Here is a 115343-nt window from a genome sequence, read left to right on the forward strand (position 1 = left end):
GCAGCGCCCGCTCGAACTCGTCGAGCGCGCGGAAGCGCGCGCCGTAGCGCCGCTGTTCGTCCAGCGGGAGCCGGGGCAGCTGCAGGCGGCGCACGTCCAGCCGGGTCGCGGTGGAGGCGTAGCTGCTGGCCTGCCGGTTGTTCGCGGTACCGCGCAGGAACCCGGCCAGGAACCACGGGTCGAGCGCCGCGCGGTCCGGGCGCAGCAGCACGAGGTTGCGCCCCAGGGCGGCGCCCGCCGTGGCGTCGTCGATCACGCGCGCCACCGAGCCGCCGCCCAGCACCGGTACGACGACGTCGCCCGGCTCGGTCAGCACGGGCTCCTCCTCGCTCTCCGGGAGCGTCCCGGAGGGCGCGGTGCCGGCGAGGACGTCGTGGTCGGTGAGCACGGGCACGCGCGCGTGGCCGCCGTTTCCGCCGGAGCGCATCATCAGCGCGCCCCCGCGCGAGAGTTCACCGACGGTGGTGAGCGGCCAGCGCGCGCCGGGCGCGGGCGCGGCGGGCGGCGGAGTGAGGTCGGCGGTCAGGCGCAGGGTCTCCCCGAGGCGCTCGCGCACCGCCGCGAGCTGCTCCGCGCCGTCGGCCACGACGGGCGGCAGATGGCGGGCGGGCGCGAGGTCCACGTCGTCGCCGAGGAGCTCGATGACCGGCACGGAACGGGCGAGCCCGGGCCGCTCCGCCAGCCGTCCCGCGCGGTCGAAGTCGCGCCAGGCGTCCAGGACGGCCTCGCGCACGGCCGGCCAGTCCGGACCGCCGCGCCCCTCCCCGGCGAACCTCCCGGTGTCCACGAGCAGCAGCTCGGGCGAGGCCGGCGTCCGCTCCGGCCGGCGCAGCACCCACACGTGCAGCGGGATGTTGTACGGCGGCGCCGCCCCGACCGGCAGCGCGACCACGGCCCGCAGCGCGCCCCGGCGCAGCAGATCGGCGCGGATCCGGCGCCCGGACCGGCGGGAGGCGGCGGCCGGCGGCATCAGCAGGACGGCGGCGCCGCCGTCGGCCAGCCGGGCCAGCGCGTGCTGCACCCAGGCCAGTTCGGACTCGGTACGGGCCGGAAAGCCGTACTCCCAGCGGGGGTCGTAGGCGAGTTCGTCGTGGCCCCAGTTGCGCTCGTTGAACGGCGGATGGCACAGCACCGCGCCGGCCCGCAGCCCGGGGAAGGCGTCGGCGCGCAGGGTGTCGCCGGCCGCGCCGCGCACACCGGCCCGGGAGTGCAGCGCGAGCCGCAGCGCGGTGAGCGCGGCCAGCTCGGGGGCGCTGTCCTGGGCGTACAACTCCTGGTCGGGGCGGGGCTCGACGGCCCGCAGCAGCGCGCCGGTGCCGCAGGCGGGGTCCAGCACGGTGCGGGCGGGGCCGGCGAGGTCGGCCATGAGAGCGGCGAGTTCGGCCGGAGTGAGCGTGTACTGGCGGGGGTTGGCGTCCAGATGCCGGCCCAGCAGGAACTCGAACGCCTGCCGCGCCCCGATCTCGGCGGCCAGCTCGCCCGCACCGCGCAGCAGGGGGACGGAGGGGAGGAGCTGGGGGCCGGTGGGGATGCGGAGCGCGGGGGTGGCCGCGGGGGCGGTGGCGGCCGGGGTGGCGGCGGGAGTGGCTGCGGAGACGCCGTGAGCGGCGTGAACACCGTGCCTGGCGGCCGGGGTGTGAACAGGAGTTTCGGCGTTCACAGGCGTCAGCACCTGTTCCAGCACGCCCGGCAGGATCGCGGCGAGGCGCGCGTCCGAGCCGGCGCTCGCGTCGAGCCAGACCGTGGGGCGCTCATGGATCAGCAGCAGGGCGCAGCCCGCGTGCACCAGGGCGGTGAGCGGGCCTTCGGGGTGCCCGACGAGCTGCTGCCAGACACGTTCGCGCAGCGGGACCTCGGCGAGTTTGCCCTGCCTGCGCAGCCAGGCCTCGACCTCGGCGAGCGCGAAGGACGGGCTGGTCTCGGTGCCGCCGACCGGCTTGGGGAAATCGGCGTGCCTGCGGCGCCAGTTGCTGACGGCGGCCCGGCCCACTCCGGCCAGCCGGGCGATTCCCGCTGCGGTCACCTCTGTTGCGTTGTCCTGCACCGGCTTCGTCCCCTCGTCCCGTGTGTGCGCCGAGCATACCGACGTACACAAGACCCGGGAATTCACGGCGTGCACCGACCCAACACTGTGAACCGTGTTGACTCGGTTCACAGGCTCTGGTCTTATTGACCCAGCGAACAGGCGGCCACCGGAGGGGGAGGCCGCCGCTTTGGGAGGGATTCGCCATGGGCTTCACCACCGCCGGCCGCGCCGACCGGAAGAAGACGGCCTGAGCCGGCCCGCCCGCTCACGGCCACTCCGCCCAGCGCTCAGCATCACCCGCTCACCCCTCACACACACCGCTCAGCGCATTGCGCACCGCTCACCGCGCATTGCGCACGCTCACCGAACTGTCCCACCGGCCTCCGCCGTCCGGGCTCGACCCGCACGGCCGGGCGGGCTGCGGACGCCGTACGGAACGCCGTACACGCATCCCCGTAAACCCAGCATTCGAAGGACTGTCATGCGTCTCGCCCCCCGTGTCGCCACGCTGCTCGCCGTCGCGGCACTTCCGCTGGCCCTCACCGCCTGTTCCTCCGGTTCGTCCTCCGACACCGGCGGGGCGAGCGCCGCGCCGGCCAAGGCGAAGGACCCCGACGCCGGGCTCGCCACCGGTACGCAGCTGAAGAAGGCGCTGGCGCCGGCGTCGGCCTTCCCGGCCGGTTTCGCCGCCGAGGCCGACGGCGCCTCGGACTCCGGCGGCACCTTCCTCGACCCGTCCGGCCGCAGCAAGGCGAAGCCGGACTGCACCCGGCTGGAGGCCACCTCCTGGATCCAGGTGACCGGTTACAAGGGGGGCGTGTCGTTCGCGCAGAACGACTACGTGAACCACAGCAAGACCGAGGAGATCGCCCAGGAGATCGACGCGTTCCAGGGCACCACCGCGACCGCGGTGATGAAGCAGATGCAGGCCGTGGCCGCTGAGTGCGCCACCTTCACGGACACCGACGCGCACGCCAAGGTGAAGGTCACCGGCACGTCCACGGCCGGGCTCGGGGACGAGGCCTACACGATGACGCTGACGAGCGGCGCCTGGGAGAACGGCACCACGCTCATGGCGGTGCGCTCCGGGAAATCGGTGATCACCGTGCTGTCCACGGCGGGCTCCGACGACGGCGCCGCCGGCGCGAAGAAGGTGACGACCCAGATCCTGGGCTCCCTGAAGGCCCTCAAGACCGCCTGACGGAACGCATCGATGAACGCGGCACCCGCCCACCTCGCGGCGGGTGCCGTGTCCATATGCCGGCCTCGGCTCGGACGGCGTGTCCGCTCAGTGCGCGCGGAAGCGTGCCGGGGCCTTGGTGGGGTTGCCGCCCGTGGGGAGTTTCTGGCCGGCGCAGCCGCTGAGGACCTTCTTCATGGCGGCCTTCTCGGCGGCGGTGACCCACAGGCCGTACTTCTTCTTCACCGCGACCTGCTCGGCGACGTAAGGGCAGCGGTAGGCCTTGTTCGGCGGGAGCCAGGTGGCCGCGTCGCCGTCGCCCTTGCCGCGGTTGGTGCTCGCGTCGACGGCGATGAGGTTGAGGGGGTCGTTGGCCAGGGCTATGCGCTTGCTGGCGTCCCAGTACTTGGCGCCCTTCTGCCAGGCGTCGGAGAGGGGGACGACGTGGTCGATGTCGACCTGGCTGCTGCCGCGCCGGTAGGTGATCTCCTTGCCGGAATAGGGGTCGGGCTCGAGCAGTCCGTAGGAGACCTTGCAGGTGCCGCCGGTGAACTTCACGTCCTTCAGGTCGCGTTTGAGGATGTCGTCGCGGGTGTCGCAGGAGTTGGAGTCGGTGTCCGCCCAGGCGGTGCCGAATCGTTCCCGCGAGTAACCGGTCTTGGGCGCACGGCCCTTGACGGCCAATGAGTCGACGGCGGCCAGGGCCGCGCCGGTGCCCCCGGTCGGCTCGGGCCCGGAGGACCCGCCGGTCTTGTCCGTCCTGCAGCCGGCCACGGCGACCAGCACGGCCACGGCGGCGACCGCCCCACCCCTCAGACGCGTCACGGTGCGTCCCCCTTGCCTGTCCTGGTCCGCCCGTCGGACTCAGGCGGAATCGTTCCGTCCCTTACGGTAACCGCCGTACGGCTGACAGCAGATGGGGACGAAAGCGGCGCTTTGGGGCGGCGGGCGGAGGAATAGGGGCACGGCGGTACCGTGCGGGGGCGTGCGGCCGGTGTGCGCCCGCGCCCGCTCACACCGAGCCGCCCCGCCTTCCGCGCCCCTGGCGCCTTCTACGACTTCAGGGTCGAGGCGCCTTCTACGACCCCAGGATCGAGGCGAGGAATTCGCCGACCCAGCCCAGCAGTTCGCGGCCGACCAGGGGCTTGCCGCCGACCTTCGCGGTCTTCGGGCGCGGCACCAGCACCTGGTGCGCGGCCGGCTTGATGACCGTGCCCGGGTAGAGCCGCTTGACCCGCAGTTCCTGCGACTCGCGCAGTTCCACGGGCGCGAAGCGGATGTTGGTGCCCTGGAGCACGATCTCGCCGACGCCGCAGGCCCGCGCGAGCATCCGCAGCCCGGCCACCAGCAGCAGGTTCTCCACCGGTTCGGGCAACTTGCCGTAGCGGTCGGTGAGTTCCTCGCGGACTGCCTTGATGTCCTCTTCGGAGTTGGCGGAGGCGATGGAGCGGTAGGCCTGGAGACGCAGGCGCTCGCCGGGCGCGTAGTCGTGCGGGACGTGCGCGTCGACGGGCAGCTCGATCTTGACCTCGAGCGGCGCCTCCTCCTCGATCTCGCCGGTCTCCAGCTGGCGCCGGTAGTCGGCGACGGCCTCGCCGACCATGCGGACGTACAGGTCGAAGCCGACGCCCGCGATGTGGCCGGACTGCTCGCCGCCGAGGAGGTTGCCGGCGCCGCGGATCTCCAGGTCCTTCATCGCCACGTACATGCCGGCGCCCATCTCGGTGTGCTGGGCGATGGTGGCGAGCCGTTCGTGCGCCGTCTCCGTCAGGGGCTTCTCCGGCGGGTACAGGAAGTAGGCGTACCCGCGCTCGCGGCCCCGGCCGACGCGGCCGCGCAGCTGGTGCAGCTGGGACAGGCCGAAGGTGTCGCCGCGCTCCACGATGAGGGTGTTGGCGTTGGAGATGTCGATGCCGGACTCGACGATCGTGGTCGAGACGAGGACGTCGAACCTCTTCTCCCAGAAGTCGACGACGACCTGCTCCAGCGCGGTCTCCGACATCTGGCCGTGGGCCGTGGCGATGCGCGCCTCGGGGACGATCTCGCGGAGCCGGGCGGCCGCGCGGTCGATGGACTCGACGCGGTTGTGGATGTAGAAGACCTGGCCCTCGCGCAGCAGTTCGCGGCGGATGGCGGCGCCGATCTGCCTCTCCTCGTACGGCCCGACGAAGGTGAGCACCGGGTGGCGCTCCTCGGGCGGGGTGGTGATGGTGGACATCTCGCGGATGCCGGTCACGGCCATCTCGAGGGTCCGGGGGATCGGCGTCGCGGACATCGTGAGCACGTCGACGTTGGCGCGGAGCTTCTTCAGCTGCTCCTTGTGCTCGACGCCGAAGCGCTGCTCCTCGTCGACGATCACCAGGCCCAGGTCCTTGAACTTCGTCTCGGAGGAGAAGAGGCGGTGGGTGCCGATGACGATGTCCACCGAGCCGTCCTTCAGGCCCTCGAGGACTGCCTTGGCCTCGGTGTCGGTCTGGAAGCGGGAGAGCGCCTTCACGCTCACCGGGAACTGCGCGTACCGCTCGGAGAACGTCCCGAAGTGCTGCTGCACCAGCAGGGTCGTCGGCACCAGGACGGCGACCTGCTTGCCGTCCTGTACGGCCTTGAAGGCGGCCCGCACCGCGATCTCGGTCTTGCCGTAGCCGACGTCGCCGCAGACCAGGCGGTCCATGGGGACCGACTTCTCCATGTCCTCCTTGACCTCGGCGATGGTGGTGAGCTGGTCGGGGGTCTCGGCGTAGGGGAAGGCGTCCTCCAGCTCGCGCTGCCAGGGCGTGTCGGTGCCGAAGGCGTGGCCGGGGGCGGCCATGCGCGCGCTGTAGAGCTTGATCAGGTCGGCGGCGATCTCCTTGACGGCCTTCTTCGCGCGTGCCTTGGTCTTCGTCCAGTCGGCGCCGCCGAGCCGGTGCAGGGTGGGGGCCTCGCCGCCGACGTACTTGGTGATCTGCTCCAGCTGGTCGGTCGGGATGTAGAGGCGGTCGCCGGGCTGGCCGCGCTTGGCGGGCGCGTATTCGACGACCAGGTACTCGCGGGTGGCGCCCTGGACGGTGCGCTGCACCATCTCGATGTAGCGGCCGACGCCGTGCTGTTCGTGGACGATGTAGTCGCCCGCCTCCAGGGTGAGCGGGTCGATGGTCTTGCGGCGGCGGGCCGGCATGCGGGCGCCGTCGCGGGTGGCGGCGCGCTGGCCGGACAGGTCGGTCTCGGTGAGCACGGCGAGCTTCAGGGCCGGGTCCACCAGGCCGTACTCGATGGAGCCGCAGGAGACGTGGACCACCGACGGGCTCAGTTCGCCGAGGTCGGCGTCCATGCGGGCGGCGATGCCCTCGTTGCCGAGCACCTCGACGGTGCGGGCGGCCGGGCCGTGCCCCTCGGTGACGAACACCGTGCGCCAGCCGTCGGCGAGCCAGCCCTTGGTGTCGGCGAGGGCCCGGGCGGTGTCGCCCCGATAGCTCTCGGGCGCGTGCATGCCGAGCTTGAGGGTGTCCGCGTCAAGTTCCTCGTCGGCGGCGAACGGCGACACCGACCACCACATCATGCCCAGCTCGCGTGCCCGGTCGCGGACGTCTGCGATGGACCACAGGGAGGCGGCGCCGACGTCGATCGGGGCCTCGCCGCCGCCCGCGGTGGCCGCCCAGGAGGCCTGCAGGAACTCCTGACTGGTCGCCACCAGGTCGGCCGCGCGCGTGCGGACCCGCTCCGGGTCGCAGACCACGGTCATCGCGCCCGCGGGCAGGACGTCGAGGAGCAGCTCCATGTCGTCGACCAGGACGGGGGCGAGGGACTCCATGCCCTCGACCGCGATGCCCTCGGCGATCTTGCCGAGCAGCTCGCCCAGCTCGGGGTGTTCCTCGGCGAGGGCACGCGCGCGTGCCCGGACGTCGTCGGTGAGCAGCAGCTCGCGGCACGGCGGTGCCCACAGGCCGTGTTCGGCGACTTCGAGGGAGCGCTGGTCGGCGACCTTGAAGTAGCGGATCTCCTCGACGTCGTCGCCCCAGAACTCGATGCGCAGGGGGTGTTCCTCGGTGGGCGGGAAGACGTCCAGGATGCCGCCGCGCACGGCGAACTCGCCGCGCTTCTCCACCAGCTCCACGCGCGCGTAGGCGGCGGCCGCGAGGGCTTCCACGACGTCGTCCAGGTCGGCGCTCTGGCCGGTCCTCAGGGACACCGGTTCCAGGTCGCCGAGGCCCTTGACCTGCGGCTGCAGCACGGAGCGCACGGGGGCTACGACGACGGAGACGGGGCCGGTCTCGGGGTCCTGGGGGCTGGGGTGGGCGAGGCGGCGCAGGACGGCGAGGCGGCGGCCGACGGTGTCGCTGCGCGGGCTGAGCCGCTCGTGCGGGAGGGTCTCCCAGGAGGGGTACTCCACGACGCCGGCCTCGGGCAGCAGGGAGCGCAGGGCCGCCGCCAGGTCCTCGGCCTCGCGGCCGGTCGCCGTGACCGCGAGGACCGTACGGCCGGCCTCGCGGGCCAGGGCGGCGACCGTGAAGGGGCGGGCCGCGGGAGGGCCGACGAGGTCGACGTGCATGCGGTTGCCGTCCGCGGCCGCCGAGATCGCTTCCGCGAGGGCGGGGTCCTTGACGACGGCGTCGAGCAGACCGTGCAGGCTCATGGGGCTTTGTTTTCCGTCCAGGGGTGGGCAACGCAAGCAGCCCGGCGCGGGGGGCGGCCGGGGGTGTCCAGCGTACGACTCCGTCGGGGGGTGGCGCCGGGGGCTGTGGATAACTCCGCCGAGAGGCGCCTGCGGAGTCGCCGCCCGGGCCGCCGCGAAAGAACCCGGTGCCGGGAAGTCCTGGCGACTTCACGGCACCGGGTCTCCCCCGCAACCCCCGTATGCGGTGGTCGTCTGGCCGGCCTGCGGCTAGTCCGTCGCGATCGCGTTCAGGACGTTCATCCGGCCTGCCCGGAACGCCGGGATCAGGGCGGCGAAGAGGCCCACGAAGGCCGAGGCGACGAAGACCGTGATGATCGTCGGCCAGGGAACCTCCAGGATCTTCAGGCCCTGCAGGGCGAGGAGTTTCTGGGCGGTGGCGCCCCAGCCGATGCCCAGGCCGAGGCCGAGGAGGGCGCCGAAGACGGCGATCACCACGGACTCCAGGCGGATCATGCGGCGCAGCTGGCGGCGGGAGAGACCGATCGCCCGCATCAGGCCGATCTCCCGGGTCCGCTCGACCACCGACAGGGCCAGGGTGTTCACGACACCGAGGACGGCGACGATGATCGCGAGGGCCAGCAGGCCGTAGATCATGTTCAGGAGCTGGCCGATCTGGTCCTTCAGCGCCTTCTTGTAGTCGGTCTGGTCGCGCACGGTGAGCTGCGGGTAGTCGTCGTGCAGCGCCGACTTCAGGGACGTGTAGGCCGCGGCCTGCCGTCCGTGCTCGGCGGTGGCGAAGACGAGCTGGTCGAGCGGCATCTTCCCGGCGGGCACGTACCTCGCGAGCGTGCTGATCGACGTGTACATCGCGCCCTGGTCGATCACGTCGTCGCTGCTGGTGATGGCCCGGACCGTCAGGTGGGCGGTGGAGCCCTCCTTGAACGCGACGGTGATCTTCGAGCCGAGGTGGATGCCGTGGGCCTTGGCGAACTTCTCGTGCACGGACATCGAGTCGGGCAGGTAGGCGTCCGTGAGGTTCCCGGCGACGGTCTTCTTGCGCAGGTCGGTCGCGTAGGTCCGGTCGGCCGCGGTGATGTCGGTGTTCTTCAGGGTCCGGCCGTCCGGTGTGGTGAAGTCGGCCTGGGTCGGCTTGTACTCGGTGACCCGGGCGAGTCCGGGGGTGTCCTTGATGAGCTTGACGGCCTGCGGGACGACGCGCTGGCCGTTGTCGCCCTGGATGATGAAGTCCGTGCCGACGGTCTTGTCGAGCTGGTCGGTGGCCGAGGCGACCATGGAGGAGCCGACCACGGACAGGCAGGCCACCAGGGCCAGGCCGATCATCAGGGCCGCGCCGGTGGCGCCGGTGCGGCGCGGGTTGCGCAGCGCGTTGCGCTCGGCCATGCGGCCGACGGGCCCGAAGATCCGCAGGATGACCGCGCCGAGGACCCGGACCAGTCCGGCGGCGAGCAGCGGGCCGATGACGACGAAGCCGATCAGCGTGGTCACCACGCCCAGGCCCAGCCAGCCGGAGCCCGCCTTGGCCTTGTCGGCGCCGGCCGCGACGTAAAGGCTCCAGCCGCCGGCGGCGGTGAGCAGCAGGCCGATCAGGGCGCGGACGGCGCCGGCCTTGGCGTCGGCCGGGGCACCGGCGTCGCGCAGGGCGGCCATCGGGGAGACCTTGCCGGCGCGGCGGGCGGGCAGGTAGGCGGCGAGGACGGTGACGACGACGCCGAGGAGCAGGCCGACGGCCGGGGTGGTCCAGGCGACGGTCAGGTCGTCGGTGGACAGGTGCATGCCCATCTTGCCCATGAGGTTCATCAGGCCGACGGCGATGCCGACGCCCGCGCCGACACCGAGCACCGAGCCGATCACGCCGAGCAGCAGCGCCTCGATCAGCACCGAGCGGTTGACCTGCTTGCGGGAGGAGCCGATGGCGCGCATCAGGCCGATCTCGCGGGTGCGCTGGGCGACCAGCATGGAGAAGGTGTTGATGATCAGGAAGATGCCGACGAGGAAGGCGATCCCGGCGAAGCCGAGCATCGCGTACTTCATGACGTTCAGGAAGCTCTCGACGCTCTTCTGGTTGGCGTCGGCGACCTCCTTGGCGGTCTGCACCTTGTAGCCGCGGCCGAGGGCGGCGGACACGTTCTGCTTCAGCCGCACGTCGCTGACGCCCTGGGCGGCGGTGACGTTGACGTTGGTGTAGACGCCGGTGCGGCCGATCAGGGTCTGCTGGGCGGTCCTGGTGTCCAGGTAGAAGATGGCCGCGCCGGGGTTGGTCACCTTGAAGGCGGCGATGCCGGACACGCGCGCGTGGTGCGTACCGACGACCGAGATCATGCCGATGTCGTCGCCGAGCCTCAGGTGGTGCTTGTCGGCGGTGTCCTCGTCGACCATGACCTGGTCGGGGCCCTTGGGCGCCGTACCGGAGACGATCTTCATCGTGCGGGCGTCGTTGCCGTTCCAGCTGCCGACGATGGTCGGCGCGCCGCTGCTGGGCGACAGCTTGTCCTTCTTGGCGTCGATGACGGTCACCGTGGTGGAGAACACCGTGCCCTCGGCCTTTTCGACGCCCCGGGCGCCGCGGACGGTGCCGACGACGGAGGCCGGCATGACCGGCGGCTTGCCGGTGCGGGAGGTGGTCTCACCGGTGTCGGAGGAGCCCTTCGCGCTGACCGTCACGTCCGCGGACGTGGCCTGGAAGAGCTTGTCGAAGGTGGTGTTCATCGTGTCGGTGAACACCAGGGTGCCGCACACGAACGCCACCGACAGCAGGACCGCGATCGCCGACAGCGCCATCCGGCCCTTGTGGGCGAAGAAGTTGCGCAGCGAGGTCTTCAGGACGGTCATGACGTGCGCCCCCGGGCGTCGAAGTCCTTCATGCGGTCCAGGACCTGATCGGCCGTCGGCTGGTACATCTCGTCGACGATCCGGCCGTCGGCGAGGTAGAGCACGCGGTCGGCGTAGGAGGCGGCGACGGGGTCGTGGGTGACCATCACGATGGTCTGGCCGAGTTCGTCCACCGAGCGGCGCAGGAAGCCGAGGACTTCGGCGCCGGCGCGCGAGTCGAGGTTGCCGGTGGGCTCGTCACCGAAGATGATCTCCGGGCGGGCGGCGAGCGCGCGGGCCACGGCGACGCGCTGCTGCTGGCCGCCGGAGAGCTGGGTCGGCCGGTGCTTGAGGCGTCCGGCGAGTCCGACGGTCTCCACCACGCGGTCCAGCCAGGCCTTGTCCGGCTTGCGGCCCGCGATGTCCATGGGCAGCGTGATGTTCTCGAGGGCGTTCAGCGTGGGCAGCAGGTTGAACGCCTGGAAGATGAAGCCGATCCGGTCCCGGCGCAGCCGGGTGAGCTTCTTGTCCTTCAGGCCGGTGATCTCGGTCTCGTCCAGGTAGATCTGGCCGCTCGTCACCGTGTCGAGGCCGGCGAGGCAGTGCATCAGCGTGGACTTGCCGGACCCCGAGGGGCCCATGATGGCGGTGAACTGGCCCCGCGCGATGTCCACGTCGACGTGGTCGAGGGCGACGACGCGGGTCTCGCCGGACCCGTACGCCTTCACGACCTGCCGCGCCCGCGCGGCAACGGCCGTACTCCCTCCCGCCGCCCGACCCCCACCCCTCATCGAGGCGCTTCGCGCCGCACCTTCTGAATCGCCCCCGTGCCCGGGAATGGTCACAGCCGATGTCACGGTATGTCTCCTATGTCGGTCGGCAAATCGGTCAGGTGTGCCCTGGTGTGCCAGGGCACTGTTCTCGGGTACGCGTTGAGTCTCGCGGTCGGCGGGGTCCTCGCGCGCTGGTGCGAAGCCCCCTCTTCCGCGGGGGAAAACCCCACCCCGCCGGTGCGGTCAGCCGCCCCCCAGCGACGTAAAGCCAGGTTAAGGACCGGGCCCGTCCCCTCACGTCCTCCGCCGGGACGACCCCTCCCCGAGCCGTAGTACGGAGGGACCCCTAGGGGTCCTCCACCCCCGGGCGGAGATGCGTCTCGGGGTCGCCTCCACCCCTCGGTGCGCCAAGCCTCCACCCTGCCGCCGCGTGAGAGTCAATGGGAAGCTGTCGTACCGGAGATAGGTGCAAGGGGCACGGGGAGGGGTTCCACGGTGGGGAGTACGACACCCGCGATACGCGGCGGCGCCGTCGACGGACAGGGCACCCGGCGCCGGGGCGCCGTCGTCGCCGCGCTGATGCTGGCGATGGCGCTGGCCGCGCTGGACTCCACCGTCGTCTCCACGGCCGTACCGCAGATCGTCGGCGACCTCGGCGGTTTCTCGGTGTTCTCCTGGCTCTTCTCCGGCTATCTGCTCGCCGTGACCGTCACGCTCCCCGTCTACGGCAAGCTGTCGGACACCTTCGGCCGCAAGCCGGTGCTGGTGACGGGCGCGGCCGTGTTCCTGGCCGGCTCGCTGCTGTGCGCGGGCGCCTGGAACATGGCGGCGCTGATCGCGTTCCGGATCGTGCAGGGCCTGGGCGGCGGGGCGTTGCAGGGCACCGTGCAGACGCTGGCCGCCGATCTGTACCCGCTGGCCCAGCGCCCGAAGATCCAGTCCAAACTGTCCACGGTGTGGGCGGTGTCGGCGGTGGCCGGGCCGGGGCTCGGCGGGCTGCTCGCCGCGTACGCCGACTGGCGCTGGATCTTCCTGATCAACCTGCCGATCGGCGCCGCCGCGCTGTGGCTGATCGTCCGTCATCTGCACGAACCCGCGCGGGAGAAGCCGGAAAACGGCCTCTACGCGCGCGTGGACTGGGCCGGCGCGCTCGCGGTGTTCGCCTGCGGCGGGGTGCTGCTGACCGCGCTGGTGCAGGGCGGGGTCGCCTGGCCGTGGCCGTCGGCGCCGTCGCTGACGCTGTTCGGCACGGGCCTGGCGCTGGCCGCAGTGGTGGTCGTGGTGGAGCGGCGGGCGGCGCAGCCGATCATCCCCGGCTGGGTGTGGCGGCGGCGCACGATCGCCGCCGTCAACCTGGCGCTGGGCGCGCTGGGGCTGCTGATGGTGGCGCCGAGCGTGTTCCTGCCGACGTACGCGCAGTCGGTGCTCGGACTCGCGCCCGTGGCCGCCGGTTTCGTGCTGTCGGTGTGGACGCTGTCCTGGCCGGTGTCGGCGGCGCTCAGCCAGCACGTCTACCGGCGCATCGGCTTCCGCGACACCGCGCTGCTCGGCATCGGCCTGGCCACGCTGATCCTGTGCGCGTTCCCGCTGCTGCCGTACCCCGGCTCGTGGTGGCAGCCGACGCTGCTGATGCTGCTGCTGGGCGGCGCCCTCGGGCTGTTCCAGCTGCCGCTGATCGTCGGGGTGCAGTCGACGGTGGGCTGGTCGGAGCGGGGCACCACGACCGCGTCGGTGCTGTTCTGCCGGCAGACCGGACAGACCCTGGGCGCCTCGCTGTTCGGCGCCGTCGCCAACGGCGTGCTGGCCGCGCGGCTGGGCGGGGCGGGCGATCTGGACTCCGTCACGCGCGCGCTGGACGCCGGTACGGCCCCGGAGGCGACCCGGCACGCGATCGCCGACGCCGTCCACGCGGTGTACCTCGGCGCGGCCGCCGCGGCGACGCTCGCCTTCGTGGTGCTGCTGACGGTGGCGCCGCGCCGGTTCCCGGTGCGGGACGAGTGAACGGCCCACCGGAAAAGGCAGGTTAACGCGGGTAACACCCCAGGTGGGGGCGGGTCTGGGCGTAGTAAGCGCATACCGACCGGCCAGTTCGGTGAAAACGCCGCGCGGCACCCCACCCGCGAGTAGCGTGCGTGGCTCCACACCCCCCACCTCCCTGCGGTCCGCCGCCACGGACCCGAGCCGCGCAAGGAGCCCCGGGATGTCACACGACCCGCCGCACCCGTCGTACGACCCTCCCCAGCCGTATCCCGACCCCTTCCCGCCCGCCCACGACCGGCCCCCCGCTCCCTACGACCCGCCCCACCTCACCTACCCCTGGCAGCCCGCTCCCCTGCCGCCGCCCCGCCCGGAGCGGCGGACCGGCCGCGAACCCCTCGGCCACCACAGCGACCTCAGGGTGCTGCGCAGCGCCTACCGCTGGCAGCGGCGCACCGCCACCCTCACCGCGCTCGGCTACTTCACCCTGTTCCTGGTGCTGTCCGCCTGCGCGCCCGGGGTGATGACGCGCACGGTCACCGACGGCATCCCCGCCGGCCTGCTGCTCGCCCTGGCCCAACTGCCGGTCACCTGGCTGGCGATCGCCCTGTACGAGCACACCGCCCGGCGGCACGTCGATCCGCTCGCGGACCGCATCCGCAGGGAAGCCGAACTGAACGCACGCCGAGGAGCGCTCCGATGACCGCCGCCGCACCCGCCCCGGGAGGCTTCACCGGATTCAGCGGCTCGGCGCAGTCCATGTCGCTGGTCGCCTTCTCCACCGTCGCCACCGTCACCCTGCTGCTGTGCGTGATGGCCGGCCCCGACCGCGACGACCTCGACGAGTTCTACACCGGCTACAGCTCCCTGTCCCCGCTGCGCAACGGCCTGGCGATCGCCGGCGACTACATCTCCGCGGCCACCGTCCTCGGCACCGGCGGAGTGATCGCCCTGTGCGGCTACGACGGCGTCGTCCTCGCCCTGAGCACGGCGCTGTCGCTGATGCTGCTGATGTTCCTGCTGGCCGAACCGCTGCGCAACGCGGGCCGGTTCACCATGGGCGACGCGCTCGCCCGCCGGCTGCCGGGCCGCTGTGTGCGCATCACGGCCTGCGCGGTGACCATCGCCGCGCTGCTGCCGCTGATGCTGGTCCAGCTCGCCGGGACCGGGCAGCTGATGGCGTTCATCCTGGGCTTCACCGACGCGTCCCTGAAGACCGCGTGCGTCGTCGGCCTCGGCGCCCTCATGATCGCCTACGCGGCGATCGGCGGCATGAAGGGCACCGCGCTCATCCAGATCCTGAAGATCGTGATGCTGGTCGGCTCGGGCGCCGTGATCGCCCTGCTGGTCCTCCACCGCTTCGACTGGGACCCGGGCGCCCTGTTCACCGCGGCCGCCGGCAACAGCGGCGCCGGGCCCGCCTTCCTGCACTCCGGCCTGGAGTTCGGCACCTCCGGCACGTCCCGTCTCGACATGGTCGCCTCCGAGCTGACCGTGGTCCTCGGCGGCGCCTGCCTGCCGCACATCACCATGCGCATGTACACCGCCTCCAGCGCACCCCAGGTGCGCCGCTCGATGTCCTGGGCGGTGTCGATCGTCGCCCTGTTCGTGCTGGTCATCACGGTGGTCGGGTTCGGCGCCACGGCGCTGGTCGGCCGCAGCGTGATCGCCGGGGCCGACCCGCAGGGCAACACCGCGTACCTGCTCGGCTCGCGGGCGGTGTTCGGCGCCGACGTGTCCACGGCCGAGACGTTCCTGTTCACCATGGTGACGACGGCGCTCTTCCTGACCCTGCTCGCCTCGGTCGCCGGGATGATCCTGGCCTGCGCCAACTCCCTCGCCCACGACGTGTTCGCGGCCCGCGTCGAGGAGATGCCGGCCCGGCGCGAGATGGCCCTCGCCCGCGTCTCGGCGCTCGCCATAGGGGTGCCGACGATCCTGCTCGCCACCCTGGTGCAGCACCACAGCCTGCAGCCCCTGGTGACGCTCTCCTTCTGCCTGGGCGCCTCCGCCATCGCGCCCGCCCTGGTGTACGGGCTCTTCTGGCGCCGCTACACCCGCAGCGGCCTGCTGGCCACGCTGATCGGCGGCACCCTGACCGTGCTGCTGCTCATGCCGGGCACCAACCTGGTCTCCGGCTCCCCCGTCTCGGCCTTCCCGCACGCCGACTTCAACTGGTTCCCGTTCACCACCACCGGCATCGTCTCCATCCCGGCCGGCTTCTTCTTCGGCTGGCTCGGCACGGTCGCCTCCGGCCGCGCCAAGGCCGAGCAGCAGCGGCGCCAGTACGAGGCGGTGGAGGGGTGGATCCTGGCGGGCGCGGTCCGCAGGGGCGGCTGAACCGGCGCGGCGGGTCATTCCAGGGACGCCCGGCCCGTCAGCGAGTGCAGCCTGCTGCGCGCGTGGTCCATGTGCGCGCGTACGACGTCCCAGGCCTCGCCGTGCGCGCGCAGCACCTGCTCGGTCTCCAGGGCGATGCGTTCCTCGCGCACGCGCGCGTCGGCGATGATCTCGGCGGCACGCGCGTGTGCCTCCTCCTGGCTGTGCCGCGCGTACTCCTCGGCCTCGGCCAGGGCCCGCCCGGCGTCGGACAGTCCGGTCTCGGCGCGGTTCATCCGCTCGGCGATCCGGGCCTCCAGCGCGGCAACCCGCCCGGCCTCCTCGCGCTCGGCCCCGGCCCACCGCTCGGCCATCTCCCGGGACTGCGCGGCGAGCATGCCGGCGGCGCGCTGCCGTACCTCGCGCACCTCGGCGAGCACCGCCGAGCGCCCCTCCCTCACCGCGCGCCGGGTGCCGGTGCGCAGGTCGTCGGCCTCGGCGCGCGCGGCCTCCAGCCGGCGGCGGGCGTGTTCGTCGGCCTCCGCGTGCAGCGCGTCCGCCGCCTCCTGCGCCTCCCGCCGTACCCGATCGGCGTACGCCCGCGCGTCCTCGACGTGCTGGTGCGCTTCGCGCCGGGCGCGCTCGCGCAGGTCCGCCGCCTCCTCCAGCACCCGCTGGAACAGCCGGTGTGCGCCCTCGCCGAGCGACTCGTACGTCTGCGGCGGGAGCTGGGCGACGGTCTCGCGCAGCCGCGCGGCCTCCGCCTCCATGTCCTTGGCGAGCACGGTCAGCCGCGCGGCCCGCTCCCAGGCGGCGTCGCGGTCGTCCGACAGCCGTGCCAGGAAGGCGTCGACCTGCTCGGGGCGGTAGCCGCGCCCCCTTGCCGTCACGAAGCCGTGCGGCGACATCGATGCGCTGCCCACCCTGGGAACCCCTCTCCACCGGACGTACACGACAGGATGATTCCGCGCACATCTTGATGGATCGGACATAAACGTTCATAACGCGACACTCCGCAGTCACGTCACGCTCCGAACGCTACGAATCCCCCACACCGGGATCGGCTCACGCCGGGCACACCGGCTCCGAGCACGCCCACCTCGGCGGCGACGACCGGGCGACGACCCGTCACCGAGCCGCTCTCGCACGGCGGACGAGGAGCGGCGGCGCCCACCCGTTCGGCCGACCCGGTCGTGCCCTCCACGCGCGCGTGAAGGGCACGACCGCTCAGTTCCGGTCGGTCTCGGCTACAGCAGGCCGTCCCACATCTGCTCCAGCAGCACCGACCACCAGCTCTCCGGCGAACCCAGCGCCGCCGGGTCCAGCGCGGCCAGCTGCGCCTGGAAGTCGACGGTCCAGCGGCCCGCCTGCTCCTGGTTCAGCCCGAACCGCAGCCGCCACATCCGGCCCAGCAGGGCCAGGCAGCGTGCGAACTCCGGCAGTCCGGTGTTCACGAACTGCGGCGGCACCGGAGCACCGCCCGGCCCCGCCTCGACCGGCACGGCCACGATGTTCGCCGTGCCGTACTGCACACAGATCGCCTTGCCGAAGTCGGTGCCCATCACCAGGTACGAGCCCGCGTCCGCCGCCGGCTGCACCCCGCGCTCGGCCGCCAGCTCCGCCAGCGTCGGCACCGGCCGGCCCGGCTGGGCCTGCGCCCAGAAGAACGGGCCCATGTCCACCGGCAGACCGGCCACCACCAGCGTGTGCGCCACGACCGGCGGCACACCCTGCCGCGACACCGCCTGCTGCTCGAACCGGAAGATCCCCGGCCCGAACGCCGCCGCCAGCTCCTGCGCGATGCCCTCCGGCGGCACCGGCGGCGCGGCCTGCACCGGCGGCAGCGGCGCCCGCACCGGCGCGGGCCGCGCCGGCCCGTCCGCCACCTGGTGCAACTCGCCCTGGTGCGCGAGCAGTTGCTGCATGCCCTGCTGCCGGCTCGCATGATCCGTGCCGTACGGCGCGATGCTCGTGATCCGCGCCTGCGGCCACTGCTCGCGGATCATCCGCGCACAGTAGGCGCCCGGCAGCTCGCACGACTCCAGCTCGGTGTGCAGCTCCAGCACCTGGTCCGGCGGCACGTTCAGCGCTCGCAGCTCGTGGAAGATCTGCCACTCCGGGTGCGGCGTGCCCGGCGCCGAACGCCGGATCAGCTGCTGCTCCGAACCGTCCTGCGCCCGGAAGCGCAGCACCGCCTGATAGCCGGGGCCCACCGTCGGCTGCCCCTGCTGCGGATACCCGTACGCCGGCACCTGCCCCGGCGCGGGCGCTCCCGGCGGCGGCATCGCACCCGGCGGCATCGGCTGCGGCGCACCCGGAACGCCCGGCGGCACACCGGGGACACCCGGCACACCGAGCACGCCGGGCGCGGGCGGCGGCGGGGGCGCGCCGAGGCCGGACGGCGGGGGCCCGCCGGGTACGGGCGGCGGAGGCGCGCCCGGACCGGTCACCGGGGGCCCGGCCAGCACGGTCTCCGCGTGATGCACGGCGCCGCCGGGGGCGCCGGGGGCGGGAGCACCGGGGATACCGGGAGCCGCAGGTGCGCCCGGGGGCTGGGGGGCGCCGGGGATGCCCGGAGGCTGGAGGGCGCCTGGGGCGCCGGGACCGGCAGGGGCGCCGGGACCGGCAGGGGCGCCCGGAGGCTGCGGGGCGCCCGGCACCGGAGGCATGCCCGGGGCACCCGGGGCCGCGGGAGCGCCGGGGACACCGGGACCGGCGGGGGCGCCCGGAGGCTGGGGCGCGCCGGGGGTGCCGGGAGCCGCGGGAGCACCCGGAGGCTGCGGGGCGCCCGGCGCGGGAGGCATGCCCGGGGCACCCGCGCCACCCTGCGCGCCAAAACCACCCTGCGCACCCGGCGCACCAGGAACGCCCGGGGGCTGCGGGGCGCCGCCACCGAGTCGGCCGGGGTCGGCGAACACCGTCGCGGCATGGTGCACATCGCCCGGAGGCGCGGCCGGCGGATTGGGGGCGCCCGGAGCGTTCGGCGCGCCCGGCGCCTGCGAACCGTCCGCGCCCGGCATGCCCTGTCCCTCGGGGCCCTGAGGCCCGAGCGCCGACACGAGCTGCGTCGGCACATACCCACCGCCAGGCGCACCCGGCGCGGGCGGCGGCGTCGCCGCACTACCCGGGCGTGCGCCCGGCGTGCCAGGGGCTCCCGGCGGCGGAGGCGGCGCACCCACACCACCGCGCGACTTCTTCGGCGGCGGCACGGCCTTGCTCGTCGCGGCATCCGCGATGTCCCCCGCGTTCGGCGCGAGCCGCCGCCCCGGCCCGCCCGCGTCCGTCGCAGCCTGCGGCGCACCGCCCGGCGCCTGCGGATAGCCGTACCCCGGAGCAGCCTGCGCGGCACCGGGACCCGGCGGATAGCCGTACGTCGGCACACCCGGGGGCGGCGGAGGCGTGCTGCCCTGCGGCGCACCGGGAGCAGCGGGCGCCGACGGGTACGCGGGCACACCCGGCGCAGGCGTGCCGGGAACCGCCGGCTGCGGCGGATAGCCGTACGGCGCGGCACCGGGCGGAGGCGTACTGCCCTGCGCAGGCCCCGGGGCGGACGGGCCACCCGGCGCGTGCGAAGAATCGAGGGCCGGCGCGACCGCCGTCGGCGGCAACTGGCTGCCCCCCGACATCAGCGCCGTCTTGGCGTCCGGCGCACTGGCCGGCGGCCGCGGAGCCTCGTCGGCATCGCTCAGCGGCGGCGCGAACACCGTCGCCGGCAACGGCACCGAACGGTCGTCCTCACCCGAATCCGCGTTGGTGTCCGTACCGGCCCAGGGCGTCGCCCCCACCGGCGTATCCGCCACGGCAGGCGCGTCCGCGACAGAAGGCACATCCGAAGGAACCGGCGCGCCCGGCCCATCCTGCACCTCACCGGAAGTCGCAGGCGCACTGGAAGTCCCAGGAACGCCGGACCCCACCGGCGCGCCCGCCTGCGTCTGCGGGAGCCCCGCCCCACCGACCGAAGACGACCCCACATCGGACAACCCGGCGCCGGACGACGCCCCCGCGCCGGAGAAATCCCCACCAGCCGAAGACGACCCCCCGCCGGAGGAATCCGCCCCGGAACCCGGACCATCCCCGTCCTGCGTCCCCCGCTCCCCGATGCCCAGTTTGTCCGCCGCCTCCTGCAACCACTCCGGAGGCGTCAGCAGGAACGACGTCTGGTTGAGGTCCACCCGGGCCGCCGCCGGCGCCGGGACCGCGTCCTGCGGCTCGCCGGCACCGCCGTACTCCTCCTCGTACCGGCGGATCACCTCACCCACCGGCAGAGCGGGCCACAGCGTGGCCTCCCCGCTGTCCCGGGCGATGACCAGCCGCTGCGCGCCCGCGTCCGAACGCGGGCCCTCCGCCCGGTCCTCGCCCCACACCACGAAGCCCAGCTCGAACTCCCGCACCCGCACCTCACGATGCTGGTACGCCGGCACATCGCCGTTGATCCACTCCTCGGCGCGCTCCTGCGCCTGCGCGTAGGTCACCATCGCCTGAAGCTCACTCCCCCACCGCACCGGACGACACCGGGACGACCCGCGCGAAACCACCGTCGACCATCAGATGCGCCACCGTCTCCAACTCCGGCGGATTCCCCGCCAGCCGCGACAAGAAGGCGTCGAAATCGTCAGCGCACGGCAGCAGCAGACGCTCCACCCGCTCCGCCGGCGACCACGACGGATCCACGTCCCGCACATCGTCGTACGCGCAGAACCACACCGAACCCAGCCGCTCGCCCTTCACCTTCACCGCGAGCAACCCGCCCTGCACGAAGGCGACACCCAGGTAATCCTTCGTCAGGTGGTCGCGCAGGCACTTGTTGACGTACACCAGGTCGTTGACCGCCGCCTCGTCCCGCACCGTGAAGAACGGCTGGTCCAGCAGCAGACCCAGCTCCGCGTCCAGCGCCGTACCCACCGGCGCGCACCCGCCCGCCGCCTTCAAGAACGAGCGATACGCCCCCGGAAGCCGGTACCCCAGGTCCTCCTCGACCCCCTGCACCTGCGCCTCCGACACCGCCACACCCGACTTCGGCAGCCCGAAATGCGCCGGCCGCGTCTCCTGCAACGGCCGCGTCCCCCGCTTGCCGTGGTCCACCGGCGCCGTCGCCACCCCACCGTGATGCCGCAGCAACGCCTTCACCTCGACCGGAACCAACTCCAGCCGCCGCGTCCCCGCCACGTGATGCCACGTCCAGCCGTGCGGCGTCGCCACATCCGGGACCGTGTCCCACAACTCGTGCCCCGCCGCCGCCAACGCCGCGTTCGCCGACACATAGTCCGTCAGCCGCAACTCGTCGACACCGAAACCCTCCGGCGGCTCGGCGATCTCCACCGCCACACGCGCGTACGGAGAGAAATCCGGGTAACCACGCTCATCGACCCGTACCCCTCTCGGGTGACGCGCCGCCCGCACCGGATCCGGAAAGTGCACGACCTGCCCGGCATAAGCCGCGTTCGGCGGCGCGGCTTGCTGCCCGAGCCGACCTGTCGTCATGGCGGTAGCCCCCTGCGGCGTCATCTCTGGCCTGAACGGCGGTGTCGATCGCGAACGCCGACAGCCTATGCGGTACGCCCACCCCGGTCACCGGCCCACCGCACCCCCGGCCCAGCCCCCCTCCGCACACCGTGACCAGCCGTCACCCCACCGTGACCACCACCCCCGGCCCGGGCGTGTCGCAGCGCCCCAGCTTCCGCACCAGCCACGGCATTTGGCACCCTGTGTCCTTCGGGGGGATGCCCGGGGAGGGAACAACGATCATGAATACCTTGCGAACCGGAGGTACGGACGTGCGGGCCGGCGACCCACGCATCGGCTGGAGCAGCACCGACACACCCCCCGCCCCCACCCTCCGCCACCGCCGCGACGGCATCCTGCCCACCGTCGCCGCCGCCCTCTCCGTCCGCGGCGCCACCCTCACCGGCACCGCCGCCCGCGGCGACCAGCCCCCGCCCCTGCACCCCCTCGTCCAGGACTTCCTCGACACCCTCACCAGCGCCCAACGCGACCGCTTCACCGGCCGCTGCGCCGAAACCATCCTCATCTCCCGCCACCTCACCGCCGCCGACGCCGCCCGCAGCAAACGCGCCGCCCGCAAGCCCATGACCAACGGCGAGGCCCGCAAAGCCCTCAAACACGCCAAACTCACCGCCCGCCGCATACGCGAGGACGGCGACCCCCTCCACGGCAGCTTCGCCACCCCCTGCCGCGCCTGCACCGCCCTCAGCGCCCACTTCGGCGTCCGCATCGTCGACCCCACGGCAACCGACGGCTGAAAACCACCGTCACCCCAAGGACCACCCCGCCGACACGACGGACTAGACGGACGAGACGGACGAACGGCAGATGCACCCCGACCACGCCACCACCCCCAAGCCCCCCGCCCACCACGACCACGCGGCCGGGACCGGGACCACCCCACCCCGCTTCCCCGTCCCCGTCGACGCCGCCCTGCGCACCGCCGGCTGGCAACCCGGACGCTGGGACATCAAACAAGCGGAAATCTGGGCCGACACCCTCCGCGAGCACACCTCACCCGCCGGACACCGGCACACCGTCTTCCCCGCGGCCGTCGAAGCCTGGGCCGAATTCGGCGGCCTCACCATCACCCCCCACGGCCCCGGCCGCCAGATCGCCCCCGCCGCCCTCCACCTCGACCCCCTCCACGGCCTCCACCACGCCCGCACCCTCGGCGACCTCGGCCGCGCCCTCGGCACCGAACTCTGCCCCCTCGGCGAAGAGACCGACACCGCCGCCGTCCTCGCCATCGACACCCAAGGCCGCGTCTACACCCTCGACCACACCGGCGACTGGTACGTCGGCCCCGACATCGACCACGCCCTGACCACCCTCATCACCGGCATGCCCCCCGTACGCCTCACCGCCGGCTGACCCCAGCCCTACGCCGCCGGAATCACCGCCGACACCCGGAAACCCCCCGCATCCGTCGGCCCCGACACGAACACACCACCCAGCGCCACGACCCGCTCACGCATCCCCACCAGGCCGTTCCCACCCGACGGCAACCCCGCCGCCGACGCCGACCCCGGCTCCGGCGGCGGCTCGTTCTCCACCTGCATCGCGATCTCCGACACCCGGTGCGCCAACCGCACATGCGTCTTCGCACCCGCCGCATGCTTGTGGACGTTCGTCAGCGCCTCCTGCACCACCCGGTACGCCGTCTGCTCCACCGCCGCCGCATACGACCGCGCCTCCCCCTCCACCGACAGATCCACGACCATCCCCGCCGCAGCCGACTGCCCGATCAACTCCTCCAGCTCCGACAACGACGGCCCGTCCTCCTCCCCCGCCCGCGACGCCGCAACCGCAGCCGCCTCCCGCACCGCGGCCAACGGCACCCCCGGCACACGCCGGCCCGCATCCTCCCCCGCCCGCAACACCCCCAGCATCTGACGCAACTCCGTCAACGCCTGCCGGCCCATGTCCCCCACCAGCGCGGCATTGCGCACCGCCTTCTCCGGATCCTTCCGCGCCACCGCCTGCAACGCCGCCGCATGCACCACCATCAGACTCACCCGGTGCGCGACCACGTCATGCATCTCCCGGGCGATCCGCGTCCGCTCCTCGTTCCGCGCCCACTCGGCCCGCTCCTCCGCCCGCTCGGCCAGCAGCTGAAGCTCCCGCTCCAGACTGTCCGCCCGCTCCCGCAAGCTCTCCATCAACCGCCGCCGCGCCCCCACATACAGCCCCAGCAGCACCGGCGGCGCCGTCAGCCCCAGCGCCGTCGTCACCGCCGCGAACGGCACGAACCAGTCGCCCAGCGTCAGATCACCCCGCGCCATGCCCTGACGCACCCGCACGAACGTCACCACCGCCGTGCCCACCAGCGACATCCCCGCCAGCGCACCGATGATCCGGCGCGGCACCTCACACGCCGCCAGCGTGTACAGGCCGACGATCCCCAGCAGGAACCCCATCTGCGCCGGCGTGATCGCGATCGCGACCAGCACCACCGCGATGGGCCACTTGCGCCGCACCAGCAACACGGACCCGGCGACCACCCCGAAGACGACCCCCACCGCCACCGGAATACCCGCGTCCCGCGCGAACGGCACGCCCTCCGCACCGCACTCCACGGCCGACACCAGCGCCAGACTCCCGTCCAGCACCGCGCTACGCCATCTGCTCCACCACCACGGCCCGCTCCCGGCCCTGGCGTGCTCTTCCCCCGTCGTGGTCATACCTCCAGCCTACGGGCGACGCCTGCGCCTTTTCCGGTGACTTTCGCCGACCTCCACACGCCGCGATCGGTAACCGAACGCCCTCGAAACCCACCAGAATCACTCGAACTGATGGACCCTTCCCGTTCGACCCCGGAACCGCTCATTCCGGCCAGACGGTATGCCCACGGCACATTCACCCAGCAAATACGCCGACTTCGAGGACCTGCGGGAGAGGGCGGTCGCACTGCGCCGGGCCGGCCTCAACCTACGACCAGATCCAGGTCGAACTGTGCTGCTCCAAGAGTTCGATCTCACTGTGGGTACGGGACCTGCCGAGGCCGGAGCGCAAGCGGAGCCCGGAGGAGGCCGCGAAGATCGCGAGGCGGGGCTGGGAAGCGAAGCTGCGCCTCCGTGACGAGGAGCGACAGCAAACCAAGGAGGCGGCCAAGCGGGCGATCGGAAGCCTCAGCACTCGCGAACTCTTCCTGGTGGGCGTGAGCCTCTACTGGGCCGAGGGAAGCAAGGACAAGCCGTACGACCGCCGCGAGAACGTCACCTTCGTCAACAGCGATCCCGGAGTCATCGCGGTCTTCCTCGCCTGGCTCGACCTCCTGGGGGTGGAGCGCGAGCGCCTGCGGTACACCGTCATGATCCACGAGAACGCGGACGTTGCATGGGCTGAGAGGTACTGGGCCGACCTTGTCGATGCCGACCGGTCCTCCTTCAACAAGACGACCCTCAAGAAGCACAACCCCAAGACGGTTCGCAAGAACACCGGTGAGAACTACCGCGGGTGCCTCGTGATCAAAGTCCTGAAAGGAGCGGACTTGTACCGTCGCATCGAAGGCTCTTGGTACGGCATAGTGTTGGGAGCCGCCCGCCCGATCGGCGAAATGTCCGATTAGGTTGGGTTTGTAATCCCCTGTGGTGTAATAGGCAACACTATCCACTTTGGATGGATCATTCCAGGTTCGAGTCCTGGCAGGGGAGCACATGCTCGGTTCGGGTCCTGACCGGTGTCACCACCGCCAGGGCCCGCTCTCATGCCCCCCAAAACTCCCCCCGGTATCCTGCGGCTGTCATCCCCACTCACCCACAGCCGAAGGGCAACCCCGTGAGCGCCATCCGCCCGGCAGCCGTCGTCGTTCTCGCAGCGGGTGAGGGCACCCGTATGAAGTCGGCCACACCGAAGGTCCTGCACGAGATCTGCGGTCGTTCCCTCGTGGGCCATGTGCTGGCCGCCGCCCGTGAGTTGGACCCGCAGAACCTGGTCGTCGTCGTGGGGCACGCCCGTGAGCAGGTCACCGCGCATCTGAACGAGATCGACCCGGCCGTCAGGACCGCCGTGCAGGCGGAGCAGAACGGCACCGGGCACGCCGTGCGGATGGGGCTGGAGGAGCTGGGCGGGTCCGTGGACGGGACCGTGGTGGTCGTGTGCGGGGACACGCCCCTGCTGACCGGCGGGACGCTCAAGCGGCTCGCCGAGACGCACGCCGCCGACGGCAACGCCGTGACCGTGCTGACCGCCGAGGTTCCGGACGCCACCGGTTACGGCCGGATCGTCCGGGACGAGGCGACGGGTGCCGTCACCGCGATCGTGGAGCACAAGGACGCCTCCGACGCCCAGCGGTCGATCCGGGAGATCAACAGCGGGGTGTTCGCGTTCGACGGGCAGTTGCTGGCGGACGCGCTGAAGAAGGTGCGGACGGACAACAGTCAGGGTGAGGAGTACCTGACGGACGTGCTGGGGATCCTGCGGGAGGCCGGTCACCGGGTGGGCGCCTCGGTGGCGGGCGATCACCGGGAGATCGCCGGGATCAACAACCGGGTGCAGCTGGCCGAGGCGCGCCGGATTCTGAACGACCGGCTGCTGACCGCGGCGATGCTGGACGGGGTGACCGTGGTCGATCCCGCGTCCACCTGGGTGGATGTGACGGTGACCTTCGGGCGGGATGCCGTGGTGCTTCCGAACACGCTGCTGTCGGGGTCGACGCACATCGGTGAGGGTGCCGAGGTGGGGCCGAACAGCCGGCTGAAGGACACGCAGGTGGGTGCGGGGGCGCGGGTGGACAACACCGTGTCGGACGGGGCCGTGGTGGGGGCCGAGGCGTCCGTGGGGCCGTACGCCTACCTCCGTCCCGGCACCCGGCTCGGCACCAAGGGCAAGATCGGGACGTACGTCGAGACGAAGAACGCCAGCATCGGTGAGGGCACGAAGGTGCCGCATCTGTCCTATGTGGGTGATGCGACGATCGGTGAGTACACGAACATCGGGGCGGCGAGTGTGTTCGTGAACTATGACGGAGAGCACAAGCATCACACGACGGTGGGCTCGCACTGCAAGACGGGTTCGGACAACATGTTTGTGGCTCCTGTCACGGTCGGGGACGGTGCGTACACCGCCGCCGGGTCTGTGATCACAAAGGATGTGCCGCCCGGTTCGCTGGCCGTGGCCCGTGGTCAGCAGCGGAATATCGAGGGTTGGGTGGCTCGGAAGCGTCCGGGGAGCGCGGCGGCGAAGGCGGCCGAGGCGGCGTCCCGGAGGGGCGAGAACGAGGACTGACCGGAAACGGGTGCGTCAAAGTCGGCGTACCGTGATAAGTGCACATCCGCACGCGTGCACCCGCACCCCCTACCAGCTGATATGGCCTCTCTTGTGCTGTCGGGAGGCTGTGTGAGCAGTCGGCTGGCTGAGACAACCTCTGAGGAGACTGTGCTGTGACCGGGATCAAGACGACCGGCTTGAAGAAGTTGATGTTCTTCTCCGGCCGCGCCCACCCCGAGCTTGCCGAGGAGGTCGCCCAGCAGTTGGGTGTCGGGGTCGTCCCGACGAAGGCCTTCGACTTCGCGAACGGTGAGATCTATGTCCGCTACCAGGAGTCGGCTCGTGGTGCGGATTGTTTCCTGATCCAGAGCCACACGGCTCCGATCAACAAGTGGATCATGGAGCAGTTGATCATGATCGACGCGCTGAAGCGTGCTTCGGCTCGTTCGATCACGGTGATCGTGCCGTTCTACGGTTACGCGCGGCAGGACAAGAAGCACCGGGGGCGTGAACCGATTTCGGCGCGTCTGATCGCGGATCTGATGAAGACGGCGGGTGCGGACCGGATCCTGACGGTGGATCTGCACACGGATCAGATCCAGGGCTTCTTCGACGGGCCGGTGGATCATCTGTTCGCGCTGCCGCTGCTGGCGGACTACGTGGGCCAGAAGGTGGACCGGGACAAGCTGACGGTGGTGTCGCCGGACGCGGGCCGGGTGCGGGTGGCGGACCGGTGGTGTGACCGGCTGGGTGCGCCGCTGGCGATCGTGCACAAGCGGCGTGACAAGGACGTGGCGAACCAGGTGACGGTCCACGAGGTCGTGGGTGAGGTCAAGGGCCGGGTGTGTGTCCTGGTGGACGACATGATCGACACCGGTGGCACGATCTGTGCGGCGGCGGACGCGCTGTTCGCGCATGGTGCGGAGGACGTGATCGTCACGGCGACGCACGGTGTGCTGTCGGGTCCGGCGGCGGACCGGCTGAAGAACTCGCGGGTGAGTGAGTTCGTGTTCACGAACACGCTGCCGACGCCGGGGGAGCTGGGCCGGGATCTGGACAAGATCACGGTGCTGTCGATCGCTCCGACGATCGCGAGTGCGGTGCGTGAGGTGTTCGAGGATGGTTCGGTGACGAGCCTGTTCGACGAGCAGTGAGGTTTCTGCACCGGCTGCGCTGACCGCGGCTGAAGATCGTTTTGGGTACGGCCTCCCCCTCCGAGTAGACTGCTGCAGTTGCTCGGCGAGGGAGGCCGTACTCGTGTACGGCGGTCCGTTATCGACGCGCTCTTCGTAGCAGGCCGTTCGTGGCCGGGTGACCACGTCCGTTCCGAGTTCCTACGAGGAGTGATCATCATGTCCGAGGTGAAGCTCGCCGCCGAGACCCGTACCGAGTTCGGCAAGGGTGCGGCCCGTCGCATCCGCCGTGACAACAAGGTGCCGGTTGTTCTCTACGGCCACGGCACCGACCCGGTGCACCTGACCCTGCCGGGTCACGACCTGCTGCTGGCGCTGCGTACGCCGAACGTCCTGATCTCCCTGGACATCGACGGCAAGTCCAACGAGCTGGCGATCCCGAAGGCCGTGCAGCGCGACCCGCTGAAGGGCTTCCTGGAGCACGTCGACCTGCTGCTGGTCAAGCGCGGTGAGAAGGTCACGGTCGAGATTCCGGTGCACGCCGAGGGCGAGCTGGCCCCGGGTGGCAACCTGCTGGAGCACGTCCTGTCCGCGCTGCCGGTCGAGGCCGAGGCGACCCACATCCCCGAGGCCCTGACGGTCTCCGTCGAGGGCCTGGAGGCCGGCGCCTCCGTCCACGCCAAGGACATCACCCTGCCGCAGGGTGTCTCCCTGGCCGTGGACGAGGACGCGGTCGTGCTGCAGGTCCTGCAGGCGCAGGCCGAGGAGACCGCGGGCGAGGCCGCCGAGGAGGGCGAGGAGGCGGCCGAGGCCTGATCCTCGACCGTCGTCGTCATCGGTTCAGCCGCCGCTGCCCCTCGCGGGCAGCGGCGGCTGGCGCGTATCAAGGAGAGATGGACGTGACCACCCCCGCCAGCACTGATCCCTGGCTGATCGTCGGGCTCGGCAATCCCGGGCCGGAGTACGCCATGAACCGGCACAACGTCGGTTTCATGGTGGTGGACCTGCTCGCGGAGCGGATCGGGGGGAAGTTCAAGCGGGCGGGCAAGGCGCAGGCGCAGGTTCTGGAGGGGCGGATCGGTCCGGCGGGGCCGGGGAGCCGGCGGGTGATCCTGGCGAAGCCGATGTCGTACATGAATCTGTCCGGTGGTCCGGTGAACGCGCTGCGGGACTTCTACAAGGTGCCGGTGGGGAACGTCGTGGCGGTGCATGACGAGCTGGACATCGACTACGGGACGCTGCGGCTGAAGCTGGGCGGCGGCGACAACGGGCACAACGGCCTGAAGTCGATGACGAAGGCGATGGGTTCGGACTATCACCGGGTGCGGTTCGGGATCGGGCGGCCTCCGGGTCGTATGCAGGTGGCGGACTTCGTGCTGAAGGACTTCTCGTCGGCGGAGCGCAAGGAGCTGGACTACCTGGTGGACCGGGCGGCGGACTCGGTGGAGTGTCTGGTGACGGAGGGTCTGGAGCGGGCGCAGAGCGCGTACAACTCCTGACATGTGCTGGTACGGCGGGCGGGCGAGTTGACCGGTCGTGGCCCTATGGCCAATGATCCCGGCCATGCCTGCCTCAGCCACCTCTGCTCGCCAGGCGTCCGTGACCGCGTTGCGGTTCGGGCGGGTCGCGGCGATGGGCGCGGTCGCCGCGCTGATTGTGTTCGCGGGGGTGTGGGGTTCGTGGGGGACCGCGCAGCACGTGATGCTGACGAAGGGCCGGGAGCAGGGCACGGTGCGGGTGACCGCCTGCACGGGGGACACGTGCACGGGTGCGTTCACGCCGGTGTCGGCGGGGGCGCGGGCACGCGCGCGCGTGGAGCTGGCGAAGTCGGTGGCGGTGCGCAAGGGGCAGACGTACGACGTGGTGCTGAAGCCGGGTACGGCGGTCGCGGTGCGTTCGGGCCCGGCGGGGATTCTGTACGCGTGGGTGCCGTTGGGCGGTGCGTTGCTGCTGGCCTCGGTGGTGGTGGCCGGCGGGTTGCGGCTGACGCGGGTGGCGTGGGTGCTGGCGGGGTGTGGTGTGGCGTTGCTGACGGGCGCGTTCGTGGCGGTGTCCGCCGGTTCGTGAGGCAGCGCGCCGGTGGGGGCTGGCAGGTGTTGTCTGTTCGTGATTGACGTTGGGTCAGCGGGGGATGGAAGCTGAGCCGCCACCCCCACTTCTTCCCCCATCAGCAACATGAAGAGTGGACCGCCTCATGCGTACCCCCACCCGCGTCGGCGCCGTGTGCGCCGTCGCTGCGGCCGCCGTGTTCACGGCGCCTTCCGCTCATGCGACCGCGCCCGGCGACAACGGCACGGTCAAGATCCACGATGCCTCGACCGGCGCGGAGTTGCGCCGGAACGAGCCGCATGTGTGCACGTTCTATCTGGACGCCTTCGGTTTCGACGGTGGCCAGCAGGTGTCCTGGCACATCGATTCCTGGGCGCCGACGGCCGGCGTCAAGGGCGAGACGGTGAAGTCCGGTTCGATCGTCCTGGACGGCGCGGGTCATGGCCGTACGGAGGATCTGTCGCTGCCGGACGGGCACTACAAGCTGTTCTGGAACTTCGCCGGTGAGAAGAGCAAGGCGGCGAAGCACAAGGTGTTCTGGACGGACTGCTCGTCCCCCGAGGGCGGCACGGGGGCGTCGGCGTCCGCGTCCCCGTCCGCCCCGGCGTCCGCGTCGGCGTCGGCCGGGTCGTCCGCGTCGGCCGCTGCGTCGGCTTCGGCGTCCGCCTCCGCCGGTGGTGCCGTCCCGTCGGCGTCCGCCTCGGCGCAGGGCGGTGCGGGCGGGGGTGACCTGGCCGAGACCGGCAACGGCGTCCCGGTGGGCGTGCTGTCGGGTGTCGCGGCGGCGCTGGTCGCGGGCGGCGGTTTCCTGGTGCTGCGGCGCCGGAAGGCGGCCCGGGGCTGACCGGAGCCCGTGGACGAGGCGGTGCCCCCGAGCAGCGAGGCTCGGGGGCACCGTCGTAGTGCCGTCCCCGGCGGGTCAGCCGGTGTTGCGCAGGCCGGCCGCGACGCCGTTGACGGTGAGCAGCAGGGCGCGGGAGAGCAGCGGGTCGGGCTGCTCGCCGGCCGCGGCGGCGTCGCGCTGGCGCTTGAGGAGGGTGACCTGGAGGTAGCTGATCGGGTCGAGGTAGGCGTCGCGGATGGCGAAGGTCTGCTTCAGGACGGGCTGGTGGTCCAGGAGTTCCTTCTCACCGGTGACGCGGAGCACCTCGGCGACGGTCAGTTCGTGTTCGGCCTTGATGGTGTCGAAGACGTGCTTGAGGTCGTCGGGGACGAGGGTGTCGACGTAGTGCTGGGCGATGCGCAGGTCGGTCTTCGCGAGGGTCATCTCGACGTTGGAGATGAAGTTGCGGAAGAAGTGCCACTGCTGGTGCATCTCGTCGAGGACGGTGTCGAGGCCGGTCTCGCGCAGGGCCTTCAGGCCCGAACCGACGCCGAACCAGCCGGGGACGATCTGCCGGGACTGGGTCCAGCCGAACACCCAGGGGATGGCGCGCAGGCCGTCGAGCGAGACGCCGGAGCCGGGGCGGCGGGAGGGCCGGGAGCCCAGGTGCAGGTCGGCGAGCTGGTCCACCGGCGTCGACGCGAGGAAGTACGTCGGCAGGTCGGGGTCCTCGACGAGGCGGCGGTAGGCGGCGTGGGCGGCGTCGGAGACGACGTCCATGGCGGCGTCCCAGCGGGCGAGGGCCTCGGTGGACTGGCGGGGGGCGGTGTGCAGGGCGGAGGCCTGCAGGGTGGCCGCGACGGTCAGTTCCAGGTTCTCCCGGGCGAGGGATGGGATGAGGTACTTGTCGGAGATGACCTCGCCCTGCTCGGTGACCTTGATCTCGCCTTCGAGGGTGCCCCAGGGCTGGGCGAGGATGGCGTCGTGGGAGGGGCCGCCGCCGCGGCCGACGGTGCCGCCGCGGCCGTGGAAGAGGCGCAGCCGGACGCCGTAGCGGTGCGCCACGTCACGCAGGCGCCGCTGGGCGCGGTGGATCTCCCACTGGCTGGTGGTGATGCCGCCGAACTTGGAGGAGTCGGAGTAGCCGAGCATGACCTCCTGGACGTCGCCGCGCAGCGCGACCAGGCGCCGGTAGGACGGGTCGGAGAGCATGTCCTCGAGGATGGTGTCGGCGGCGCGCAGCTCGTCGGTGGTCTCCAGCAGCGGCACGATGCCGATCCTGGCCCAGCCGGCGTGCAGGTCGACGAGGCCGGCCTCGCGGGCGAGGACGGCGGCGGCGAAGACGTCGTCGGCGCCCTGGCACATGGAGATGATGTAGGACTCGACGACCTCGGGTCCGAAGACCTCCAGGGCGCGCTTGACGGTCTGGAAGACGCCGAGGGTCTTGGCGCCGGCGGCGTCCACGGGGGCCGGGCTGGGGGCCAGCGGCCTTCTGGAGCGCAGTTCCTTGGCGAGGAGCTTGGCACGGTACTCGCGGGGCATGTCGGCGTAGCGCCAGGACTCCTCGCCGAGGCGGTCGAAGAGCTGGCCGAGGGCGTGGTGGTGGGCGTCGGCGTGTTCGCGGACGTCCATGGTGGCGAGCTGCAGGCCGAAGGCGGCGAGGGTGCGGATGGTGCGGGCGAGGCGTCCGTCGGCGAGGAGGGCGCCGCGGTGCTCGCGCAGGGAGGTCTGGATGATCCGCAGGTCGGCAAGGAGTTCGCTGGTGCCGAGGTAGTCGCGGCCCGGCTCGTGCGGGGTGCCCTTGGCGAGGCGCTGCTTGGTGTTCTCCAGCTTCTGCCGGATGCAGGTGGCCTTGAGCCGGTAGGGCTCCTCGGCGTTGAGGCGCTTGTAGCGGGGGCTGATCTCGGGCAGCCGCTCCAGGTCGGCCTTGAGGGACTCCAGGAGTTCTTCGGTGGCGCCGGCGTAGCGGATGGAGTTGGAGAGCAGGCCGCGCAGTTCGTCGATCGTCTCCAGGGCGTCGTTGATGCCGTGTTCGTGCTGGAGGATCAGGACGTCCCAGGTGACCTGGGGGGTGACGTTGGGGTTGCCGTCGCGGTCGCCGCCGATCCAGGTGCCGAAGGTGAGGGGGCGGGTGTCGTCGGGGAGCTTGACGCCGACGCGTTCCAGTTCGGCGGTCAGGTCCTCCAGGACGTCGCCGACGGCGTTCGCGTGGAGCTCGTCGAGGTAGTAGATCGCGTTGCGGGCCTCGTCGGCGGGCTCGGGGCGTACGACCCGCAGCTCGTCGGTCTGCCAGACGAGGTCGATGTTCTCGGCGAGGCGGACGTCGTGGCGGCGGCGGTCGGAGCCCTGGACCGGGGCCTCCAGGAGCGCGGCGATGCGCCGGAGCTTGTTCAGCACCGAGCGGCGCGCGGCCTCGGTGGGGTGCGCCGTGAACACCGGGCGGACGTTCAGGTTCTGGACGGTCTGCTTCAGGTGCTCCGGGTCGGCGTCCTTCAGCCGGTCCGCCGTACGGGCGAGGAGGCCGCCCTCGGCGGCGCGCCGGGCGCGCAGTTCGCGGCCGCGGTGCACCTGCTCGGTGACGTTGGCGAGGTGGAAGTAGATGGAGAAGGCGCGGACCAGCTTGGCCGCGGTCTCCAGCTCGGTGCCGCGCAGCAGCTCGGCGGCGGCCTCGCCGTCCTCGCGGGTGAGGCGGCGGACCTTCTCGACCAGGTCGAGGAGCTCGGGTCCTTCCTGCCGTACGAGGGTCTCGCCGAGGAGATCACCCAGCCGGCGGATGTCGGCGCGCAGCTCGCTGCTGGTCGTGGTGGTCTGGTCGTCGGCACTGCTCACAGGTGCGGCTCCTTGCAGTGTGGAAGCTCGTCTGGAGGGAACCCGGCCGGCTGCCGCGGCGGCGGGTGCCGCATACGGGCCGGAGCGTCCGGGAAGGAAACTTCAGCGGACCGCGCTGTCCGACCGAGTTCAAGGATAGGTGTCGATGGGGACGCGCAGGCTCCGGGGCTCTTGCCGCCGCACGACACGCTGCCATACTTACGACGCCGTAGGTTACGGAACCGTAGGGAAGGGCCGTCCACTCCCGTGCGGTTCCGCTCGCCCGGCGCCTGCCTCGACCCTCGACCCCACAGGGGACGCGCATGACCTCAAGTTCCGACGTGATCGAAGAAGCCCGTAAGGCCACCGACACCTCCACCCCCTCCGCCACACTGGGCGGCGAGCAGAAGCGTTCGATCGAACAGATCACACTGCTCCTGTTCATCGTCGTGCCGTTCGTGGCACTCGTGGCGGCCGTGCCGCTGGCCTGGGGCTGGGGGGTGAGCTGGCTCGATCTGGGCCTGCTGGTCTTCTTCTACTTCCTGGGGTGCCACGGCATCACGATCGGTTTCCACCGGTACTTCACCCATGGCTCGTTCAAGGCCAAACGGCCCCTGCGGATCGCGTTGGCGGTCATGGGGTCGATGGCGGTGGAGGGGCCCCTGGTGCGCTGGGTGGCCGATCACCGCAGGCACCACAAGTTCTCCGACGCCGAGGGCGACCCCCACTCGCCGTGGCGGTTCGGGGAGACCGTTCCGGCGCTGATGAAGGGCCTGTGGTGGGCCCACATCGGCTGGATGTTCGACGAGGAGCAGACTCCGCAGGACAAGTACGCGCCGGACCTGATCAAGGACAGGGCGATCCGGACGATCTCCCGCCAGTTCGTCCTGTGGACGATCGTGTCCCTGGGGCTGCCGCCGCTGATCGGCGGTCTGGTGACGATGTCCTGGTGGGGCGCGTTCACGGGGTTCTTCTGGGGTTCACTCGTCCGGGTGGCGTTGCTGCACCATGTGACGTGGTCGATCAACTCGATCTGCCACGCGGTGGGCAAGCGGCCGTTCAAGTCGCGGGACCGTTCGGGCAACGTGTGGTGGCTGGCGGTGCTGTCGTGCGGCGAGTCCTGGCACAACCTGCACCACGCCGACCCGACCTCGGCGCGGCACGGTGTGATGCGCGGCCAGATCGACTCCTCGGCGCGGTTCATCCGGATCTTCGAGCTGCTCGGCTGGGCGTACGACGTGCGCTGGCCGTCACGCTCGCGTATCGATTCGCGCCGCAGCACCGGTGATGACGGCTCCCGGCGCCGGAAGGAGACCGCGAAGGCGGCATGATTGACGCCGTGGCGACCGACTCCAGCAGCACCTCCAGCAACGAAAAGCCGCGGCGGACCCGCCGGACCCGTATGACCGGTGCCGAGCGCCGCCAGCAGCTGCTGGAGATCGGTCGCACCCTCTTCGCGGCGAAAGGTTTCGAAGGCACCTCGGTGGAGGAGATCGCGGCGAAGGCCGGGGTGTCCAAGCCGGTGGTGTACGAGCACTTCGGCGGCAAGGAGGGCCTGTACGCGGTGGTCGTGGACCGCGAGATGCGCCGCCTGCTGGACATGGTGACCAGCTCTCTGACGGCCGGGCACCCGCGTGAGCTGTGCGAGCAGGCGGCGTTCGCGCTGCTGGACTACATCGAGGAGTACACGGACGGCTTCCGCATCCTGGTCCGCGACTCCCCCATCCCGCAGTCCACGGGCTCCTTCGCCTCGCTGATCTCGGACATCGCGACGCAGGTGGAGGACATCCTGGGCCGCGAGTTCAAGTCCCGCGGCTTCGACCCGAAGCTGGCCCCGCTGTACGCGCAGGCGCTGGTCGGCATGGTCGCGCTGACCGGGCAGTGGTGGCTGGACGTACGCCGCCCGAAGAAGGCGGAGGTCGCCGCCCATCTGGTGAACCTGGCGTGGCACGGCCTGGACGGGCTGGAGCAGAAGCCGCGGCTGATCGGGCACCGCAAGAGCTGACCGGGCCGGATTACCCGGCCGGCTCCAGGAACTCCAGCCGGTTGCCCACCGGGTCCTCGGAGTAGAAGCGCAGGTGGCCGGGGAGGTTGTCGTCCCAGGTCACCGGTGCGCCCCTCGCGGCGAGCCGGGCCGCGTACGCCTCGATGCCCGTCACCCTCAGCCCCGGGTGGGCCTTCTTCGCCGGGCGCCAGTGACATTCTCCGCCGCCGGCGGGGGCGTCCTCGACGCCCAGGTGGAGCTGGACGGCGCCCGCCTGGAACCAGCAGCCGCCGCGTGCCGCCAGTGCCGGTGGTTTCGGGATCTCGGTCATGCCCAGGACGCCGGCGTAGTACGCCCGCAGCGCGTCCTCCGATCCGGGCGGGGCCGCCAGTTGCACATGGTCCAGCGCGGTGATCATGCTCAGGCTTCCTTCACGGCGACGGCGAACAGGCGGCGGAAGGGCAGGACGGTGCCGTACGGCGCGCTCGGGTAGGCCTGCCGCAGCAGGTCCCGGTACTCGGCGAGGAACCGCTCCCGTGCCTCGGGGTCGCCGGCGAGGGCGGTCAGCGCGGGCCTGAGTCCGGTGCCCTTCACCCAGTCCAGGACGGGGTCCTCGCCCTCGAGGACGTGGAAGTACGTCGTCTGCCACACGTCGGCCGCGCAGCCCAGGCGGGCGAGGCGGTCCAGATAGGCGCCGGGGGTGTGCACGGAGTCGGTGCGGCGCAGCACGTCGGCGAGGCGGGCCTTCCAGCGGGGGGTGGCGGCCAGTTCCCGCATCAGGGCGTGCAGCGGGGCGTCGATGTTGTCCGGTACCTGGAAGGCGAGGGTGCCGCCGGGCCTGAGGCCGGCGATCCAGTCGGCGAAGCGGTCGGCGTGCCCCGGCACCCACTGCAGGGTCGCATTGGAGACGATCAGGTCATGCGGCTCCTCGGGCGCCCAGGTGCGGACGTCGGCGTGGGCGAAGTCGAGCCGTCCGCCGCCGGCCGTGGGGCCCTCGTGCTCGGTGTGGGCCCGATCGAGCATGGCGGGCGAGTTGTCGTAGCCGGTGACGTGGGCGGCGGGCCAGCGTTCGGTGAGTTGCGCGGTGACGTTGCCCGGGCCGCAGCCGAGGTCGGCGATGCGGGGCGCCGGGGTGGGCAGGGCGGGGACGCGGGCGAGGAGGTCGGCGAAGGGACGGGCCCGGTGACCGGCGTGCCGCAGATACTGCCCGGGGTCCCAGATGGGGGTCGTCATGGCCACCACTCTCCTCTCCAATTTCTCTCGATGTCAAGAGACTTGACATCAAGAGACTTCACGTCGACACAACCACTACACTGATCTCCATGGAGGACGAGGTCGATCGGCTGGTCGCAGCGTGGCGCCGGGAACGTCCGGACCTCGACGTGGAGCCGCTGGAAGTGCTCAGCCGGGTGAGCCGGCTCGCCCGGCATCTGGACCGTGCCCGGCGGCTCGCCTTCGCCGAGCATCAACTGGAGCCGTGGGAGTTCGACGTGCTCACCGCGCTGCGGCGCGCCGGCACGCCGTACCAGCTCTCCCCCGGCCAGCTGCTGACGCAGACCCTGGTCACCTCGGGCACGATGACCAACCGGATCGACCGGCTGGCCAAGAAGGGCCTGGTGGAGCGGCTGCCGGACCCGAGCGACCGGCGGGGCGTGCTCGTCCGGCTGACCGACACCGGCCGGGACCGCGCGGACCAGGCGCTGGCCGGCCTGCTGGAGCAGGAGCGGGCGATCCTCGGCGAGCTGTCCCGCGCCCAGCGGGCGGAACTGGCCGGGCTGCTACGCCAGTTGACCGCCCCGTTCGACAACATCCCCGGTTAGGTCGGCCGGTCCGACCCCCGCGCGGCGGGCGAGGGCGACGGCGGCCAGCGTGGAGTGGACGCCCAGCTTGCCGAGGACGTTCTGCATATGGGTGCGCACGGTGTGCGGGGAGAGGAACAGCCGCTCGGCGACGGCCTTGCGGCCCAGCCCCGCGACCATGCAGCGCAGCACCTCCCGCTCGCGCGGGGTGAGGGACTCCACCAGCCGCTCGCTCTCGGTGCGGTGCCGGCGGGCGGCCGTCATCTCCTTGAGGACGCCGGTGAGCAGCGCGGGCGGCAGATGGGTCTCGTCGCGCAGCACGCCCCGGATCACCGTCAGCAGCCGGGACAGCGAGCAGTCCTTGGCGACCCACCCGGAGGCGCCGGCCTGCAGCGCGAGCGCGGCGCGCCGGGAGTCGTCCTTCTCGGCGAGCACGACGATCCGCACGCCGGGCTGTGCGACGCGCACGCCCGCGACCAGTGAGATCCCGTCGACGAGGCCTTCCTCGTCGTCCTGCACGGGCACGGCCGGACGGCCGCCGGGCACGGTGCCGCCGAGGTCGGCGTCGACCAGCAGCACGTCGAAGCGGCGGCCCTCCGCGGCCGCCCGCTCCAGGCAGCGCAGCGCGGCGGGGCCGCTGCCGGCGGCGGAGACCTCGACGTCCGGCTCGGCGGCCAGGGCAGCGGCGAGCGACTCGGCGAAGATGCGGTGGTCGTCGACGACCAGGACTCGGATACGAACCACGAAACCCCTCCCGGACCGGGCCTGGTCCTGTGGAGAACGAGACGCCGCGCGGACACGGCACCCACGGAAGAGGTCATGCGCCGCACGGCCGCCGCCGTCGCGGACACAGATACCCCACCGCGGGCGCCGTACCCGCCTGTCTCGCCCCCTGATCAGCACCGGCCCCCACCGGCGCTGCTCCTCAGAGTACGGATGGCGGCACGCGGCGGAAGCGGATTTGCAGAACTGGCCGTCTTCAGGCGTGTGTGGTGAGCCGGGAGTTTCGTAGCGGGACGAAAGTCGACAGAGCCCGACGTGATCTGCCCGGGGCAGACCGCGAGGGCGTCACAGCAGCCGGACGGCCCCCGCCGACGGCACCGCCTCGAACACGCGCGGGGTCGTGAAGCCCGCGGCGGCGAAGGCCTCCTCGACGGCCTTGGTGAGGGTGTCCACCTCGGCCGCCTCCGTCAGGACGATCGCCGAGCCGCCGAAGCCGCCACCGGTCATGCGGGCGCCGAGGGCGCCGTTGGCCAGGGCGGTGTCGACGACGAGGTCCAGCTCCGGGCAGGAGATGCGGAAGTCGTCGCGCAGGGAGGCGTGTCCCTCGGTGAGGACGGGGCCGATGGCGCGGGTGTCGCCGGCGTGGAGCAGGCCGACGACCCGTTCGACCCGCTGGTCCTCGGTCACGACGTGCCGGACCAGGCGGCGCACCTCCTCCTCGTCGCTCAGCCGCTGAAGCGCCGCGTCGAGTCCGTCGTAGGGGATGTCCCGCAGGGCGTCGACGCCGAGCAGGGCCGCGCCCTTCTCGCAGCCGGCCCGGCGCTTGCCGTACTCGCCGCCGCTGTGCGCGTGCTTGACCTGGGTGTCGACGACCAGCAGGCGCAGGCCCTCGGCGGCGAGGTCGAAGGGGATCTGCCGCTGGGACAGGTCGCGGGTGTCGAGGAACAGGGCGTGGCCGGCCTCGCAGCAGGCGGACGCCGTCTGGTCCATGATGCCGGTCGGGGCGCCGACGTAGACGTTCTCGGCGCGCTGGCACAGGCGTGCCAGCTTCCAGCCCGGAAGGCCCAGCTCGTACAGGTCGTTCAGGGCGAGGGCGATCACCACCTCCAGTGCCGCGGAGGAGGACAGGCCCGCGCCGGTCGGGACCGTCGAGGACAGGTGGACGTCCGCGCCGGTCACCGCGTGGCCCGCCTCGCGCAGCGCCCAGACGACCCCCGCCGGGTACGCCGTCCAGTCGTCGTCGCTCTGCGGGGCCAGGGCGTCCAGCCGCAGTTCCTGCACGCCGCCCTCGATGTCCGCCGAGTGCAGGCGCAGGACGCCGTCGGCGCGGCGGGAGACCGCGGCGACCGTCCGGTGCGGCAGGGCGAACGGCATCACGAAGCCGTCGTTGTAGTCGGTGTGCTCGCCGATCAGGTTGACCCGGCCCGGTGCCGCCCAGACGCCGTCCGGCGCGGCCCCGTACAGCTCGGTGAAGCGCTGCGCGACCTGCTGTGCCCCCACTACTGCCCCCTTGCGGTGTGCTGTGCGAACTGCCAGGCGTCCGCGACGATGCCCGCGAGATCCGCGCGGGACGGGTTCCAGCCGAGTTTCTCGCGGGCGGCCTCGGCGGAGGCGACCAGGACCGCCGGGTCGCCGCCCCGGCGCGGGGCGACCACCTCGGGGATCGGGTGGCCGGTGACCTGCCGGACCGTCTCGATGACCTGGCGCACGGAGAAGCCCTCGCCGTTGCCGAGGTTGCAGATCAGGTGCTCGCCCGGGCGGGCCGCCTCCAGGGCCAGCAGGTGGGCCTCGGCCAGGTCGGCGACGTGGATGTAGTCGCGCACGCAGGTGCCGTCCGAGGTCGGGTAGTCGTCGCCGTAGACGGAGATCGCCTCGCGGCGGCCCTGGGCGACCTGGAGGACCAGCGGGATGAGGTGCGACTCGGGGTCGTGGCGCTCGCCGTAGGCGCCGTACGCGCCGGCCACGTTGAAGTAGCGCAGGGAGACCGCGGCCAGGCCGTGGGCGTTCGCCTCACTGGTGATCATGTGGTCGACGGCCAGCTTGGTGGCGCCGTAGGGGTTGGTCGGCCGTGTCGGGGCGCTCTCCACGATCGGGACCTGCTCCGGCTCGCCGTAGGTGGCCGCCGTGGAGGAGAACACCAGCCTGCGCACGCCCGCCTCGCGCATCGCGCCGAGCAGCGCCAGCGAGCCGGCGACGTTGTTGTCCCAGTACTTCTCGGGCTTCACCACCGACTCGCCGACCTGCGAGGACGCGGCGAAGTGCAGCACGCCGTCGTAGGAGGGGTCGAGCCACTTGGCGGCGTCGCGGATGTCGCCCTCGATGAAGGCCGCGCCGGCCGGGACGCCCTCGCGGAAGCCGGTGGAGAGGTTGTCCAGGACGGTGACCTCGTGGCCGGCCTCCAGCAGGTGCTGGGCCACGACACTGCCGACGTAACCGGCGCCACCGGTCACCAGGTACTTCATGAACTCGCTACCTCTCGCAGTCGCTCGGCCGCGCGTTCCGGCGGCACGTCGTTGATGAACACGTTCATGCCGGACTCGGAACCCGCGAGGAACTTCAGCTTGCCGGAAGTGCGGCGGATGGTGAAAAGCTCGAGGTGCAGCGCGAAGTCGTCGCGCGTGACGCCGTCGAACTCCTCCAGCGCGCCGAACGGGGCCTGGTGCCAGGCCGCGATGTACGGCGTCGGAGGCTCACCCTCGCCGAAGATCCGGTCGAAGCGCTTCAAGAGTTCCAGATACACCTGGGGGAATTCTGTGCGCGCCGCCTCGTCGAGCGCGAGCAGGTCGGGCACGCGGCGCTTCGGGTACAGGTGGACCTCGTACGGCCAGTGGGCCGCGTACGGCACGAACGCCACCCAGTGTTCACCCTCGAGGACGACCCGTTCCCCGGCGCGTTCCTGCTCCAGGACGGCGTCGAAGAGGTTCTCGCCGCCGGTCGCCTCCTTGTGCGCGGCGAGCGAGCGGAGCATCAGCGCGGTGCGCGGGGTGGTGAACGGGTAGGCGTAGATCTGTCCGTGCGGGTGACCCAGCGTCACACCGATCTCGGCACCGCGGTTCTCGAAACAGAACACCTGCTCGACGGAGGGCAGATGCGACAGCTCCGACGTCCGGTCCGTCCAGGCGTCCAGCACCAGGCGCGCCTGCTCGACGTCCAGGTCGGCGAAGGAGGCATCGTGGTCGGAGGTGAAGCAGACGACCTCGCAGCGGCCGGAGTCCCCGGCGAGCGAGGGGAACCGGTTCTCGAAGACGACGACGTCGTACGACGAGTCCGGGATCTCGCTGAGCCGGTCGCCCTGCGTCGGGCACAGGGGGCACTCGTCGGCCGGCGGGTGGTAGGTGCGGCCCTGCCGGTGGGAGGCGACGGCGACCGAGTCGCCGAGCAGCACGTCACGGCGGATCTCGGACGTCGTGAGGGTCCGCTCCAGCGGGCGGCGGTCGACGGCGTCCCGCACGGTGTCGTCCCGCAGGTCGTAGTAAATGAGCTCACGACCGTCGGCCAGCCGTGTCGAGGTCTTCTTCAACGCCGGACTCCTCTACGTCCCGCACCCAATCACTCAACACAATCAAACATAACAGACCACAACTCGACAACACTGCGGTTCATCACAATCAAACAAAGAACACCAACAGAAGTGTTCAAATACTGAAGGCGGCGGCGTAGGTTCCGCACTGGATCAGTTCGCGCAACGAAGCGAGTACCCATGCAAACCCCCACAGACAGCCCCGTGTACCTGGCGGCGCAGCTACGGCTCCCCACCAACTGGCTGGACTACACGATCCTGGCGATCTACTTCGTCGTCGTGCTCGGCATCGGCTTCGCGGCCCGCCGCTCGGTGAAGACCAGCCTCGACTTCTTCCTGTCCGGACGCTCGCTGCCCGCCTGGATCACCGGCCTCGCCTTCATCTCGGCGAACCTGGCGGCCACCGAGATCCTGGGCATGGCGGCGAACAGCGCCCAGTACGGCGCGTACACCGTGCACTGGTACTGGATCGGCGCCATCCCGGCCATGGTCTTCCTGGGCCTGGTGATGATGCCGTTCTACTACGGCAGCAAGGTCCGCTCGGTCCCCGAGTTCCTGCTGCTGCGCTTCGACCGGGCCGCTCACCTGCTGAGTTCGATCCTGTTCGCGTTCGCCGCCATCCTCATCGCGGGCGTCAACCTCTACGCCCTCGCGATCGTCGTGGAGGCCCTGCTCGGCTGGCCGCAGTGGGTGGCCATCGTGGTCGCCGGCGCCTTCGTCCTCGCGTACATCACCCTCGGCGGTCTGTCCTCGGCGATCTACAACGAGGTCCTGCAGTTCTTCGTGATCCTGGCCGCCCTCATCCCGATCACCGCCCTCGGCCTGAAGAAGGTCGGCGGCTGGGACGGCCTGACCCACAAGCTCACCGCGAGCCACGGAGCGAACTTCACCACCGCCTGGGGCGGCACCGGCATCGGCCACGTCAACCCGCTGGGCGCCAACTGGCTGACCATCGTCCTCGGTCTCGGCTTCGTCCTCTCCTTCGGCTACTGGACGACCAACTTCGCCGAGGTCCAGCGCGCCCTGTCCGCCAAGAACCTCTCCGCCGGGCAGCGCACCCCGCTGATCGCCGCCTACCCGAAGATCTTCATCGTCTTCCTGGTGATGATCCCGGGCCTGGTCGCCGCCGCGCTCATCCCGAAGTTCGGCACCGCCGGCTCCGGCTACCAGTACAACGACGCCATCCCGTTCCTGATGCAGGAGCTGCTGCCGAACGGCGTGCTCGGCATCGCGGTCACCGGTCTGCTCGCCGCCTTCATGGCCGGCATGGCGGCCAACGTGTCGTCCTTCAACACCGTGTTCACCAACGACATCTGGGCGAAGTACGTGGTGCGGGGCCGCGAGGACGCGTACTACGTCGGGTTCGGCCGCCTGATCACCGTGGTCGGCGTCCTCGCCTCCATCGGCACGGCGTTCCTGGCGTCCTCGTTCTCGAACATCATGTCCTACCTGCAGACGCTGTTCTCCTTCTTCAACGTGCCGATGTTCGTGGTGTTCATCGTCGGCATGTTCTGGAAGCGGGCGTCCGCCAAGTCCGGCTTCTGGGGCCTGCTCGCGGGCACCGTGACCGCGATGATCAACTACTTCGTCCTCTACAAGAAGGGGATCATCGCCATCCCCTCCGACCAGGGCGCCAACTTCGTCTCCGCGATCGCGGGCTTCGTCGCCGGCGCGGTCGTGATGGTCGCGGTGTCCCTGTTCACCAAGCCCAAGCCGGCCGAGGAACTGCAGGGCCTGGTCTACGGCACCCGCTCCCCCGGCATGTCCGAACCGCCCGCCCCCGGGGACGAGGCCTGGTACCGCAGGCCGGCCCTGCTGGGCTGGGGCGCGGTCGTGCTGGCCGCCGTCTGCTACATCCCGTTCTCGTTCTGACGCGGGAGGATCGAGGAAACCATGAGCGACAACGCGCACTCCGACCGCCCGGGCGAGGGCTTCCACTACAGCGAGAAGGACGTCCAGCGGGAGGTCACCGAGCTGCAGGGCAAGTCCGCGACGGCGGCCCGCATCTTCGACCTGCGCCGCATCATCGGCGGCCTGTTCGTGCTGTACGGCGTCATCGTCACCGTCACCGGCATCACCGACTCCAAGGCCGCCATCGACAAGGCCCAGGGCGTCAACATCAACCTGTGGACCGGGATCGGCATGCTCCTGCTGGGCATCTTCTTCCTGGTCTGGCTGAGGCTGCGGCCGACGCCTCCGCCGGTTCCTCCGGAGGGGCTGCCGGAGGACGAGGAGTAACCGCCGGCCGCCTTTCGACCGCGGGTGCGTGGGGGCTGATCGCGCAGTTCCCCGCGCCCGTTCGGGGCGCTGGTAGCTGCGGGCAGTCGCGCCTCCCCCAGTGCCTCAAGGGCCTGGGGCGCCCCCAGGCGGCACGGGTGGGCGGTGGGGGAGGCACCTCCCAGCGAGCAGCGCCATCAACGGGGCCCTCAGCGACGCCGGGCGCCTACTCAGGACCGGAGCCCAATGGCCCCGCCCGGTCCAGCAGCCCCGTCCGCGCCGCCAGCGCCGCCGCCTCCAGCCGCGAGCCCACGCCCAGCTTCATCAGCACCCGCTGGACGTGGGTCCGGGCCGTGCTCGGCGCGATGCCCATGCCCGCCGCGATCACCCGGGTGTCCTCGCCGTCGGCCACCCGGACCAGCACCTCCACCTCCCGGGGCGTCAGCATCGACAACAGCCGCTGTGCCTCGTCGTCGGGCTGCGCGGCGGGGTTGAGCAGCTCCTCGAACGCCCCCTGCAGCAGCTGCGGGGCGACCGCCGCCTCGCCGGCCCGCGCCTTCATGATCGCCCGCTCGACGCCCTCGATCCGCTCGTCGTGCCGCACGTACCCCGACGCGCCGGCCGCGAACGCCGCCGCGATCCCGCGCGGCGACGGCACCGGCCCGAGCACCAGCACCGCGACCTGCGGCCGCTCCCGCTTGATCTTCGTCACCGGGTCGAAGACGCCCGGTTCGGCCGGCGCCGCCGTACCCAGCAGGCACACCTCCGGCGCCCGCGCGATCACCAGGTCCGCCGCGCCCGCGGCCGGCGCCGCCGCGGCGAGCACCCGGTGCCCGCGCAGCTTGAGCGCCGACGCGAGCGCCTCCGCGAGCAGGCGATGGTCGTCGACGACCATGAGCCGCACTCCCATAGAGCAACCCCACCCCCCAGTCCCCCATGGATGCCCCACTATGGACGCCCACCGGTCCGCAAGGACAGAGGGCCCCCCGGCGCCTCCGCCCTCCATATGCCCCCGGAAGCTACACGCTTGTTCGACGTCGCGCTGCCCCTCTTGATGAGAAGTGCCCCGGATCGATGAAATCCGGGGCACTTCTCGGCAAGTCACCCATTCGGGCGAGACCCGCCACGGCGGTCCTTTGGGACGGTCAGCCGCCCGTGCCGAACACCAGCACCAGGTCCTGTTCGCCGATCGACGACGAGCCCTTGTGCTGGGCGAAGACCTGCCCCAGGTACAGGCGGCCGTCGTGGAAGAGGAACTCGTCGCTGTCGGGCAGGAAGTTGCTCTCGGCCTCTCGCGCCTTCTGCCCTCCGGCATTCACCAGCAGCTTGGTCGCCTTGAAGCTGCCGCCGTCGATGCTGACGACCTGACCGCCGTCCTTGTACGTCGGCGGCTTGTAGGCGAGCAGGTTGCTCCCGTCCATGCGCAGCGGAACGAGCGTGGTGCCGTCGCCGGCGTCGGCACGCTGGCCCGTCGGTTTGCCGGTGGTGAGGTCGAAGGCGACGATCGAGTTGGTCTGGCCGAGACCGGAGGAGGAGTCGTGCTCCGCGGTCGGCAGGTACAGCTTGCCGTTGCCGACGGCGATCTCGTGGCAGTCCTCGAAGCGGGTGATGCCGTCGCACTTGCCGCCGTAGGTGTCGGCCGGCGCGGAGATGTGCGCGAGCAGCCTGCCCGTCTTGTTGTCGATGGAGAAGTAGTCGGTGATCTGGGTGCTGTCGCCCGCGGAGGCGGCCACCACCAGCGGGTCGGTGGAGACGACGGACGCCTTGTCGATGCCCTGGTCCATGCGGTACTCGGAGATCACCTTCCCCGTCTTCGGGTCCAGGGTCTGGATGAGCAGCCGCGTGTTGTCGACGTCTCCGCAGCTGCGCACCGCGACCAGCTTGGCGCCGCCGCCGTACCCGGCGTCGTAGCAGTCGTCGCCCGGCTTCGGCAGCCACAGCGGCTTGCCGGAGTCGATGTCGAAGGCGGCCCCGCCCTCGGTGTCGCCGGCCGCGACGGTGCGCTGGCCGACCGTCACGTTCTGGTAATTGACCGGGTAGTCACCGGACTTGACCGTCTTCGTCCACAGCTTCTTGCCGGCGTCGAGATCGATGGCGGCGATCTGCGTGCATCCGGCGAAGTGGTCCTTCGTGTCCCACTTCGGCTGGTAGGTGATCGCGGTCCGGCCGTCGGACGTGGCCTGCCTGCTGGCGGCGCACACCGGGCCGGGCAGCTTGATCGTCCAGAGCTTGGTCCCCTTGGCCGGGTCGTAGCCGACGATCTCGGCGACGCCGCTCTTGGCGTACACCTTGTCGGTCAGCCACGAGCCCACGGTGCTCACCACGTCGTCCGCGGTGGGCAGCGGCACCTTGAACAGCTCCTTCGCCGCAGGGTCGGCCGGCGCCTTCTCCTTGCCGCCGCCGGTGCCGCCGCTGCCGTTCTTGCCGCCGGTGCCGCCGCTGGAGGAGGCGGTGTCGTGCTTCTTGCCGCCGTCCCCGGAGGAGTTGGCGTACCAGATGCCGCCGGTGACGATCAGGGCGATCGCGACGACCGCCGCGACGACGATGACGAGCGCGGTGGTGTTCCGCCCGCCGCCCTGCCCCGGCTGCGGCGGCATCGGCGCCTGAGGTGGCTGGCCCGGATAGCCGTAACCGGGCGGCGGTGCGGGCTGGGCGTACGGGTTCTGCGGCCCGGCCCCGTAGCCCGCGGCGGGCTGCTGGCCGTAGACCGGGGTCTGCTGACCGTAAGGATTCTGCTGCGGGCCGGGGTAGCCGTAACCGGGCTGCGGGGGCGGCGCCGGGTGCGGGTAGCCGTAGCCGGGTGGCGGCTGCGGGGGCTGATTCGGGTTCGAGGGGCCGAAGCCGGGCGGCTGCGGGGGCTGGTTCGGCGGTTGGCTCGGCGGCGGAGGGGGCGGCTGGGTCATGACGCGGGTACCTCGGTGAGGCTCGTACGAGCCTGTCGGGGACGGGGACTTGAGACGGGCGGAAGGGCGCCGGGCGGCGGCTCAGTTGCCGAAGGCCATGATCAGCTTCTCCTTCGCCTGGTCGCTGCCGGACAGCCGGCCGGAGGAGATGAAGAACCGCCCGTCGGCCCAGTCCACGACGCTGTCGTAGAAGGTGTCCTCGATCTCGGCGGTGCCCTGCGGGTTCTGCAGCAGCTTGGTGATGCGGTGGGAGGAGCCGGTGGCCGGGACCGACACCACCTGGCCGCCCGCGTCGAACGACGGCTGCACATAGGCGACGAGCTTGCCGCCCTCGACCCTCACCGGGTACATCGGCTCGTCCGCCGGGGACTTCACCCGCCACTTCGCCTTGCCGTCGGCCAGGCCGATGGCGACGATCTCGTTGGCGCTCGCGGTGGCGTTCGTCGGCAGGTACAGCGTGTCGGCGTCCGCGGCCACGCCCTGGCAGCCCTGCAGATCGCGTTCGAGGATCGCCCAGCCGCAGCGCGGGCCGAACTTCTCGTCGACCTTCACCTCGGAGCGGAACCTGCCGTCCTTGGTGAACGTCGAGATGTTCCAGGCCTTCTTGTCCTGGTTGGTCAGATAGACCACCAGCGGGTCCACGGAGAAGGCCCGGGTGACCTGCCAGCCCTTCTTGACCGGCTGGGACCAGCGCACCTTGCCGGTGGCCGGGTCCAGTTCCTGGATCTCGTCGTGCGCGTTGCTGCCGCCGGCGCCGCACGAGGACACCTGGATCAGCCGGTCGGTGCCGCCCGCGTACGCGGCCGGGAAGCAGGCGGCGCCGTACTTCTCCTTGTCGTACAGCTTCTTGCCGCTGTCGATGTCGTACGCCGTGCCCGACTCCGAACGACCCACCATCAGCGTCCTGCCGCTCACGGTCAGTTCGACGTTGAGCGCGCTGTCGAACAGTCCGCCGTCGGCGACCTTGGCGCTCCAGCCCTTCTCGCCGGTGCCCAGGTCTATCTGCTGCAGCTGGTTGCACTTGGCGTTGTCGCCGGCGCCGCTCATGTACGCGACGACGACCTTGTCGTCCGCCGACTTCTGCGGGGTGACCGCGCAGATCTTCTGCGGGAAGGAGAGCGGGCTCCAGGCGGGCTTGCCGTCGCCCAGGCCGTAGGCGAAGACCTGCTTGTACGCCGCCTTCACCACCGCCTTGCCGGTGACCCACATGCCGGGCGCGTCGGCGCCGCCGCCGGGGGCGTCCGGGGCCGGCTTGTACCAGAGCACCTTCGCCTCACCGGCCTTGCGGCCCGCGTTGAGGTCCTCCGGGTCGTCGCCGCCGCTCGACGGGCTCGGCGAACCGGAGGAAGAGGAGGAGTGCTTGGAGTCGTCGCTCTGCTGGGCGACCGGCTTCTTCTTGCCGCCGTCGTCACCGCCGCTCGTGACCGCGTACACCGTGCCGCCGATGACGAGCAGGGCGGCCGCCGCGGCGCCGATGATCAGCGCGGTCTTCTTCCCGCCGGACGCGGGGGCGGGCGCGCCCGGGTACGGCGGCTGCTGCGGGTGGCCGAACCCGGGCTGGGGCGCCGCCCCGTAGGGGCCCGGCTGCTGCGGATAGCCGTAGGGGGCGGGAGCGCCGTACGGACCCGGCTGCTGGGGGTAGCCGTAACCGGGCTGGGGCTGCGGCGGGCCGGCGGGCGGCGGGGGCGCGGCGGGGGCGCCCGGAGCGCCGGGGGTGGGCTGAGGGGCGCCCGGAGGACTCTGCGGGGCGCTCGGGGGCCCGAAGCCGCCCTGGGCCGGAGGCGGCTGGGGCGCTCCGAATCCGCCACCCTGCGGTGGCTGGTCCTGCGGCGCTCCGAATCCGCCCTGCGGCGGCTGACTGGGCGGCTGGGTCATCAGCGCTCTTCCCCCTCGTTCACTGATTCTTCGCCACGCCCTGAGGTTCTCGACGGACCCTGGGTCGTTACTCAGACGGTTCTCAGACGGCTCTTTCTATCACCCGGTACCGACAGCGCACGGGCCCGGATCCGCCGCTGTTCCCAAGGGACGACCGCCCCGTGATGCCGCCGTTACGCGCCTTCACGCCCCCTTCACGCGGCGCACGCAACCTGACTGACTGCCGTCTGAGCGCCCGGAGTTACGCGTCCTCCGCCAGCTCCAGCCAGCGCATCTCCAGTTCCTCGCGCTCGCCGGCGAGGTCGCGCAGCTGGGCGTCCAGGTCGGCGACCTTCGCGAAGTCGGTGGCGTTCTCGGCGATCCGGGCGTGCAGCTTCGACTCCTTCTCGGAGATCTTGTCCAACTGGCGCTCGATCTTCTGCAGTTCCTTCTTCGCGACGCGCTGGTCGGCGGCGCTCTTCTCCGTGGTGGCCGGCCTGGGCGCCGCGGCGGCGGTCTGCGCGGCGACCGCCTCCTCCATGCGCCGGCGCCGCTCCAGGTACTCGTCGATGCCGCGCGGCAGCATCCGCAGGGTGCCGTCGCCGAGGAGGGCGAAGACGCGGTCCGTGGTGCGCTCGACGAAGAACCGGTCGTGGGAGATGACGATCATCGAGCCGGGCCAGCCGTCGAGGACGTCCTCGAGCTGGGTGAGGGTCTCGATGTCGAGGTCGTTGGTGGGCTCGTCCAGGAAGAGGACGTTGGGCTCGTCCATCAGCAGGCGCAGCAGCTGCAGCCGCCGCCGCTCACCGCCCGACAGGTCGCCGACCGGCGTCCACTGCTTCTCCTTGGTGAAGCCGAACGTCTCGCACAGCTGCCCGGCGGTCATCTCGCGCCCCTTGCCCAGGTCGACGCGCTCGCGGACCCGCTGCACGGCCTCCAGCACCCGCCAGGTGGGGTCGAGTTCGGCGACCTCCTGGGAGAGGTAGGCGAGCTTGACCGTCCTGCCGACGGCGATACGGCCGCCGGCCGGCTGCTCCTCGCCGTCGGAGTACGCCGCGGCGGCCATGGCGCGCAGCAGCGAGGTCTTCCCGGCGCCGTTCACGCCGACGAGACCGATCCGGTCGCCGGGGCCGAGCTGCCAGGTGACGTGCTTGAGCAGCACCTTGGGCCCGGCCTGCACGGTGACGTCCTCGAGGTCGAAGACGGTCTTGCCGAGCCGCGAGGAGGCGAACTTCATCAGCTCGCTGCTGTCGCGGGGCGGCGGCACGTCCGCGATCAGCTCGTTGGCGGCCTCGACGCGGAAGCGCGGCTTGGAGGTGCGCGCGGGCGCCCCGCGCCGCAGCCAGGCCAGCTCCTTGCGGATCAGGTTCTGCCGCTTGGCCTCCTCGGTGGCGGCGATCCGCTCGCGCTCGGCGCGCGCGAAGACGTAGTCGGAGTAGCCGCCCTCGTACTCGTACACGTCACCGCGCTGCACGTCCCACATGCGGGTGCAGACCTGGTCGAGGAACCAGCGGTCGTGGGTGACGCACACCAGCGCCGAGCGCCGGTTCTGCAGGTGCTGCGCGAGCCAGGCGATGCCCTCGACGTCGAGGTGGTTGGTGGGCTCGTCGAGGACGATCAGGTCCTGTTCCTCGATGAGCAGCTTGGCGAGCGCGATACGGCGCCGCTCGCCGCCGGAGAGCGGGCCGATGACGGTGTCCAGGCCCTTGGGGAACCCGGGCAGGTCCAGCCCGCCGAACAGCCCGGTCAGCACGTCCCTGACCTTGGCGTTGCCGGCCCACTCGTGGTCGGCCATGTCGCCGATCACCTCGTGCCGGACGGTGGCGGCCGGGTCGAGGGAGTCGTGCTGCGTGAGCACGCCGAGCCGCAGCCCGCCGGAGTGCGTGACCCGACCGGTGTCCGACTCCTCCAGCTTGGCCAGCATCCGGATGAGGGTGGTCTTGCCGTCGCCGTTGCGTCCGACGACCCCGATACGGTCCCCTTCGGACACGCCGAGCGAGACGCCGTCGAGCAGGGCACGGGTGCCGTACACCTTGCTGACGTTCTCGGCATTGACCAGGTTGACGGCCATTTCACTCCTGTGCGCGGCTGTGTCGATGTGCGGCTCCGCCGCGGGGGTCAGCCTTCTAGCGTAGGGCCTCGGTCGGCGGGGGCGGAGTGCGAGACCCTTCAGAGCACCGTCGCCCCCGGCACCGGCCCCGCCGCGGTCCGCACCGCCTTGCACGTGCCGGACGCCCGCAGGGCCGCCGCGACCTTCTGCGCCGACTCGGCGTCGCGCGTGAGGAACGCCGTCGTGGGCCCGGACCCGGAGACCAGCGCGGCGAGCGCGCCCGCTCCGCGCCCGGCCTCCAGCGTGCCGGCGAGTTCCGGGAACAGGGAGAGGGCCGCGGGCTGGAGGTCGTTGGCGACCGCCGCGCCCAGCGCCTCGGCGTCCCCCTTCGCCAGCGCCTGCAGCAGTTCGGGCGAGGCCACCGGCTCCGGGATGTCCCGCCCCTCGGCCAGCCGGTCGAACGCGCGGAACACCGCCGGTGTCGACAGGCCCCGCTCGGCCATCGCGAACACCCAGTTAAAGGTGCCGCCGACCTCCAGGGCGGTCAGCCGCTCGCCCCGGCCGGTGCCGAGAGCGGCCCCGCCGACCAGGCTGAACGGCACGTCGCTGCCCAGGTCGGCGCAGATCGCGAGCAGCTCGGCCCGCGAGGCCGCCGTGCCCCACAGCCGGTCGCAGGCGAGCAGCGCGCCGGCGCCGTCCGCGCTGCCGCCCGCCATGCCGCCGGCGACCGGGATGTCCTTGGCGATGTGGATGTGGACGTCCGGCTCGATCCCGCGCCGCCCGGCGAGGGCGATCGCGGCGCGCGCGGCGAGGTTGGTGCGGTCCAGCGGCACCTGGGCGGCGTCCGGGCCCGCGCAGGTGATCCGGAGTTCGTCCGCGGGGGTCACCGTCACCTCGTCGTAGAGGCCGACGGCGAGGAAGACGTTGGCGAGGTCGTGGAACCCGTCGGGCCGGGCGGCGCCGACCGCGAGCTGGACGTTGACCTTGGCCGGTACCCGGACCGTGACGCTCACGCGCCCGCCTCCTCGTGCTCGGTGACCGCGTGCTTGTGCTCGGCGATCCGCGCGAACTCCTCCACCGTCAGCGACTCGCCGCGCGCCTGGGGCGAGACGCCGGCCGCGACCAGGGCGGCCTCGGCCGCGGCGGCGGACCCGGCCCAGCCGGCGAGCGCCGCCCGCAGGGTCTTGCGGCGCTGCGCGAACGCCGCGTCGATCACCGCGAAGACCTGCTCCTTGGAGGCCGTGGTCTTCACCGGCTCCGCCCGCCGCACCAGCGACACCAGTCCGCTGTCGACGTTCGGCGCGGGCCAGAAGACGGTGCGGCCGATGGCCCCGGCCCGCTTCACGTCGGCGTACCAGTTGGCCTTCACCGACGGCACGCCGTACACCTTCGAGCCGGGCGGGGCCGCGAGCCGGTCGGCGACCTCGGACTGCACCATGACGAGGGTGCGCTCGATGCTCGGGAAGGTGTCGAGCATGTGCAGCAGCACGGGGACGGCGACGTTGTAGGGGAGGTTCGCCACCAGGGCGGTCGGCGGGGGGCCGGGCAGTTCGGTGACGTGCATCGCGTCGGAGTGGACCAGCGCGAACCGGTCGGCGCGCCCCGGCATCCGCGCGCCGACGGTCGCGGGCAGGGCCGCGGCGAGCACGTCGTCGATCTCGACGGCGGTCACCCGGTCGGCGACCTCCAGCAGGGCGAGCGTGAGGGAGCCGAGCCCCGGCCCGACCTCGACGACCACGTCCTCGGGGCGGACCTCGGCGGTGCGCACGATACGGCGGACCGTGTTGGCGTCGATCACGAAGTTCTGGCCGCGCTGCTTGGTGGGACGGACACCGAGCGCTGCCGCGAGTTCACGGATGTCGGCCGGTCCGAGAAGGGCGTCGGGGGTGGGGCTGCTCACGGGGACAAGAGTACGGGGGTCAGGCCGGCCGGGTTGCCAGGCACCGGGCGCACCCGGCCCACCGCGCACCCGGCCACGGGTAACGAGCCCTACTGCGCCTCATCCATGCAACCGCACCCCGCAATGCGGCCAGGGCGTCGTCCCCCGCCGCTTGTACAGCTTCTTCGCGCGGAAGGTCTGTTCCGACGCCGGGGCGTCCTGGGGGCGGCCGGCGCCGCCGAGGCTGTGCCAGGTGCGGGAGTCGAACTGGTACAGCCCGCCGTACGTCCCGGACGAGTCGACCGCGTGCGCCCGGCCGCCGGACTCGCAGGCGGCCAGACCGTGCCAGTTCAGGCCGTCCGCGCCGGTCACGGTCCTCGGCAGCGCCTTGGTGCCCACCTTCACGATCTGCTTGCGCGGCCCGCGCACCACCTCGGAGGTCACCCGGCGCGGCTTGTCCCGGACCCCGTTGACGGTCCGCAGGAGGTAGGTGTCGCGCCGCAGCCCGGGCCGTCCGGACTGCACGACGACCTCGGCGCCCCGGAACAGGGTGGGGTCCTTGACGCGCTCGACCTTGAACGGGATCTCTTCCTCGCGGATCTCCCGGGTGCCGCTGATCCGCAGCACGGTCACCGTCTGCCCGTCGCGCGGGAAGCTGTCGGGCGGGACGGAGGTGGTGTCCTGGCCGTGCAGGGTGATGCCGGCCTCCTCGACGGCGTCGCGGACGGTGGGGGCGTTGGTGCGGATGGTGCGGGTGCGGCCGTCGGCCATGACCGTGACGGTTCGCTCGGTGCGCACGTCGAGGTCGAGCCCGCCGCGTCCGATGGGCTTGCTGCGGGAGGCGGACAGGTAGGCGCCCTCCGCGCGCACGCCCAGCTCGTTCAGCGCCCCTTCCACGGTGTGCGCCGTCGTCCACACCTCGCGCCGCCGGCCGTCGAGGGTGAGCCGGACCGGGCGTCCGTAGCGCACGGCGACCGTGTCGCCGCCGGCGAGGTCCGTGTCGGGGTCGGGCGCCACCATGTCGTGCGTCCCCACACGCACACCCTCCTCGGCGAGCAGCCCGCGCACGTCGTCGGCGAAGGTGTGCAGGGTGCGCTGATGGCCGTCGACGGTCAGCTCGACCGCCTTGTCCTCGGCGACGAACGCGGTGGTGCCGCCGGCGAGGAAGGCCACGACCAGCGCCTGCGGCAGCAGACGGCGCACGGCGGACTCCGGGCGTTCCATGCCGCGGGCCCTGCGCCGGCGTGCGCCCCGCCCGCTCACCTCGGCGGCCGGAGCGTCGCCGTGCCCCTCGGCGGCCGGAGCGTCGTCGTGCGCCTCCTCGTCCGGGGCGCCCGCGGCGCGGGTCACCCCTACGCCGCGCCGGGGCCGCGCCGGCTCCTGGACGAGGTAGGCCTGCGCCTCGTAGGCGGGCCGGCAGGTGTCCGGGTACAGCCCGGACGGCAGGGTCTCAGCGGTGTGCAGGGAGGCGCCGGGGCCGTACGGCTCGTGGGGCCCCGGCTGCTGGTGGGACGACGCAGCGGGCTGCTCGTGCCGCTCCTGCGGCCCATCGGTCCCGAACGTCTCGTAATGCGACTTGCTCACGCCGACACGCTCCAGAGGTGCCAGAGGGGTCCGGAGAGGTCCGGATCGGGCCCACAGAACCTAGCGGAGCGTTCGTCACTCTCCAAAGCGACTCGACCACGCACAGTTGCGCGTCGAGCCGTTCGGCCTATTTTCGTACGAGCGCACGAGTGTGGGGCTCAGTAGCCGAAGGCGCGGGCCGTGTTGGCGGCCAGGGCGGTGGCCAGCGCGTCCTCGTCGATGCCGCGCACGGCGGCCATCGCCCGGACGGTGACCGGGACGAGGTAGGGCGCGTTGGGCCGGCCCCGGTACGGCGCCGGGGTGAGGAAGGGGGCGTCGGTCTCCACGAGGACCAGCTCCAGCGGGGCCACGGCGAGGGCGTCCCGCAGATTCTGGGCGTTCTTGAAGGTGACGTTCCCCGCGAAGGACATGTAGTAGCCCTCGCGGGCGCAGATCTGCGCCATCTCCGCGTCGCCCGAGTAGCAGTGGAAGACGGTGCGCTCGGGGGCGCCCTCCTCCTTCAGCACGCGCAGGACGTCCGCGTGCGCCTCCCGGTCGTGGATGACGAGCGCCTTGCCGTGCCGCTTGGCGATCTCGATGTGGGCGCGGAACGACCGCTCCTGGGCCGCCTTGCCCTCCGGGCCGGTGCGGAAGTAGTCGAGGCCGGTCTCGCCGACGCCCTTGACCTGGGGCAGCGCGGCCAGCCGGTCGATCTCGGCGAGGGCCTCGTCCAGCGCGGCGTCGCCGCCGGGCTCGCGGGCGCCCTGCCGGGACCATCCGTCGGGGTCGCCGTGGACGATGCGCGGGGCCTCGTTCGGGTGCAGGGCGACGGCGGCGTGGACGCTGTCGTGGGCGGCGGCGGTCTCGGCGGCCCACCGCGAGCCCTTGATGTCGCAGCCGACCTGGACGACGGTCGTCACCCCCACCGACGCCGCCTTCGCCAGGCCCTCCTCGACCGTGCCGGACTGCATGTCGAGATGGGTGTGCGAGTCGGCGACCGGAACCCGCAGCGGCGCCGGGAGCGGCGGTGCGGCGTTCTTGTCGCCCTTGGCGGTCTGGCCGGCGTTCGAAGGCATGCCCCGATCCTACGAAAGGGGCATGCCCGCACCGGCCGGCGATCCGCTCAGCCGGCCTTGCGGTGGAAGGAGTGGAGGAGATCCGACAGATGCCAGTGGTGCGGCTCCTCGGGCCGGGCGGGCACCTGCGGCGTCTCGACCGGGCCCGCCTGCGGCACGATGTGGTGCGGGTCGGCGGCGCCGCGCACCGAGGAGACCTGCCCCGCCCGCATGATCCGTACGACATGACCGTCGCAGTTGTGGCAGCGCGGCCGGCTCAGCGGCGACGGCACGACCCGGCCGTCGGCCACGTACAGCACGAACTCCTGGCCGTCGCCGTCCCTGTGGTGCTCTATCTCGTACGACTGCTCCCAGCCGTGCCCGCATCGCATGCAGGCGAACGCGTACGACTCGTGAACGACGGCGGTGGGCGTGCCACGGAGGCCGGTCTGCCCTGCGATCTCGCTCATGCCAGCTCCTCTTGTCCGCTGGACAAACGCCCCGCAGCGGGGCGTTTCTTCAACCAGTGGACGCCTTCGCCGGCGCGAACGCAGCAGGGCTGTCGAGTGTTGGAGTCGATTTGGGCCTTCCTTGCAGAAAGGGCCCCGATCGGCGGCGTTTCCCTTTGCCATCGGCGACAGCCCTTTGCCGTCCCATGGCCCGCCCGCTCACCCGAGAACAGCCCTGCTCAGAGCGGGTGTGCCCCGCGTCACGCACGGCGCGCGGGAGCCGTGCGAAACGGGCGCCCGCACACCCGCGACCACCGCCGGCGCACACCCCGGGCCGTCAGCCGGCCGAACCGCCGTCACTCACCCGAACGCTTCGCAGCAACCACCGCGTCGAAGACGACCCTCTTGGGCACCCCCGCCTCGACCGCCACCGCGGCGATCGCCTCCTTGCGCCGCTCCCCCGCCTCCTCACGCGCGCGTACGCGCCGCACCAGCTCCTCCGCGTCCAGCTCCCCGGGACCGCTCTCCGGCGCCCCCTCGACCACCACGGTGATCTCCCCGCGGACCCCCTCCGCGGCCCACCGCGCCAGCTCGGCCAGCGGACCGCGCCGTACCTCCTCGTACGTCTTGGTCAGCTCGCGGCACACGGCGGCCCGCCGGTCGGCGCCGAAGACCTCGGCCATCGCGGCGAGGGTGTCGTCGAGCCGGTGCGGGGCCTCGAAGTAGACGAGGGTGCGCCGCTCGGCCGCGGCCTCCCGCAGCCGGGACAGCCGCTCACCGGCCTTGCGCGGCAGGAAGCCCTCGAAGCAGAACCGGTCGACCGGCAGTCCCGACAGGGCGAGCGCGGTGAGCACGGCGGACGGCCCCGGTACGGCGGTGACCCGGATGTCCTGCTCCACCGCCGCCGCGACCAGCCGGTAGCCGGGGTCGGACACGGACGGCATCCCGGCGTCGGTCACGAGCAGCACGCGCGCGCCGCCGAGCAGTTCCTGGACCAGCTCCGGGGTGCGGGCGGACTCGTTGCCCTCGAAGTACGACACCACGCGGCCCTTGGGGGTGACGCCGAGGGCCTGGGTGAGCCGGCGCAGCCGCCGGGTGTCCTCGGCGGCGACCACGTCGGCGCCGGCCAGCTCCTCGGTCAGCCGGGGCGGCGCGTCCGCGATGTCGCCGATGGGGGTACCTGCCAGGACAAGGGTTCCAGTCACACCCCCATCCTCCCAGGAGCCACCGACAGCCCGGCCCGCACCGGCGTTCCGGCCCGCGGCGGCCCGGAAACCGACCCGATTCCGACCACTGCCCCACATGCACGGGACTCGCACAGAACGGTTCCCTACCATGGCGCGGGTGACCAGTACCGCGTCCTCCACGGACCTCCGGCAGGGCCAGGCGCCGCACGACCAGCGGCCGCCGTGGCAGCAGCGGCTGCGCCGATTCGGGTACGTACCGGCCGAGGACGCGCCCTCGGGCGACGTGCGCGACCGGCTGGTACCGCCGTACACGGAGCCCGGCCCCCGGCTGTGGCAGGTGCTCGGCGTGCCGCCGGTCCTGGCCGGGCGGATCACGCGCTGGTCGGGCTGGGGCGGTCCGCTGCTGGTGACGCTGATGGCGGGCCTGATGCGGTTCTGGAACCTGGGCAGCCCGCGCGCGGTGATATTCGACGAGACGTACTACGCCAAGGACGCGTGGGCGCTCGTCCACCGCGGCTTCGAGGTCAACTGGGACAAGAACGCCAACGACCTGGTGCTGCAGACGCACGGCCACCTCCCGATCCCCGCGGACGCGGCGTACGTGGTGCACCCGCCCGTCGGCAAGTACGTCATCGGGCTCGGCGAGCTGATGTTCGGGTTCGACCCGTTCGGCTGGCGGTTCATGACGGCGCTGCTGGGCACGCTGAGCGTGCTGCTGCTGTGCCGGATCGGGCGCCGGATGTTCCGTTCCACGTTCCTCGGCTGCCTGGCGGGCGCGCTGATGGCGGTGGACGGCCTGCACTTCGTGATGAGCCGCACCTCGCTGCTCGACGGCGTGCTGATGTTCTTCGTGCTGGCCGCGTTCGGCTGCCTGGTCATCGACCGGGACCGGTCGCGGGAGCGGCTGGCCGCCGCGCTGCCGGCCGACCGCGACGGCCGGGTCCGCCCGGACGCGCGCGTGGCCGACACGTTCCGTTTCGGCCTGCGGCCCTGGCGCTGGGCGGCGGGGCTGATGCTGGGCCTGGCCCTGGGCACCAAGTGGAACGGCCTGTACATCCTGATCGCGTTCTGCGTGATGGCGGTGCTGTGGGACGTGGGGGCCCGCAGGACGGCCGGCGCCCTGCAGCCGTACACGGCGGCCCTGAAGTACGACACGGGCCTCGCCTTCGTGGCGACGGTCCCGGTGGCGATCGGCGTCTATCTGCTGTCCTGGCTCGGCTGGATCCTCTCCCCGGCCGACGGCACCGGCGGCTACTTCCGCAACTGGGCGGCCACCGACGGCAAGGGCGGCAGCTGGACGTTCCTGCCGGACTGGCTGCGCAGCCTGTGGCACTACGAGCACGAGGTGTACAAGTTCCACGTCGGCCTGACCTCCCCGCACACCTACCAGTCCAACCCGTGGAGCTGGATCGTGCTGGGCCGCCCGGTGTCGTACTTCTACGAGTCCCCGAACCCCGGCGCCGACGGCTGCCCGGCGAACGCGGGCCAGAAGTGCGCCCGCGAGGTGCTGGCGATCGGCACGCCGCTGCTGTGGTGGGCGGCCTGCTTCGCGATCTTGTACGTGCTGTGGCGGTGGGCGTTCCGCCGCGACTGGCGCGCCGGCGCCATCGCCTGCGGCATCGCGGCGGGCTATCTGCCCTGGTTCCTGTACCAGGAGCGGACGATCTTCCTGTTCTACGCCGTCGTCTTCCTGCCGTTCCTGTGCCTGGCGGTGGCGATGATGATCGGCGCCGTCGTCGGCCCACCGGGCTCCTCCGAAACCCGCCGCGTGATCGGCGCGACGGCGTCGGGCGTCCTGGTGCTGCTCATCGCCTGGAACTTCATCTATTTCTGGCCCCTGTACACGGGCACGGCCATCCCGATCGACTCCTGGCGGTCGCGGATGTGGCTGGACACCTGGGTCTGATCCGGCGGTTCACGGCGGGCCGGCGGCCTGCACGCGCGCGTGGAATGTCGCAACCGTGCTACGGATCGGCCGTCGGCGTCACCCTCCGATGTGGGCACCTTAAGGTGAGTGCCGTCGTTGGGGAGTGTGAGGGCTGCGGGGACCCTGGGGAAGGCACGGAGGAACTGAGGCTGTGGGCAAGAGAAGGCGCGTCGCCGAGCGACGGAGGACGACCGGGCCCGTGCTGGTCGGCGGGGTGATCGCCCTGGTCGTCGGCGGCGCCGGGTTCGCCGTCTACGCGCTGACCGGCGGCGGTGCCGCCGCCGACGAGCGGGCCCCCGCCGCAGCCGGCCACAAGACCGTCAAGACCGGCCCGCTCACCGCCGCCGAGGTCCGCACGGCCTCCACCCGCTTCCTGACCGCGTGGCAGCAGGGCAGGCTCGCCGAGGCGGCCGCCGCCACCGATGACACCTCCGCCGCCACCCGGGTGCTCGACGGGGTCGCGAAGGACGCCCACGTGAAGGACGTCACGCTGACGCCGGCCGCGGCCAAGGGCGACACGGTGCCTTTCTCCGTCAAGGCGACCGTGTCGTACCAGAAGCTCAGCAAGCCGCTGGCGTACGCCAGTTCGCTGACCGTGGTGCGGCGGGCGAGCGACGGCAAGCCGCTGGTCGACTGGCGCCCCTCGGTCGTCCACCCGGATCTGAAGGACGGCGACACGCTCGTCACCGGGGAGTCGGGCACTCCGCCGATCAAGGCGCTGGACCGTGACGGCGGCGAGCTGACGGCCGCCAAGTACCCGTCGCTTGGCACGGTGCTGGACGGGCTGCGGGACAAGTACGGCAAGACGGCGGGCGGCAGGGCCGGCATCGAGCTGCGCGTGGTGCGCGGCAAGGCGTCGCAGAAGGCCGGGCTGTCCGACAAGACGCTGGTGGAGCTGAGCAAGGGCACGCCGGGTACGGTGAAGACGACGCTGAGCCCGGCCGTCCAGGCGGCGGCCGAGCAGCAGGTGGCCAAGCAGAAGCGGGCGTCCGTGGTGGTCCTGCGGCCCTCGACCGGCGAGATCCTCGCGGCCGCCAACACCGACCACGGCTTCAACGTCGCCTTCCAGGGCTCGCTCGCGCCCGGCTCCACGATGAAGATCGTGACGTCGACCATGCTGTTCGAGAAGAAGCTCATCACCCCCGACGCGTCGCACCCGTGCCCCAAGACGTACAAGCTGGCCGGCTGGACGTTCCACAACGACGACGACTCCGAGATCAAGAAGGGCACGTTCAAGCAGAGCTTCGGGGCCTCCTGCAACAACGCCTTCATCGACTTCGCGCCGAAGCTGTCGAACAGCGACCTGACGAAGGAGGCCCAGCAGGTCTACGGCCTCGGCATGGACAACTGGGCCATCGGCGTGCCGTCCTTCGACGGTTCCGTGCCGGTGCAGAGCGGCGCGCAGATGGGCGCCTCGCTGATCGGGCAGGGCGGGGTGCGCATGAACCCGCTGAACATGGCGTCGGTGGCGGCCACGGTGGAGTCGGGCGCCTTCCACCAGCCGTACCTGGTCTCCCCCGACGTCGACCACCGCACGCTGGCGAAGGCGGCGCGCACGATGTCGGCGAAGACGCAGTCCCAGCTGAAGGACGTCATGCGGTTCACGGCGGACTACGGCACGGCGGCCAAGGCGATGGCGGGCATGAGCGGGGACTACGGCGCCAAGACGGGCTCCGCCGAGGTCGACGGGCAGAAGAAGCCCAACGGCTGGTTCACCGCCTACAAGGGCGACCTCGCGGCCGCGGGCGTGGTGCAGGCGGGCGGCCACGGCGGCGACACGGCCGGTCCGATCGTGGCGGCCCTGCTGAAGATGGGCGGCTGATCAGCTGCGTACGGGCTCGGCGGTGTAGGTGCGGCGCAGGAACCGCAGCAGCGCCTTCGACTCGAACTGGACCACCTCGACACCGTTGTCGGTGTGGAACTCCACGACGGCCTGCACCCGGCCGCAGGGCCACACCCGTACCTTGCCGCTCTCGGCCGGCGCCCGCAGGCCCCGTTCCAGCAGCGCGCGGGAGAAGGTCCACTCGTGCGGGCCGGGCAGGCCGACCCGGACCGACCGTGGATCGGAGTCGGGGTCGTACCGCAGCACCACGGCCACGGCCCCCGGGTCCTCCTCGTCCGTGACGATATGGGCGCGTGCGTACTGCTCGACCACAGACATCGGACCGCCCTTTCACCCTGAGTGACCTGTACGAAAGCCGTAATTCCGCTTCCGCTTTCTCCCTAATGTCCCATATTTTCCGATTCACGCCTCGCGGAGCCGGCCGCCGATGCCCTCGCGGTGAGCCTGCGGTCCTCTTCGCCGTACAGGTGTTCACCTTCCCCGTCGCCGCCCGCGCCAAGCGGTTGCCCGCCTCGATGAGGCCAAGGTCACCGTCCCTGCGGCGGGGGCGCGTCCGTGACAATGGGCGCGTGACGAACGAGGACCGCGCCGCCGAGGGGTCGCTGCTGCTGGACGACCAGCTGTGCTTCGCGCTGTACGCCGCACAGCGCGCGGTGACCGCCGCCTACCGTCCGCTCCTGGACGACCTCGGGCTCACCTATCCCCAGTACCTGGTGCTGCTGGTCCTCTGGGAGCGCGGCGAGACCAGCGTGAAGGAGCTGGCCCGCGCCCTGCGGCTGGACTACGGCACCGTCTCCCCGCTGCTGAAGCGGCTGGAGGGCGCGGGGCTGGTGCGCCGGGAGCGCGCGGCCGGCGACGAGCGCTCGGTGCTCGTCGCGTGCACGGGGCGCGGGGAGGAACTGAGGGATCGCGCGGCGCGCATACCCGGCGCGCTCCTCACCACGACAGGCCTCGGCGCCGAGCAGGTCGCGTCGCTGCGCGAGGCGCTGTGGGACCTCACCCAGCGCGCCGACACGGCGGCCGACCGGCACTGATCCGGCGCACACCGGCCCGGCGTCACCCACGGTTGCCGCCCCCCTGACGCCGCCCACCGACCTACCGGCCGGTATCTTGTGCACGATGCACTTGTGCGCGACCTGTTCGCCATCCGTTCCCGGGAGAGGCCGGCCATGACCGAGGGCACCGCCGTCGAGGAGACCCCCGTCGGGGAAACCCCCGTCGACACCCGTCCGACGAAGATCGTGTACGTCGCCGAGGCCACTGCCCACGGCGGCCGCGACGGCCATGTCACCAGCCAGGACGGCCAGATCCAGCTGAAGGTCGCGATGCCTCCGGAGCTGGGCGGCGACGGCAACGGCACCAACCCGGAACAGCTCTTCGCGGCCGGCTACAGCTCCTGCTTCCACAACGCGCTGATCCTCGTCGGCAACCGCGCGGGCTACGACCTGACCGGCTCCACGGTGGCCGCCAAGGTCGGCATCGGCCCGAACAGGCACCACGGCTACGGCCTCGCGGTGGCCCTCAGCGTCTCCCTGCCGGTGCTGGACCCCGACGTGGCGGCCCGGCTGGTGGACGCCGCGCACGAGGTGTGCCCGTACTCCAACGCCACCCGCGGCAACATCGACGTAACGATTCTCCTCGGGTAGCGCCACCAAGGAATCCCAGGCCGACAGTGGCTGTTGGACCCACTGTCGAAGGCGAGCCGAAGGGAACGAGCGGACGTGGACGTGAACGGCACAGTCGCCGAGGGCTTCGAGCCGGTCAGGGAGGCGTTCGCAGCGAACTTCGCGCAGCGCGGGGAACGCGGCGCGGCCGTCGCCGTCTACCGCGACGGCCGCAAGGTCGCCGACCTGTGGGCCGGCTCCCGGGACGTGGACGGCACGGCCCCCTGGGAGCCCGGCACCGCGCAGATCGTGCGCTCCGCGACCAAGGGCGTCGCCGCGGCCGCGCTGCTGCTCCTGCACCAGCGCGGCGAGCTGGACCTCGACGCCCCGGTCGGCGCGTACTGGCCCGAGTACAAGGCGGCCGGCAAGGAGCACACCCTCGTCCGGCACCTGCTCGCCCACCGCGCGGGCGTCCCCGTGCTGGACCGCCCCCTGACCCCCGCCGAGGCCGCCGACCCGGACCTGGGCGCCGCGGCCGTCGCCGCGCAGGCGCCGGTGTGGGAGCCGGGCACGGACCACGGCTACCACGCCCAGACCTACAGCTGGCTCACCGGCGAGCTGATCCGGCGGATCACCGGCCGCCCGGTTGGCGCGTGGATCGCCGAGGAGATCGCCCGCCCCGTCGGCGCGGACCTGTGGCTCGGCCTGCCGGACTCCGAGCATGCGCGCGTGGGCCGCGTCGGGCCGGTCGAGGCGCCGGAGGCCGCGGGCGCCCTGAAGACCCGCCCCAAGCGCACGGTGGCCGAGGCCTACGCCGACCCCGGCTCGCTGACCCGGCGCGCGTTCGCGGCCATCACCCCGCTGCCCGACGAGAACGACCCCGCCTACCGCGCGGCCGTCCTGCCCGCGTCCAACGGCATCGCCACCGCCGACGGGCTGGCCCGCTTCTACGCCTCGCTCATCGGCGAAGTGGACGGCGCCACGCGGCTGTTCACCCCTGAGACGGTGCGGCTCGCCCGCGCCGAGCAGTCCGCCGGACCCGACCGGGTCCTGGTGGTCGGCACCCGGTTCGGCCTCGGCTACATGCTGCACGGCGCGGCGTCCCCGCTGCTCTCCCCCGGCTCCTTCGGCCACCCCGGCCGGGGCGGCGCCCTCGCGTTCGCCGACCCGGAGACGGGCATCGCGTTCGGCTATGTCACCAACGGCTTCCGCAAGAGCGTGACGGCGGACCCGAGGGCGCAGGCGCTGGTCCGCGCGGTCCGCACGGCGATCGCGTAGCGCAGCGCGCCGGCGCGCCCGTGGAGCCGTACGCCCGGGACGCTCACACGTTGATCGTGTGGGAGGTCCGTCCGGACGCCGCGTCGATCTCGTCGTGGGCCTTGGTCAGCAGCTGCATGGCCAGTTCGTTCAGGGCACGCGCGCCGGCGATCTCCTCGCCGACCCTCGGCTGGTTGGAGTCGACGCGGTGCCGGGTGGCGTGCCCGTGCGACCGCACCTCGGTGCCGTCGGGCAAGCGCACCAGCGCCGCCGCTTTGGTGTGCTGATCGTCCTCCATGAACTCCAGCTCGACATGCCATCCGACAGTGGTGTGCATCATGACGATCACCTCCGGAAAACAGCTGGTTTCCAGCTGTTTCCAGGGTGCTCCCGCGCGCGGGGAACGTCACCTCGGCGGCACCGCTCACCCCTTGTCGTCCTCGGCCTCCTCGAAGCTGGCGAAGTACGCGGCGACCATGTCCTCGTCCGCGTGCCCCCGGGCGGCGGCGCGGGCGAGCCGCTCCGCGGTCGCGGCGGCCACGTCCAGCCGTACGCCGCCGCGCTCGCCGGCCCGCACGATGAGCCGGGCGTCCTTCTCGGCGGTGGCGACGGCGAACGACGGCGGGGTCAGCTTGCCGTCGAGGATGAGCCCGGCCTTGGCGCGCATGTACGCCATGTCGAGCGGGCCGCCCTCGATCACCTCGAAGAACGCCTGCGGATCCACGTCCAGGGCCCGGGCGAGCGCGAGGACCTCACCGGTGGCCGCGGTGGCCGCGAGCACCCAGCTGTTGGCGACCAGCTTCAGCCGGCTGGCACTGCCCGCGGCGCCGTCGGAGCCGGTCCACAGGGTCTTCGCGCCGATCGCGTCGAAGACCGGCGCGACTGTCCGCCGCCCCTCCTCGGGCCCGGCGGCCAGCACGGTCAGCTGCCCGGCCTCGGCGGGCTGCTTGGTGCCGAGGACGGGGGCGTCGTAGAAGACGAGCCCGTGCTCGCGGGCGAACGCCGCCAGGTCGCCGATCAGTTCGGTCCCGGCGGTGGTGCACTGCGCCCACACGAGGCCGGGGCGCAGGGCCGGAGCGGCCTCGCGCATGACGTCCAGGACGGTGGCGCCGTCGTACAGCATCGTCAGGACGACGTCGGCGCCCTCGACGGCCTCCGCGAGTGTGCCGGCGATCCGCGCGCCGTCGGCGGCGAGCGGCTCGGCCTTCTCCCGCGTACGGTTCCACGCGCGCACCTGGAGTCCGGCGCGGCACAGGTTCCGGGCCATCGCGGCCCCCATGATCCCGGTGCCCAGAACGCTGACGGTCGGCTTGTCGGTCATTGACGGCTCCTGTCGTCCGGTTGCTGCCCGGTGGCTCTGCCCTGCCGGGCTACCCGGCGTGCAGCATCAACCCGATGCCGACCACCAGCAACCCGGCCGCCGCGATCCTGGGTGCCCCGAAACGCTCTTTGAAGAACACGGCGCCGATCGCGGCGCCGACCAGGATCGAGGACTCGCGCAGCGCGGCGATCGGCGCGAGTTCCGCGCGGGTCTGGGCCCACAGCACCAGGGCGTACGCGGTCACGGACAGGGCGGCGCCGAGCAGGCCGAGGGCGGCGTACGGCCGCAGCAGCCGGACGGTGCCGCCACGCGCGCGTGCGTACGTGTACGCCGGGATGACGACGCCCTGGATCGCCATGAGCCAGGCGATGTACCCGAGCGGTGAGTGCGCGGTGCGTACCCCGAGTCCGTCGATCACCGTGTAGGCGGCGATGGTCAGCCCGGTCGCGAGGGCCGCGCCGATCGCCGCCCAGTCGGGCCGGCTGCCGCGCAGCCCCCACAGACTGACGCCGGTCAGCCCCACGCAGGACACGGCGATCCCGGCCAGCGCCCAGCCGCCGGGCACCTCGTGGGCGAACACGGCGGCCAGCACGGTGACCACGAGCGGGGCGCTGCCGCGCGCGATGGGGTACGCCTGCCCGAAGTCGCCGAGCCGGAAGGAGGTCATCAGCAGGGCGTAGTAGGCGATGTGGACGACCGCCGAGGTCAGCAGGTAGGGCCACGCGGCCCTCGCCGGGAGCGCCACGAACGGCGCGATGGCGAGCCCGATCAGCACCCCGCCCCCGGAGATCAGGGTGAAGCCGACGAGCTTGTCGGTGATCCGGTGCGCGATCGCGTTCCAGCTGGCGTGGGTCACGGCGGCGAGCAGGACGGCGGCCGTGACGAGGGGGGTCACGCGGTCTGCTCGCGCACGTCCACCAGGTCGGCGCCGGCGTGGGCCACCAGCGCCTTCGGCTCGATCGGGAAGACGGTGTGCGGCGTTCCGGCGGCCGCCCACACCACGTCGTGGGCGAGCAGCGAGCGGTCGGCGAGGACGCGGGTGCGCGTGCGGTGCCCGAAGGGCGGCACGCCCCCGATGGCGTACCCGGTGGTCTCGCGGACCACCCCGGCGTCGGCGCGGGTGACCTTGCCGGCGCCCAGTTCCCGCCGTACCCGCTCCGTGTCCACCCGCGAGGCGCCGTCCATGAGGACCAGCACCGGCGCCCCGTCGGCGGCGAAGACCAGCGACTTGCAGATCTGGCTCAGCTCGCAGCCGATGGCCGCGGCGGCCTCGGCGGCGGTGCGGGTGCCCTCCGGGAACCTCCTGGCCCGTACGAGCACGTCCTGCAGCCCGAGCGCGCGCAGCGCCTCGGCGAACCGGGGGTGGGCTCCGAAGTCGTCGGCGTCAGTGGCGGCTGTCGTCGTCATGCAGGGCACGCTACGACATCGCCGTCGCCGCGCTCACCCGGGTTTCGCCCGCGTGCGCGGCAGAAGGCCGGTGAGGGTGCGGCCCCGTCCCCACGGGCACCCTCACCGGCCGGTCCGTCGCCGGAAGCGGTACGTCAGACCCGTACCAGCTCCCGCTCCTCGTCCGGGTCGGCGTCCTTGCCGGCCGCGGACGGGGTGTGCAGGCCCTCGCCCTCCACGTCCACGTTGGGCAGTGCCCGGTCGAGCCACTTCGGCAGCCACCAGGCGCGCCTGCCGAGCAGGGCGAGGACCGCCGGGACGATGGCCATGCGGACGATGAACGCGTCGAAGAAGACGGCGACGGCGAGGCCGAAGCCGATCATCTTGACCATCGACTCGCTGGAGCCGATGAAGCCGGAGAAGACGGCGATCATGATGACGGCGGCGGCGGTGACGACCCGTGCGCCGTACTTGAAGCCGGTGACCACGGCCTGGCCCGGCGTCTCGCCGTGGACGAACGCCTCCCGCATCCGGGTGACGAGGAAGACCTCGTAGTCCATGGCGAGGCCGAAGACGACGCCCACCATGAAGATCGGCATCATCGACATGACCGGGCCGGTCTGCTCGACGTTCATCAGGCCGGACAGCCAGCCCCACTGGAAGACCGCGACGACCGCGCCGAGCGCCGCGAGCACGCTGAGCAGGAAGCCGAGCGCCGCCTTCAGCGGGACGAGGACCGAGCGGAAGACCACGATCAGCAGCAGGAACGCCAGGCCCACCACCAGCGCCAGGTAGGGCAGGAGGGCGTCGTTCAGCTTCTGCGAGACGTCGATGTTCATCGCCGTCGAGCCGGTGACCAGCACCTTGGAGTCGGTCCTGGCCGTGATGTCCGCGCCCTTGTCGCGGATGGCGTGCACCAGGTCCTCGGTCGTCTGCGAGGACGGCTTGGACTTCGGTACGACGGTGATCGTCGCGGTGTCCCCGGCCTTGTTGGCCACGGGCGGGGTGACCGTGACGACGTCCTTCAGACCCTTGATCTCGTCGCCGACCTCGGTGAACGCCGTCGTGGGGTGCGCGCTGTCCTTGGCGTCGACCACGACCATCAGCGGGCCGTTGAAGCCGGGCCCGAAGCCCTCGGAGAGCAGGTCGTAGGCGCGGCGCTGGGTGGTGGAGACGGGCTGGGAGCCGTCGTCGGGCAGGCCCAGCTGCAGGGAGGCGGCCGGGATCGCCGCCGCGCCGAGGCCGAGCACGCCGAGGAGGAGGACGGCGACCGGGCGGCGCACGACGAAGCTCGCCCAGCGGGTGCCCATGTTGGGGCGGCCCGGCCGGCGAGGCGTACGGCCGCCGCCGAGCAGCCTGCTCTTCTCGCCCGCCGGCTTGACCCTGCGGCCCGCGAAGCCGAGCAGCGCCGGGATCAGCGTCAGCGCGATGAGGACGGCGATGGCGACCGTGCCCGCCGCCGCGATGCCCATCTTGGTCAGCATCGGGATGTTGACCACCGACAGGCCGACCAGGGCGATGACCACGGTGAGACCGGCGAAGACCACCGCCGAGCCCGCCGTGCCGACGGCCCGTCCGGCCGCGTCCTCGCGCTCGCGTCCCTCGGCCAGTTCGGCGCGGTAGCGGGAGACGATGAAGAGGGCGTAGTCGATGCCGACGGCCAGGCCGATCATCGACGCCAGCGTGGAGGTCGTGGAGCCGAGATCCAGGGCGCTGGCGAGCGCGGTGATCGTGGAGACGCCGATGCCGACCCCGATGATCGCGGTGAGCAGCGGGAATCCGGCCGCGAGGAGCGAGCCGAAGGTGATGACGAGGACGACGGCGGCGATCCCGATGCCGATGACCTCGCTGGAACCGGTCTCCGGGGTGGCGCTCAGCGCGTCACCGCCGACCTCGACGGTCAGCCCGGCGTCCCGCGCGTGCTGCGCGGCCTGCTTCAGGGCGTCACGGGAGGAGTTCTTCAGCTCCATGCCGGAGACCTTGTACTTCACCGAGGCGTACGCGATCGTGCCGCTCCGGCTGACCGCGTGCCCGGTGTAGGGGTCGGCGACGGAGGCGACCTCGGAGCCGCTCTTCAGCTCCTTCACCGTCTTCTCGACGGCCGCCTTGTTGTCGTGGCCGGTCATCTTCTCGCCGGCCGGCGCCTTGAAGACGACCCGCGCGGTGGCGCCGTCGGCGCTCATGCCGGGGAAGCGCTGCTGCAGCAGGTCGAAGGCCTTCTGCGCCTCGGTGCCGGGGATGGAGAAGGACGTGTTGCCGGCGGCCGGCGCGGAGGCGGCGCCCACCCCGGCGAGGGTGAGCAGCGCGACCCATATCAGGGCGACGAAGTGCCGTCGCCGGAAGGCGAGACGGCCGAGTTTGTACAGAAACGTGGCCATTTCTGGCGTACTCCCGGTCAGGTCGTGGGGTTCATCAGGGCAGGGGTGATCAGCCCGACGACGTGAGCGGTGACGTCAGACGATGGGCTTGCTCGGGGAGGGGGAGGGGAGGGGAAGGGGATCGGAGGGCGATCGGTGGTGATCAGCCGGTGGTGACGCCGAGGGCGGGGAGGACGACGGCGTCGATGTACGACAGGAGGAAGGCCTGCGTCGGCGGCTGCTCGTCGATGAGCGTGCGGGCGGCGAACCCGCCGATCATCATGTGCATCACGTAGTCGATCGCCGGGTTGTCCGCGCGGACCTCACCCCGGTCGATCGCCCGTTGCAGCACACGGCGGAACGCCGCCAGCTCCGGCTCGATGAGATGCTCCCTGAACGCCCGCAGCAGGTCCGGGTTGCCGTGGACGGCCATCGCCAGACCCCGCATCAGCGCGGAGTTCTGCTCCATCTCGCAGTCGTCGGAGCGCAGGGTGAGGGCGTGCAGGTCGCCCCTGAGCGACCCGGTGTCGACGACCTCGTCGGCGAAGCCGCCCGGCTTGTTGTGCCGCACCGCCTTCGCGACCAGCTCGGCCTTGCCGCCCCACTGGCGGTAGAGCGTGGCCTTGCTGGAGCGGGTGCGGGCGGCGACGGCGTCCATGGTCAGGGCGTCGTAGCCGACCTCCCGGAGCAGGTCGAGCACGGCCTCGTACAGCTCGGCCTCGCGCTCGGGCGTGATCCGACTGCGACGCCCCGGTGCGAGCACCGGCTCCACCGGAGCGGCTAGCGCCGCGCCCTTCGATGCGGCGTCGGTCATGCCGTCCACCTCCCCACTCCGGAGCCTCCTGCTTGTGTACACCCTGAACATACCCTGAGAGGGTTCGAAACGAAACCGTTTCGTACGTGTGTTGGGTCACGGGCGTGAGGACGGTATAAACGCCCGGTGCCGCTCCTGCGCAGGTCGCGGGCGCCGGTCGCGCACGAGTTGCTGGTGCCCTTCGACAGGAAAAGCATGGGAAGGTGAGCTATCTGCGCCATCCCCACCTCAGCGGCGACCTGCTGTGCTTCGTGGCCGAGGACGACCTCTGGCTGGCCCCGCTCGACGCCCCGCGCCGGGCCTGGCGGCTCACGGCGGACCGCACCAAGGCCGGGCACCCCCGCTTCTCGCCGGACGGCAGCCGCATCGCCTACACCAACTGGCACACCCTCGAACCCGAGATCCACCTCGTCGGCGTCGACGGCGGGCCGGAGCGGCAGCTGACGTACTGGGGCAGCTCCGACACCCAGGTCTGCGGCTGGACCCCGGAAGGCGACATCCTCGCCGTCGCCTCCCACGGCCAGCCCTTCTCCTACTTCACCTGGGCCTACAAGGTGTCCACCGACGGCGACCCCGGCCGCAAGCTGCCCTGGGGGCCGGTCGCCGACATCCAGGTCGCCGACATCGACGGCGTGCACAAGACCCTGCTGCTCACCGGCACCCCGCCGCACGAACCGGCATCCTGGAAGCGCTACCGGGGCGGCGCCATGGGCCGCCTCTGGCTGCACGGGCAGCAGCTCGTGCCCGACATCGGCGGCCATCTGGCCTGCCCCATGTTCGTCGCCGGCCGGATCGCCTTCCTCTCCGACCACGAGGGCGTCGGCAACCTCTACTCCTGCGCCTACGACGGCAGCGACCTGCGCCGCCACACCGACCACGACGCCTTCTACGCCCGGCACGCCTCCAACGACGGCACCCGGGTGGTCTACCAGTGCGCGGGCGACCTGTGGCTCGTCGACGACTTCTCCCCCGGCGCCGTACCGCGCAAGCTGGACATCCGCCTCGCCGGGCCGGCCAACGGGCGCCGCCGCTACCAGGTGCCCGCCGCGCAGAACGTCGACGGCATCTCCGTGGACGAGACCGGCCGGGCCAGCGCCGTCGTCGTCCGCGGCAGCCTGTACTGGCTCACCCACCGCGACGGCCCCGCCCGGACGATCAGCGACACGCCCGGCGTACGGGTACGGCTCCCGGAGATGCTGGGCACGACCGGGCAGATCGCGTACATCACCGACGCGGAGGGCGAGGACGCCGTCGAGATCGCCCACCTGCCCCGCGCGACCGGCGACCGCGCCCCCCGCCGCCTCGCCTCCGGCCGCCTGGGCCGCGTCCTGGAGATGGCCTCCGACCCCCTGGGCGAACGGCTTGCGGTCGCCTCGCACGACGGCCGGCTGCTGCTCATCGACGTGACGGAGCAGGGGGGCGGGGAAGCGCTGGAGGCGGGGGAGGTCCTGGCAGCGGCCGGGGAGACGGAGCCCGCCGAAACCACCGGAGCCCAGCCCGCGGAGCCCGCTGAAACCACCGAAGCCCAGCCACCCGACTCTGCCACCCCCGCCGCCCCCGCCGAACCCGGCGAACCCGCCGAACCCGCCGGAGGCCAGGTCACCGAGTTGATCCGGTCCATCAACGGTCCCGTGCGCGACCTCGCCTTCTCCCCGGACGGGGCCTGGCTCGCCTGGTCCCACCCGGGCATCGGGCGCTCGCTGCGCCAGATCAAGCTGGCCCGGATCAAGGACCGGCTGATCGTGGACGTGACCAACGGCCGCTTCGAGGACGAGAACCCGGTCTTCACCCGCGACGGCCGCTATCTCGCCTTCCTCTCCTGGCGCGGCTTCGACCCGGTGTACGACGTCCACACCGGCGACCTGTCCTTCCCGCTCGGCTGCCGCCCGTACCTCGTCCCGCTGAACTCGGCGACCCCCTCCCCCTTCGCCCTGAACCCCGAGGGCCGTCCGGCGGCCGGCGGGCTGGACCCGGTCGAGGACGAGGAGACGGGCGAGGCCGGCACGGTGACCGTGGAGGTGGAGGGCCTGGCCAACCGGGTCACGCCGTTCCCGGTGATCGCCTCCAAGTACTCCGCGCTGCACCCGGTGGCGGGCGGCGGACTGGTCTGGCTGCGCTGGCCGATCTCCGGCGCGCTCGGCGAGACCTTCGCCAACCCCTCCGACGTCAGCGGCCGCCCGACCCTGGAGTACTTCAACATCACCAAGGCGAAGAAGTCCGAACTGGTCGACCACCTGGACTGGTTCGCGGTCAGCGGCGACGGCACCCGGCTGGTCGTCGTGGACGAGGGCGATCTGCGCGCGGTGCCCGCGACGGAGCTGGGCGACAGCGACACGACCGTCTGGATCGACCTGCGCCGCATCCTGCACGTGGTCGACCCGCCCGCCGAGTGGCGCCAGGCCTTCGACGAGGCGGGCCGGATCATCCGCGCCTACTTCTGGGACCCCGGGATGTGCGGCATCGACTGGGACGGGGTGCTCGACCAGTACCGTCCCCTCGTCGAACGGGTCGCCTCCCCCGACGAGTTCGCGGACCTGCTCCGCGAGGTCCTCGGCGAACTGGGCACCTCGCACGCCTACGTCACCGCCGCCCGCCGCAACGAGGGCCCGCCCCACTACCAGCGCTGGCAGGGCCTGCTCGGCGCCAACTTCGTCCGCAGGGACGGCGGTTGGACGATCAAGCGCATCCTGCCGGGCGACTCCTCCGACTCCAGGGCCCGCTCACCGCTGGCCGGCACGGGCATCCGCGAGGGCGCGGTCCTCACCCATGTCGACGGCCGCCCGGTCGACCCGGTGACCGGGCCGTTCCCGCTGCTCGCCGGCTCCGGCGGTACGACCGTGGAGCTGACGTTCGTCCCGCCGGAAGGCGAGCCCGGCCGGGCCCGCCGGGTCGCCGTCGTCCCGCTCATCGACGAACGCCCGCTGCGCTACCAGGACTGGGTCGCCAAGCGCCGGGAGGTCGTACGCGAGCTGAGCGGCGGCAAGTGCGGCTACCTGCACATCCCCGACATGGGCGGCTCGGGCTGGGCCCAGTTCAACCGTGACCTGCGCATGGAGGTGTCCCGGCCCGCCCTGATCGTGGACGTGCGCGGCAACGCGGGCGGCCACATCAGCGAACTCGTCATCGAGAAGCTGACCCGGACGATCCTGGGCTGGGACCTGACCCGGGACGCACAGCCGGTGTCGTACACCTCGAACGCGCCCCGGGGCCCGATCGTCGCCCTCGCCGACGAGGCCACCTCGTCGGACGGCGACATGATCACCGCCGCCTTCAAACTGCTGAAGCTCGGCCCGGTGGTCGGTACCCGCACCTGGGGCGGCGTGGTCGGCATGACCGGCCGGCACCGGCTGGGCGACGGCACGGTCATCACGGTCCCGATGAACGCGGCCTGGTTCGACGCGTACGGCTGGTCCGTGGAGAACCACGGCGTCACCCCCGACCTGGAGATCATGCGGACCCCCCTGGACTGGGCCGAGGGCCGCCACGCCCAGATGGACGACGCCATCCAACTCGCCCTGGACCTCCTGGAGTCCACCCCCGCGGCCATCCCCCCCGACTACACCGACGTCCCCAACCGAACCCGCCCCAAGCTCCCACCGAGAACTGACTGACCGATCAACGAGGGACGAGTGGTCGAAGGGGTGCGAGGAACTGCGCGACAAGCCCACCACCACCCGCATCCGAAAACGAAACCGCACCACCCCAAACAAAAGACGCAGGGCACCCTCCACCAAGAAGGGCGCCCCACGCCGTTCGGCCAAAGCCGAGCGCAGCGACTACGCGTCGTAGTCCCGGTCGAAGCGGTCTTCCATCTCCGACTCGGTGTCCTCGATGTCGCGCAGGTTCTCGCGGCCGCGCTGCGGCTGCTGGCCGCGAGAGGGCTGCTGCTGGCCGCGCTGGGGCTGCTGCTGGCCACCGGCCCGCTCGCGAGCCTCACCGAGCTTCTGCTTGCCCTGTTCCTGCCACTCGTTGGCCTTGTCCTTCATACCCATGTGGGTTCACTCCCGTGGTGGGTGAGGTGGGGAATCGGCCCCTCAGTGGGGCCTCACCCAGATTCACACGGGCGACCACGGAGCGCATGTGGATCAGTCACGGTGCGTAGCGCGGGCCGCCTCGTCGGCCGCCCCACCTGCACCGACGAGCCCCGAGCGCATCCCCTGCAGCCGCGGTGCGAACCGCTTCATCTCGCGCTGCCCGACCGTCCCGATGAGCGCCGGCAGATAGCCGCGCATGCCCTGCATGCCGCGCAGCCACCACTGCCCGTACACATGCGCCGAGCGCCGCTCGATCCCGGCGACCAGCCGGTCCACCGCCGGTCCCAGCGGGTAGGTCTTGTTGGACGGCCACGGCAGCCGCTGCCGCAGCTCCCGCATGACGTCGTCCTGGTCCGCGCCGCGCACCATGTCGGTGTCGGTCCAGGACAGGTAGGCGACGCCGACCCGCACGCCCTGGTAGCCGACCTCGGCGCGCAGGCTGTGCGCGTACGCCTCCACGCCCGACTTGGACGCGCAGTACGCCGACATCATCGGCGCCGGGGTGATCGCGGCGAGCGAGGCGATCTGCAGCAGATAGCCCCGGCTCTCCACCAGCACCGGCAGGAAGGCCCGCGCGGTCACCGCCGAACCGATCAGGTTGACCTCGATCACCCGCCGCCAGGCCTGCGGATCGGAGTCGATGAACGGACCGCCCGTCGCCACACCGGCGTTGGCGACCACGATGTCGACCTTCCCGAACCGCGCCTTGACCTCCTGCGCGACCCGGCTCATGGTCTCGTGGTCGGTGACGTCGGCGTACCAGTGGGCGCTCTCGCTGTGCAGCCGCGAGGAGACGTCCTTGAGGGCGTCCTCCTCCAGCCCGACCAGCGCGACCTTCGCGCCGCGCGCGGAGAGCTTGCGGGCCAGCAGCTCACCGACGCCGCGCGCCGCCCCGGTGACGACCGCGACCTGTCCTTCGAGGCTCACCCTGCTCATGCGCCCTCCTTGATCTGTGCGGGGCCGGCCCCCGTGGCTTCGGACGTGGTGTGTGCGGTGACGTACGTGGTGACGAGTTCCCGGATCCGGCCGGTGACCGGGCCGGGGGCCTCGATCGGGGTCATGTGGCCGACGCCGGCCAGCTCGGTCAGGCCGACGCAGTGCGGCAGCGCGGCCACCAGCGCGTGGGCGTGCACGGGGGGCGTGAGCCGGTCGGACGCGCCGTGCACGATCGCGGTGGGCGTGTGCAACTCCCGTACGCCGTGGTCGAGATCGAGCGAGTCGAGGACGGCGGCCCAGGCGTGGCGTACGGCGCGCGGGCAGGCGTGCACGATCCGGGCGCACGCCTCCACCATGTGCGGGGCGGACCCGGCGCCCATGGTGGCGTACTTGAGGATGCGTTTGGCGACCGGCGTGACCGGCCCGAGGGGGGCGCGCGAGCCGAGGATGCGCCCGGTGATCCAGGTGCGCACCCGCCCGGCGCCCAGCGGCAGCACCCGCGACTCCGCGACGAGGCGTGAGCTGCCGGTGCTGCACAGCAGGACGGCGGCGGCGTGTTCCCGGAACCGGGGGCGCGTGGCGGCGGCCATGACCGTCATCCCGCCCATGGAGTGGCCGACGATCAGCGCCTTCTCGCCGGGCGCGAGCGTCTGCGCGAGCACTGCTTCGAGGTCGTCCGCCAGCGCCTGGGTGGTGCACGCGGGGCTCGCGGGACTGCGCCCGTGCCCCCGCTGGTCGTAGGCGATCACCCGGTGGTCGGTGGCGAGGTCGCGTATCTGCGCGGCCCAGAAGGCGGTCGAGCAGGTCCAGCCGTGGGAGAGGACGACGGGCGGCGCGTCCTCGGGGCCGTGCACCTCGACGTGCAGCGGGGCGCCGTCGGCGGAGACGACGGTGAGTTCGCGAGCGGGCGCGGGCGGGGCGTACGGCCCGGAGGTGACGGAAGCGGCGGGGGCGGGGCGGCTCATGCGGCGCCTTCGCTCTGCCGGGCGGCGGCCACGGTCTTCGGTGCGGCCGTGCCGGACGGCTGGGCGGCGGACCCCCGGATGACCTCGTACTCGGCCAGGTCCACCCGCCGGGTCGCGCGCCGGAACTCCGACGTCGTACCGGGCCAGATGGTGGTGTTGCGGCCGCTGTCGTCGAGGTACCAGCTGGTGCAGCCGCCGGTGTTCCACACCGTGCGCTTCATCCGCTCCTGGACCTTGTGGTTCCAGTCCTCGACGGCCGCCGGCCGGGCATCGAGGGCCGTACGGCCGCCGAGGACGTTGAGCTGCCGCAGATAGTCGGCCATGTAGTTCAGCTGGGACTCGATCATGAGGATCATCGAGGAGTTCCCGAGGCCGGTGTTGGGCCCGATGATCGTCATCCAGTTGGGGAACCCGGCGGCAGCGGCGCCGCGCAGCGCCTGCATGCCGTTCTTCCAGGACTCGGCGAGGGTGATGCCCTCGGCGCCGACCACGCGCTCGGCGATCGGCATGTCCGTGACGTGGAAGCCCGTGCCGAAGATGATCGCGTCGACCTCGGCCTCGGTGCCGTCGGCCGCGACGACGGTCGAGCCGCGGATCTCGCTGAGCCCGCTGGCGACGACGTCCACATTCGGCTGGGCCAGCGCCGGGTAGTACTCGCTGGACAGCAGGATCCGCTTGCAGCCGATGCGGTAGTCGGGGGTGAGCTTGGCGCGCAGGGCCGGGTCCTTGATGGCGCGGGCCATGTTGCGCTTGGCGAGCTGCTCGACCAGGCCGAGTTCCTCGGGGTGCTTGGTGAACGCCTGCACCTGCAGCTCCCGGATGCCCCACAGCAGCCCGCGCCGCAGCTGGGTGGTGAAGGGGAGCAACCGGTGCAGCCGGCGCTCCGCGCCGCTGATGGCGCGGTCCATGCGGGGCATCACCCACGGCGGGGTGCGCTGGAAGAGGGTGAGCCGGCCGGCCTTCGGCTGGATGGCGGGCACGATCTGGATGGCGGAGGCGCCGGTGCCGACCATGGCGACGCGCTTGCCGCGCAGGTCGTAGTCGTGGTCCCAGCGGGCGGAGTGGAACACCTTGCCGGGGAAGGACTCCAGGCCCGGGATCTCGGGGATCTTCGGGTCGGACAGCGGCCCGGTGGCGGAGACGACGACGTCGGCGGTGAGCGTGCCCCGCACGGTCTCGATCTCCCACCACAGCTTCTCGGTGTCCCAGGTCATCAGCTTGACCTCGGAGTCGAAGCGGATGTGCGGGCGCAGCCCGAACAGGTCGGTGACGTGCTCCAGATAGGCGCGGATGTGCTGCTGCCCGGAGAAGGTGCGCGGCCAGTCGGGGTTGGGCGCGAAGGAGAAGGAGTAGAGGTGGGAGGGCACGTCGCAGGCGCACCCGGGGTAGCTGTTGTCCCGCCAGGTGCCGCCTACGCTGTCCGCCCGCTCCAGGACGACGAAGTCGGTGATCCCTTCGCGGCGCAGCCGCACGGCGGCTCCCAGACCGCCGAACCCGGACCCGATCACCGCCACCCGTACATGCTCGTGCTGGGCCATCCCGAAGCCTCCACGCATCGCCTTGGACTCTGCCAGTGAACACTGGCGCAATGGGACTGTAGAGCAGCTCCGTACTGAGCGGTAGGGGTCGGGAAAGGAAAGTTACCGGCGGTACAACATAGGCTTCGGGCGTGGCAGAGGACACGGAACGCCCGCAGGCACGGCCGCCAGGACGGCGCGAGTACCGCATGGAGGAGCTGGCGCGGCTCGCCGGCATCACCGTGCGCACCCTGCGCTTCTACCGCGAGCGCAAGCTGATCCCGCCGCCCCGCCGCGAGGGCCGTATCGCCTGGTACGACGACCACCACCTGGCCCGTCTGCGCACCATCGCCGCCCTGCTGGAGCGCGGCCACACGCTGAACGGCATCGCGGAACTCGCCGAGGCCCTCGACCAGGGCCGCGACGTCGCCGACCTGCTCGGCGTCGGCACGCCCACGGAGGAGGAACCGGTCCGCCTCACCCCGGAGGAACTCGCCGCCCGCTTCGAGGGCGAGGTCACCCCGGAGAACCTCGCCGCCGCCATGGAGCTGGGTTACCTCGGCACCGACGGCGACGAGATCGTCCACATCAGCCGCCGCCTGCTGGACGTGTCCTCCGCGCTGGTCCGCGAGGGCATCCCGCTCGCCGAGGTCCTCACGGCCGCCGCCCGCGTCCGCGAACACGCCGACGCCCTGGCCGAACTCTTCACCGACCTGATCCTCCGCCACGCCCCCGAGGAAGACCTCCACCGCCTGCGCCCACTGGCCCGCAACGTGGTGGAGGCGGAACTGTCCCTGGCCCTGGACCGGCGGATCAGCAAGCGGGACTAGAGGACTTCGGACTACAGGTCGTACACGACCGTCACCGGCGCGTGGTCCGACCAGCGCTCGGCGTGCGTGGCCGCGCGCTCGACGAAGCCCTTGACGGCCTTCCCGGCGAGGCCGGGCGTGGCGGCGTGGTAGTCGATGCGCCACCCCGAATCATTGTCGAACGCCCGCCCCCGGTACGACCACCAGGTGTACGGGCCCTCGGTCCCGGGGTGCAGGGCGCGCACGACGTCGACGTAGCCGCCGTCCTCGGCGGCGAACACGCGGCTGAGCCAGGCGCGTTCCTCGGGCAGGAAGCCGGAGTTCTTGGTGTTGCCGCGCCAGTTCTTCAGGTCGGCCTGCTGGTGGGCGATGTTCCAGTCGCCGCAGACGACGACCTCGCGGCCCTCGGCGGCGGCCCGCTCGCGCAGCGCCGTGAGGTGGGCGAGGAACTCGTCCATGAAACGGATCTTCTCGTCCTGCCGCTCGGTGCCGACCTCGCCGGAGGGCAGGTAGAGGGAGGCGACCGTGACGCCGGGCAGATCGGCTTCGGCGTAGCGCCCGCTGCCGTCGAACTCGGCCGAGCCGAAGCCGATGCGGACGGCGTCGGGTTCGCGCCGCGTGTAGAGGGAGACGCCCGCGCGGCCCTTGGCGGCGGCCGGGGCGTGCAGGACGTGCCAGCCGTCGGGCCGGCGCACCTCCTCGGGCAGCTGGTGCGGCTCGGCCCGCACCTCCTGCAGGCAGACGACGTCCGCGTCCGTCTGCGCGAGCCACTCCACGAAGCCCTTCTTGGCGGCGGCTCGCAGCCCGTTCACGTTCACCGAGGTCACAGTCAGCACCCGGGCACGATACCGGCACACTGGTCGGAGCCCGCACCAGCCCGGGGCCCACCGACTGCATAGAAGTACGATGCTCAGCATGTATATACGCCGCGTTCGTTTCGATCACCCCGACGCCGTGAAGCTCAACGACGAGGTCCAGGCCGAGTACGCCGAGCGCTACGGCGACGAGGGGGACGCCACCGTCCTGGCCGCGACGGACTTCGACCCGCCGAACGGCGTCTACCTGATCGCGTACGACGCGTTCGACCGCCCCGTGGCCACCGGCGGCTGGCGCAGCCAGGATCGCAACGGCGAGGGCAACGAGGACGGCGACGCCGAGCTGAAGCGCATGTTCGTCGTCGCCGAGATGCGCGGCCGGGGTATCGCCCGCCGCATCCTCACGGCCCTGGAGGAGGACGCCCGCGCGGCCGGGCGGGTCCGGATGGTGCTGGAGACGGGCACCAAGCAGCCGGAGGCCATCGCCCTGTACACCTCCAGCGGCTACGAGCCGTGCGCCAAGTTCGGCTACTACCGCCACCACGCGGACAGCCGCTGCTTCGCCAAGCGGCTGTAGACACGATGAAGCCCCGGTCGGCTTTCACCGACCGGGGCTTCATGCTGCGTGGACCTGAGGGGATTTGAACCCCTGGCCCCCTCGATGCGAACGAGGTGCGCTACCGGACTGCGCCACAGGCCCTTGCAACGAGTGAAACTTTAGCATCCCGATCGGGGTGCTTGGAAATCCGTTCCCGGACTGGTCAGCGCGCCCTTCCGGAGTGTGGTGGGCGTCACTCGTTGGCCGCGCGCGGGCGGTCGCGGTCCTCGTACTGGTCGAACAGGGGCGTGCGGCCGCGCTCGCGCGACCGGCGGGCGGAGGCACCGGGACTTCCTCCGCGGGAGCGGTTGCGGGCCTGGGGAAGCGCGTCCTTGCGGCCGCCGGCCGGCGTGTCCTGGGACGCGGGCGCCTGCTCGCCGGCCTCGGTCTGCGGCGCGTGGTCCGTCTCCTGCTCCGGCGCGACCGAACTGGAACGCGCCGAGCTCCAGGTGTCGGGCGCCCCCAGGTCCACGTCGGACGTGGCGCGCGGCGCGACCGGCGCGGTCACGTACGTCGGCAGGGGCACCGGCACCGGGTCCCAGCTGTCCCCGCCGGGCCGCCGCTGCCGCTCCCGCTGCTGGTCGACCCACTCGGCGTGGTCCGTCTGCTCGACCAGGGCGCGCCGGTCGGCGGCGAGCGCGGCGAGCCCGGGGTCCGTCGCGGTCTGAGGGGCCTCCTCCGGTTCGTCGGCGCCGGGACTCTCGTCCAGGGGTGCGCGGCGACGCGGCTGGCGCTCCCGCTCCCGCAGCCGCTGGGCGGCGACCTCCGCGCGGCGGCGGTCCATCTGGTAGGCGAAGCGGCGGCGCTCCTGGGAGCGCAGGTACGCGATGTAGGCGCTGAGCAGCACGGCCGGTACGGCGGGCACCCACAGGAAGGCGAGTCCGCCGACGGCGGCGACGATCGCGCCCAGGGTGAAGGCGAGGAAGAGCATCACGGTGGTACGCCTGCGGCGCGCGAGGACCTTCGAGCGCCGGGCGCGCGCCGCGGCCGCCTGCGCGGAGGGCGTCGGCCGCGCGGACGGCGTCCGTTCCCGCGCGGGCACGGAAGGGGACTTGGGCGAGGGCGCGGCGTCCTGCTCGCGCGCCGGTTCCGCCCTTTCGGGTGACTCGGGCTCGGTGCCGGCGTCCGTCTGACGGCGGGTCGGAGGCACGGCGAAGGCCCGGACGTCCACCGAGTCGGTGACGGCGTCCGGTTCGCCGGCGTCCCGCTCCCCCTCCTGGGCGGAGCGTGCCCGCAGGTCCCTGGCGTACCGGCGCTCCATTCCCGCCCGTCCGGACAGCAGCCGGATGGCGGTGCTGAAGCGTTCCGTCGGACGGGCCTCGTTCAGCTCGTCCTGCCTACGGAGCCACATCGGCACCAAGTAGGCGGCCCAGGCCCCGACAATGACTGCGTAGATGAGGCCGCTGCTGCTCACGTCTCACACCGTAGAGGGGTTTACGCGAGGCCATCCGCCAATTGGGCCGGTGTGTCGCACGATCTGGCTGATATTTCCAGCTTTTTTTGCGACCGATGCGATCAGTGGACCACCGCAGACGGGAATTCAATGCCCCGAGACGGTCAACAACCGATCAATTTCGAACACATATTCAATTTGCGTCGGCCGGTACACGGCTAGGCGTGATTCTCCGGCGTGTTCTGCGCGTTGCGGCGCTCCGCCTGAGAGCGTGCCCGCTTCCACCGCGCGAGCAAACCGTCGGGCACCTCTTCGGCGGTGAGCGCGAACACCAGGTGGTCGCGCCAGGCGCCGTCGATGTGCAGATAGCGCGGCCGGAGCCCCTCCTCGCGGAATCCGAGTTTCTCCACCACCCGGCGGCTGGGCCGGTTCTCGGGGCGAATGCAGACCTCGACGCGGTGCAGTCCGACCGTGCGGAAGCAGTGGTCCACCACGAGCGCGACCGCCGTCGGCATCACCCCGCGCCCGGCCACCGCCTCGTCCACCCAGTAACCCACGTGCCCCGAGCACATCGATCCCCAGGTGATCCCGGCGACCGTCAGCTGCCCGACGAGCCGGCCCTGGTACTCGATGACGAACGGCAGCATCCGGCCGGCGCCCGCCTCGGAACGCAGGTGCCGGACCATCTGCCGGTAGGTCGGCCGGTGCGCTATCGGTCCGCTCGGCGTGGGCGGCGGGATGGTCGCCTCCCAGGGGCGCAGCCAGTCGCGGTTGCGCCGGTTCACCTCGCGCCAGGCCCGCTGGTCGCGCAGCCGTATCGGCCGGAGGACGACATCGCCGTCCGCCAGCACGACGGGCCAGGATGGGCTGTTCAGCTCGCACCCCCGCTTCCGGGTCCGGCGTGGTCGCCGCCGTGGATCTGGTCGACGGCGTGCACCAGCAGGGTCTCCAGCACGGCGAGGCCGTCCTTCACGCCGCCCGTGGAACCCGGCAGATTGACGATCAGGGTCCGGCCCGCCACCCCGGCCAGTCCGCGGGAGAGCGCCGCGGTCGGCACCTTCTGGAATCCGAACGCCCGGATGGCCTCCGCTATGCCCGGCACCTCGCGGTCGATCACCGCGCGGGTCGCCTCCGGCGTGCGGTCGGTCGGCGAGATGCCGGTGCCGCCGGTGGTGACGATCGCGTCGTAGCCGGCGTCGACCCCCGCACGCAGGGCCGCCTCCACCGGCTCCCCGTCCGGGACGACCCGGGGGCCGTCGACGGCGAACCCGAAGCGCTTCAGGCCGTCGGCGACCAAGGGGCCGCCCCTGTCCTCGTAGACGCCCGCGGCAGCCCTGTTGGACGCGGTGACCACCAGAGCCCGGTAGCTCATGCCCGGCTCCAGTCGCCCGACTTGCCGCCCGTCTTCTCCTCCACCCGCACGTCCGTGATGACCGCCTTCTTGTCGACCGCCTTGACCATGTCGATCACGGTGAGCGCGGCGACCGTCACGGCGGTGAGGGCCTCCATCTCGACGCCCGTACGGTCCGTGGTCTTCACGGTGGCCTGGATCTCCACGGCGTCGTCCGCGACCGACAGGTCCAGTTTCACACCCGACACCGACAACGGGTGGCACAGCGGGATCAGGTCCGGGGTGCGCTTGGCGCCCATGATGCCGGCGATGCGGGCGGTGGCGAGGGCGTCGCCCTTGGGCATCCCCTCGCCGCGCAGCAGCTCGACCACGCGCGGGGAGACGAGGACACGGCCGCTGGCGCGGGCGGTGCGCGCGGTGACGTCCTTGCCGGACACGTCGACCATGCGGGCCGCGCCCGCCTCGTCGATGTGCGTCAGCCCGTCCTGCACAGGGGGTCCGGGGGTCTCCCCCCGGAAAGACTCAGTCATGCTGTGTGCCGCTCCCGGTCCGGGCCCGGCGCACTGCGCTGCGCGGGCCTGTTGTGCGCGACACGCTACCGCCCTGTCCGCGCGCGCACCGGCCCAGGACCCCCGGCCGGCCGCACGCACGCGCGCGTGCCTCAGCCGAGCAGCACGACCTCCACCTCGGCGCCGGGCTCCACGGACTCCACGTCCTCGGGGACGACGATCAGCGCGTCGGCCTGCGCCAGCGCCGCGATCAGGTGCGAGCCGGCGCCTCCCACGGGGGTCACCTCGCCGTCGCTGTACGCACCGCGCAGGAACTGCCGGCGCCCCTTGGGCGAGCGCAGCGCCTCGTCGGCCCTGAGGGTGGCCCGGGTGCGGGGCCGGTGCACGTCCGGCAGGCCCATCAGGGTGCGGATCGCGGGGCGGACGAACAGCTCGAAGGAGACGTACGACGACACGGGGTTGCCCGGCAGGGCCAGCAGCGGCGTGTGGTCGGGGCCGATGGTGCCGAAGCCCTGGGGCTTACCGGGCTGCATGGCGAGCTTGCGGAACTCCACCCCGCCGCCCGCCTCGTCCTCGTCGCCGACGTGCGACAGCGCCTCCTTGACGACGTCGTACGCCCCGACGCTCACCCCGCCGGTGGTCACCAGCAGGTCGGCGCGGACGAGCTGGTCCTCGATGGTGGAACGCAGGGTCTCGGCGTCGTCGGCGACGGCGCCGACCCGGTAGGCGATGGCGCCCGCGTCCCGCGCGGCGGCGGTGAGGGCGAAGCTGTTGGAGTCGTAGATCTGGCCGCGGCCCAGCTCCTCGCCGGGCTGGACGAGTTCGCTGCCGGTGGACAGGACGACCACGCGCGGGCGCGGGCGCACGCGTACCGTGCCGCGGCCGATCGCGGCGAGCAGCGCGATCTGCGACGGGCCGAGGATCGTCCCGGCCTGGAGGGCCCGGTCGCCGGCCTGCACGTCGCTGCCCGCGGCCCGCACGTGCGCGCGCGGCTCGGCGGGGCGGTGCACGCGCACCTGGCCCTGGGCGCCCTCGGGCGCCAGGCTGCGGGCCCGCATGCCGCTCACCGGGCCCGCGCCGAGTCCGCCGTCGGTCCACTCCACCGGGACGACGGCCTCGGCGCCGGGCGGCAGCGGGGCGCCGGTCATGATGCGGGCGGCCTGGCCGGGACCGACCCGGACCGGGTCGGCCGCGCCCGCCGCGACGTCACCGACGACCTCGAGGACGGCCGGGAACTCCTCGCCGGCGCCCGCGACGTCCGCGACCCGCACCGCGTACCCGTCCATGGAGCTGTTGTCGAACGGCGGCAGGGACACCGGCACCGTGACGTCGTCGACCAGGACGCAGCCCTGGGCGTCGAGCAGGTGCAGCTCGATGGGTTCCAGGGGGCGGACGGTGGAGAGGACGTCCTCCAGGTGCTCGTCCACCGACCACAGGTGGTCCGGGCCGGCGGGGCGGGTCGCGGCGGTGCTCAACGTTGCTGCATCTCCTCGGCTACGTAACTGCGAAGCCAGGTCCGGAAGTCCGGGCCCAGGTCTTCACGTTCGCACGCGAGTCTGACAATGGCACGCAGATAGTCGCCCCGGTCGCCGGTGTCGTAGCGGCGGCCCTTGAAGACGACGCCGTGCACCGGCCCGCCGACCTTCTCGTCCGCGGCGAGCTGCTGGAGGGCGTCGGTGAGCTGGATCTCCCCGCCGCGGCCCGGCTCGGTCTTGCGCAGTATGTCGAAGATGTGCGGGTCGAGGACGTACCGGCCGATGATCGCGTAGTTCGACGGGGCGTCCGCCGGGTCCGGCTTCTCGACCAGCCCGGTCACCCGCACCACGTCGCCGTCGGCGGTCGGCTCCACGGCCGCGCAGCCGTAGAGGTGGATCTGCTCGGGCGCGACCTCCATGAGGGCGACCACGCTGCCGCCGTGGTGTTCCTGGACCTCGATCATGCGCTGGAGCAGCGGATCGCGCGGGTCGATCAGGTCGTCGCCCAGGAGCACCGCGAAGGGCTCGTGGCCGACGTGCGGGGCGGCGCACAGCACGGCGTGCCCGAGGCCCTTGGGGTCGCCCTGGCGGACGTAGTGCATGGTCGCCAGGTCGCTGGACTCCTGCACCTTCGCGAGCCGTTCGGCGTCGCCCTTCTTGTTCAGGGCGGATTCCAGCTCGTAGTTGCGGTCGAAGTGGTCCTCGAGCGGGCGCTTGTTGCGTCCGGTGACCATGAGAACATCGTCGAGCCCCGCCGAGACGGCCTCCTCGACCACGTACTGGATCGCGGGCTTGTCGACGACCGGCAGCATCTCCTTGGGAGTGGCCTTGGTGGCCGGCAGGAACCGGGTGCCGAGGCCGGCCGCGGGAATGACAGCCTTGCTGATCCTGGGGTGCGACTGAGTCATGCCCGCAACCTTATCGGGTGCCTTTGTGTGGAATCTGTGGCTCCCATTGGTTGACCCTTTATGACGGCATTCAAGAAGGGTGCGAGAACGACACGTGGCACACGACGGACGCACGAGCGAGCCTGACAAGCGAACGTTGCGGCGCGCGTTCCTCTCGGTGAGGAACAGGTTGACGGACGATGACGTCGCCGTGACGGCCCGCGCCCTGGCCGAACGCGCCCTGGAGCTGCCCGAGCTGGCGCGGGCGCGCACGGTGGCGGCGTACGTCTCCGTGGGGACCGAGCCCGGCACCCCCGCCCTGCTGGACGCGCTGCGCGCGCGGGGCGTACGGGTGCTGCTCCCCGCGCTCCTGCCCGACAACGACCTCGACTGGGGCGAGTACACCGGCCCGGACTCCCTCGCCCGGGTCCGGCACGGCGGGAAGATGGCGCTCCTCGAACCCTCGGGCGCGCGGCTCGGCCCGGACGCGGTGACGGACGCGGACGTCGTCCTGCTGCCCGGGCTCGCGGTCGACGCGGGCGGGATGCGGCTGGGGCGGGGCGGAGGGTCGTACGACCGCGTGCTGGCCCGGCTGGAGCGCGCGGGCGCCCGTCCCCGGCTCGTGGTGCTGCTGTACGACACGGAAGTCGTCGCACACGTCCCGGCGGAGGCGCACGACAAGCCCGTGCACGCCGTGGTGACCCCTTCCGGCGTGCGCCGCTTCCCGGACGCCTGACGGCCCGGGCGACGAAACGGCCCTCCACGCGCGTGGAGGGCCGTTCTGCGTTCCGTCAGCCGGTCACGGCTTGAGGACGAGGGTGTCGCTGGTGCTGTCGTCGACCGCCTTCGCCGTGAACGACCAGGGCAGCAGCTCGCCCTTGGCCCACAGGCTGGTCTGGTCCGTGTAGTGCGCGCTGAACGCGTGCCCGGAGGCGCCGGTCAGGTTGATCCACTTGGACTTGTCGAGGTCGGCGAGGTTGACGACCATCCGCATGGACGGCACCCACACGACGTTGTAGCCGCCGGCGGCGTTCCAGCCGGTCGCGTTGACCGTGGCCTCGCCGCCGCTGAGCTTCCAGGGGCCGCGGTTGAGGATGTACTGCAGCGCCTGGGGGCCGTCGGTGCCGAGGGTCTGGTTCTTCAGGAACAGGCGGTGCAGCCGGCCCCAGCTCCAGGTGTCGATGTCCTTGCCGAGCTTGGCGGTCAGCTCCCAGCGGGCGTCGATCATGGCGCGCGCGAAGAGCTGGTCCACGTCGTGCGTCGCCTTGCGGGTGCCCGAGGCGGGCGTCTTCCACCAGTCGCTGTCCGGCTTCTCCATCAGGGTCCGCACGACCTCGAACCAGCGGTCGCCGCCGTCCGGCTGCGCCTGGTCGGCGTCGCGCTGGCCGCACTCGCGCACCTTGGTGTCGTCGTCGACCGGGCCGGTGCTGTCGATCTTGTCGACCCACAGGCACTGTCCCTTGACGCGCAGTTCCTTGGGGAGCTTGTTGCCGAACGCGAGCTTGAGGATGTTGCGCCAGACCGCGTTGAAGTAGGCGGCCGCCGCGGAGTCGGACTCCTGGGTGTAGTCCCAGCCCTCCAGCAGCTTCTGCGCGTCGCGCACGTCCTTGTCGTCGAGGTTGATCTTCAGCAGCTTCGGCACCAGGAGCTTGGCGATCTCGCTGCTGTTGTCCAGCTGCATCTGCCGCATGTCGTCGGTGGAGATCTTGCCGCCGTCCTTGATCTTGGACTCGATCAGGTCGGTGATGCGCTGGCTGCGGGTGCCGTAGCCCCAGTCGGTGGTGAGGGTGTACGGGTACTTGTCCTTGTCGACCACGGCCTGGTTGGCGGTGACGATGTAGCCGCGCTTGGGGTTGTACTCGTAGGGCAGCTCGTCCTGCTTGATGAAGCCGGTCCAGCGGTACTTGGAGTCCCAGCCCGGCGCCGGGATGGAGCCGTCGTCCGCCGAGGAGCGGGTCGGGATCTTCCCGGGCAGAGTGTAGCCGATGTGGTTCTCGGTGTCGGCGTAGACCAGGTTCTGCGAGGGCACGTCGAACAGGGCGGCCGCCTGGCGGAAGTCCTGCCAGTCCGCCGCCTTGTCGAGGGCGAAGACGGCGTCCATGGAGGTGCCCGGGTCGAGCGCGGTCCACCTCAGCGCGATGCCGTAGCCGTCGCCCCGGTCGGGGGCGGCGGTGTTGACGGTGGCCCGCTTGCCGACCTGGACGAGTTCGTCGTCGCGGTCGGACAGCAGGGGCATCCCGTCCTGGGTCTGGCGCACGACGATCTTCTTGGAGGAGCCGCCGGCGACCTTGATGGTCTCCTCGCGGGTCTTGAAGGGCCGGATCTTGCCGTCGTACAGGTAGCCGTTCGCGGTCACCTTCTCCAGGTAGAGGTCGGTGACGTCGACGCCGGAGTTCGTCATGCCCCAGGCGATGTTCGCGTTGTGGCCGATGACCACACCGGGCATGCCAGCGAAGGTGTAGCCGCTCACGTCGTACTGGCAGGTGCTGGAGACGGTGCGGCAGTGCAGGCCCATCTGGTACCAGACGCCCGGCAGGGACGCCTCCAGGTGCGGGTCGTTGGCGAGCAGCGGCTTGCCGGTGATGGTGTACTTCCCGGCCACCACCCAGGAGTTGGAGCCGATGCCCTGGCCGTTCACGCCGACGGCGGTCGGGACATCGTCCAGGACGTTGTAGAGGCCCGCCAGCTGGCTCGTGAGCGACGATCCGGTCGTGGCCGAGGCGGAGGAGCCGGTCGTGCCCGTCGTGGCCCCGGAGGCGCCCGTGGCGCCGCCGGCCGTCCCCGCCGTGCCGGTGCCCTGGGAGGTGCCGGTCGTTCCGGTGGAGCCGCTCTGTTCGAAGGACTTGGTCAGCTCGCTGTACTGGCCTTCCTGCACGATCGGCTTGTTACGGCTGTACGGGTACTCCGGGTACAGGTCCGCGATCTGCTGCGGGCCGAGGCGGCTGGTCATCAGGGCGCGGTCGATCTCGTCCTGCATGTTGCCGCGCAGGTCCCAGGCCATCGCCTTCAGCCAGGCCAGGGAGTCGACCGGGGTCCACGGCTGCGGCTTGTAGTCGTTGGTGAGGCCCAGGGCGGCGTACTCCAGGGAGATGTCCTTGCCGTCCTTGCCCTTCAGGTAGGCGTTGACACCCTTGGCGTACGCCTGGAGGTACTTCTTGGTGGAGGCCGACAGCTTGGTGTCGTACTCCTGCTTCGCGACCCGGTCCCAGCCGAGGGTGCGCAGGAACTCGTCGTTCTTGACCTGGCCCTTGCCGAACATCTCCGACAGGCGCCCGGAGGTCATGTGGCGGCGCACGTCCATCTCCCAGAACCGGTCCTGCGCCTGGACGTAGCCCTGCGCCATGAACAGGTCCGCGTCGGAGGACGCGTAGATCTGCGGGATGCCGTTGCCGTCCCGCTTGACGTCGACCGGCCCCGACAGGCCCGGGAGCGTGATCATCCCCTTGGTCTGCGGGAAGGAGGCTCGGACGGTGCTGACCGACCAGTAGCCGCCGAAGGCGATGCCGGCGACGACGGCCAGGACCAGCACCAGCACGATCAGTCGGGCTTTGCGCCCCTTCTTCCTGCCGGACTTGGCGGGCGCGGCACCGGCGGTGGCGGTGTCTCCCGTTGTGGCGGTGGTGTTGGGGGGCATCGCTGTCCTTGCTGTCCTAACGCGAGCGGCAGGTCGGGCTGTGACTTTGAATGAGCGCTGGAGCAACCATAGGCGCAGGGCCCTGTGCCGCTTGACGCGGAGTCGGGAACCGGCGCGCACGGGCGTTCGATCTTGCCTCGCCGAGCGTCAAGAAAGCGTCAAGAGTTAGGTAAGGTAACGAAGTACTTGGGTGCGGTGCGCCGCAGCCTCGGGTCCTGTGCACGTGAGCTCGCGCCCCCGGTGCGCGAGCCGAGGAAGGGAATCGCCGCTGACCGTTCACCACCTCAACCAGCTCCTGCTCGTCTGCTCCGTGGTCCTGCTCGTCGCCGTCGCGGCCGTGCGCATCTCCTCCCGCAGCGGGCTCCCCAGCCTGCTCGTGTACCTGGCCATCGGCGTCCTCATGGGCCAGGACGGCGTCGGCCACATCCACTTCAACAGCGCCGCGCTGACCCAGGTCATGGGGTACGCGGCCCTGGTCGTGATCCTCGCCGAGGGCGGTCTGGGCACGAAGTGGAAGGAGATCAGGCCGGTCCTGTCGTCCGCCTCCGTCCTGGCGACCCTCGGAGTCGCCGTCAGCGTGGGCGTCACCGCGGCCGGCGCGCACTATCTGGTCGGGCTGGGGTGGCGGCAGGCACTCATCATCGGCGCGGTGGTGTCGTCGACGGACGCGGCGGCGGTCTTCTCCGTCCTGCGCCGCATCCCCCTCCCCGCGCGCGTGACGGGCACGCTGGAGGCGGAGTCCGGCTTCAACGACGCCCCGGTGGTCATCCTGGTCGTCGCCTTCTCCACGGCCGGCCCGGTCGAGCACTGGTACGTCCTGCTCGGCGAGATCGTCCTGGAGCTCGCCATCGGCGCGGCCGTGGGGCTCGCGGTGGGCTGGTTCGGCTCCTGGGGTCTGAAGCACGTGGCCCTGCCCGCGTCCGGCCTGTATCCCATCGCCGTGATGGCGATCGCCGTCACCGCGTACGCCGCCGGCGCGCTGGGGCACGGCAGCGGCTTCCTGGCCGTCTACCTGGCCTCGATGATGCTCGGCAACGCCAAGCTCCCGCACTGGCCGGCCACCCGCGGTTTCGCCGAGGGGCTCGGCTGGATCGCCCAGATCGGCATGTTCGTCCTGCTCGGCCTGCTGGTCACCCCGCACGAACTGGGCGACGACGTCTGGCCCGCGCTGGTCATCGGCCTGGTCCTGACCATGGTGGCCCGCCCGCTGAGCGTGGTGCTCAGCCTGGCGCCGTTCCGTGTGCCGTGGCAGGAGCAGACGCTGATGTCCTGGGCCGGGCTGCGCGGCGCGGTGCCCATCATCCTGGCCACCATCCCGATGGTGAGCGGCGTTCCTGCCAGCCGCCGCATCTTCAACATCGTCTTCGTGCTGGTCGTCGTCTACACCCTCGTCCAGGGACCGACCCTGCCCTGGCTGGCGCGCACCCTCCGGCTGGGCGAGAAGGGCGAGGCGGCCGACCTCGGCATCGAGTCGGCGCCTCTGGAGCGGCTGCGCGGCCACCTGCTGTCCGTCCAGATCCCCGAGGGCTCCCGGATGCACGGCGTGGAGGTCAGCGAGCTGCGCCTGCCGCCCGGGGCCGCCGTCACCCTCGTCGTGCGCGAAGGAAAATCGTTCGTTCCGCTGCCCTCGACGGTGCTGCGCCGGGGCGACGAACTGCTCGTCGTCGCCACCGACCCGGTCCGCGACGCGGCGGAACGGCGCCTGCGCGCGGTCGCCCACGGCGGCAAGCTGGCGGGCTGGCTCGGCATGAACGGCACGGGAAACTGGCACTGACGGCACCCATGAAGAGGACCCGGTGCGCTCGCCCGTGGATTGCCAGGCGGCCACGCGCGCGGTGCTCGTTTTCACAGCCGTGGCAGCGGTTGATCCCTGTACGATGAAGCCGCACCCTGATCGAACCAACTCTGCCTGACGCAGAGCTGGCGCGACCGTATGGCGGCCGGGTCGCCCCCACCCGCAGTGGGCGCCGGCATCTACCGCAGTCCGCGCAAGAGGACAGCTCTCGGCGCCCGGCCCCACACACGGCCCGCGCGCTACCAGGCGGCAGAAAGGCACGGGCCGTGGGATCCACGGTCGTCACCACCACCGAACCGGAGAAGACCTCGCCGGCCCCGTCCCGCCCGGGATACGGACCGCTGCTGCGCACCCGCGGCGCCTGGACCTTCCTGCTCCCCGGCTTCGCGGCACGCCAGCCGTTCGCGATGCTCACCCTCTCCATCGTGCTGCTCGTGCAGCACACCACCGGCTCGTACGGCGCCGCGGGCGCCACCGCCGCCGTCACCGGTGTCTCCATGGCGCTGTTCGCGCCGTACAGCGGCCGCCTCGCCGACCGCCACGGCCAGCGCGCCGTCCTGATCCCCGGCGTGCTGGCGCACACCCTGGCGGGCCTGTCCCTGACCGCGCTCGCACTGGCCCACGCGCCCCTGTGGGCGCTGTTCCTTGCTGCCGTGCCCACCGGCGCCTCGGTCCCGCAGGTCGGCCCCATGGTGCGCGCCCGCTGGGGCGTGACGCTGCAGGGATCGCCGCTGATGGCCACCGCGGCGGCGTTCGAGTCGGTCACCGACGAGCTGACCTTCGTGTTCGGCCCGCTGCTCGCGACCGCGCTGTGCACCGCCGTGACACCGGCGGCCGGCCTGGTCACGGAGGGCGCACTGACCCTCGTCGGCGGGCTGCTGTTCGCCGCCCAGAAGGGCACGCAGCCGCCGGTGAGGCGGGACGACGGGCACGCGCGCGTGACGCACACCTCCGCTTTGCGCGTACCGGGCGTGCGCGTGCTGATCGTGACCTTCCTGGGCATCGGGTCCGTCTTCGGCGGCATGCAGGTCTCCCTGGCGGCGTTCACCGAGTCGATCGGCGAGCCGGGCATGAACGGCGTCCTGTACGGCGTCTTCGCCGCCGGCAACATGCTCTCCGGCATCGTCTGCGGCGCCATCGCCTGGAAGGCCGCCCCGCAGCGCCGCCTGGCCGTCGGCTACACGGCGCTCGCGATCGTCGCGTCCGCCCTGTGGACGGCGCACTCGGTGCCGCTGCTCGCCGGGCTCGGCCTGCTCGTCGGCATGTGCATCGCGCCGGCGCTGATCACCGGCTACACGCTGGTCGAGAGCCTGGTCCCGGCCGGCGCCCGCACGGAGGCCTTCACCTGGCTGACCGGCGCCGTCGCCCTCGGCCAGGCGGCCGCCGTCACGGTCGCCGGGCAGCTGGAGGACCGGCTGTGGGGCGGCGCGGGCTTCCTGGTGCCGATGGCCGGCACGCTGCTCGCCCTGGCGACCCTGCTGGCGCTGCGGTCGCGGCTGGCCCCGAGGCCGCAGAACCGCACCGTCGCACGTGGCGTCCATCACCGCGTGCCGATGACGGTGGACTGATCCCCGGGAATACGTCACTATGGATGGTCGTTAGCACTCATCGAGTGAGAGTGCCAGGAGGAAGACAGTGCCGACCTACCAGTACCAGTGCACCGAGTGCGGCGAGGGCCTCGAGGCGGTGCAGAAGTTCACCGACGACGCCCTGACCGACTGCCCGAGCTGCGGTGGCCGCCTGAAGAAGGTGTTCTCCGCGGTCGGCATCGTCTTCAAGGGCTCCGGCTTCTACCGCAACGACTCCCGCGGCTCCACGTCGAGCAGCAGCCCGGCGTCGAAGTCGTCGAGCACGTCGTCGTCCGACTCGAAGTCGTCGAGCTCCTCGTCCGACTCGGGCTCGTCCTCGTCGAGCTCCGCCAGCAGCTCCGCGGCCTGACCGCTTTCTCCCCCGGACCCTGCCGTCGTACGACGGCGGGGTCCTCGGCGCCTCCCGGCGCCGCTCCCCCGCGGTCTCACCGCCCGCTAGTGTGCTGGTCATGGCGAACGCAGAGATCGGCGTAATCGGCGGCTCGGGCTTCTACTCGTTCCTCGACGACGTGACCGAGGTCCAGGTGGAGACCCCCTACGGGCCGCCCAGCGACTCCCTCTTCCTCGGCGAGGTCGCCGGCCGGCGGGTCGCCTTCCTGCCCCGGCACGGCCGCGGCCACCACCTGCCGCCGCATCGCATCAACTACCGCGCCAACCTGTGGGCGCTGCGCTCCGTCGGCGTCCGCCAGGTGCTCGCCCCCTGCGCGGTGGGCGGCATGCAGCCCGAGTACGGCCCCGGCACCCTGCTCGTGCCGGACCAGTTCGTGGACCGCACGAAGTCCCGGATGCAGTCGTACTTCGACGGGCTGCCGCTGCCGGACGGCACCGTGCCGAACGTCGTGCACGTCTCCATGGCCGACCCCTACTGCCCCACCGGACGCGCCGTCGCCCTGAAGGCGGCCCGAGGACGGGACTGGGAGCCGGTGGACGGCGGCACGCTGGTCGTGGTCGAGGGACCGCGCTTCTCCACCCGTGCCGAATCGTTGTGGCACCGGGCGCAGGGCTGGTCGGTCGTGGGCATGACCGGTCACCCGGAAGCGGCGCTCGCCCGCGAACTGGAGCTCTGCTACACCTCGCTGACCCTGGTCACCGACCTGGACGCCGGCGCGGAGACCGGCGAGGGGGTCTCCCACGAGGAGGTGCTGCGGGTGTTCGCGGCCAACGTGGACCGACTGCGCGGCGTGCTGTTCGAAGCGGTGGCGGCACTGCCGGAGAGCGCCGACCGGGACTGCCTGTGCGTGAACGCGCTCGGCGGGATGGATCCGGGGTTCTCGCTGCCGTAGGGCTGGGCTGGGGGTGGCGCGGTTCTTGCGGCTGTGAAGGCGACCCGGCGGCAGGCCGTGCGGAACTCCCCGTTCGGGTGGCCGAGTTGTCCACAGTCCGCCCGTGATCCACCGGCTCCGGCGGAATCCGGCGCGAGGCCTCATCGTGGCATCGCAAGCCGAACTCCTCGTCGCAGGCGGTGATCTCCGTGCCGTGGCCCTCGTCGTCCCCGAACCCGTCTCCCCGACCGTCCTCGTCGCCCCCGTACACCTCACCTCCCCCGCCGCCCCTCCGGCTTCCGCGTCCGCTGGGCACGGACGCCCCGGCGACCTGCGAGGTCCCGCAGTTCCCACCGGTGCGGATGCGCGGCGGGCGGTATCAGCTGCAGCGGCTCGTACGGCACCGCAGTCGGGCCATCGCGGCGGGACTCGCGGTCACCGCGGCCGCGCTGGTCGCCGCGGGACCGCGCACCGGGTCCGCGCCGCACCGCGCGGACCAGGCCCGAGGTCACCCGGTGACGGCGCCCGTACGCCGGCACGCGCGCGTGGACGTGGTGACGGCGCCGGTGCGGATCGCCGACGCGGCCACGGTCCGGCTGCTCAGGCCCGGCGACCGCGTCGATGTCATCGCCGCCGAGGATCCGTCGGCCGGAGGCGGTGCCCGCGTGCTCGCACGAGGTGTGCGGGTGACCGGGGTGCCGGAGCCGCTGGAGGGCGGCGCCGAGAGCGGGGCGCTGGTCGTGCTGTCGGCGCCGCGCGCCACGGCAGCCCGTCTCGTCGGCGCGAGCGCCACGGCGCGCCTGGCGGTGACGCTGTGCTGAACGGACTCGCAGACTTTGCAGGCAGCTCGCCGTCAAGTCCCTCGATCGATGGACGGGATTGGACAGGATGGCCGCACCGTGCCGTAGGTTGCGGAGCGTTTTGTTCCACAGCCTGTGTATGCGAGGAGAGTCCCCGAGGTGAGCGAGAAGAGGGAACCGAGCGTCTGGCAGGGCTTCAAAGCCTTCCTGATGCGCGGCAACGTCGTCGATCTGGCAGTCGCGGTGGTCATCGGCGCGGCCTTCACGAACATCGTCAACTCAGTGGTGAAGGGGATCATCAACCCGCTGGTCGGCGCGATCGGGACGCAGAACCTGGACGAGTACAGCACCTGCCTGAGCGGCTCCTGCAAGGGGACGCACGGCATCCAGCTGATGTGGGGCTCCGTCCTCGGCGCCACACTGACCTTCCTGATCACGGCGGCGGTCGTCTACTTCCTGATGGTCCTGCCCATGTCGAAGTACCTGGCGCGTCAGGCGGCCCGCAAGGCGGCGCGGGAGGGCACCAAGGAGGTCGTCGAGGTGAGCGAGCTGGAGGTGCTCAAGGAGATCCGCGACGCGCTGGTCGCGCAGCGCGGGTCCGGGCACGACCGCTAGCGGCGCCGCCGCGGACGGCTCAGAGGTGGTGGGGCGGCTTCTCGTCGAGGAAACGCTTGAGGTCGGCGGCGCTGTCACCGTCCGTGCGCTCGCCCCACCCGCGGTCGGTGTCGTCCGAGGTCTGCTGGTCCAGCGGGTCGTCGAAGACCAGCGCGGGCTTCGGGTCGCGGGGCTCGGATGCGGGGGCGGCGCTCATGCCTCAAGGGTACGGCCCGGGTGAACCCCTCCCGATGACGTCACCGGCGTCGGCCGAGGGCCCCGGCGGGCGTCGGCCGGCGAGCGAGAAGCACGCCCTGACCTCTGGGTTTACCCGGCACCGCGACGCCTCGACAGCTTGTGAACGCATTCACAAGATTTCGGGGCGGTTTTCTGCTCTGCTGGGTGGCATGACGTCGAGTTCCGCTCCGGCGCCCGCCTCTCCGGGCGCACCCCAGTCCTCGGGACCGCTGCGACGGCTCACCGCGCGCGGGCGCGACGAGGCGCACCGGGTCTCCTCGCCGCTAGAGCTCTTCTTCGATCTGTGCTTCGTCGTTGCGATCGCACAGGCCGGCGTCCAACTGGTGCACGCCGTCTCCCAGGGGCACGCGGGCGGCGGAATCCTCAACTACGCCATGCAGTTCTTCGCGATCTGGTGGGCGTGGATGAACTTCACCTGGTTCGCCTCGGCGTACGACAACGACGACGCGCTCTACCGGGTCGTCACCCTCGTGCAGATCGCGGGCGTCCTGGTCCTGGCCGCCGGTGTCTCCCGTGCGTTCCAGCATCACGACTACCTGGTGGTCTGGCTCGGCTATCTGATCATGCGGCTGGCGATGGCCGCGCAGTGGCTGAGAGCCGCGAGATCGGCCGAGGGCTCCGAGAGGACCATGGCAGTGCGGTACGCGTGCGGCGTGCTGGTGTGCCAGGTCGGCTGGCTCGGACTGCTGCTGCTGCCCGGACCCGCCCGGCCCTGGGTGTTCCTGGTGATGGCCGTGGCGGAGATGTGCGTGCCGCTGTTCGCCGAGAAGGACTACGAGACCTCCTGGCATCCGCACCACATCGCCGAACGCTACGGCCTGTTCACCATCATCGTGCTCGGCGAGACGATCGCCTCGGCCACGGCCGCCGTGAAGGGGGGCTTCGACGAGCAGGACGCGCTGGGTGAGCTGCTGCCGATCGCGGCGGGCGGGCTGCTGATCGTCTTCTCCGCGTGGTGGATCTACTTCGTGGTGCCCATCCACGGCCGTCTGCGCGCCAACGGGCAGGCGTTCCTGTGGGGTTACGGCCACTACCTGATCTTCGCGGCCGCCGCCGCGATCGGCGCGGGCCTGGAAGTGGCCGTGGAACACGCGGTCGGCAAGACCCACATCTCCACGCTGTCCGCGTCCGCGGCCGTGACGCTGCCCACGGCGCTGTACCTGCTCACCGTCTGGGCGCTGCACTCGCGGCACTTCAAGGTCGGCATCGCCCAGCAGCTGGTGCTGCCGGTCACGGCGCTGCTGGTGATCTGCTGCACCTTCCTCGGCGACTGGGCGGTCCTCGCGGCGGGCCTGGTGTGCGCGGCCGCGGTCGCGACCGGGGTGACGCTGACGGCGCGCATGGCCGGCCGGGAGCGCACGGCGGACGCCACCGCGCCGACCGGCTGACTCCTCGCGGGCGCGGGGCCGGGCCAGACTGGCCCCCATGACAGTTGACGCGATCACGGACGTCGCCGAACTGCGCGTGGGCCACGCCACCCGCAGCGGGGGCGGCCGGCTCACCGGCACCACGGTCGTCCTCGCACCGGAGGGCGGCGTGGTCGCCGCCGTGGACGTGCGCGGCGGCGGCCCCGGCACCAAGGAGACCGACGCGCTCGATCCGCGCAACGTGGTACAGCGGGTCGACGCGGTCGTGCTGACCGGCGGCAGCGCCTACGGGCTCGACGCGGCGTCCGGGGTGATGGCCTGGCTGGAGGAGCAGCGGCGCGGGGTGCGGGTGGGGCCGGACCCGGCGCATGTCGTGCCGGTCGTGCCCGCCGCGTGTGTCTTCGACCTGGGCCGCGGAGGCGACTTCCGCGCACGGCCCGACGCGGCGACGGGCCGGGCCGCGGTGGAGGCGGCCGCGGCGAGCGCGCCGGGCGCCCCGGTGCCGCAGGGGTGTGTCGGGGCGGGTACGGGCGCCGTGGCGGGGCAGGTCAAGGGCGGGGTGGGCACGGCGAGCACGGTGCTCGAGTCGGGGATCACCGTGGCCGCGCTGGTGGTCGTCAACGCCGCGGGGTCGGTGATCGAGCCCGAGACCGGGGCGCTGTACGGGGAGTTGTGCCAGGGGCGGGTGACGTACCCGGACGAGCGTGTGCACGAGGCCGCGCGCCGGCGCCTGGACGAGACCGCTGCCAGGAACGCGCCGCCCCCGCTCAACACGACGCTGGCGGTGGTCGCGACCGACGCGGACCTCTCCAGGGCGCAGGCGCAGAAGCTGGCGGGCACGGCGCACGACGGAATCGCGCGCGCCGTACGGCCGGTGCACCTCATGAACGACGGGGACACGGTGTTCGCGCTGGCGACCGGCGAGCGCGCCCTTGCCAGGCACCCGCTGGAGATGAACGGCCTTCTCGCGGCCGGCGCGGACGTGGTGACACGCGCGATCGTCCGGGGGGTGCGCGCCGCCGAGTCGGTCGACGGTGCGGGCGGAGTGTGGCCGTCGTACGGGGAGTTGTACGGGCAGGTGTGAGGCGGGCCGGCTCGTCCGGCCCCGATTGTCGCGGTTCTGTCACGTGACGGCGCCAACGCGAGCCGGAGGGAACCTCCGAGGTGGCCGGTGCCCTCCTTCTTCACGCAGGGAACGGATCACGCACATCACACGAACTGGGAGCAGCCCGTGACAACGCCGGACATAGCAGCGCGGCGCGTACTGGGGGCCTGTGCCGCCCTGATGGTCGGCAGCCTCACCCTGACCGCTTGCGGTGGCAGCGCCAACGCCACCGACGACGGCAAGGGCGGCAACTCCCCCAAGGCGTCGGCGGCACGGATCGTGATCTCGGCCAAGGACGGTTCGACCGGCGCGTCCATCAACGCGACCGGAGTGAAGGCCAGCGGCGGCAGGCTGACCGACGTGAAGATGACCGTCGCGGGCACGGGGCAGGCCGTGGCCGGGGCGATATCGGCGGACGGCCGCAGCTGGAAGCCGAAGGAGCAGCTGGAGCGGGGGACCAAGTACGAGATCGACGCGACCGCGAAGGACGCGGACGGACGCGCCACCGTGACCAGGTCGGTCTTCACCACGGTCACGCCGGCGAACAGTTTCATCGGCACCTACACCCCGGACAACGGCACCACGGTCGGGGTGGGCATGCCGGTGTCGTTCACCTTCGACAAGTCGATCACCGACAAGAAGGCCGTGCAGTCGCACATCGCGGTCAACTCCAGCAGCGGTCAGCAGGTGGTCGGCCACTGGTTCGGGGACCGGCGGCTGGACTTCCGGCCGCAGCAGTACTGGAAGTCCGGCTCCAAGGTCACCGTGAAGGTCGACCTGGACGGCGTCCAGGGCGCGCCGGGCGTCTACGGGGTGCAGAAGAAGACCGTCTCCTTCACCATCGGGCGCTCGCAGGTCTCCACGGTCGACGCCGACACCCAGACCATGACCGTGGTGCGGGACGGCACGACGATCAAGACGGTCCCGATCTCCACCGGCGACCCGCAGCACACCACGTACAACGGGCAGATGGTGATCTCGGAGAAGTTCACGCAGACGCCCATGGACAGCCGGACGGTCGGCCTCGGCAACGCCTACAACATCCCGGACGTGCCGCACGCGATGCGCCTGACCGGCTCGGGCACCTTCATCCACGGCAACTACTGGTACAACAAGGGCAATCCGCCCTTCGGCCGCGAGGGCACCAGCCACGGCTGCGTCGGGCTCGCGGACGTACAGGGCGGGCAGGGCGCCACGCCGGCCAAGTGGTTCTTCGACAACTCCCTCATCGGCGACGTGGTGATCGTGAAGAACTCCCCGGACTCGACGGTCGCCCCGGACAACGGGCTCAACGGCTGGAACATGCCGTGGAGCGCCTGGACCGCCGGAAGTGCCCTCTGAGCGGCAGGTTTTGACGTCACGTGGGGCCGCGCGGGAACTTTTCGCGCGGCCCGCGCGTTTTCCCGGCGTACGTTTTCTCGGTTCCCGGACATGATGTCCGACCGAGGGGCTACGGTATGCACCCACAAGGTGACATGCAGCAACGCCGGGAGAAACCTTGAGCGTTCCGTACGAGACGGCAGCGTACGAACCAGCCGAGTCGCCCGAGTCTCCTGAGGAGCACCTCGCGCGGCTCCTCGGCCGTGCCCTGAACTCCTTCGAACTGCCCGACGAGGTGATACGGCGGCTCGACTGCGCGCTGGCGCACGACAGTTCGCTGCACTCGGCGTACCACAGCGCGGGGCTGCACCGGGAGACGTACCGGCACACCTGGCTGCTCGCCGACGGCTCCGCGCTCACGCTGTGGGAGCTGGTGCACAATCCCACGCCGGGCGCCGCCCCGGAGAGCGAGGTGTACGTCGACGAGGAGGAGCTGCAGGCGGCCACGGCGCGGCTCGGGATGCCGCCGCAGACGCCGGAGTTCGAGCTGCCCGCGCTGATGCGCCTGTGGGCGATCCCGGAGCCGAGGCACGTGTTCGCCTCCGAGGACTCGGCGGACCACGCGCGCAGGCTTCTGCGCCGTGCGGAGAACCCGGACCGGCCCGGCGCCGAGACGGCGGCGCTGCTGGCCACCGCCACGGCGCACGAGATCACGCAGGCGTTCGGCCGCCCGGGACGCGCCGGACGCGCGGGACTGAGCTACGCGCTGTACGAGCACGCGTTCCTGCTGCCGGACGGCGGCCAGGTCTCCCTGTGGGAGGTCGAGCACACGGCGACGCCCGACGGGCGGCACATGTGCGAGGTGTACATGTCGGAGGACGCGGCCCGCGACGCCATGGAGCGGCGCGCGGCACGGCAGGGGTAGCACGGGCGAGGGTGTGGCGGGCCCCAGGGCGGCGGCTCGCGGCTCGTGGGACGCTTGAGCGGTTGGGCGCCCTACGGCGTCAGCCGCTCGTGAACTGCCGGGCCAGGCCCGCGAAGGCGTCCTGTTCGGCGGGCGTCAGCTCGACGGACTCCAGCTCGGGACCCGTGCTCCGCTGCCGCGGCAGGGCCGTGAGGAGCGGCGCGGTGGCGCGGCGCGGCGGGGTCAGCGGGCCCATGCGGCGCAGCAGGCGGATCAGCACGAGGGCCCACGCGACGGCCGCCACAGCGAGGACGGCCACGCCGATCAGCTGGAGAGTCGGGACGTGCTCAGGCATGCGTCCCAGTACACACCACGGTCCGGGACTTTGGTCCCGGACCGTGACGTATCTCGCAGGTGCCGTGAACAACTCACAGCGAACTAAAGGGACAAGACGCGGCGGTACGGCGGTCAGGCCGCGACCGGCTGCTTGGGCTCCCTCGCCGTGGCGGCCGCGTTCCCGGCGGGGTCGGTGGACGTGGACTCCGGGGCCTGCTTGCGCATGCCCTTGAGCAGGACGACCAGGCCCGTGGTGGCGCAGACGCCGGCGGCGATGGCGATGAGGTACAGCAGCGGGTTGCCGATCAGCGGGACCACGAAGATGCCGCCGTGCGGGGCGCGCAGCGTGGCGCCGAAGGCCATCGACAGGGCGCCGGTGAGCGCGCCGCCGACCATGGAGGACGGGATCACGCGCAGCGGGTCGGCCGCCGCGAACGGGATCGCGCCCTCGGAGATGAAGGAGGCGCCCAGGACCCAGGCGGCCTTGCCGTTCTCGCGTTCGGCCCGGGTGAAGAGCCTGCCGCGCACGGTGGTGGCCAGGGCCATCGCCAGCGGCGGGACCATGCCGGCCGCCATGACCGCGGCCATGATCTTCATCGCGGAGTCGCCGGGGTTGGAGACCGCGATGCCGGCGGTGGCGAAGGTGTAGGCGACCTTGTTGACCGGGCCGCCCAGGTCGAAGCACATCATCAGGCCGAGCAGGGCGCCGAGCAGGATCGCGTTGGTGCCGGTGAGGCCGTTCAGCCCGTCGGTGAGGGCCCGTTGGGCGGTGGCGATGGGTTTGCCGATGACGACGAACATCAGGAAGCCGACGATCGCCGAGGAGATCAGCGGGATCACCACCACCGGCATGATGCCGCGCAGGGCCGGCGGGATGGTGACCTTCTGGATGGCCATCACCACGCCACCGGCGATCAGGCCGGCCGCCAGACCGCCGAGGAAGCCGGCGTTGATGGTCAGTGAGATCGCTCCGCCCACGAAGCCGGGGACGAGGCCGGGCCGGTCCGCCATGCCGTAGGCGATGTAGCCGGCCAGGACCGGGACGAGGAAGCCGAAGGCGACGCCGCCGATCTGGAACAGCAGGGCGCCCCAGCTGTCGGCCTGGGTCCATATGAAGTGGTCCATCACCGACGGCGCCTTGTTGATCTTGTAGCCGCCGATCGCGAAGCCCAGGGCGATGAGGAGGCCGCCGGCGGCGACGAACGGAACCATGTAGCTCACGCCGCTCATCAGCCACTTGCGGAGCTTGGTGCCGTACCCCTCGGTGGAGTCGCCGGCCCGCTCGACCGGCGTGCCGGCCGACGCGGACGCCGGCGCGCTCGTCTCGCCGCGCGCCGCCTTCTCGCGCACCTCCGCGATGAGCTGGGCGGGGCGGTTGATGCCGGCCTTCACGCCCACGTCGACGGTGGGCTTGCCGGCGAAGCGGTCCTTGTCGCGGACCGGGACGTCGTGCGCGAAGATCACGGCGTCGGCCGCCGCGATCACCGCCGGGTCCAGCCGGGTGAAGCCGGCCGAGCCCTGCGTCTCGACGACCAGTTCGACGCCCGCCTCACGGCCAGCGTTCTCCAGGGACTCGGCCGCCATGTAGGTGTGGGCGATGCCGGTCGGGCAGGAGGTGACGGCGACGACACGGAAGGGGCGCTCGGCGGACTCGCCGCCGGAACCGGCGCCCGCGGGGGCGGCCTGCGCCGGGGCGGATGCGCCCGGCGCCTGCGCGGTGGTGCCCGCTGCGGCGCCGGCGGAGGCCGCCACCGACGCCGCAGCGGTGTCTTCGGAGCCGCCCCCGGCGCCCGCGGCGCCCACGGCGGCCTGCGCGGAGTCGCCCTGAGCAGCGCCCGCCGCAGCGTCCGCGCCCGTGCCCGCGCCCCCGGCACCCGCCGCAGCGCCCGCGCCCTCCTCGGGCGAAGCCGCCTGCGCCGTGCTCGGCGTCTCCTCCCCGCGGATCAGCGCCGCCGCCGTCCCCGCGTCGGTCACCGCGCGCAGCGCCGAGGTGAACTCGGAGTTCATCAGCTGGCGGGCCAGCGAGGAGAGGATCGTCAGGTGGGCGTCGTCGGCGCCGGCCGGGGCCGCGATCAGGAAGATCAGGTCGGCCGGGCCGTCCGGGGCGCCGAAGTCGATGCCGGCCGTGCTGCGGCCGAAGGCGAGGGTCGGCTCGGTGGCGTGGGCGCTGCGGCAGTGCGGGATGCCGATGCCGCCGTCGAGGCCGGTCGGCATCTGGGCCTCGCGGGCCGCCACGTCGGCGAGGAAGCCCTCCAGGTCGGTCACCCGGCCCTGGGCCATCATGCGCTCGGCGAGGGCGCGCGCCGCCGCTTCCTTGGTGTCGGCGGACAGGTCGAGATCGACCAGGTCCGCGGTGATCATGTCACTCATCGCGGGCTCCTCTGCACGCTTATCGCCCGGGGAGAGGGGTGGGCGGAGGTGGGGACGGTGGTGCGGTGGGGGGAGACGGTGGGGGTCGGGGCGGTGGCCGAGGCGAGGGACGGGGAGTCACGCCACGGCCGGTGGGGAGCGGTCGTACGTCGGCGGGGCGGGGCGCTCACGGCACCGGCTCCGTCAGCTCGCGGTCGAGGGGGATCTCGGCCGTGACGGTCACCGCCGACGGGTCCAGGTCGGCGGGGGTCGGCATGACACTGCCGGGCAGCTGGACGGCGGCTGCGCCGTGGGCGACGGCGGAGGCGAGGGCCTCGGGGCCGCTGCCGCCGGCGATCAGGAAGCCGGCGAGGGAGGAGTCGCCGGCGCCGACGTTGCTGCGGACGGCGGCCACGCGCGCGGTGGCGTACCAGGCGCCCGTGTCCTCGACGAGGAGCTGCCCGTCGGCGCCCAGGCTCGCGAGCACGGCGCGCGCGCCCATGGCGCGCACCTCCTCGGCCGCCTTCAGGGCGTCGCCCACGGTCGTCAGGGGGCGCCCGACGGCTTCGGCGAGTTCCTCGGCGTTGGGCTTCACCACATCGGGCCGGGCGCGCAGCGCCTCCAGCAGCGCGCGCCCCGAGGTGTCCAGTGCGATGCGGGCGCCCCCGGCGTGCGCCTCCGTGACCACATCGGCGTACCAGGAGGGCGCGAGGCCCCGGGGCAGGCTGCCGCAGCACGCGATCCAGTCGGCGTCGCGCGAGTGCTCGCGGATGGCGGCCAGCAGCAGGGCCTGCTCGGCCGCCGACAGTTCCGGCCCCGGCGCGTTGATCTTGGTGAGGATCCCGTCGGACTCGGCGAGCGCGATGTTGGAGCGGGTGTCTCCGGCGACCGGGACCGGCGCGACCTCGATGCCCTGCGCGTCGAGCAGGTCGGCGACGAGCGCCCCCGGCGCACCACCCAGGGGCAGAACGGCTACCGTGCGCCGGCCGGCGGCCGCGACGGCGCGCGAGACGTTCACGCCCTTGCCGCCCGGGTCCATCCGCTCGGTCTCGGCACGGACGACCTCGCCGCGCCTGAGCGCCAGGACCTCGTAGGTGCGGTCGAGGGAGGGGTTGGGGGTGACGGTGAGGATCATGCGCGCACTACTTCCGTGCCGCCGCGCTCGATGACGGCGGCGTCTTCAGGGCTCAGTCCGGTGTCGGTGATCAGCAGGTCCACGTCGCCCAGGTCGCCGAAGCGGGCGAAGTGCTCCTGGCCGTGCTTGGAGGAGTCGGCCAGCAGGACCACGCGGCGGGCGGCGGCGACCGCGGCCCGCTTGACCGCGGCCTCGGCGAGGTCCGGGGTGGTCAGCCCGTGCTCGGCGGAGAAGCCGTTCGCGGCCACGAACAGCACGTCGGCGCGGATCTCGCCGTACGCGCGCAGCGCCCAGGCGTCCACGGCGGCGCGCGTACGGTGCCGTACGCGCCCTCCGACCAGGTGGAGCTGGATGCCCGGGTGGTCGGCGAGGCGGGCGGCGATCGGCAGGCTGTGCGTGACGACGGTCAGCGACGCCTCCAGCGGGATCGCGGCGGCGATCCGGGCGACCGTCGTGCCGGCGTCCAGGATCATCGTGCCCTCGGCCGGCAGCTCGGCGAGGGCCGCCTTGGCGATGCGGTCCTTCTCGTCGGCCGCGGCGGTCTCGCGCTCGGCGAGGTCCGGTTCGAAGTCGAGCCGGCCGACCGGGATGGCACCACCGTGCACCCGGCGGACGAGGCCGGCGCGGTCGAGGGCCTTCAGATCGCGGCGGATCGTCTCCGCGGTGACCTGGAACTCCTCGGCGAGCGACAGGACGTCCACCCGGCCGCCGTCACGCGCGAGCCGGAGGATCTCCTGCTGCCGTTCCGGTGCGTACATCTCGCTGGCCTCCGACTCGATGTCCGTTCACTTCTGACTGATGCCCGAACGTGTGGTTTCAGTCGGGAGGCTACGCCGGGATTTCCGGAAAGTAAACAGGTTCGGGCCTCAGTCGGACATGATCGGGCGTCCGGCCGGACAGAGGGGGCACGCGAAGGGCCCGGCACCCCGCGGGTGCCGGGCCCTGGTGGGCGCGGTTCTCAGTGCACCAGCTCGGGCTCCCGCGCCGGCGCCTGGGCGCCCGCTCCCTCGACGTGCTGCGCCGGCCGCTTCGGCAGGGCGGACATCAACAGGAAGATCGCGGCCATGATGCCGGCGACCCACCACAGGGCATGCTGGAAGGCGTGCACGAAGGCCGGGCCGACCTGGGCCAGGGCGAGCCGGTCGCCGATCTCGCCGAAGAACACCACGGACACCAGGCCCAGGCCGAGGGCGTTGCCCATCTGCTGCACCGTGTTGATCAGCCCGGACGCGGAACCGGCGTGCTCGCGCGGCACCTCCGAGAGCACCACGTCCGTCAGCGGGGCGACGATCAGCCCCATCCCCGCTCCCATCACGACCAGCGGCAGGGCCATCTGCCAGGACGCGATGCCGAGGCCGTACCGGTGCGCCTCCCACAGATAGAGCAGGACGCCCACAGCCATGACCAGCGCGCCCGCCTGGAGCACCTTCCGCCCGAACCTGGGGACCAGCTTCTGCACCGACATCCCGGCCGCCGTGGACACCGCCAGTGAGAACGGCACGCCGGTCAGCCCCGCCCGCAGCGGGCTCCAGCCCAGACCGATCTGCATGTACAGCGTCCAGACCAGGAAGAAGATGCCGAGCGCGACACCGAAGACGGTCTGTACGGCGATGCCCGCGGCGAAGCTCTTCACCCGGAAGAGGGACAACTCGACGAGCGGGGAACCGTCCTTGGCCGCCTTCCGTTTTTCGTACGACACCAGCGCGGCGAAGACCACGAGCGCACCGGCCATGCAGAGGTGGCCCCACAAGGGCCAGCCCAGCTCGCGCCCGCGGGTGAGGGGGTACAGCAGCATCAGCAGGCCCAGCGAGACCAGGGCGACACCGACCAGGTCCAGCTTCAGCGCCTTGGGGGCCTTCGATTCGGTGATGAAACGGCGTCCGAGCAGCCAGGCCAGGACGCCCACGGGGAGGTTGATGAGGAAGATGGGCCGCCACTCGAGGCCGAACAGGTTCCACTCCGTCAGCAGCGCGCCCAGCAGCGGTCCGGAGACCGCGCCGAGGCCGACGATCGCGCCGAACAGGCCGAAGACCTTGCCGCGTTCGTGCGCCGGGAAGGTGGCGTGCACGATCGACAGCACCTGCGGCACCATCATCGCCGCCATGCCGCCCTGCAGCACGCGCGAGGCGACCAGCATCTCCGGGCCGGCGGCGAAGCCGCACAGGGCGGAGGCGAGGGTGAAGCCGCCGATGCCGATCAGGAACAGCCGTTTGCGGCCGTGGATGTCGCCGAGACGGCCACCGGTGATGAGACCCGCGGCGAAGGCCAGCGCGTAGCCGGCGGTTATCCACTGGATCTGGCTGACCGAGGCGTGGGCGGTCCGCTCGATGGACGGGATGGCGATGTTGACGATCGTGACGTCGACGAGGTCCATGAAGGCGGCGGCCATGACGATCGCCAGGGCGAACCAGCGGCGGCGGCCACCAGGCGCCTGGCGCGCACTGAGGGTCTGTTCCGTGGAGGTCATGCCGTCACGCTAGGACCGCATTAGGTCAGATCATGTCCTAGTGGTACGGCATCCTCGACGGCATGACGACGGACACACCGGCACGGCTGCTGCAGCTCCTCTCGCTCCTCCAGACACCCCGCGAGTGGCCCGGCGGCGAGCTGGCCGAGCGGCTCGGGGTGTCGCGCCGGACCGTGCGGCGGGACATCGACCGGCTGCGGGAGCTGGGCTACCCGGTGCAGGCCACGAAGGGCTCCGACGGCGGGTACCGGCTGGTGGCGGGCAAGGCGCTGCCGCCACTGGTGCTGGACGACGAGGAGGCGGTGGCGATCGCGGTGGGGCTGCGGGCCGGCGCCGGGCACGCCGTGGAGGGGGTGGACGAGGCCTCGGTGCGGGCCCTGGCCAAGCTGGAGCAGGTGCTGCCCTCCCGGCTGCGTCACCGGGTGTCCACACTGCAGGCGGCGACCACGGCGCTGACCAGCGGCGACGGGCCGAGCATCGCGCCGGAGACGCTGACCGTGATGGCCTCGACGGTGGCGGGGCACGAGCGGCTGCGGTTCGCCTACCGCGACAAGGACGGTGGCGAGTCGCGGCGGCTGACCGAGCCGCGCCGGCTCGTGTCGACCGGGCGGCGCTGGTATCTCGTCGCCTACGACCTCGACCGCGCCGACTGGCGGACCTTCCGGGTGGACCGGGTGAGCAAGCCGTTCGCGACCGGAGTCCGGTTCACACCACGGCAGTTGCCGACCGGAAGCGCCGCGGAGTCTCTGCGGCAGTCCATCCAGGGGCGGCACGACACCTACGAGTTCGCGGTGCGGTTCGCCGCGCCGGCGGAGCAGGTCTCCGCGCGGGTGCCGGCATGGCTCGGAGTACCGGAGGACGACGGGAAGGGAGGCTGCGTCCTGCGGGGCGCCTTCGGCGGCCCCCTGGAGTGGCTGGCGGTGCGGCTGGCGATGACGGGGTACGAGTTCGCGGTGCGGGGGCCGGACGAACTGGCGGCGTGCGTGCGGGAGTTGGGCGGGCGGCTGAGTCGGGCGGGGGGTGGATGAACTGGGGGCGTGCATGCGGGAGTTGAGCGGGCGGCCGAGTGGGGCGGGGGGATGAACCGGCGGCCGTGTTGCCGTGTTGCGGAAGTTGGGAGGGCGGCCGAGCCGGGCGGGGGACGGTTGAACTGGTGCCCCGTTGCGGGAGTTGGGCGGAGGGCTGGGCCCCCGGTCGGGGGCTGCCGAGGCGGGGGAGGTTGTTGTGGGGTGATGGCCTGGTGCGGTTTGTCGGTGACGGCCTGGTCCTGTTCGTGGGTGACGGCCAAGTGCTGCCTGTGGGTGACGGCTAGTCCTCTTCGCCGGCCCAGCGGAAGTTCCGCAGAGAGGCGAGGTTGCGCAGCGCGAGGGCCGCGGGGCCGTCGGGCCCGGTGGGCGGGGCGGTGGTGGCGGCCCAGGACTCCACGGCCACGCGTACGGCGGCCCCGGCGACGGCCGCGGCGAAGAGGAGGTCGGGGGTGGCCGGCGTCGGGACATCGCCGTCGGTTGACGCGATGCGGCTCGCGAGGATCTCGGCCAGGGTGTGTTCCGAGGCCTGGCACACCTCGGCCCAGACCTTGCGCAGGGCGGGGCTGGCGTCGGCGAGGCGGATCAGGGTGCGGACCCATTCCCAGGACGCCGCCGAGACGCCGGCGCCCGGGGTGAGGGTGTGCCGGACGGCGTGCTCCAGGGCCTCGGGAACGCCGAGACCGGCCGGGGCAGAGCGGACCGCTTCCGCCCAGCGCTGGGCGCCCGCCGCGTAGAGGGGGGCGACCGCTTCCTCCTTGGTGGCGAAGTAGCGGTAGAACGTGCGCGGCGCGATGCCCGCGGCCTGCGCGATGTCCTCGGCACGGGTCGCGCGCAGACCCTGGCGGACGAACAGGGCGGCCGCCGCCCGTGCGATCTCCATCCGGGTCTCGGCCTTCCGGCGTTCGGTCAGCGAGACCGGTGCGGGTGCGGGACGAGGCTGATCGGTGGTGCCGGAGGTGGGGCGCGGGGTGGTGCTCATCTCGGCAGGCTATGCCCATGTGGCAGAATCTGCCATCCGACGGTCCACCCCGGGGTTCAGGTACGGGGTGGACCGTCGTTCCAGGATGTGGCCGCCTCCGCGCTGTTCCCACGTGTGCTGGCCTGATGTGGACGCTCAGGCAGCACCGCGCAGTCGGACTACGGCATGCGGCACGGGATCAGCGTCGCTCAAGTACGGGCTGGCGAACGGTAGTTGGCGGTGGATAGACGATGAAGCCGGGCCTCGGCACCCGGGGGGGATAGGTGCCGAGGCCCGGCTGGGAAGGTCCCGGCGCCGGGGGGGTGTGCGGCGGGACCTGGCTCTGTGGCCTGGGTGGTGCGATGTGGGCGCGTGGGGTCGGCCCAGTCGGGGTGGTGCGTGGTGCATGGGGAGTGCGGTTCCCGGGCCTGGCTGCTGTGGGGCCCGGAAGGGTTGTTCCCGTGGGCCCGGGAGTTGAAGCGACGGGACAGCGCCATGTTTGCGCCGTCTTCCGCCACCGGCGTGCGCTCCCCTCAGGCACCGTACGCCCACGGGCAACACCCGCCCCGAGCGCCGTACCCCGGAGGCAACACGCACCCGAGCGCCGTACACCCGGCGGGGACGGCGGCGACGCCTGTGAGTGGACGACCTCCCCCTCCCCCGCTACGCCGCCGCGTCGAAGCCGGTCTGGCGGGCCAGCTTCTTCAGTTCCAGGAGAGCGTGCTTCTCGATCTGGCGGATGCGTTCGCGGGTGAGGCCGTGCTCCTTGCCGACCTCGGTCAGGGTCCGCTCGCGGCCGTCCTCGATGCCGTACCGCATCTTGATGATGGAGGCCGTGCGCTGGTCGAGGCGGCCGATCAGGTCGTCCAGCTCCTCGCTGCGCAGGAGGGTGAGGACGGACTGCTCGGGGCTGACCGCGGAGGTGTCCTCCAGCAGGTCGCCGAACTGGGTCTCGCCCTCGTCGTCCACCGACATGTTCAGCGAGACCGGGTCGCGGGCCCAGTCCAGGACGTCGATGACGCGCTCCGCCGTCGTGCCCAGCTCCTTGGCGATCTCCGCGGGCTCCGGGTCGCGGCCGTGCTCACGGTTGAACTCGCGCTGCACGCGGCGGATGCGGCCCAGCTCCTCCACCAGGTGGACGGGGAGCCGGATGGTGCGGGACTGGTCGGCGATGGAGCGGGTGATGGCCTGACGGATCCACCAGGTGGCGTAGGTCGAGAACTTGAAGCCCTTGCGGTAGTCGAACTTCTCCACCGCGCGCACCAGGCCGGCGTTGCCCTCCTGGATCAGGTCGAGCAGGGGCAGGCCGCTGCGCGGGTAGCGCCGGGCCACGGCCACGACCAGCCGGAGGTTGGAGCGGATGAAGACGTCCTTGGCCCGCTCACCGGCGGCCACCAGCGCCTCCAACTCCTCGCGGGAGGCGTTCGTGGCCGACTCCTCCTCGCCGTCGAGGATCTGCTGCGCGAACACACCCGCCTCGATGGTCTCGGACAGCTCGACCTCCTTTGCGGCGTCGAGCAGCGGCGTACGCGCGATCTCGTCGAGGTACATGCCGACCAGGTCGCGGTCCGCGATCTCGCCGCCATGAGCGCGAACACTGCTTGCCGAGTCGGCCGTCTCGCCGGTGGCGGACTGACGACGGGCGACGGCACGGGTTGCCATGCGTGCTCCCTTGCGATGGTGGGCTGGCGGGTGGTCCTGATGAACGCTCGGCACCGAGGGGAGGGTCTGTGGGACTCTCTCCGAGTGCCCTGCATCCGTGGGAAACAACGACTGGAATCCGGACAGAATTCCCAACCCGCCCCCCAATTTTTCTGATCATGCAGTACCCTGTCCGCCACACGGGAGGCGCGATGCCGACGCGACGTACAGAAGTGCAGGTCAGGCCGGGGGCCGAGGAGGATCTCGACGCCCTCACGGCGATCTACAACCACTATGTACGTGAGACGGTCATCACCTTCGATACCGCGATCTTCACTCCGGAAGAGCGCCGCCCTTGGCTGCTCTCCCACCCGGAAGACGGCCCGCACCGCCTGATGGTTGCCACGGACGCGGAGTCACAGGAGATTCTGGGGTACGCCACATCCAGCGCTTACCGGCCGAAGCCCGCGTACGTCACCTCCGTGGAGACATCGGTGTACGTCGCCCCGGACGCGGGCCGGCGCGGCGTCGGCACGCTGCTCTACGACGCCCTCTTCGAGGCGCTCGCGGACGAGGACGTGCACCGCGCCTACGCCGGGATCGCCCAGCCGAACGAGGCCTCCGAGCGGCTGCACGCCCGCTTCGGCTTCCGGCACGTCGGCACGTACCGAGAGGTGGGCCGCAAGTTCGGCCGCTACTGGGACGTGGCCTGGTACGAGAAAGAGCTGTGACCCGCCCGCAGGGCCCCTTCGCTCACCCGAACCGGCTCGCCCGGACCCCTCACCCGAACTGCACGGACCGCTTGGCCATGCCCATCCAGAACCCGTCGATCACGGACCTCTGCGCGTCCAGCTCGCCGCCCGCGTCCGCCGCGCCCATGGTGACGAAGAGCGGGGCGAAGTGCTCGGTGCGCGGGTGGGCGTAACGGCCGGCCGGGGCCTTGTCCAGGAAGTCCAGCAGGGCGTCCCAGTCGCGGGCCTCCAGGGCGCGCCGGCCCCAGTCGTCGAACTCGGAGGACCAGCTCGGCACGCCGCCGCCCGTGTGGCGCAGGGCGGCCAGGTTGTGGGTGAAGAAGCCGGAGCCGATGATCAGCACGCCCTCGTCGCGCAGCGGGGCGAGCCTGCGGCCGATGTCCATCAGGCGCACCGGGTCGAGGGTGGGCATGGAGATCTGCAGCACCGGGATGTCGGCGGCGGGGAACATCTCGACGAGGGGGACGTAGGCGCCGTGGTCGAGGCCGCGGTCGGGGATGTCCTGGACGGGGGTGCCGGGGGCGCGCAGCAGCTTGCGCACGGACTCGGCCAGCCCGGGCGCGCCGGGGGCGGGGTACCGGACCCGGTAGTAGTGCTCGGGGAAGCCCCAGAAGTCGTAGACGAGAGGGACGGTGTCCACCGCGCCCAGCGCGAGCGGGGCCTCCTCCCAGTGGGCGGAGACCATGAGGATCGCCTTCGGCCGGGGCAGCCGGGCCGACCAGGCGGCGAGCTGGCCGGGCCAGACGGGGTCGTCGGCGAGCGGCGGGGCGCCGTGGCTGAGGTACAGGGCGGGCATGCGTTCCTCGGCGGTGGTCATGACGGCTCCCCTACTCCCCTGCTCCATTGCTTTAACTCTCAAGCTCTCGCATAAGAGTACGCCCAACTTGGTTCAATTTTCAAGGAGCTGCCTCGTACAGTGGAACTCATGAACACGGCACCGGACTCCGCCGCACAGCACCGCTGGCTCACCGACGAGGAACAGCGCGTCTGGCGCGCCTATCTGCACGCCACCACCCTGCTGGAGGACCACCTCGACCGGCAGTTGCAGCGGGACGCGGGCATGCCGCACATCTACTACGGCCTGCTCGTCGGCCTCGCCGAGGCCCCCCGGCGCCGGCTGCGGATGACCGAGCTGGCGATGCAGGCGAAGATCACCCGCTCCCGGCTGTCCCACGCGATCGCCCGGCTGGAGAAGAACGGCTGGGTGCGCCGCGAGGACTGCCCGTCCGACAAGCGCGGTCAGTTCGCGGTGCTCACCGACGAGGGCGCCGAGGTGCTGAGGCGCACCGCGCCCGGCCATGTGACCGCCGTACGCCAGGCGCTGTTCGAGCGGCTGTCCCCGGAGCAGCAGAAGGCCCTCGGCGAGATCATGGAGATCGTCGCCGAGGGCCTCCAGCCCGATGAAGCGGGTGCGGACCTGCCCTGGCTCCGCTAGGTCACCGTACGGCCGCCGGATCAGCGCCGTACGGCCGCTAGGTCACGTACGGCCATCAGGTCACGTACGGCCGCTGGTTCACGTACGGCCATCAGGCCATGTGCGGCCACTGGTTCACCTACGGCCGCTCAGTGGGCCACCACCGGCACCGGCACCTCGTCCTCGATGCCCTCGCCCTGGCCGGAGGCCACCGGGGTGGACCCCGGACGGCCGGCGTTGACGAAGGTGAAGGCGATCAGGGAGGCGAGGGCGAGGATGCCGACGGCGAACCAGATCGCGGTGCTGTAGCCGTGCACCATGCCCTGGAGCCCGACCAGCTGCTGCTGCGGCTTGGAGGCGGCCTGGGCGATGTGGTCCTTGACGTACGAGGTGGTCGCCGAGGCGGCGATGGTGTTCAGCAGGGCGGTGCCGATCGCGCCGCCCACCTGCTGCGAGGTGTTGACCATCGCGGAGGCGACACCGGCGTCCCGGGGCTGGACGCCCGCGGTGGCCAGGGACATCGCCGGCATGAAGGCCGTACCCATGCCGAGGCCGAGCAGCACCATCGCGGGCAGCAGCTGGGTGCCGTACGAGGAGTCGATCTTCAGCTGGGTCAGGATCAGCATGCCGAGCGCGGCGACCAGGAAGCCGGGGCCCATCAGGAAGCGGGCCGGGATCCGGGTCATCAGCCGGGTGCCGATCTGGGTGGAGCCGGTGATCATGCCGGCCACCATCGGCAGGAACGCGAAGCCGGTCTTGACCGGCGAGTAGCCCTTCACGACCTGCAGGTAGTAGGTCAGGAAGAGGAACAGGCCGAACATGCCGATGATCGCGAGGCCGAGGGAGAGGTAGATCCCGCCGCGGTTGCGGTCGGTGACGACGCGCAGCGGCAGCAGCGGGGCCTTGACCCGGGCCTCGACGAGGGCGAAGGCGCCCAGCAGCACCACCGAGGCCACGAACATCGCGATGGTGACGCCGTCGCTCCAGCCGTCGGACTCGGCACGGGTGAAGCCGTAGACCAGGGCGATCAGGCCGAGGGAGGACAGGACCACGCCGGGGATGTCGAGCGGGGAGCGGTTGCGGCCGCCCTCGGGCTCACGGATGACGAAATAGGCGCCGGCCGCGGCGACGACGGCGAACGGCACGTTGACGAAGAAGGTCCAGCGCCAGTTCAGGTACTCGGTGAGGAAACCGCCGAGGATCAGGCCGACGGCGCCGCCGCCGCCGGCGATCGCGCCGTAGATGCCGAACGCCTTGGCGCGCTCCTTGGCGTCGGTGAACATCACCGCGAGCAGCGACAGGGCGGCCGGGGCGAGCAGCGCACCGAAGACGCCCTGCAGGGCGCGGGCGCCGAACATCATCGCGCCCGTGGTGGCGGCGCCGCCCAGCGCGGAGGCGAGGGCGAAGCCGGCCAGGCCGGTGACGAAGGCGCGCTTGCGGCCCCACTTGTCGGCGATACGGCCGCCGAAGAGCAGCAGACCGCCGAAGGCGAGGGCGTAGGCGGTGACGACCCACTGCCGGTTGCCGTCGGATATGCCCAGGTCGGTCTGGGCGGAGGGCAGGGCGATGTTCACGATGGTGGCGTCGAGGACGACCATCAGCTGGGCGAGCGCGATGAAGACGAGCGCCTTCCAGCGGTTGGCGTCGCCGCTCGGGGCGACGGCGCCGGGAGCCTTGAGGGCTGTTTCGGACATGGAGGTACCCACTTCGGGACTTCGTGACGGAAAAGTCGGATCGGGATGTGGTGACGGAAAGATCGGAGTAAGCGGAGTAGGCGGAGTAGGCGGATAAATCGGCGGACGAACGGCCGACGAACGGGCGGCGGACGAACAACCGGCGAACGACGGCGGACGAGCGACCGGCGAACGGTGGCGGACGACCTGCCGACAACGACGGCGGATGAGCAACCGGCGAACGGTGGCGGACGAACCGCCTGCGAACGACAGTGGACCAACCGCCTGCTAACGGCGGCGGAGGAGCAGCAGGGCACCGGCTCGGCGGCTCGTCGACGCTGACGGCCGGAAGTCAGGTGCAGGGATGGACTCGGGTCGGGGGCCGAACTAATCGGTCAGCACGCGCGCAACTCCTGGACGGTGACGGCCCTGCCCGGCAGGGCGGAGCGGGCGGGGGCCCGCAGGCCGTCGAGGAAGATCTGCAGGTGGCGGTGGACGAAGCGGTCGCCGCGCAGGCAGTCCGTGCCGGCCGGGGGCCGGCTCAGCTGGGCCACGGCGATCATCAGGTCGCCGACGCCCACGTCGGCCCGCAGCTGACCGGCCGCCACGGCCCGGAGCATGACCTCCTCGACCAGCTGCTCCACGCGCCGGCGCGCGGCCTCCAGGTCGGGGTGGTGCTGGTCGAAGGTGCTGGAGATCATCGGGCACAGCGCGCTGATCCGCTCGTCGGCGGCGGCGTGCACGAAGTGCTCCAGCGCGGAGAAGGCGTCCCCGGTCTCCGCGAGGGCGACCTCGGCCGCCTCGGCCGTACGGTCCATCACGGAGCAGACGACCTCGCGGACGAGGGCGTCGCGGTCGGGGAAGTTGCGGTACACCGTGGCGTTGCCGACCCCGGCCCGGCGGGCGATGTCGTCCAGCGGCACGTCCGGGCCGTGCTCGACGAACATCTCCCGGGCGGCGGCGACGATCCGCTCCCGGTTGCGCACGGCGTCGGCACGGGGCCGGGACACCTTGCGCGGTGCGGGGGTGGTCGCGGTCGGCACGGCGTACTCCTCGGGGTGTTGAGCTGGTGTCGGACTGGTCCTGATGCTTTGACGCCCTGAGGGATCCGGGGAAGCAGTCCCCGTTTCGCTCGGACACTGGTCTAAACGGGGAGAGGGTCCCCGGTTATTTCCCGCCCCGGAAAACAATCCCTGTGACCTGAGACACACTCACATTCCGCCGGGATTCACCCCCGTGCAGGCCCGCTTTCCCACGATCGGTCTCCTCCAGCGCGCGACCCACACACCTCCGACACAGGGTGAGCGCAAGGGTGCAGCCGGAGACCTGCGGCTGCCGTGGAGCGAAGGGTCCATGCATGCCGCCGCAGCCGCCCCGCCGCATATCCCTTCCCGCAGGAGCCCTCTGGGGCGGATTTGCGCGCGTCGCGCGGGGCGTGCGCGCGCCGGGGGATGTACGCGCCATGCGGGATGTCGGCGCCGCGCCGGATGCAGGCGCCGGGCGGGATGCAGGCCCAGGCGCCGCGCGGGATGCGGGCGCCGGGCGGGATGAGCGGGACGGAGGCGCCGGCGCCCAACGGGATCAGCGGGATGCAGGCCCAGGCGCCACGCGGGATGCGGGCGCCCGGCGGGATGAGCGGGACGGAGGCGCCGCGTGGGATGCAGGCGCCGCGCGGGATAAGCGGGACGGAGGCGCCGGCGCCCAACGGGATGAGCGGGATGGATGCGCCAATCGGAGCCGGCGCGCCTCGCGGGGCCAGCGCGCCGCGGGGGATGTGGGCGCCGGTTGCGAGCTGCACGCCGCTTGTGCACCGCACGCCGCTCGGGGCCTGCGCGACCGGCGTGCCAGGCGCGACGTGGGCGACCTGGGCGAAGTCGGCGGAGTGGGTCGAGTAGGCGAAGTTGGCGGCCGGAGCGGACTGGCCCACGTGGGCGGCCGGAGCGACCGGGGTGACTTTGGCGGCCGGAGCGGCCTGGGCGACTTCGGCGGCCGGAGCGAAGCGGGTGAGTTGGGCGGCCGGAGCGAACGCGGTGACATGGGCGGCCGGAGTGAAGGGGGCGAGGTGTGCCGGCGCGCACGCCGTCGCATACGCCCGCGCCGGGTGGCCGCCCTGGCCGTGGTGACCGCACTGACCCTCGCGGTCAGCACCTCGGCCGGGACCGGACACCTGATGGCGCCCACCACCGCAGGGCCCGTCGGCTCGGCCCGCTCCGTCCTCGTCCCCTGCGCCGTCCACGGCGGTGTCGACGTGCAGATGACCGAGGGCATGCCCACCCCGCACGGCTACGCCCACTCCACGGGCACGCTCCGCGCCCTGACCCTGATGATCGACTTCTCCGACGCGCCCGGTGAGGGCAGCGCCATGGACCGCTTCCACGAGTTCTTCCCGCGGACCCAGCAGTGGTTCCGGACCGCGTCGTACGGCCGCCTGGACTACCGGCCGCAGACACCGATCCCCACCTGGCTGCGGATGCCGAGGTCCTTCAAGGAGTACGGCATAGAGCGGGGCGCTCCCTTCGACCCCGGTTACCGGCAGCTGGTGCAGGACATCGTGGCCGCCGCCGACCCGATGGTGAACTTCCGCGACTACGACATCCTCAACGTCCTGGTCACTCCTAACGCCGGCCCCTCCGCCCTGGACACGGTCCTGTCCGTCACCTTCGCGGGCAACGGCGACGCCCCGGTCGCCGACGGGGTCCCCGTCGCCAACGCGTCCTTCGTCTACTCCCGGCAGGACGACGGCTCCGGCTCCTACTC

At 72.0% G+C, this 115343-nt stretch carries 96 protein-coding genes, 2 tRNA genes and 1 pseudogene (2 of these 99 only partly in view); 42 read left to right on the forward strand and 57 right to left on the reverse strand.

Annotated features, from left to right (window positions below; all coding sequences use genetic code 11):
• On the reverse strand, positions 1-2044 hold the 5' portion of the coding sequence (locus tag AB0950_RS30640) for an N-6 DNA methylase (RefSeq protein ID WP_366779874.1). It extends 80 nt beyond the left edge of the window; 2044 of the gene's 2124 nt are visible here — the first part of the coding sequence; it begins with the start codon at positions 2042-2044; its stop codon lies beyond the left edge, outside the window.
• Positions 2045-2507: 463 nt separating this feature from the next.
• On the opposite strand from AB0950_RS30640, the gene AB0950_RS30645 reads away from it, so the two are divergent.
• Positions 2508-3227, forward strand: coding sequence for a hypothetical protein (locus AB0950_RS30645; RefSeq protein ID WP_360574720.1), 720 nt, complete (start codon positions 2508-2510; stop codon positions 3225-3227).
• Positions 3228-3314: 87 nt separating this feature from the next.
• Here AB0950_RS30645 and AB0950_RS30650 read toward each other — a convergent pair whose 3' ends face one another.
• The 4 genes from AB0950_RS30650 to AB0950_RS30665 form a co-directional block, all read right to left on the reverse strand.
• Positions 3315-4031, reverse strand: a complete 717-nt coding sequence (locus AB0950_RS30650; RefSeq protein ID WP_360157946.1) for an HNH endonuclease family protein — start codon at positions 4029-4031, stop codon at positions 3315-3317.
• A gap of 253 nt (positions 4032-4284) precedes the next feature.
• Entirely contained in the window at positions 4285-7818 is a 3534-nt protein-coding gene (gene mfd, locus AB0950_RS30655; protein WP_360157949.1) for a transcription-repair coupling factor, read from the reverse strand.
• A 249-nt stretch (positions 7819-8067) separates the two neighbouring features.
• The gene (locus AB0950_RS30660) at positions 8068-10650 is read right to left on the reverse strand and encodes an FtsX-like permease family protein (RefSeq protein WP_360574722.1); all 2583 of its coding nucleotides are present in this window, start codon (positions 10648-10650) and stop codon (positions 8068-8070) included.
• Positions 10647-11420, reverse strand: a complete 774-nt coding sequence (locus AB0950_RS30665) for an ABC transporter ATP-binding protein (RefSeq protein ID WP_360157955.1) — start codon at positions 11418-11420, stop codon at positions 10647-10649. Before AB0950_RS30665 ends, AB0950_RS30660 begins: the two co-directional genes overlap by 4 nt.
• A gap of 477 nt (positions 11421-11897) precedes the next feature.
• Between AB0950_RS30665 and AB0950_RS30670 the strand changes: the two genes are divergently transcribed.
• From AB0950_RS30670 to AB0950_RS30680, 3 genes are all read left to right on the forward strand, one after another.
• Positions 11898-13403, forward strand: coding sequence for an MFS transporter (locus AB0950_RS30670; protein WP_366779876.1), 1506 nt, complete (start codon positions 11898-11900; stop codon positions 13401-13403).
• A 199-nt stretch (positions 13404-13602) separates the two neighbouring features.
• A complete protein-coding gene (locus AB0950_RS30675) occupies positions 13603-14082 on the forward strand; it encodes a DUF485 domain-containing protein (protein WP_366779877.1) in 480 nt (159 codons plus the stop codon).
• Positions 14079-15719, forward strand: a complete 1641-nt coding sequence (locus tag AB0950_RS30680) for a cation acetate symporter (RefSeq protein WP_360574724.1) — start codon at positions 14079-14081, stop codon at positions 15717-15719. Before AB0950_RS30675 ends, AB0950_RS30680 begins: the two co-directional genes overlap by 4 nt.
• 14 nt (positions 15720-15733) lie before the next feature.
• Here AB0950_RS30680 and AB0950_RS30685 read toward each other — a convergent pair whose 3' ends face one another.
• The 3 genes from AB0950_RS30685 to AB0950_RS30695 all read right to left on the reverse strand — a co-directional run bounded on the left by AB0950_RS30685 (position 15734) and on the right by AB0950_RS30695 (position 21179).
• Entirely contained in the window at positions 15734-16621 is an 888-nt protein-coding gene (locus AB0950_RS30685) for a DivIVA domain-containing protein (protein WP_360157967.1), read from the reverse strand.
• 324 nt (positions 16622-16945) lie between these two features.
• The gene (locus AB0950_RS30690; RefSeq protein ID WP_366779878.1) at positions 16946-20173 is read right to left on the reverse strand and encodes an SUKH-4 family immunity protein; all 3228 of its coding nucleotides are present in this window, start codon (positions 20171-20173) and stop codon (positions 16946-16948) included.
• Positions 20174-20183: 10 nt separating this feature from the next.
• The gene (locus AB0950_RS30695; RefSeq protein WP_360157973.1) at positions 20184-21179 is read right to left on the reverse strand and encodes an SMI1/KNR4 family protein; all 996 of its coding nucleotides are present in this window, start codon (positions 21177-21179) and stop codon (positions 20184-20186) included.
• A 263-nt stretch (positions 21180-21442) separates the two neighbouring features.
• Between AB0950_RS30695 and AB0950_RS30700 the strand changes: the two genes are divergently transcribed.
• Both AB0950_RS30700 and AB0950_RS30705 read left to right on the forward strand, forming a co-directional pair.
• A complete protein-coding gene (locus AB0950_RS30700) occupies positions 21443-21958 on the forward strand; it encodes a YwqJ-related putative deaminase (protein WP_360157976.1) in 516 nt (171 codons plus the stop codon).
• A 70-nt stretch (positions 21959-22028) separates the two neighbouring features.
• Positions 22029-22574, forward strand: a complete 546-nt coding sequence (locus tag AB0950_RS30705; RefSeq protein WP_366779879.1) for an SUKH-3 domain-containing protein — start codon at positions 22029-22031, stop codon at positions 22572-22574.
• An 8-nt stretch (positions 22575-22582) separates the two neighbouring features.
• Here AB0950_RS30705 and AB0950_RS30710 read toward each other — a convergent pair whose 3' ends face one another.
• Positions 22583-23884 carry a histidine kinase gene (locus AB0950_RS30710; RefSeq protein WP_366779880.1) on the reverse strand — a complete coding sequence of 434 codons (1302 nt, stop codon included), beginning with the start codon at positions 23882-23884 and terminating at the stop codon, positions 22583-22585.
• 160 nt (positions 23885-24044) lie between these two features.
• Between AB0950_RS30710 and AB0950_RS30715 the strand changes: the two are divergent.
• The 8 genes and pseudogenes from AB0950_RS30715 (at position 24045) to AB0950_RS30750 (ending at position 30437) form a co-directional block, all read left to right on the forward strand.
• A pseudogene (locus AB0950_RS30715) lies at positions 24045-24771 on the forward strand (hypothetical protein).
• Between the two features lie 13 nt (positions 24772-24784).
• Positions 24785-24856, forward strand: a tRNA-Gln gene (locus tag AB0950_RS30720).
• 124 nt (positions 24857-24980) lie between these two features.
• On the forward strand, positions 24981-26429 hold the full coding sequence (gene glmU, locus AB0950_RS30725) for a bifunctional UDP-N-acetylglucosamine diphosphorylase/glucosamine-1-phosphate N-acetyltransferase GlmU (protein ID WP_360157985.1): 1449 nt from the start codon (positions 24981-24983) through the stop codon (positions 26427-26429).
• Between the two features lie 155 nt (positions 26430-26584).
• Positions 26585-27565 (forward strand): ribose-phosphate diphosphokinase, encoded by a 981-nt coding sequence (locus tag AB0950_RS30730; protein ID WP_360157988.1) that lies wholly within the window; start codon positions 26585-26587, stop codon positions 27563-27565.
• 198 nt (positions 27566-27763) lie between these two features.
• Positions 27764-28360, forward strand: coding sequence for a 50S ribosomal protein L25/general stress protein Ctc (locus AB0950_RS30735; RefSeq protein ID WP_360157991.1), 597 nt, complete (start codon positions 27764-27766; stop codon positions 28358-28360).
• Between the two features lie 77 nt (positions 28361-28437).
• A complete protein-coding gene (gene pth / locus AB0950_RS30740) occupies positions 28438-29043 on the forward strand; it encodes an aminoacyl-tRNA hydrolase (protein WP_360574727.1) in 606 nt (201 codons plus the stop codon).
• Positions 29044-29095: 52 nt separating this feature from the next.
• On the forward strand, positions 29096-29611 hold the full coding sequence (locus tag AB0950_RS30745; RefSeq protein WP_360157997.1) for a hypothetical protein: 516 nt from the start codon (positions 29096-29098) through the stop codon (positions 29609-29611).
• A gap of 127 nt (positions 29612-29738) precedes the next feature.
• On the forward strand, positions 29739-30437 hold the full coding sequence (locus AB0950_RS30750; protein WP_366779881.1) for an LPXTG cell wall anchor domain-containing protein: 699 nt from the start codon (positions 29739-29741) through the stop codon (positions 30435-30437).
• Between the two features lie 75 nt (positions 30438-30512).
• On the opposite strand, the gene ppc is transcribed toward AB0950_RS30750, so the two are convergent.
• On the reverse strand, positions 30513-33245 hold the full coding sequence (ppc, locus tag AB0950_RS30755) for a phosphoenolpyruvate carboxylase (RefSeq protein ID WP_360158003.1): 2733 nt from the start codon (positions 33243-33245) through the stop codon (positions 30513-30515).
• Between the two features lie 302 nt (positions 33246-33547).
• On the opposite strand from ppc, the gene AB0950_RS30760 reads away from it, so the two are divergent.
• Positions 33548-34555 carry an acyl-CoA desaturase gene (locus AB0950_RS30760; protein ID WP_360158006.1) on the forward strand — a complete coding sequence of 336 codons (1008 nt, stop codon included), beginning with the start codon at positions 33548-33550 and terminating at the stop codon, positions 34553-34555.
• Positions 34552-35229, forward strand: a complete 678-nt coding sequence (locus AB0950_RS30765) for a TetR/AcrR family transcriptional regulator (protein WP_360158009.1) — start codon at positions 34552-34554, stop codon at positions 35227-35229. The genes AB0950_RS30760 and AB0950_RS30765 overlap by 4 nt, the downstream gene beginning before the upstream one ends.
• A gap of 10 nt (positions 35230-35239) precedes the next feature.
• On the opposite strand, the gene AB0950_RS30770 is transcribed toward AB0950_RS30765, so the two are convergent.
• Together AB0950_RS30770 and AB0950_RS30775 are read right to left on the reverse strand one after the other, a co-directional pair.
• The gene (locus AB0950_RS30770) at positions 35240-35626 is read right to left on the reverse strand and encodes a VOC family protein (RefSeq protein ID WP_360158012.1); all 387 of its coding nucleotides are present in this window, start codon (positions 35624-35626) and stop codon (positions 35240-35242) included.
• Positions 35627-35628: 2 nt separating this feature from the next.
• On the reverse strand, positions 35629-36441 hold the full coding sequence (locus AB0950_RS30775; protein WP_366779882.1) for a trans-aconitate 2-methyltransferase: 813 nt from the start codon (positions 36439-36441) through the stop codon (positions 35629-35631).
• A gap of 89 nt (positions 36442-36530) precedes the next feature.
• Between AB0950_RS30775 and tamR the strand changes: the two genes are divergently transcribed.
• Positions 36531-37028, forward strand: coding sequence for a MarR family transcriptional regulator TamR (gene tamR, locus AB0950_RS30780; RefSeq protein ID WP_031169761.1), 498 nt, complete (start codon positions 36531-36533; stop codon positions 37026-37028).
• Here tamR and AB0950_RS30785 read toward each other — a convergent pair.
• From AB0950_RS30785 to galT, 4 genes are all read right to left on the reverse strand, one after another.
• Positions 36987-37751: a response regulator transcription factor gene (locus AB0950_RS30785; RefSeq protein ID WP_366779883.1), complete on the reverse strand. Its 765-nt coding sequence runs from the start codon at positions 37749-37751 to the stop codon at positions 36987-36989. The two genes, tamR and AB0950_RS30785, sit on opposite strands and share 42 nt — an antisense overlap.
• 324 nt (positions 37752-38075) lie before the next feature.
• Positions 38076-39230 carry a galactokinase gene (gene galK / locus AB0950_RS30790; RefSeq protein ID WP_366779884.1) on the reverse strand — a complete coding sequence of 385 codons (1155 nt, stop codon included), beginning with the start codon at positions 39228-39230 and terminating at the stop codon, positions 38076-38078.
• Positions 39230-40192 carry a UDP-glucose 4-epimerase GalE gene (gene galE, locus AB0950_RS30795; protein ID WP_366779885.1) on the reverse strand — a complete coding sequence of 321 codons (963 nt, stop codon included), beginning with the start codon at positions 40190-40192 and terminating at the stop codon, positions 39230-39232. The genes galK and galE overlap by 1 nt, the downstream gene beginning before the upstream one ends.
• Complete coding sequence (gene galT, locus AB0950_RS30800; RefSeq protein WP_366779886.1) at positions 40189-41250, reverse strand: galactose-1-phosphate uridylyltransferase; 1062 nt, start codon at positions 41248-41250, stop codon at positions 40189-40191. The genes galE and galT overlap by 4 nt, the downstream gene beginning before the upstream one ends.
• A gap of 180 nt (positions 41251-41430) precedes the next feature.
• On the opposite strand from galT, the gene AB0950_RS30805 reads away from it, so the two are divergent.
• Together AB0950_RS30805 and AB0950_RS30810 are read left to right on the forward strand one after the other, a co-directional pair.
• Positions 41431-43122 (forward strand): sodium:solute symporter family protein, encoded by a 1692-nt coding sequence (locus AB0950_RS30805; protein ID WP_360158030.1) that lies wholly within the window; start codon positions 41431-41433, stop codon positions 43120-43122.
• Between the two features lie 21 nt (positions 43123-43143).
• Positions 43144-43488 (forward strand): hypothetical protein, encoded by a 345-nt coding sequence (locus tag AB0950_RS30810; RefSeq protein ID WP_360158033.1) that lies wholly within the window; start codon positions 43144-43146, stop codon positions 43486-43488.
• Between the two features lie 205 nt (positions 43489-43693).
• Here the strand turns inward: AB0950_RS30810 and AB0950_RS30815 are convergent, their stop codons facing one another.
• The 10 genes from AB0950_RS30815 to rsmI all read right to left on the reverse strand — a co-directional run bounded on the left by AB0950_RS30815 (position 43694) and on the right by rsmI (position 56425).
• Entirely contained in the window at positions 43694-44377 is a 684-nt protein-coding gene (locus AB0950_RS30815; RefSeq protein ID WP_360158036.1) for a response regulator transcription factor, read from the reverse strand.
• Between the two features lie 235 nt (positions 44378-44612).
• Positions 44613-46370: a PQQ-binding-like beta-propeller repeat protein gene (locus tag AB0950_RS30820; protein ID WP_366779887.1), complete on the reverse strand. Its 1758-nt coding sequence runs from the start codon at positions 46368-46370 to the stop codon at positions 44613-44615.
• Between the two features lie 81 nt (positions 46371-46451).
• Positions 46452-48245, reverse strand: a complete 1794-nt coding sequence (locus tag AB0950_RS30825) for a PQQ-binding-like beta-propeller repeat protein (protein ID WP_366779888.1) — start codon at positions 48243-48245, stop codon at positions 46452-46454.
• A gap of 241 nt (positions 48246-48486) precedes the next feature.
• Positions 48487-50295: an ABC-F family ATP-binding cassette domain-containing protein gene (locus AB0950_RS30830; RefSeq protein WP_360158045.1), complete on the reverse strand. Its 1809-nt coding sequence runs from the start codon at positions 50293-50295 to the stop codon at positions 48487-48489.
• A 98-nt stretch (positions 50296-50393) separates the two neighbouring features.
• Positions 50394-51287 carry a 4-(cytidine 5'-diphospho)-2-C-methyl-D-erythritol kinase gene (locus AB0950_RS30835; protein WP_360158048.1) on the reverse strand — a complete coding sequence of 298 codons (894 nt, stop codon included), beginning with the start codon at positions 51285-51287 and terminating at the stop codon, positions 50394-50396.
• Positions 51284-52174 (reverse strand): 16S rRNA (adenine(1518)-N(6)/adenine(1519)-N(6))-dimethyltransferase RsmA, encoded by an 891-nt coding sequence (gene rsmA / locus AB0950_RS30840; protein WP_360158051.1) that lies wholly within the window; start codon positions 52172-52174, stop codon positions 51284-51286. The genes AB0950_RS30835 and rsmA overlap by 4 nt, the downstream gene beginning before the upstream one ends.
• 99 nt (positions 52175-52273) lie before the next feature.
• Entirely contained in the window at positions 52274-53737 is a 1464-nt protein-coding gene (locus tag AB0950_RS30845; RefSeq protein ID WP_366779889.1) for a ubiquitin-like domain-containing protein, read from the reverse strand.
• 158 nt (positions 53738-53895) lie between these two features.
• Positions 53896-54792: a TatD family hydrolase gene (locus AB0950_RS30850; RefSeq protein WP_360574736.1), complete on the reverse strand. Its 897-nt coding sequence runs from the start codon at positions 54790-54792 to the stop codon at positions 53896-53898.
• Between the two features lie 47 nt (positions 54793-54839).
• A complete protein-coding gene (locus AB0950_RS30855; protein WP_360158060.1) occupies positions 54840-55241 on the reverse strand; it encodes a hypothetical protein in 402 nt (133 codons plus the stop codon).
• Positions 55242-55576: 335 nt separating this feature from the next.
• Positions 55577-56425, reverse strand: a complete 849-nt coding sequence (gene rsmI, locus AB0950_RS30860; RefSeq protein WP_366779890.1) for a 16S rRNA (cytidine(1402)-2'-O)-methyltransferase — start codon at positions 56423-56425, stop codon at positions 55577-55579.
• Between the two features lie 139 nt (positions 56426-56564).
• Between rsmI and AB0950_RS30865 the strand changes: the two genes are divergently transcribed.
• Positions 56565-58313: a phospholipid carrier-dependent glycosyltransferase gene (locus AB0950_RS30865; RefSeq protein WP_366779891.1), complete on the forward strand. Its 1749-nt coding sequence runs from the start codon at positions 56565-56567 to the stop codon at positions 58311-58313.
• A gap of 172 nt (positions 58314-58485) precedes the next feature.
• Positions 58486-60156, forward strand: a complete 1671-nt coding sequence (locus AB0950_RS30870; protein ID WP_361976517.1) for a penicillin-binding transpeptidase domain-containing protein — start codon at positions 58486-58488, stop codon at positions 60154-60156.
• Here AB0950_RS30870 and AB0950_RS30875 read toward each other — a convergent pair whose 3' ends face one another.
• On the reverse strand, positions 60157-60495 hold the full coding sequence (locus AB0950_RS30875) for an SsgA family sporulation/cell division regulator (protein WP_360158072.1): 339 nt from the start codon (positions 60493-60495) through the stop codon (positions 60157-60159).
• Positions 60496-60746: 251 nt separating this feature from the next.
• On the opposite strand from AB0950_RS30875, the gene AB0950_RS30880 reads away from it, so the two are divergent.
• From AB0950_RS30880 to AB0950_RS30890, 3 genes are all read left to right on the forward strand, one after another.
• Entirely contained in the window at positions 60747-61211 is a 465-nt protein-coding gene (locus AB0950_RS30880; protein ID WP_360158075.1) for a MarR family transcriptional regulator, read from the forward strand.
• A 135-nt stretch (positions 61212-61346) separates the two neighbouring features.
• A complete protein-coding gene (locus tag AB0950_RS30885) occupies positions 61347-61823 on the forward strand; it encodes an organic hydroperoxide resistance protein (RefSeq protein WP_360158078.1) in 477 nt (158 codons plus the stop codon).
• A gap of 75 nt (positions 61824-61898) precedes the next feature.
• A complete protein-coding gene (locus tag AB0950_RS30890; protein ID WP_360158081.1) occupies positions 61899-63059 on the forward strand; it encodes a serine hydrolase domain-containing protein in 1161 nt (386 codons plus the stop codon).
• 43 nt (positions 63060-63102) lie between these two features.
• Here the strand turns inward: AB0950_RS30890 and AB0950_RS30895 are convergent, their stop codons facing one another.
• From AB0950_RS30895 to AB0950_RS30920, 6 genes are all read right to left on the reverse strand, one after another.
• Positions 63103-63378, reverse strand: a complete 276-nt coding sequence (locus AB0950_RS30895) for a DUF1876 domain-containing protein (RefSeq protein ID WP_360158084.1) — start codon at positions 63376-63378, stop codon at positions 63103-63105.
• A gap of 84 nt (positions 63379-63462) precedes the next feature.
• Positions 63463-64359, reverse strand: coding sequence for an NAD(P)-dependent oxidoreductase (locus AB0950_RS30900; RefSeq protein ID WP_360158087.1), 897 nt, complete (start codon positions 64357-64359; stop codon positions 63463-63465).
• A gap of 49 nt (positions 64360-64408) precedes the next feature.
• Positions 64409-65254 carry a DMT family transporter gene (locus tag AB0950_RS30905; RefSeq protein ID WP_366779892.1) on the reverse strand — a complete coding sequence of 282 codons (846 nt, stop codon included), beginning with the start codon at positions 65252-65254 and terminating at the stop codon, positions 64409-64411.
• A complete protein-coding gene (locus AB0950_RS30910) occupies positions 65251-65766 on the reverse strand; it encodes a YbaK/EbsC family protein (RefSeq protein WP_360158093.1) in 516 nt (171 codons plus the stop codon). Before AB0950_RS30910 ends, AB0950_RS30905 begins: the two co-directional genes overlap by 4 nt.
• Before the next feature lie 134 nt (positions 65767-65900).
• Entirely contained in the window at positions 65901-68123 is a 2223-nt protein-coding gene (locus AB0950_RS30915; RefSeq protein WP_366779893.1) for an MMPL family transporter, read from the reverse strand.
• A gap of 142 nt (positions 68124-68265) precedes the next feature.
• Entirely contained in the window at positions 68266-68916 is a 651-nt protein-coding gene (locus AB0950_RS30920; RefSeq protein WP_360158099.1) for a TetR/AcrR family transcriptional regulator, read from the reverse strand.
• Between the two features lie 203 nt (positions 68917-69119).
• Here AB0950_RS30920 and AB0950_RS30925 point away from each other — a divergent pair, with 203 nt between their 5' ends.
• Positions 69120-72527 (forward strand): S41 family peptidase, encoded by a 3408-nt coding sequence (locus tag AB0950_RS30925; RefSeq protein ID WP_366779894.1) that lies wholly within the window; start codon positions 69120-69122, stop codon positions 72525-72527.
• A 165-nt stretch (positions 72528-72692) separates the two neighbouring features.
• Here AB0950_RS30925 and AB0950_RS30930 read toward each other — a convergent pair whose 3' ends face one another.
• The 4 genes from AB0950_RS30930 to AB0950_RS30945 form a co-directional block, all read right to left on the reverse strand.
• The gene (locus tag AB0950_RS30930) at positions 72693-72908 is read right to left on the reverse strand and encodes a hypothetical protein (RefSeq protein WP_360158105.1); all 216 of its coding nucleotides are present in this window, start codon (positions 72906-72908) and stop codon (positions 72693-72695) included.
• A 93-nt stretch (positions 72909-73001) separates the two neighbouring features.
• Positions 73002-73886, reverse strand: a complete 885-nt coding sequence (locus AB0950_RS30935) for an SDR family oxidoreductase (RefSeq protein ID WP_360158108.1) — start codon at positions 73884-73886, stop codon at positions 73002-73004.
• Complete coding sequence (locus AB0950_RS30940; protein ID WP_366779895.1) at positions 73883-74851, reverse strand: alpha/beta hydrolase; 969 nt, start codon at positions 74849-74851, stop codon at positions 73883-73885. The genes AB0950_RS30935 and AB0950_RS30940 overlap by 4 nt, the downstream gene beginning before the upstream one ends.
• Positions 74848-76389: an NAD(P)/FAD-dependent oxidoreductase gene (locus AB0950_RS30945; protein WP_360158114.1), complete on the reverse strand. Its 1542-nt coding sequence runs from the start codon at positions 76387-76389 to the stop codon at positions 74848-74850. The genes AB0950_RS30940 and AB0950_RS30945 overlap by 4 nt, the downstream gene beginning before the upstream one ends.
• A gap of 188 nt (positions 76390-76577) precedes the next feature.
• Between AB0950_RS30945 and AB0950_RS30950 the strand changes: the two genes are divergently transcribed.
• Positions 76578-77198, forward strand: a complete 621-nt coding sequence (locus tag AB0950_RS30950; RefSeq protein ID WP_360158253.1) for a MerR family transcriptional regulator — start codon at positions 76578-76580, stop codon at positions 77196-77198.
• A gap of 11 nt (positions 77199-77209) precedes the next feature.
• Here the strand turns inward: AB0950_RS30950 and AB0950_RS30955 are convergent, their stop codons facing one another.
• Complete coding sequence (locus AB0950_RS30955; RefSeq protein WP_360158117.1) at positions 77210-78013, reverse strand: exodeoxyribonuclease III; 804 nt, start codon at positions 78011-78013, stop codon at positions 77210-77212.
• A gap of 79 nt (positions 78014-78092) precedes the next feature.
• Between AB0950_RS30955 and AB0950_RS30960 the strand changes: the two genes are divergently transcribed.
• Positions 78093-78569 carry a GNAT family N-acetyltransferase gene (locus tag AB0950_RS30960; protein ID WP_360158120.1) on the forward strand — a complete coding sequence of 159 codons (477 nt, stop codon included), beginning with the start codon at positions 78093-78095 and terminating at the stop codon, positions 78567-78569.
• Positions 78570-78618: 49 nt separating this feature from the next.
• On the opposite strand, the gene AB0950_RS30965 is transcribed toward AB0950_RS30960, so the two are convergent.
• The 7 genes from AB0950_RS30965 to galU all read right to left on the reverse strand — a co-directional run bounded on the left by AB0950_RS30965 (position 78619) and on the right by galU (position 84226).
• Positions 78619-78692, reverse strand: a tRNA-Ala gene (locus AB0950_RS30965).
• A gap of 91 nt (positions 78693-78783) precedes the next feature.
• Positions 78784-80004: a gephyrin-like molybdotransferase receptor GlpR gene (glpR, locus tag AB0950_RS30970; protein ID WP_366779896.1), complete on the reverse strand. Its 1221-nt coding sequence runs from the start codon at positions 80002-80004 to the stop codon at positions 78784-78786.
• A gap of 197 nt (positions 80005-80201) precedes the next feature.
• On the reverse strand, positions 80202-80834 hold the full coding sequence (locus AB0950_RS30975; protein WP_360158126.1) for a GNAT family protein: 633 nt from the start codon (positions 80832-80834) through the stop codon (positions 80202-80204).
• Between the two features lie 20 nt (positions 80835-80854).
• A complete protein-coding gene (locus AB0950_RS30980; protein WP_360158129.1) occupies positions 80855-81355 on the reverse strand; it encodes a MogA/MoaB family molybdenum cofactor biosynthesis protein in 501 nt (166 codons plus the stop codon).
• Positions 81352-81864 (reverse strand): cyclic pyranopterin monophosphate synthase MoaC, encoded by a 513-nt coding sequence (gene moaC, locus AB0950_RS30985; RefSeq protein ID WP_330339466.1) that lies wholly within the window; start codon positions 81862-81864, stop codon positions 81352-81354. The genes AB0950_RS30980 and moaC overlap by 4 nt, the downstream gene beginning before the upstream one ends.
• A 131-nt stretch (positions 81865-81995) precedes the next feature.
• A complete protein-coding gene (gene glp / locus AB0950_RS30990) occupies positions 81996-83318 on the reverse strand; it encodes a gephyrin-like molybdotransferase Glp (RefSeq protein WP_366779897.1) in 1323 nt (440 codons plus the stop codon).
• Positions 83315-84226 (reverse strand): UTP--glucose-1-phosphate uridylyltransferase GalU, encoded by a 912-nt coding sequence (gene galU / locus AB0950_RS30995; RefSeq protein WP_360158135.1) that lies wholly within the window; start codon positions 84224-84226, stop codon positions 83315-83317. The genes glp and galU overlap by 4 nt, the downstream gene beginning before the upstream one ends.
• 94 nt (positions 84227-84320) lie before the next feature.
• On the opposite strand from galU, the gene AB0950_RS31000 reads away from it, so the two are divergent.
• Entirely contained in the window at positions 84321-84941 is a 621-nt protein-coding gene (locus tag AB0950_RS31000) for a 5-formyltetrahydrofolate cyclo-ligase (RefSeq protein WP_366779898.1), read from the forward strand.
• 63 nt (positions 84942-85004) lie between these two features.
• Here AB0950_RS31000 and AB0950_RS31005 read toward each other — a convergent pair whose 3' ends face one another.
• On the reverse strand, positions 85005-87839 hold the full coding sequence (locus tag AB0950_RS31005) for a penicillin acylase family protein (protein WP_360158140.1): 2835 nt from the start codon (positions 87837-87839) through the stop codon (positions 85005-85007).
• 217 nt (positions 87840-88056) lie between these two features.
• Between AB0950_RS31005 and AB0950_RS31010 the strand changes: the two genes are divergently transcribed.
• The 6 genes from AB0950_RS31010 to mscL all read left to right on the forward strand — a co-directional run bounded on the left by AB0950_RS31010 (position 88057) and on the right by mscL (position 93900).
• Entirely contained in the window at positions 88057-89613 is a 1557-nt protein-coding gene (locus AB0950_RS31010) for a potassium/proton antiporter (protein ID WP_360158143.1), read from the forward strand.
• A gap of 287 nt (positions 89614-89900) precedes the next feature.
• Positions 89901-91202, forward strand: a complete 1302-nt coding sequence (locus tag AB0950_RS31015) for an MFS transporter (protein ID WP_360158146.1) — start codon at positions 89901-89903, stop codon at positions 91200-91202.
• A 67-nt stretch (positions 91203-91269) separates the two neighbouring features.
• On the forward strand, positions 91270-91572 hold the full coding sequence (locus AB0950_RS31020) for an FmdB family zinc ribbon protein (RefSeq protein WP_360158149.1): 303 nt from the start codon (positions 91270-91272) through the stop codon (positions 91570-91572).
• Between the two features lie 100 nt (positions 91573-91672).
• The gene (locus tag AB0950_RS31025; RefSeq protein WP_366779899.1) at positions 91673-92506 is read left to right on the forward strand and encodes an S-methyl-5'-thioadenosine phosphorylase; all 834 of its coding nucleotides are present in this window, start codon (positions 91673-91675) and stop codon (positions 92504-92506) included.
• 287 nt (positions 92507-92793) lie between these two features.
• Positions 92794-93306 (forward strand): hypothetical protein, encoded by a 513-nt coding sequence (locus AB0950_RS31030; protein WP_366779910.1) that lies wholly within the window; start codon positions 92794-92796, stop codon positions 93304-93306.
• 138 nt (positions 93307-93444) lie between these two features.
• Entirely contained in the window at positions 93445-93900 is a 456-nt protein-coding gene (gene mscL / locus AB0950_RS31035; RefSeq protein ID WP_360158155.1) for a large conductance mechanosensitive channel protein MscL, read from the forward strand.
• Between the two features lie 19 nt (positions 93901-93919).
• Here mscL and AB0950_RS31040 read toward each other — a convergent pair whose 3' ends face one another.
• Complete coding sequence (locus tag AB0950_RS31040; protein ID WP_360158158.1) at positions 93920-94096, reverse strand: hypothetical protein; 177 nt, start codon at positions 94094-94096, stop codon at positions 93920-93922.
• Between the two features lie 190 nt (positions 94097-94286).
• Between AB0950_RS31040 and AB0950_RS31045 the strand changes: the two genes are divergently transcribed.
• From AB0950_RS31045 to AB0950_RS31060, 4 genes are all read left to right on the forward strand, one after another.
• Positions 94287-95525, forward strand: coding sequence for a low temperature requirement protein A (locus AB0950_RS31045; protein ID WP_366779900.1), 1239 nt, complete (start codon positions 94287-94289; stop codon positions 95523-95525).
• Between the two features lie 37 nt (positions 95526-95562).
• On the forward strand, positions 95563-96588 hold the full coding sequence (locus AB0950_RS31050; RefSeq protein WP_366779901.1) for a P1 family peptidase: 1026 nt from the start codon (positions 95563-95565) through the stop codon (positions 96586-96588).
• Between the two features lie 147 nt (positions 96589-96735).
• Positions 96736-97950: an Ig-like domain-containing protein gene (locus AB0950_RS31055; RefSeq protein WP_360574750.1), complete on the forward strand. Its 1215-nt coding sequence runs from the start codon at positions 96736-96738 to the stop codon at positions 97948-97950.
• 157 nt (positions 97951-98107) lie between these two features.
• Positions 98108-98854 (forward strand): DUF6227 family protein, encoded by a 747-nt coding sequence (locus AB0950_RS31060; protein ID WP_360158194.1) that lies wholly within the window; start codon positions 98108-98110, stop codon positions 98852-98854.
• A gap of 79 nt (positions 98855-98933) precedes the next feature.
• On the opposite strand, the gene AB0950_RS31065 is transcribed toward AB0950_RS31060, so the two are convergent.
• The 5 genes from AB0950_RS31065 to AB0950_RS31085 form a co-directional block, all read right to left on the reverse strand.
• Positions 98934-99188: a hypothetical protein gene (locus tag AB0950_RS31065; RefSeq protein WP_360158197.1), complete on the reverse strand. Its 255-nt coding sequence runs from the start codon at positions 99186-99188 to the stop codon at positions 98934-98936.
• Between the two features lie 113 nt (positions 99189-99301).
• Positions 99302-101539 carry a fructose-specific PTS transporter subunit EIIC gene (locus AB0950_RS31070; RefSeq protein WP_366779902.1) on the reverse strand — a complete coding sequence of 746 codons (2238 nt, stop codon included), beginning with the start codon at positions 101537-101539 and terminating at the stop codon, positions 99302-99304.
• A gap of 166 nt (positions 101540-101705) precedes the next feature.
• Complete coding sequence (gene pfkB, locus AB0950_RS31075; RefSeq protein WP_360158203.1) at positions 101706-102653, reverse strand: 1-phosphofructokinase; 948 nt, start codon at positions 102651-102653, stop codon at positions 101706-101708.
• Entirely contained in the window at positions 102650-103411 is a 762-nt protein-coding gene (locus tag AB0950_RS31080; RefSeq protein WP_360158206.1) for a DeoR/GlpR family DNA-binding transcription regulator, read from the reverse strand. The genes pfkB and AB0950_RS31080 overlap by 4 nt, the downstream gene beginning before the upstream one ends.
• A gap of 200 nt (positions 103412-103611) precedes the next feature.
• Positions 103612-105120, reverse strand: coding sequence for an MFS transporter (locus tag AB0950_RS31085; protein WP_366779903.1), 1509 nt, complete (start codon positions 105118-105120; stop codon positions 103612-103614).
• A 62-nt stretch (positions 105121-105182) separates the two neighbouring features.
• Between AB0950_RS31085 and AB0950_RS31090 the strand changes: the two genes are divergently transcribed.
• Positions 105183-106148 (forward strand): YafY family protein, encoded by a 966-nt coding sequence (locus AB0950_RS31090; RefSeq protein ID WP_366779904.1) that lies wholly within the window; start codon positions 105183-105185, stop codon positions 106146-106148.
• A 280-nt stretch (positions 106149-106428) separates the two neighbouring features.
• Here AB0950_RS31090 and AB0950_RS31095 read toward each other — a convergent pair whose 3' ends face one another.
• Both AB0950_RS31095 and AB0950_RS31100 read right to left on the reverse strand, forming a co-directional pair.
• Positions 106429-107028 carry a TetR family transcriptional regulator gene (locus AB0950_RS31095; RefSeq protein WP_366779911.1) on the reverse strand — a complete coding sequence of 200 codons (600 nt, stop codon included), beginning with the start codon at positions 107026-107028 and terminating at the stop codon, positions 106429-106431.
• 741 nt (positions 107029-107769) lie between these two features.
• The gene (locus AB0950_RS31100; protein ID WP_360158215.1) at positions 107770-108768 is read right to left on the reverse strand and encodes a sigma-70 family RNA polymerase sigma factor; all 999 of its coding nucleotides are present in this window, start codon (positions 108766-108768) and stop codon (positions 107770-107772) included.
• Positions 108769-108959: 191 nt separating this feature from the next.
• Here AB0950_RS31100 and AB0950_RS31105 point away from each other — a divergent pair, with 191 nt between their 5' ends.
• Positions 108960-109478 (forward strand): N-acetyltransferase family protein, encoded by a 519-nt coding sequence (locus AB0950_RS31105; RefSeq protein ID WP_366779905.1) that lies wholly within the window; start codon positions 108960-108962, stop codon positions 109476-109478.
• Positions 109479-109527: 49 nt separating this feature from the next.
• On the opposite strand, the gene AB0950_RS31110 is transcribed toward AB0950_RS31105, so the two are convergent.
• Positions 109528-110295 carry a class III extradiol ring-cleavage dioxygenase gene (locus AB0950_RS31110; protein WP_360158262.1) on the reverse strand — a complete coding sequence of 256 codons (768 nt, stop codon included), beginning with the start codon at positions 110293-110295 and terminating at the stop codon, positions 109528-109530.
• A gap of 129 nt (positions 110296-110424) precedes the next feature.
• Between AB0950_RS31110 and AB0950_RS31115 the strand changes: the two genes are divergently transcribed.
• On the forward strand, positions 110425-110934 hold the full coding sequence (locus tag AB0950_RS31115; RefSeq protein ID WP_360158221.1) for a MarR family transcriptional regulator: 510 nt from the start codon (positions 110425-110427) through the stop codon (positions 110932-110934).
• Positions 110935-111062: 128 nt separating this feature from the next.
• Here the strand turns inward: AB0950_RS31115 and AB0950_RS31120 are convergent, their stop codons facing one another.
• Both AB0950_RS31120 and AB0950_RS31125 read right to left on the reverse strand, forming a co-directional pair.
• On the reverse strand, positions 111063-112607 hold the full coding sequence (locus AB0950_RS31120; protein ID WP_360158224.1) for an MFS transporter: 1545 nt from the start codon (positions 112605-112607) through the stop codon (positions 111063-111065).
• 374 nt (positions 112608-112981) lie between these two features.
• The gene (locus AB0950_RS31125; RefSeq protein ID WP_360158227.1) at positions 112982-113629 is read right to left on the reverse strand and encodes a helix-turn-helix domain-containing protein; all 648 of its coding nucleotides are present in this window, start codon (positions 113627-113629) and stop codon (positions 112982-112984) included.
• Between the two features lie 992 nt (positions 113630-114621).
• On the opposite strand from AB0950_RS31125, the gene AB0950_RS31130 reads away from it, so the two are divergent.
• On the forward strand, positions 114622-115343 hold the 5' portion of the coding sequence (locus tag AB0950_RS31130; RefSeq protein WP_360574761.1) for a M6 family metalloprotease domain-containing protein. It continues 577 nt past the right edge of the window; only the first 722 of its 1299 coding nucleotides appear in the window; its start codon is at positions 114622-114624; its stop codon lies beyond the right edge, outside the window.

The sequence above is a fragment of the Streptomyces sp. NPDC007189 genome, assembly GCF_040703635.1.
In the GTDB taxonomy this organism is placed as follows: Bacteria; Actinomycetota; Actinomycetes; order Streptomycetales; family Streptomycetaceae; genus Streptomyces.

Excerpts from the sequence above, each read along its gene's own strand:
- AB0950_RS31045 (WP_366779900.1), top strand. The coding sequence starts at position 94,287 with ATGACGTCGAGTTCCGCTCCGGCGCCCGCCTCTCCGGGCGCACCCCAG.
- AB0950_RS30900 (WP_360158087.1), bottom strand. The coding sequence starts at position 64,359 with ATGACCGACAAGCCGACCGTCAGCGTTCTGGGCACCGGGATCATGGGG.
- AB0950_RS30675 (WP_366779877.1), top strand. The coding sequence starts at position 13,603 with ATGTCACACGACCCGCCGCACCCGTCGTACGACCCTCCCCAGCCGTAT.
- AB0950_RS30765 (WP_360158009.1), top strand. The coding sequence starts at position 34,552 with ATGATTGACGCCGTGGCGACCGACTCCAGCAGCACCTCCAGCAACGAA.
- AB0950_RS31105 (WP_366779905.1), top strand. The coding sequence starts at position 108,960 with ATGCCGACGCGACGTACAGAAGTGCAGGTCAGGCCGGGGGCCGAGGAG.
- AB0950_RS30825 (WP_366779888.1), bottom strand. The coding sequence starts at position 48,245 with ATGACCCAGCCGCCCAGTCAGCCGCCGCAGGGCGGATTCGGAGCGCCG.
- AB0950_RS31065 (WP_360158197.1), bottom strand. The coding sequence starts at position 99,188 with ATGCCTGAGCACGTCCCGACTCTCCAGCTGATCGGCGTGGCCGTCCTC.
- moaC (WP_330339466.1), bottom strand. The coding sequence starts at position 81,864 with ATGACTGAGTCTTTCCGGGGGGAGACCCCCGGACCCCCTGTGCAGGAC.
- AB0950_RS30805 (WP_360158030.1), top strand. The coding sequence starts at position 41,431 with ATGCAAACCCCCACAGACAGCCCCGTGTACCTGGCGGCGCAGCTACGG.
- AB0950_RS31005 (WP_360158140.1), bottom strand. The coding sequence starts at position 87,839 with ATGCCCCCCAACACCACCGCCACAACGGGAGACACCGCCACCGCCGGT.
- AB0950_RS30910 (WP_360158093.1), bottom strand. The coding sequence starts at position 65,766 with ATGACGACGACAGCCGCCACTGACGCCGACGACTTCGGAGCCCACCCC.
- AB0950_RS30695 (WP_360157973.1), bottom strand. The coding sequence starts at position 21,179 with ATGACGACAGGTCGGCTCGGGCAGCAAGCCGCGCCGCCGAACGCGGCT.
- AB0950_RS31040 (WP_360158158.1), bottom strand. The coding sequence starts at position 94,096 with ATGAGCGCCGCCCCCGCATCCGAGCCCCGCGACCCGAAGCCCGCGCTG.
- AB0950_RS30680 (WP_360574724.1), top strand. The coding sequence starts at position 14,079 with ATGACCGCCGCCGCACCCGCCCCGGGAGGCTTCACCGGATTCAGCGGC.
- mfd (WP_360157949.1), bottom strand. The coding sequence starts at position 7,818 with ATGAGCCTGCACGGTCTGCTCGACGCCGTCGTCAAGGACCCCGCCCTC.
- AB0950_RS30645 (WP_360574720.1), top strand. The coding sequence starts at position 2,508 with ATGCGTCTCGCCCCCCGTGTCGCCACGCTGCTCGCCGTCGCGGCACTT.
- AB0950_RS31120 (WP_360158224.1), bottom strand. The coding sequence starts at position 112,607 with ATGTCCGAAACAGCCCTCAAGGCTCCCGGCGCCGTCGCCCCGAGCGGC.
- AB0950_RS31095 (WP_366779911.1), bottom strand. The coding sequence starts at position 107,028 with ATGGAGATCGCACGGGCGGCGGCCGCCCTGTTCGTCCGCCAGGGTCTG.
- AB0950_RS30770 (WP_360158012.1), bottom strand. The coding sequence starts at position 35,626 with ATGATCACCGCGCTGGACCATGTGCAACTGGCGGCCCCGCCCGGATCG.
- tamR (WP_031169761.1), top strand. The coding sequence starts at position 36,531 with ATGGAGGACGAGGTCGATCGGCTGGTCGCAGCGTGGCGCCGGGAACGT.
- AB0950_RS30820 (WP_366779887.1), bottom strand. The coding sequence starts at position 46,370 with ATGACCCAGCCGCCCCCTCCGCCGCCGAGCCAACCGCCGAACCAGCCC.
- AB0950_RS30885 (WP_360158078.1), top strand. The coding sequence starts at position 61,347 with ATGACCGAGGGCACCGCCGTCGAGGAGACCCCCGTCGGGGAAACCCCC.
- AB0950_RS30760 (WP_360158006.1), top strand. The coding sequence starts at position 33,548 with ATGACCTCAAGTTCCGACGTGATCGAAGAAGCCCGTAAGGCCACCGAC.
- AB0950_RS30920 (WP_360158099.1), bottom strand. The coding sequence starts at position 68,916 with ATGACCGACGCCGCATCGAAGGGCGCGGCGCTAGCCGCTCCGGTGGAG.
- AB0950_RS30775 (WP_366779882.1), bottom strand. The coding sequence starts at position 36,441 with ATGACGACCCCCATCTGGGACCCCGGGCAGTATCTGCGGCACGCCGGT.
- AB0950_RS31100 (WP_360158215.1), bottom strand. The coding sequence starts at position 108,768 with ATGGCAACCCGTGCCGTCGCCCGTCGTCAGTCCGCCACCGGCGAGACG.
- AB0950_RS30980 (WP_360158129.1), bottom strand. The coding sequence starts at position 81,355 with ATGAGCTACCGGGCTCTGGTGGTCACCGCGTCCAACAGGGCTGCCGCG.
- galU (WP_360158135.1), bottom strand. The coding sequence starts at position 84,226 with ATGACTCAGTCGCACCCCAGGATCAGCAAGGCTGTCATTCCCGCGGCC.
- pfkB (WP_360158203.1), bottom strand. The coding sequence starts at position 102,653 with ATGATCCTCACCGTCACCCCCAACCCCTCCCTCGACCGCACCTACGAG.
- AB0950_RS30815 (WP_360158036.1), bottom strand. The coding sequence starts at position 44,377 with ATGGGAGTGCGGCTCATGGTCGTCGACGACCATCGCCTGCTCGCGGAG.
- AB0950_RS30915 (WP_366779893.1), bottom strand. The coding sequence starts at position 68,123 with ATGGCCACGTTTCTGTACAAACTCGGCCGTCTCGCCTTCCGGCGACGG.
- pth (WP_360574727.1), top strand. The coding sequence starts at position 28,438 with ATGGACGTGACCACCCCCGCCAGCACTGATCCCTGGCTGATCGTCGGG.
- galE (WP_366779885.1), bottom strand. The coding sequence starts at position 40,192 with ATGAAGTACCTGGTGACCGGTGGCGCCGGTTACGTCGGCAGTGTCGTG.
- AB0950_RS31080 (WP_360158206.1), bottom strand. The coding sequence starts at position 103,411 with ATGTACGCACCGGAACGGCAGCAGGAGATCCTCCGGCTCGCGCGTGAC.
- AB0950_RS30710 (WP_366779880.1), bottom strand. The coding sequence starts at position 23,884 with ATGACCACGACGGGGGAAGAGCACGCCAGGGCCGGGAGCGGGCCGTGG.
- AB0950_RS30660 (WP_360574722.1), bottom strand. The coding sequence starts at position 10,650 with ATGACCGTCCTGAAGACCTCGCTGCGCAACTTCTTCGCCCACAAGGGC.
- AB0950_RS31050 (WP_366779901.1), top strand. The coding sequence starts at position 95,563 with ATGACAGTTGACGCGATCACGGACGTCGCCGAACTGCGCGTGGGCCAC.
- AB0950_RS30855 (WP_360158060.1), bottom strand. The coding sequence starts at position 55,241 with ATGAGCGAGATCGCAGGGCAGACCGGCCTCCGTGGCACGCCCACCGCC.
- AB0950_RS30950 (WP_360158253.1), top strand. The coding sequence starts at position 76,578 with ATGGAGGAGCTGGCGCGGCTCGCCGGCATCACCGTGCGCACCCTGCGC.
- AB0950_RS30850 (WP_360574736.1), bottom strand. The coding sequence starts at position 54,792 with ATGCCTTCGAACGCCGGCCAGACCGCCAAGGGCGACAAGAACGCCGCA.
- AB0950_RS30705 (WP_366779879.1), top strand. The coding sequence starts at position 22,029 with ATGCACCCCGACCACGCCACCACCCCCAAGCCCCCCGCCCACCACGAC.
- AB0950_RS30745 (WP_360157997.1), top strand. The coding sequence starts at position 29,096 with ATGATCCCGGCCATGCCTGCCTCAGCCACCTCTGCTCGCCAGGCGTCC.
- AB0950_RS30690 (WP_366779878.1), bottom strand. The coding sequence starts at position 20,173 with ATGGTGACCTACGCGCAGGCGCAGGAGCGCGCCGAGGAGTGGATCAAC.
- AB0950_RS30935 (WP_360158108.1), bottom strand. The coding sequence starts at position 73,886 with ATGAGCAGGGTGAGCCTCGAAGGACAGGTCGCGGTCGTCACCGGGGCG.
- AB0950_RS31110 (WP_360158262.1), bottom strand. The coding sequence starts at position 110,295 with ATGCCCGCCCTGTACCTCAGCCACGGCGCCCCGCCGCTCGCCGACGAC.
- AB0950_RS31070 (WP_366779902.1), bottom strand. The coding sequence starts at position 101,539 with ATGAGTGACATGATCACCGCGGACCTGGTCGATCTCGACCTGTCCGCC.
- AB0950_RS31085 (WP_366779903.1), bottom strand. The coding sequence starts at position 105,120 with ATGACCTCCACGGAACAGACCCTCAGTGCGCGCCAGGCGCCTGGTGGC.
- AB0950_RS30960 (WP_360158120.1), top strand. The coding sequence starts at position 78,093 with ATGTATATACGCCGCGTTCGTTTCGATCACCCCGACGCCGTGAAGCTC.
- AB0950_RS30940 (WP_366779895.1), bottom strand. The coding sequence starts at position 74,851 with ATGAGCCGCCCCGCCCCCGCCGCTTCCGTCACCTCCGGGCCGTACGCC.
- AB0950_RS30810 (WP_360158033.1), top strand. The coding sequence starts at position 43,144 with ATGAGCGACAACGCGCACTCCGACCGCCCGGGCGAGGGCTTCCACTAC.
- AB0950_RS31115 (WP_360158221.1), top strand. The coding sequence starts at position 110,425 with ATGAACACGGCACCGGACTCCGCCGCACAGCACCGCTGGCTCACCGAC.
- AB0950_RS31025 (WP_366779899.1), top strand. The coding sequence starts at position 91,673 with ATGGCGAACGCAGAGATCGGCGTAATCGGCGGCTCGGGCTTCTACTCG.
- AB0950_RS30665 (WP_360157955.1), bottom strand. The coding sequence starts at position 11,420 with ATGAGGGGTGGGGGTCGGGCGGCGGGAGGGAGTACGGCCGTTGCCGCG.
- AB0950_RS31090 (WP_366779904.1), top strand. The coding sequence starts at position 105,183 with ATGACGACGGACACACCGGCACGGCTGCTGCAGCTCCTCTCGCTCCTC.
- AB0950_RS30875 (WP_360158072.1), bottom strand. The coding sequence starts at position 60,495 with ATGTCTGTGGTCGAGCAGTACGCACGCGCCCATATCGTCACGGACGAG.
- AB0950_RS30700 (WP_360157976.1), top strand. The coding sequence starts at position 21,443 with ATGAATACCTTGCGAACCGGAGGTACGGACGTGCGGGCCGGCGACCCA.
- AB0950_RS30750 (WP_366779881.1), top strand. The coding sequence starts at position 29,739 with ATGCGTACCCCCACCCGCGTCGGCGCCGTGTGCGCCGTCGCTGCGGCC.
- AB0950_RS30895 (WP_360158084.1), bottom strand. The coding sequence starts at position 63,378 with ATGATGCACACCACTGTCGGATGGCATGTCGAGCTGGAGTTCATGGAG.
- AB0950_RS30945 (WP_360158114.1), bottom strand. The coding sequence starts at position 76,389 with ATGGCCCAGCACGAGCATGTACGGGTGGCGGTGATCGGGTCCGGGTTC.
- AB0950_RS30735 (WP_360157991.1), top strand. The coding sequence starts at position 27,764 with ATGTCCGAGGTGAAGCTCGCCGCCGAGACCCGTACCGAGTTCGGCAAG.
- AB0950_RS30930 (WP_360158105.1), bottom strand. The coding sequence starts at position 72,908 with ATGGGTATGAAGGACAAGGCCAACGAGTGGCAGGAACAGGGCAAGCAG.
- AB0950_RS30830 (WP_360158045.1), bottom strand. The coding sequence starts at position 50,295 with ATGGCCGTCAACCTGGTCAATGCCGAGAACGTCAGCAAGGTGTACGGC.